Origin of the sequence: Micromonospora terminaliae (genome assembly GCF_009671205.1) — a bacterium.
GTDB lineage: Bacteria > Actinomycetota > Actinomycetes > Mycobacteriales > Micromonosporaceae > Micromonospora > Micromonospora terminaliae.
On record NZ_CP045309.1, the window covers coordinates 6,466,161 to 6,579,327 of the forward strand.

Annotated in this window: 101 protein-coding genes, 1 tRNA gene and 1 other RNA gene (2 of these 103 only partly in view); 68 read left to right on the forward strand and 35 right to left on the reverse strand. The window is 73.7% G+C overall.

The features are described from left to right. Positions 1 to 1,099: the 3' portion of a 5-(carboxyamino)imidazole ribonucleotide synthase gene (locus tag GCE86_RS30150; protein ID WP_154230050.1), read on the forward strand. It extends 59 nt beyond the left edge of the window; 1,099 of the gene's 1,158 nt are visible here — the last part of the coding sequence; the start codon falls outside the window, past its left edge; its stop codon occupies positions 1,097 to 1,099. Positions 1,100 to 1,136: 37 nt separating this feature from the next. Beyond that, on the forward strand, positions 1,137 to 1,628 hold the full coding sequence (gene purE / locus GCE86_RS30155; protein ID WP_154230051.1) for a 5-(carboxyamino)imidazole ribonucleotide mutase: 492 nt from the start codon (positions 1,137 to 1,139) through the stop codon (positions 1,626 to 1,628). A 74-nt stretch (positions 1,629 to 1,702) separates the two neighbouring features. Here purE and GCE86_RS30160 read toward each other — a convergent pair whose 3' ends face one another. Next, positions 1,703 to 6,613 (reverse strand): SCO7613 C-terminal domain-containing membrane protein, encoded by a 4,911-nt coding sequence (locus tag GCE86_RS30160; protein ID WP_154230052.1) that lies wholly within the window; start codon positions 6,611 to 6,613, stop codon positions 1,703 to 1,705. Between the two features lie 161 nt (positions 6,614 to 6,774). Next, positions 6,775 to 8,202 (reverse strand): UDP-glucose dehydrogenase family protein, encoded by a 1,428-nt coding sequence (locus GCE86_RS30165; protein ID WP_154230053.1) that lies wholly within the window; start codon positions 8,200 to 8,202, stop codon positions 6,775 to 6,777. A gap of 255 nt (positions 8,203 to 8,457) precedes the next feature. On the opposite strand from GCE86_RS30165, the gene GCE86_RS30170 reads away from it, so the two are divergent. After that, the gene (locus tag GCE86_RS30170; RefSeq protein ID WP_154230054.1) at positions 8,458 to 9,621 is read left to right on the forward strand and encodes an acyl-CoA dehydrogenase family protein; all 1,164 of its coding nucleotides are present in this window, start codon (positions 8,458 to 8,460) and stop codon (positions 9,619 to 9,621) included. Positions 9,622 to 9,675: 54 nt separating this feature from the next. On the opposite strand, the gene GCE86_RS30175 is transcribed toward GCE86_RS30170, so the two are convergent. Next, a complete protein-coding gene (locus tag GCE86_RS30175; protein WP_154230055.1) occupies positions 9,676 to 10,344 on the reverse strand; it encodes a hypothetical protein in 669 nt (222 codons plus the stop codon). Between the two features lie 23 nt (positions 10,345 to 10,367). Between GCE86_RS30175 and GCE86_RS30180 the strand changes: the two genes are divergently transcribed. Together GCE86_RS30180 and GCE86_RS30185 are read left to right on the forward strand one after the other, a co-directional pair. Beyond that, positions 10,368 to 10,883 (forward strand): acyl-CoA thioesterase, encoded by a 516-nt coding sequence (locus GCE86_RS30180; protein WP_154230056.1) that lies wholly within the window; start codon positions 10,368 to 10,370, stop codon positions 10,881 to 10,883. A 153-nt stretch (positions 10,884 to 11,036) separates the two neighbouring features. Continuing rightward, positions 11,037 to 13,025, forward strand: a complete 1,989-nt coding sequence (locus tag GCE86_RS30185; RefSeq protein ID WP_154230057.1) for an acetoacetate--CoA ligase — start codon at positions 11,037 to 11,039, stop codon at positions 13,023 to 13,025. Positions 13,026 to 13,118: 93 nt separating this feature from the next. On the opposite strand, the gene GCE86_RS30190 is transcribed toward GCE86_RS30185, so the two are convergent. Further along, on the reverse strand, positions 13,119 to 13,808 hold the full coding sequence (locus GCE86_RS30190) for a TIGR03089 family protein (RefSeq protein WP_154230058.1): 690 nt from the start codon (positions 13,806 to 13,808) through the stop codon (positions 13,119 to 13,121). 151 nt (positions 13,809 to 13,959) lie between these two features. On the opposite strand from GCE86_RS30190, the gene GCE86_RS30195 reads away from it, so the two are divergent. Continuing rightward, positions 13,960 to 15,105, forward strand: a complete 1,146-nt coding sequence (locus tag GCE86_RS30195) for a glycosyltransferase family 4 protein (protein ID WP_154230059.1) — start codon at positions 13,960 to 13,962, stop codon at positions 15,103 to 15,105. Between the two features lie 63 nt (positions 15,106 to 15,168). Next, positions 15,169 to 16,260, forward strand: a complete 1,092-nt coding sequence (locus GCE86_RS30200) for a mannose-1-phosphate guanylyltransferase (RefSeq protein WP_154230060.1) — start codon at positions 15,169 to 15,171, stop codon at positions 16,258 to 16,260. A gap of 12 nt (positions 16,261 to 16,272) precedes the next feature. Here GCE86_RS30200 and GCE86_RS30205 read toward each other — a convergent pair whose 3' ends face one another. Next, positions 16,273 to 16,845 carry an NUDIX hydrolase gene (locus tag GCE86_RS30205; protein WP_154230061.1) on the reverse strand — a complete coding sequence of 191 codons (573 nt, stop codon included), beginning with the start codon at positions 16,843 to 16,845 and terminating at the stop codon, positions 16,273 to 16,275. A 39-nt stretch (positions 16,846 to 16,884) separates the two neighbouring features. Here GCE86_RS30205 and GCE86_RS30210 point away from each other — a divergent pair, with 39 nt between their 5' ends. Then, complete coding sequence (locus GCE86_RS30210; RefSeq protein ID WP_154230062.1) at positions 16,885 to 17,922, forward strand: hypothetical protein; 1,038 nt, start codon at positions 16,885 to 16,887, stop codon at positions 17,920 to 17,922. Positions 17,923 to 18,175: 253 nt separating this feature from the next. Then, on the forward strand, positions 18,176 to 19,180 hold the full coding sequence (locus GCE86_RS30215) for an ArsR/SmtB family transcription factor (protein WP_154230063.1): 1,005 nt from the start codon (positions 18,176 to 18,178) through the stop codon (positions 19,178 to 19,180). 17 nt (positions 19,181 to 19,197) lie between these two features. On the opposite strand, the gene GCE86_RS30220 is transcribed toward GCE86_RS30215, so the two are convergent. Both GCE86_RS30220 and cofD read right to left on the reverse strand, forming a co-directional pair. Next, complete coding sequence (locus tag GCE86_RS30220) at positions 19,198 to 20,283, reverse strand: coenzyme F420-0:L-glutamate ligase (RefSeq protein ID WP_154230064.1); 1,086 nt, start codon at positions 20,281 to 20,283, stop codon at positions 19,198 to 19,200. Further along, complete coding sequence (cofD, locus tag GCE86_RS30225) at positions 20,280 to 21,227, reverse strand: 2-phospho-L-lactate transferase (RefSeq protein ID WP_154230065.1); 948 nt, start codon at positions 21,225 to 21,227, stop codon at positions 20,280 to 20,282. Before cofD ends, GCE86_RS30220 begins: the two co-directional genes overlap by 4 nt. 99 nt (positions 21,228 to 21,326) lie before the next feature. On the opposite strand from cofD, the gene GCE86_RS30230 reads away from it, so the two are divergent. The 6 genes from GCE86_RS30230 to GCE86_RS30255 all read left to right on the forward strand — a co-directional run bounded on the left by GCE86_RS30230 (position 21,327) and on the right by GCE86_RS30255 (position 27,850). Next, a complete protein-coding gene (locus tag GCE86_RS30230) occupies positions 21,327 to 22,232 on the forward strand; it encodes a hypothetical protein (protein WP_154230066.1) in 906 nt (301 codons plus the stop codon). A gap of 77 nt (positions 22,233 to 22,309) precedes the next feature. Beyond that, complete coding sequence (locus GCE86_RS30235) at positions 22,310 to 24,817, forward strand: bifunctional FO biosynthesis protein CofGH (RefSeq protein ID WP_154230067.1); 2,508 nt, start codon at positions 22,310 to 22,312, stop codon at positions 24,815 to 24,817. 155 nt (positions 24,818 to 24,972) lie between these two features. Next, the gene (locus GCE86_RS30240; protein WP_154230068.1) at positions 24,973 to 25,254 is read left to right on the forward strand and encodes a hypothetical protein; all 282 of its coding nucleotides are present in this window, start codon (positions 24,973 to 24,975) and stop codon (positions 25,252 to 25,254) included. A gap of 89 nt (positions 25,255 to 25,343) precedes the next feature. Next, entirely contained in the window at positions 25,344 to 26,741 is a 1,398-nt protein-coding gene (locus GCE86_RS30245) for a DUF4331 domain-containing protein (protein WP_154230069.1), read from the forward strand. Between the two features lie 13 nt (positions 26,742 to 26,754). Next, positions 26,755 to 27,096 carry a phospholipase gene (locus GCE86_RS30250; RefSeq protein WP_420846448.1) on the forward strand — a complete coding sequence of 114 codons (342 nt, stop codon included), beginning with the start codon at positions 26,755 to 26,757 and terminating at the stop codon, positions 27,094 to 27,096. Positions 27,097 to 27,589: 493 nt separating this feature from the next. After that, positions 27,590 to 27,850 (forward strand): WhiB family transcriptional regulator, encoded by a 261-nt coding sequence (locus tag GCE86_RS30255; protein ID WP_013284161.1) that lies wholly within the window; start codon positions 27,590 to 27,592, stop codon positions 27,848 to 27,850. 115 nt (positions 27,851 to 27,965) lie between these two features. On the opposite strand, the gene GCE86_RS30260 is transcribed toward GCE86_RS30255, so the two are convergent. Then, the gene (locus tag GCE86_RS30260) at positions 27,966 to 28,415 is read right to left on the reverse strand and encodes a metallopeptidase family protein (RefSeq protein ID WP_091260118.1); all 450 of its coding nucleotides are present in this window, start codon (positions 28,413 to 28,415) and stop codon (positions 27,966 to 27,968) included. 154 nt (positions 28,416 to 28,569) lie between these two features. Between GCE86_RS30260 and GCE86_RS30265 the strand changes: the two genes are divergently transcribed. Then, a complete protein-coding gene (locus GCE86_RS30265) occupies positions 28,570 to 28,941 on the forward strand; it encodes a DUF3499 domain-containing protein (RefSeq protein ID WP_154230070.1) in 372 nt (123 codons plus the stop codon). An 83-nt stretch (positions 28,942 to 29,024) separates the two neighbouring features. On the opposite strand, the gene GCE86_RS30270 is transcribed toward GCE86_RS30265, so the two are convergent. The 4 genes from GCE86_RS30270 to GCE86_RS30285 all read right to left on the reverse strand — a co-directional run bounded on the left by GCE86_RS30270 (position 29,025) and on the right by GCE86_RS30285 (position 33,130). Then, complete coding sequence (locus GCE86_RS30270; RefSeq protein WP_204341697.1) at positions 29,025 to 30,401, reverse strand: NAD(P)/FAD-dependent oxidoreductase; 1,377 nt, start codon at positions 30,399 to 30,401, stop codon at positions 29,025 to 29,027. Continuing rightward, positions 30,401 to 31,138 carry a pyridoxamine 5'-phosphate oxidase family protein gene (locus GCE86_RS30275; protein WP_154230072.1) on the reverse strand — a complete coding sequence of 246 codons (738 nt, stop codon included), beginning with the start codon at positions 31,136 to 31,138 and terminating at the stop codon, positions 30,401 to 30,403. Before GCE86_RS30275 ends, GCE86_RS30270 begins: the two co-directional genes overlap by 1 nt. Further along, positions 31,123 to 32,469, reverse strand: a complete 1,347-nt coding sequence (locus GCE86_RS30280; RefSeq protein WP_154230073.1) for an aspartate aminotransferase family protein — start codon at positions 32,467 to 32,469, stop codon at positions 31,123 to 31,125. Before GCE86_RS30280 ends, GCE86_RS30275 begins: the two co-directional genes overlap by 16 nt. Positions 32,470 to 32,617: 148 nt before the next feature. After that, positions 32,618 to 33,130, reverse strand: coding sequence for an Lrp/AsnC family transcriptional regulator (locus GCE86_RS30285; protein ID WP_154230074.1), 513 nt, complete (start codon positions 33,128 to 33,130; stop codon positions 32,618 to 32,620). Positions 33,131 to 33,338: 208 nt separating this feature from the next. On the opposite strand from GCE86_RS30285, the gene GCE86_RS30290 reads away from it, so the two are divergent. The 9 genes from GCE86_RS30290 to GCE86_RS30330 are packed head-to-tail and all read left to right on the forward strand — an operon-like array spanning position 33,339 to position 41,798. Next, a complete protein-coding gene (locus GCE86_RS30290; protein ID WP_154230075.1) occupies positions 33,339 to 34,523 on the forward strand; it encodes a polyamine ABC transporter substrate-binding protein in 1,185 nt (394 codons plus the stop codon). Between the two features lie 5 nt (positions 34,524 to 34,528). Then, on the forward strand, positions 34,529 to 35,683 hold the full coding sequence (locus GCE86_RS30295) for an ABC transporter ATP-binding protein (protein WP_154230076.1): 1,155 nt from the start codon (positions 34,529 to 34,531) through the stop codon (positions 35,681 to 35,683). Then, the gene (locus GCE86_RS30300; protein WP_154230077.1) at positions 35,680 to 36,591 is read left to right on the forward strand and encodes an ABC transporter permease; all 912 of its coding nucleotides are present in this window, start codon (positions 35,680 to 35,682) and stop codon (positions 36,589 to 36,591) included. The genes GCE86_RS30295 and GCE86_RS30300 overlap by 4 nt, the downstream gene beginning before the upstream one ends. Beyond that, on the forward strand, positions 36,588 to 37,430 hold the full coding sequence (locus GCE86_RS30305; RefSeq protein ID WP_244317117.1) for an ABC transporter permease: 843 nt from the start codon (positions 36,588 to 36,590) through the stop codon (positions 37,428 to 37,430). The genes GCE86_RS30300 and GCE86_RS30305 overlap by 4 nt, the downstream gene beginning before the upstream one ends. Beyond that, positions 37,427 to 38,848 (forward strand): NAD(P)/FAD-dependent oxidoreductase, encoded by a 1,422-nt coding sequence (locus GCE86_RS30310; protein WP_154230078.1) that lies wholly within the window; start codon positions 37,427 to 37,429, stop codon positions 38,846 to 38,848. Before GCE86_RS30305 ends, GCE86_RS30310 begins: the two co-directional genes overlap by 4 nt. Then, positions 38,848 to 40,050 (forward strand): saccharopine dehydrogenase family protein, encoded by a 1,203-nt coding sequence (locus GCE86_RS30315; RefSeq protein WP_154230079.1) that lies wholly within the window; start codon positions 38,848 to 38,850, stop codon positions 40,048 to 40,050. Before GCE86_RS30310 ends, GCE86_RS30315 begins: the two co-directional genes overlap by 1 nt. After that, entirely contained in the window at positions 40,047 to 41,060 is a 1,014-nt protein-coding gene (gene speB / locus GCE86_RS30320) for an agmatinase (protein WP_154230080.1), read from the forward strand. The genes GCE86_RS30315 and speB overlap by 4 nt, the downstream gene beginning before the upstream one ends. 37 nt (positions 41,061 to 41,097) lie before the next feature. Next, complete coding sequence (locus GCE86_RS30325) at positions 41,098 to 41,490, forward strand: type II toxin-antitoxin system RelE/ParE family toxin (protein ID WP_154230081.1); 393 nt, start codon at positions 41,098 to 41,100, stop codon at positions 41,488 to 41,490. Next, positions 41,487 to 41,798: a helix-turn-helix domain-containing protein gene (locus GCE86_RS30330; RefSeq protein ID WP_154230082.1), complete on the forward strand. Its 312-nt coding sequence runs from the start codon at positions 41,487 to 41,489 to the stop codon at positions 41,796 to 41,798. The genes GCE86_RS30325 and GCE86_RS30330 overlap by 4 nt, the downstream gene beginning before the upstream one ends. A 52-nt stretch (positions 41,799 to 41,850) precedes the next feature. On the opposite strand, the gene GCE86_RS30335 is transcribed toward GCE86_RS30330, so the two are convergent. From GCE86_RS30335 to GCE86_RS30345, 3 genes are read right to left on the reverse strand one after another with little or no spacing between them, the layout of a single operon-like run. Further along, on the reverse strand, positions 41,851 to 42,198 hold the full coding sequence (locus GCE86_RS30335; protein ID WP_154230083.1) for a DUF779 domain-containing protein: 348 nt from the start codon (positions 42,196 to 42,198) through the stop codon (positions 41,851 to 41,853). Beyond that, positions 42,198 to 43,703 (reverse strand): aldehyde dehydrogenase, encoded by a 1,506-nt coding sequence (gene adh, locus GCE86_RS30340; protein ID WP_154230084.1) that lies wholly within the window; start codon positions 43,701 to 43,703, stop codon positions 42,198 to 42,200. Before adh ends, GCE86_RS30335 begins: the two co-directional genes overlap by 1 nt. 40 nt (positions 43,704 to 43,743) lie before the next feature. Then, positions 43,744 to 45,027, reverse strand: coding sequence for a GAF domain-containing protein (locus GCE86_RS30345; protein ID WP_154230085.1), 1,284 nt, complete (start codon positions 45,025 to 45,027; stop codon positions 43,744 to 43,746). Positions 45,028 to 45,156: 129 nt separating this feature from the next. Between GCE86_RS30345 and GCE86_RS30350 the strand changes: the two genes are divergently transcribed. The 7 genes from GCE86_RS30350 to GCE86_RS30380 all read left to right on the forward strand — a co-directional run bounded on the left by GCE86_RS30350 (position 45,157) and on the right by GCE86_RS30380 (position 52,655). Continuing rightward, on the forward strand, positions 45,157 to 46,017 hold the full coding sequence (locus GCE86_RS30350; protein ID WP_154230086.1) for an SCO6745 family protein: 861 nt from the start codon (positions 45,157 to 45,159) through the stop codon (positions 46,015 to 46,017). Positions 46,018 to 46,198: 181 nt separating this feature from the next. Next, positions 46,199 to 46,864 carry a response regulator transcription factor gene (locus GCE86_RS30355; RefSeq protein ID WP_154230087.1) on the forward strand — a complete coding sequence of 222 codons (666 nt, stop codon included), beginning with the start codon at positions 46,199 to 46,201 and terminating at the stop codon, positions 46,862 to 46,864. Then, positions 46,861 to 47,913 carry a sensor histidine kinase gene (locus GCE86_RS30360; RefSeq protein ID WP_154230088.1) on the forward strand — a complete coding sequence of 351 codons (1,053 nt, stop codon included), beginning with the start codon at positions 46,861 to 46,863 and terminating at the stop codon, positions 47,911 to 47,913. Before GCE86_RS30355 ends, GCE86_RS30360 begins: the two co-directional genes overlap by 4 nt. A gap of 100 nt (positions 47,914 to 48,013) precedes the next feature. Continuing rightward, the gene (locus GCE86_RS30365; RefSeq protein ID WP_154230089.1) at positions 48,014 to 50,149 is read left to right on the forward strand and encodes a pyridoxal-phosphate dependent enzyme; all 2,136 of its coding nucleotides are present in this window, start codon (positions 48,014 to 48,016) and stop codon (positions 50,147 to 50,149) included. Further along, positions 50,146 to 51,264: a D-alanine--D-alanine ligase family protein gene (locus tag GCE86_RS30370; RefSeq protein WP_154230090.1), complete on the forward strand. Its 1,119-nt coding sequence runs from the start codon at positions 50,146 to 50,148 to the stop codon at positions 51,262 to 51,264. Before GCE86_RS30365 ends, GCE86_RS30370 begins: the two co-directional genes overlap by 4 nt. Beyond that, positions 51,261 to 51,896 carry a M15 family metallopeptidase gene (locus tag GCE86_RS30375; RefSeq protein ID WP_154230091.1) on the forward strand — a complete coding sequence of 212 codons (636 nt, stop codon included), beginning with the start codon at positions 51,261 to 51,263 and terminating at the stop codon, positions 51,894 to 51,896. Before GCE86_RS30370 ends, GCE86_RS30375 begins: the two co-directional genes overlap by 4 nt. An 87-nt stretch (positions 51,897 to 51,983) precedes the next feature. Next, positions 51,984 to 52,655: an RlpA-like double-psi beta-barrel domain-containing protein gene (locus GCE86_RS30380; RefSeq protein ID WP_420846449.1), complete on the forward strand. Its 672-nt coding sequence runs from the start codon at positions 51,984 to 51,986 to the stop codon at positions 52,653 to 52,655. A 47-nt stretch (positions 52,656 to 52,702) separates the two neighbouring features. On the opposite strand, the gene GCE86_RS30385 is transcribed toward GCE86_RS30380, so the two are convergent. From GCE86_RS30385 to GCE86_RS30405, 5 genes are all read right to left on the reverse strand, one after another. Then, complete coding sequence (locus tag GCE86_RS30385) at positions 52,703 to 53,692, reverse strand: ABC transporter permease (RefSeq protein ID WP_154230093.1); 990 nt, start codon at positions 53,690 to 53,692, stop codon at positions 52,703 to 52,705. Next, positions 53,689 to 54,579, reverse strand: a complete 891-nt coding sequence (locus tag GCE86_RS30390; protein WP_154230734.1) for an ABC transporter ATP-binding protein — start codon at positions 54,577 to 54,579, stop codon at positions 53,689 to 53,691. The genes GCE86_RS30385 and GCE86_RS30390 overlap by 4 nt, the downstream gene beginning before the upstream one ends. 11 nt (positions 54,580 to 54,590) lie before the next feature. Next, on the reverse strand, positions 54,591 to 55,007 hold the full coding sequence (locus GCE86_RS30395; protein WP_154230094.1) for a GntR family transcriptional regulator: 417 nt from the start codon (positions 55,005 to 55,007) through the stop codon (positions 54,591 to 54,593). 305 nt (positions 55,008 to 55,312) lie between these two features. Beyond that, the gene (gabT, locus tag GCE86_RS30400) at positions 55,313 to 56,584 is read right to left on the reverse strand and encodes a 4-aminobutyrate--2-oxoglutarate transaminase (protein WP_154230095.1); all 1,272 of its coding nucleotides are present in this window, start codon (positions 56,582 to 56,584) and stop codon (positions 55,313 to 55,315) included. Between the two features lie 3 nt (positions 56,585 to 56,587). Continuing rightward, positions 56,588 to 58,024 carry a gamma-aminobutyraldehyde dehydrogenase gene (locus tag GCE86_RS30405; protein WP_154230096.1) on the reverse strand — a complete coding sequence of 479 codons (1,437 nt, stop codon included), beginning with the start codon at positions 58,022 to 58,024 and terminating at the stop codon, positions 56,588 to 56,590. Positions 58,025 to 58,165: 141 nt separating this feature from the next. On the opposite strand from GCE86_RS30405, the gene GCE86_RS30410 reads away from it, so the two are divergent. Further along, positions 58,166 to 59,605 (forward strand): aldehyde dehydrogenase family protein, encoded by a 1,440-nt coding sequence (locus GCE86_RS30410; protein WP_154230097.1) that lies wholly within the window; start codon positions 58,166 to 58,168, stop codon positions 59,603 to 59,605. 6 nt (positions 59,606 to 59,611) lie between these two features. On the opposite strand, the gene GCE86_RS30415 is transcribed toward GCE86_RS30410, so the two are convergent. Further along, positions 59,612 to 60,844, reverse strand: coding sequence for an SUKH-3 domain-containing protein (locus tag GCE86_RS30415; protein ID WP_154230098.1), 1,233 nt, complete (start codon positions 60,842 to 60,844; stop codon positions 59,612 to 59,614). A gap of 81 nt (positions 60,845 to 60,925) precedes the next feature. Between GCE86_RS30415 and GCE86_RS30420 the strand changes: the two genes are divergently transcribed. From GCE86_RS30420 to efeB, 14 genes are all read left to right on the forward strand, one after another. Then, positions 60,926 to 61,339: a YbaB/EbfC family nucleoid-associated protein gene (locus tag GCE86_RS30420; RefSeq protein WP_154230099.1), complete on the forward strand. Its 414-nt coding sequence runs from the start codon at positions 60,926 to 60,928 to the stop codon at positions 61,337 to 61,339. A 5-nt stretch (positions 61,340 to 61,344) separates the two neighbouring features. Continuing rightward, a complete protein-coding gene (locus GCE86_RS30425) occupies positions 61,345 to 61,701 on the forward strand; it encodes a hypothetical protein (RefSeq protein ID WP_154230100.1) in 357 nt (118 codons plus the stop codon). Positions 61,702 to 61,725: 24 nt separating this feature from the next. Continuing rightward, a complete protein-coding gene (locus GCE86_RS30430) occupies positions 61,726 to 66,075 on the forward strand; it encodes a toxin glutamine deamidase domain-containing protein (RefSeq protein WP_204341939.1) in 4,350 nt (1,449 codons plus the stop codon). Then, a complete protein-coding gene (locus GCE86_RS30435) occupies positions 66,072 to 66,515 on the forward strand; it encodes a hypothetical protein (RefSeq protein ID WP_154230102.1) in 444 nt (147 codons plus the stop codon). Before GCE86_RS30430 ends, GCE86_RS30435 begins: the two co-directional genes overlap by 4 nt. 51 nt (positions 66,516 to 66,566) lie before the next feature. Next, positions 66,567 to 67,334 carry a deoxyribonuclease V gene (gene nfi, locus GCE86_RS30440; RefSeq protein WP_154230103.1) on the forward strand — a complete coding sequence of 256 codons (768 nt, stop codon included), beginning with the start codon at positions 66,567 to 66,569 and terminating at the stop codon, positions 67,332 to 67,334. A 516-nt stretch (positions 67,335 to 67,850) separates the two neighbouring features. Continuing rightward, positions 67,851 to 68,834 (forward strand): hypothetical protein, encoded by a 984-nt coding sequence (locus GCE86_RS30445; RefSeq protein ID WP_154230104.1) that lies wholly within the window; start codon positions 67,851 to 67,853, stop codon positions 68,832 to 68,834. A 184-nt stretch (positions 68,835 to 69,018) separates the two neighbouring features. Continuing rightward, positions 69,019 to 69,225 (forward strand): Trm112 family protein, encoded by a 207-nt coding sequence (locus GCE86_RS30450; protein WP_154230105.1) that lies wholly within the window; start codon positions 69,019 to 69,021, stop codon positions 69,223 to 69,225. After that, positions 69,222 to 70,418, forward strand: a complete 1,197-nt coding sequence (locus GCE86_RS30455; protein WP_154230106.1) for an SIS domain-containing protein — start codon at positions 69,222 to 69,224, stop codon at positions 70,416 to 70,418. Before GCE86_RS30450 ends, GCE86_RS30455 begins: the two co-directional genes overlap by 4 nt. 28 nt (positions 70,419 to 70,446) lie before the next feature. Then, positions 70,447 to 71,460: a cation diffusion facilitator family transporter gene (locus GCE86_RS30460; RefSeq protein WP_154230107.1), complete on the forward strand. Its 1,014-nt coding sequence runs from the start codon at positions 70,447 to 70,449 to the stop codon at positions 71,458 to 71,460. 2 nt (positions 71,461 to 71,462) lie between these two features. Further along, positions 71,463 to 72,614, forward strand: coding sequence for a mannose-6-phosphate isomerase, class I (manA, locus tag GCE86_RS30465; RefSeq protein WP_154230108.1), 1,152 nt, complete (start codon positions 71,463 to 71,465; stop codon positions 72,612 to 72,614). A 299-nt stretch (positions 72,615 to 72,913) separates the two neighbouring features. Next, positions 72,914 to 74,413, forward strand: a complete 1,500-nt coding sequence (gene ahcY, locus GCE86_RS30470) for an adenosylhomocysteinase (RefSeq protein ID WP_154230109.1) — start codon at positions 72,914 to 72,916, stop codon at positions 74,411 to 74,413. Positions 74,414 to 74,625: 212 nt separating this feature from the next. After that, entirely contained in the window at positions 74,626 to 75,546 is a 921-nt protein-coding gene (gene efeU, locus GCE86_RS30475) for an iron uptake transporter permease EfeU (protein WP_154230110.1), read from the forward strand. A 28-nt stretch (positions 75,547 to 75,574) separates the two neighbouring features. After that, on the forward strand, positions 75,575 to 76,705 hold the full coding sequence (gene efeO, locus GCE86_RS30480; RefSeq protein ID WP_154230111.1) for an iron uptake system protein EfeO: 1,131 nt from the start codon (positions 75,575 to 75,577) through the stop codon (positions 76,703 to 76,705). 23 nt (positions 76,706 to 76,728) lie between these two features. Further along, positions 76,729 to 78,030: an iron uptake transporter deferrochelatase/peroxidase subunit gene (gene efeB, locus GCE86_RS30485; protein ID WP_239542197.1), complete on the forward strand. Its 1,302-nt coding sequence runs from the start codon at positions 76,729 to 76,731 to the stop codon at positions 78,028 to 78,030. A gap of 4 nt (positions 78,031 to 78,034) precedes the next feature. On the opposite strand, the gene GCE86_RS30490 is transcribed toward efeB, so the two are convergent. After that, entirely contained in the window at positions 78,035 to 79,003 is a 969-nt protein-coding gene (locus GCE86_RS30490) for an RDD family protein (protein WP_244317119.1), read from the reverse strand. A 41-nt stretch (positions 79,004 to 79,044) separates the two neighbouring features. On the opposite strand from GCE86_RS30490, the gene GCE86_RS30495 reads away from it, so the two are divergent. Further along, complete coding sequence (locus tag GCE86_RS30495; RefSeq protein ID WP_154230114.1) at positions 79,045 to 79,998, forward strand: stage II sporulation protein M; 954 nt, start codon at positions 79,045 to 79,047, stop codon at positions 79,996 to 79,998. Here GCE86_RS30495 and GCE86_RS30500 read toward each other — a convergent pair. The 5 genes from GCE86_RS30500 to GCE86_RS30520 are packed head-to-tail and all read right to left on the reverse strand — an operon-like array spanning position 79,976 to position 85,011. Beyond that, positions 79,976 to 81,286: a DUF58 domain-containing protein gene (locus tag GCE86_RS30500; RefSeq protein ID WP_154230115.1), complete on the reverse strand. Its 1,311-nt coding sequence runs from the start codon at positions 81,284 to 81,286 to the stop codon at positions 79,976 to 79,978. The genes GCE86_RS30495 and GCE86_RS30500 overlap by 23 nt on opposite strands. Further along, a complete protein-coding gene (locus tag GCE86_RS30505; RefSeq protein ID WP_425280848.1) occupies positions 81,283 to 82,257 on the reverse strand; it encodes an AAA family ATPase in 975 nt (324 codons plus the stop codon). The genes GCE86_RS30500 and GCE86_RS30505 overlap by 4 nt, the downstream gene beginning before the upstream one ends. An 11-nt stretch (positions 82,258 to 82,268) precedes the next feature. After that, positions 82,269 to 83,552: a DUF4350 domain-containing protein gene (locus tag GCE86_RS30510; protein ID WP_154230117.1), complete on the reverse strand. Its 1,284-nt coding sequence runs from the start codon at positions 83,550 to 83,552 to the stop codon at positions 82,269 to 82,271. Continuing rightward, positions 83,549 to 84,181 (reverse strand): DUF4129 domain-containing protein, encoded by a 633-nt coding sequence (locus GCE86_RS30515; RefSeq protein ID WP_154230118.1) that lies wholly within the window; start codon positions 84,179 to 84,181, stop codon positions 83,549 to 83,551. Before GCE86_RS30515 ends, GCE86_RS30510 begins: the two co-directional genes overlap by 4 nt. Next, positions 84,178 to 85,011 carry a hypothetical protein gene (locus tag GCE86_RS30520; RefSeq protein WP_154230119.1) on the reverse strand — a complete coding sequence of 278 codons (834 nt, stop codon included), beginning with the start codon at positions 85,009 to 85,011 and terminating at the stop codon, positions 84,178 to 84,180. Before GCE86_RS30520 ends, GCE86_RS30515 begins: the two co-directional genes overlap by 4 nt. 211 nt (positions 85,012 to 85,222) lie before the next feature. On the opposite strand from GCE86_RS30520, the gene mtrA reads away from it, so the two are divergent. The 5 genes from mtrA to hpf all read left to right on the forward strand — a co-directional run bounded on the left by mtrA (position 85,223) and on the right by hpf (position 91,165). Continuing rightward, entirely contained in the window at positions 85,223 to 85,912 is a 690-nt protein-coding gene (gene mtrA, locus GCE86_RS30525; RefSeq protein WP_046564340.1) for an MtrAB system response regulator MtrA, read from the forward strand. Between the two features lie 91 nt (positions 85,913 to 86,003). Beyond that, complete coding sequence (mtrB, locus tag GCE86_RS30530; protein ID WP_204341947.1) at positions 86,004 to 87,677, forward strand: MtrAB system histidine kinase MtrB; 1,674 nt, start codon at positions 86,004 to 86,006, stop codon at positions 87,675 to 87,677. 80 nt (positions 87,678 to 87,757) lie between these two features. After that, positions 87,758 to 89,560 (forward strand): LpqB family beta-propeller domain-containing protein, encoded by a 1,803-nt coding sequence (locus tag GCE86_RS30535; protein WP_154230735.1) that lies wholly within the window; start codon positions 87,758 to 87,760, stop codon positions 89,558 to 89,560. A 7-nt stretch (positions 89,561 to 89,567) separates the two neighbouring features. Next, entirely contained in the window at positions 89,568 to 90,263 is a 696-nt protein-coding gene (locus GCE86_RS30540; RefSeq protein ID WP_154230121.1) for a ComF family protein, read from the forward strand. A gap of 251 nt (positions 90,264 to 90,514) precedes the next feature. Further along, positions 90,515 to 91,165: a ribosome hibernation-promoting factor, HPF/YfiA family gene (hpf, locus tag GCE86_RS30545; RefSeq protein ID WP_154230122.1), complete on the forward strand. Its 651-nt coding sequence runs from the start codon at positions 90,515 to 90,517 to the stop codon at positions 91,163 to 91,165. 55 nt (positions 91,166 to 91,220) lie between these two features. Here hpf and GCE86_RS30550 read toward each other — a convergent pair whose 3' ends face one another. Beyond that, positions 91,221 to 92,327, reverse strand: coding sequence for a GNAT family N-acetyltransferase (locus GCE86_RS30550; RefSeq protein ID WP_154230123.1), 1,107 nt, complete (start codon positions 92,325 to 92,327; stop codon positions 91,221 to 91,223). Beyond that, positions 92,324 to 93,490 (reverse strand): GNAT family N-acetyltransferase, encoded by a 1,167-nt coding sequence (locus GCE86_RS30555; protein WP_204341699.1) that lies wholly within the window; start codon positions 93,488 to 93,490, stop codon positions 92,324 to 92,326. Before GCE86_RS30555 ends, GCE86_RS30550 begins: the two co-directional genes overlap by 4 nt. A 160-nt stretch (positions 93,491 to 93,650) precedes the next feature. On the opposite strand from GCE86_RS30555, the gene secA reads away from it, so the two are divergent. After that, positions 93,651 to 96,560, forward strand: a complete 2,910-nt coding sequence (gene secA, locus GCE86_RS30560) for a preprotein translocase subunit SecA (RefSeq protein ID WP_154230125.1) — start codon at positions 93,651 to 93,653, stop codon at positions 96,558 to 96,560. Between the two features lie 69 nt (positions 96,561 to 96,629). On the opposite strand, the gene GCE86_RS30565 is transcribed toward secA, so the two are convergent. Beyond that, entirely contained in the window at positions 96,630 to 97,343 is a 714-nt protein-coding gene (locus GCE86_RS30565; protein ID WP_154230126.1) for an Rv3235 family protein, read from the reverse strand. Between the two features lie 91 nt (positions 97,344 to 97,434). After that, positions 97,435 to 97,662, reverse strand: coding sequence for a helix-turn-helix transcriptional regulator (locus GCE86_RS30570; protein WP_091260002.1), 228 nt, complete (start codon positions 97,660 to 97,662; stop codon positions 97,435 to 97,437). 209 nt (positions 97,663 to 97,871) lie between these two features. On the opposite strand from GCE86_RS30570, the gene GCE86_RS30575 reads away from it, so the two are divergent. Beyond that, positions 97,872 to 98,381 (forward strand): DUF6912 family protein, encoded by a 510-nt coding sequence (locus GCE86_RS30575; protein WP_154230127.1) that lies wholly within the window; start codon positions 97,872 to 97,874, stop codon positions 98,379 to 98,381. Between the two features lie 13 nt (positions 98,382 to 98,394). Here GCE86_RS30575 and GCE86_RS30580 read toward each other — a convergent pair whose 3' ends face one another. Then, positions 98,395 to 99,399, reverse strand: a complete 1,005-nt coding sequence (locus tag GCE86_RS30580; protein ID WP_154230128.1) for a hypothetical protein — start codon at positions 99,397 to 99,399, stop codon at positions 98,395 to 98,397. Positions 99,400 to 99,805: 406 nt separating this feature from the next. Between GCE86_RS30580 and pruA the strand changes: the two genes are divergently transcribed. The 10 genes from pruA to GCE86_RS30630 all read left to right on the forward strand — a co-directional run bounded on the left by pruA (position 99,806) and on the right by GCE86_RS30630 (position 108,460). Further along, positions 99,806 to 101,434 carry an L-glutamate gamma-semialdehyde dehydrogenase gene (gene pruA, locus GCE86_RS30585; RefSeq protein ID WP_154230129.1) on the forward strand — a complete coding sequence of 543 codons (1,629 nt, stop codon included), beginning with the start codon at positions 99,806 to 99,808 and terminating at the stop codon, positions 101,432 to 101,434. A 176-nt stretch (positions 101,435 to 101,610) separates the two neighbouring features. Further along, the gene (locus GCE86_RS30590; RefSeq protein WP_154230130.1) at positions 101,611 to 102,126 is read left to right on the forward strand and encodes a PadR family transcriptional regulator; all 516 of its coding nucleotides are present in this window, start codon (positions 101,611 to 101,613) and stop codon (positions 102,124 to 102,126) included. A gap of 45 nt (positions 102,127 to 102,171) precedes the next feature. After that, a complete protein-coding gene (prfB, locus tag GCE86_RS30595) occupies positions 102,172 to 103,293 on the forward strand; it encodes a peptide chain release factor 2 (RefSeq protein ID WP_154230131.1) in 1,122 nt (373 codons plus the stop codon). Positions 103,294 to 103,411: 118 nt separating this feature from the next. Then, on the forward strand, positions 103,412 to 104,092 hold the full coding sequence (gene ftsE, locus GCE86_RS30600) for a cell division ATP-binding protein FtsE (protein WP_091259988.1): 681 nt from the start codon (positions 103,412 to 103,414) through the stop codon (positions 104,090 to 104,092). 62 nt (positions 104,093 to 104,154) lie between these two features. Continuing rightward, on the forward strand, positions 104,155 to 105,030 hold the full coding sequence (gene ftsX / locus GCE86_RS30605) for a permease-like cell division protein FtsX (RefSeq protein WP_154230132.1): 876 nt from the start codon (positions 104,155 to 104,157) through the stop codon (positions 105,028 to 105,030). 113 nt (positions 105,031 to 105,143) lie between these two features. Continuing rightward, a complete protein-coding gene (gene smpB, locus GCE86_RS30610; RefSeq protein WP_154230133.1) occupies positions 105,144 to 105,623 on the forward strand; it encodes an SsrA-binding protein SmpB in 480 nt (159 codons plus the stop codon). Positions 105,624 to 105,727: 104 nt separating this feature from the next. Then, positions 105,728 to 106,103: a transfer-messenger RNA gene (ssrA, locus tag GCE86_RS30615) on the forward strand. Between the two features lie 102 nt (positions 106,104 to 106,205). Then, positions 106,206 to 106,865, forward strand: a complete 660-nt coding sequence (locus GCE86_RS30620; RefSeq protein WP_154230134.1) for a hypothetical protein — start codon at positions 106,206 to 106,208, stop codon at positions 106,863 to 106,865. Between the two features lie 118 nt (positions 106,866 to 106,983). Further along, positions 106,984 to 107,436 carry a hypothetical protein gene (locus GCE86_RS30625; protein WP_154230135.1) on the forward strand — a complete coding sequence of 151 codons (453 nt, stop codon included), beginning with the start codon at positions 106,984 to 106,986 and terminating at the stop codon, positions 107,434 to 107,436. Between the two features lie 40 nt (positions 107,437 to 107,476). After that, the gene (locus GCE86_RS30630; protein WP_154230136.1) at positions 107,477 to 108,460 is read left to right on the forward strand and encodes a hypothetical protein; all 984 of its coding nucleotides are present in this window, start codon (positions 107,477 to 107,479) and stop codon (positions 108,458 to 108,460) included. Between the two features lie 3 nt (positions 108,461 to 108,463). Here the strand turns inward: GCE86_RS30630 and mdlC are convergent, their stop codons facing one another. Both mdlC and GCE86_RS30640 read right to left on the reverse strand, forming a co-directional pair. Next, entirely contained in the window at positions 108,464 to 110,059 is a 1,596-nt protein-coding gene (gene mdlC, locus GCE86_RS30635; protein WP_154230137.1) for a benzoylformate decarboxylase, read from the reverse strand. Positions 110,060 to 110,168: 109 nt separating this feature from the next. Next, the gene (locus GCE86_RS30640; protein ID WP_154230138.1) at positions 110,169 to 110,972 is read right to left on the reverse strand and encodes an S-methyl-5'-thioadenosine phosphorylase; all 804 of its coding nucleotides are present in this window, start codon (positions 110,970 to 110,972) and stop codon (positions 110,169 to 110,171) included. 131 nt (positions 110,973 to 111,103) lie between these two features. On the opposite strand from GCE86_RS30640, the gene GCE86_RS30645 reads away from it, so the two are divergent. The 3 genes from GCE86_RS30645 to GCE86_RS30655 all read left to right on the forward strand — a co-directional run bounded on the left by GCE86_RS30645 (position 111,104) and on the right by GCE86_RS30655 (position 112,540). Further along, complete coding sequence (locus GCE86_RS30645; protein ID WP_091259972.1) at positions 111,104 to 111,694, forward strand: YqgE/AlgH family protein; 591 nt, start codon at positions 111,104 to 111,106, stop codon at positions 111,692 to 111,694. 89 nt (positions 111,695 to 111,783) lie between these two features. After that, positions 111,784 to 111,856 (forward strand) — tRNA-Ala (locus tag GCE86_RS30650). A 294-nt stretch (positions 111,857 to 112,150) separates the two neighbouring features. After that, the gene (locus GCE86_RS30655; protein WP_154230139.1) at positions 112,151 to 112,540 is read left to right on the forward strand and encodes a hypothetical protein; all 390 of its coding nucleotides are present in this window, start codon (positions 112,151 to 112,153) and stop codon (positions 112,538 to 112,540) included. Between the two features lie 69 nt (positions 112,541 to 112,609). On the opposite strand, the gene GCE86_RS30660 is transcribed toward GCE86_RS30655, so the two are convergent. Continuing rightward, positions 112,610 to 113,167, reverse strand: partial view of a DUF4184 family protein gene (locus GCE86_RS30660; RefSeq protein ID WP_154230140.1) — the 3' portion only. The gene runs 144 nt beyond the window's last position; 558 of the gene's 702 nt are visible here — the last part of the coding sequence; its start codon lies beyond the right edge, outside the window; it ends in the stop codon at positions 112,610 to 112,612.

Consider the following 113,167-nt stretch of genomic DNA (forward strand, 5'->3'; position numbering starts at 1 on the left):
GATGACCCACCAGGCCGCCATCGCCCTCGGCCAGTCGCTGCGTGTGCTCGCGCTCGCCCCGGACGACGGGGCCGCCCTGGTCGCCGCCGACGTCCAGTACGGCGACCACACCGACCTCGCCGCCCTGCGCACCTTCGCCAAGGGGTGCGACGTGGTCACCTTCGACCACGAGCACGTGCCCAACGCGCACATCCGCACCCTGACCGAGGAGGGCGTGAAGCTCTTCCCGCCGGCCGAGGCGCTGCGCCACGCGCAGGACAAGCGGGTGATGCGCGAGCGTCTCGGTGAGCTGGGCGCGCCGAACCCGGCCTGGCGTCCGGTCGAGGCCCCGGCCGACCTGCTCGCGTTCGGCGCGGAGATCGGCTGGCCGGTGGTGCTCAAGGCCGCCCGCGGCGGGTACGACGGCCGGGGCGTCTGGATGGTGGACGACGCCACCCAGGCCGAGGAGCTGGCCACCACGCTGCTGGCCGGCGGCACCCCGCTGATCGTCGAGGAGCGGGTGGCCCTGCGCCGAGAGCTGGCCGTGCAGGTGGCCCGCTCGCCGTTCGGGCAGGTCGCCGCCTACCCGGTGGTGGAGACGGTGCAGCGGGACGGCATCTGCGTCGAGGTGCTCGCCCCGGCGCCCGACCTGCCCGAGGAGCGGGCGGTCGCCGCGCAGCAGCTCGCCATCGACCTGGCCACCGCGCTCGGCGTGGTCGGCCTGCTCGCCGTGGAGCTGTTCGAGACGCCCGGCGGCCTGGTGGTGAACGAACTGGCCATGCGGCCGCACAACTCCGGGCACTGGACCATCGAGGGGGCCCGGACCTCCCAGTTCGAGCAGCACCTGCGCGCCGTGCTCGACTACCCGATGGGGGACACCTCGCTCACCGCGCCGGTCGTGGTGATGGCCAACGTCCTGGGCGGCGAGCCCGGCGGCATCTCGATCGACGAGCGGCTGCACCACCTCTTCGCCGCCGAACCCGGGGCCAAGGTCCACCTCTACGGCAAGCAGGTGCGCCCCGGCCGCAAGATCGGACACGTCACCGTGCTCGGCACCGACCTGGACGACGTACGGGCCCGGGCGGCGCGCGCCGCCCGCTGGCTGCGCGACGGTCAGTGAGCTTGCCGGCCCCGCAGTCGCGAACGAAGGAGACACAGTGAGCACCGTCGGGCTGATCATGGGCAGCGACTCCGACTGGCCGACGATGCGGGCGGCGGCGGAGGCGCTGGACGAGTTCGGCGTGCCCTACGAGGTCGGCGTGGTGTCGGCGCACCGCACCCCGGTAAAGATGATCGAGTACGGGCGGGCCGCCGCCGACCGTGGCGTCAAGGTGATCATCGCCGGGGCGGGCGGTGCCGCGCACCTGCCCGGCATGGTCGCCTCGGTCACCCCGCTGCCGGTGATCGGCGTGCCGGTGCCGCTGAAGTACCTCGACGGCATGGACTCGCTGCTCTCCATCGTGCAGATGCCGGCCGGCGTCCCGGTGGCCACGGTGTCGATCGGCAACGCCCGCAACGCCGGGCTGCTCGCCGTGCGCATCCTGGGCGCGTCCGACCCGGCGCTGCGCGACCGGATGGCCGCCTACCAGGCCAGCCTGGAGGACCTGGTCGCCGAGAAGGAACGGGCCCTCCGAGCCTCCCTCACCTGAGCCACCCGGCAGGAACCCCCGCGCGGACCGGCACCCTCTGCCCGCCCCCGACGGCGAGCGTCCACCCCTCCGGTTCATCTCATCCCGCGCAGCGCCGTCTGCAGGCGTTCCTGGGCGCGGCGGCGGCGCTCGTTGCTCGCGCCGAGCACCAGCAGGAGGAAGCCGACCGGGATCAGCACCAGCCAGGGGCCGAGGCTGACCAGCGCGTGCACCGCGGCGATCGCGGTCACCGTGGCGCCCACGATCACCGGCGCCTGCTGCTGGCTCATCGAGCCGAAGATCAGCACCGCGACGGCGCCGAGCAGCAGCAGCACCTGGCGCAGCATGCTGGACTCGGTGGCCAGCACGATCGCCAGCGTCGGCACGAATGCCGCGACCAGCGCCGGCCCGTACGCCACCCAGCTCGACAGGTCGGGCCGGTGGCGCAGTTGCAGCACCCCGACCAGCAGGGCGAGCGCCGCGAACGGCAGCGTGTAGGCCTCGGGCAGCGCCACGTCGGCCGTCCGCATGAGGATCCACCAGGCGCTGATCTCGCAGATCACCACGCCCCAGAACAGCAGGTTCCGCTCCACCGGCCGGCGGCCCGGGCGGCTGGCCGCCATGCCGAGGACGGCGCCCCAGGCGGCCAGCAGCGCGGCGATGTGCCGGGGCGAGTCGTACGCCAGGGCCAGCGCGATGAGCGCCGCGGCGTGGCCGCTCCACTCCACGGTGGCCGCCTCGCGGTACGCCTCGGGCCGGCGCAGCCGGGGCAGGGTGGCGGCGAAGACCTGGAGCGCCGCGCCGACGGCCAGTACCCCGAACGCGGACCACACCGCGGCGAGGCCGACCACCAGGCCGAGGGTGAGCACGAAGAGCTGAGCCATCAGCGAGGCGAACAGCCAGCCGAGGATGCGGGCCCGCTGGGTGGTGCCGAAGAGCGCCGCGACGGTGCCCACGCCGACGGCGCCGCCCAGCGTGAACAGGGTCAGCTCCCGGGTGGCGAGGCTGCCGGCGAGTCCGGCGTTGCCGGCGGCCAGCCCGATGGCGAACACGAGCACCCGGGCGACCCGGATCGAGCGGGCCGGCTCGGCGATCGCGGGTGGCGGGGTGAGCGCCAGCCCCAGCATCGAGACGGTGAACACGGCCAGGCCGGCCAGCGCGGTCACCGGCCAGCCACGGCCGAGCGCCACCGGGGTGATCAGCAACGTGACCGCCGCCCCGGGCAGGACCACCGGCACGGCCCGGGAGCGCCGGCCGCCGCTGAACCCGACCGCGGCGAGCGCCGCCGTCGTGGTGAGCAGCAGCGCGGTCAGCACGTGCGTCGGGTCCACCGCCTCGGGTGGCGGGGTGAGCAGCCCCGGCGGGGGACCCTGCCAGACCCGGGACACCACCTGGAGCGGCTCGACCAGCGCCACCACGAGTGCCGGTGCCAGGGTGGCCAGGGCCAGGACGGTGGGCAGCGCCGCCGCGGCGAGCGCACCGGCCGCCGGGCTCACCCGCCAGCGCCGCACGGCCGGGTCGTCCGGGGCACGGCGCAGCGCCCCGTCGAGCAGCACCGACCAGCGCCGCACCGGCTGGGCCGAGCCGACCGGCGGCACGGTGGCGGCCCGGATCAGCTCGGCGAGCACGCCGAGCAGCGCCGCCGCCGCGGCGTACACCCCGGCGGAGAGGTGGGTGACCAGGGCCGCGGCCGCGCTGATCGTCGCGCCGCCCACCACGGCCACGCTCGCGTACGGGAGGTACTGCGGCACCTGCCGGCGGACCGCCGCCACGGCCGCCAGGCCGATGCTCGACGCGGCCAGCGCGGCTGTGAGCAGCACCTGCGGGGGGCGGCCGTACTCGGCGGCCAGGGCGGCCACCGCCCCGGGCAGCGCGAGCAGGGCGGCGCCGGCCGCCGCGCCGCCGACCTGCACGAGGTGCACGGGCATCCCGTCGGTGCGGACGTCCTCCACCTGCGTCGGGGCGATCGCGCGGGCCAGCGCGGCGACCGTCACGCCGATGAGCGCGATGCTGCCGAGCGCCAGCGCGGTGGTCCACGGGCGGACCAGGCCGGCGCCGGCGGCGTGCAGGGCGACCACCCCGGCCACCGTGGCCCGGGACAGCGCCGCCCGCGGGTCGGCCGCGGCGGCCGCCGCCATCCCGAACACGGTGGCGACCATGGTGCCCACGAGCACCGGCGACCACCAGGGCAGGTCGAACGCGGCCGGCGCGCCGATGGTGGCGAGCACGACGGCCGCCCCGGAGACGTCGTACTTCCAGGGTGACGGCAGCAGGATGCCGGCCGCCACGGCCAGCAGCGCCAGCGCGACCGGCGCCTGCCAGGTGGAACCGCCGGTCGGCGCGGCCGGCCAGCCGCTCAGGTCGCCGGCCCAGATGGGGCCCGGTGTGGCCAGCACGCCGACCCCGCCGCGCAGCGCGCTCCAGCCCGCGATCAGGCCGATCAGGGTGCCGCCGGCCGCGATGCCGAGGACCGGCCCGCGCCGCCACTCCTCGGGCATCGCCCGGGCGGCGACGGCGACCACCGTCACCAGCGCGGCGGCCACCACGAGCTGGCCGCCGGGGGCCAGCACGGCGGCGATCCGGACCAGGGTGGCGATGAGCGCCACCGTGGTGGCGGCGAGGGCGAGGTCGGACCCGTCGACGGACAGGTCGGAGCGGCGTCCCGCGTCGATCCGGGGGGCCAGCGCCAACAGCGCGGCGGCGACCAGCAGCAGCCCGCCCACCCAGGCGTCGGCGGTGGTGGCGCCGGGCGCGCCGAACGCGGCCGCCGCGACCGCCACCGCGCCCAGCACGGTGCCGAGCGCGTGCGGCACGCTGAGGTGCCGCTGCGCGACCTGGACGAGCGCGGCGTAGCCGAGCGTGACGCAGACGCCCAGGAAGCTCGCCGCGAGGATCGGGACGGTGACCTCGCGCAGGTTCGCCTCGGTGAGGACCGGCGGGGTCGGCATCGTGGCGGCGACGAACGCGGCCACGGCGCCGGGGAGCGCGAACGCGGCACCGCCGGCCGCCCAGGCGCAGACGGTGTCCGCGGCGGCCGCGGCGATCCGGACCCGGGGCGCCAGCGAGACCAGCGCTCCGGCCAGGAACAGGAGGGTCAGCGCGGCGGCCGTCAGGGCGGGCCGGGCGAGCGCGGCCCCGGCCCCGATCAGCCCCAGCCCGGCGGCCGTCACCGAGTGGGCCACCGCGGCGCGCTCGGTGCCGGCGCTGAGCCCGAGCACGCCGATGGCCACCGCGGTCAGCAGCATCGGCCAGCAGGCGGCCGCCCAGCCCAGCCCGAGCGAGGCGGGCACGGCGAGCGCCGTCAGCCCCGCGCCGACCACCGCGAACTCCCGCCGGATCTCCACCGGCAGGGCGACCACCGCGGCGACGGTGAGCAGCAGCGCGCTGGCCGCGAGCTGCCAGCCGGTCCGGCCGACCGCCGCCGCCAGTTCGGCGTGCCATCCGCTCAGGTCCGCCGACCAGGCGGGCAGCGCGGCGCGGACCGGGGCCAGTCCGGCGCGCAGCGCGCCGCCGGCCACCACCAGGCCGCTGACCGTGAGCGCCACGGCCGAGGCGAGCTGCGGCCCCCGCCGGGCCGCCTCCGGTACGCCCCGGACGGCGAGCCCGGTCAGCGCGATGACCGCCGCGATGAGCAGCAGCGACCGTCCGGGGAAGGCGACCGAGGCCACCCGGCCCAGCGCGCCGATCACCGCGAGGGTGACGATGCCGGCGCCCACGTCCGGCAGCGGCGGCCGGCGCAGCACCAGCGTGCCGGCCAGCCCGACGAGCGCGGCGAGCAGCAGGACGGCTCCCGCCCCGGCGGCGGCCGGCACGGTGGCGGCGCGCAGCAGGGCGGTGACCGCGTACGCCAGGGCGACGGCGACCGCCGCCCCGTGCAGCAGCCAGGTCAGCTCGCGCAGCCACGGCACCGGACGCGCCGGCGCGAGCGGCTCCGCGCCGGCGGGCGGCTCCCCGCCGAGCACCTCGGGCGACTCCTCCGGGTCCGACTCGGGCCGGCCGTCGGCGGCGCGCTGCCGGGGCGGGGCCGGCTCGGGCGGCGTGACCGGCAGGTCCTTTCGGACCGGGCGCTCGAGCACCACCGCCGAGCGGGCCAGCGCGAGGTCGGCCACGGCCACCACGGTGAGCACGAGCGCCCAGCCGGCCGGCCCGGTGATCCGCTCGTACGCGAGCAGCGGCAGCACCGGCTGGGCGGCCAGCACCGTGGCGAAGCGGGGAGCCCGGAGCCCGGTCCAGTAGGCGTACCCGAACGCGACCACGGTGGTGACCAGGAAGATCGTTCCGGAGAAGGCGGCCCCGGAGGTGCTGCCGCCGACCCGGTCGACGGCCCAGAGCGCGTACCCGGCCAGCGGCAGCAGCAACAGGCCGACCGCGGCGATCGTCTCGGCGGTCGAGGTGAGCCCCCGGCGGGCCAGCACCGGCGGCGCGAGCAGCATGAGCACCGTGGCGACCAGCAGCACCCCGAGCCGGGCCAGGGCGTCCATCGAGCTGGTGGCCACGGCGGCGAAGACCACCGCCGCGACGCCGAGCAGCAGCGCGCCGAGCCCGAGGGGGATGTTCTGCACCTCGCGCGAGGACGCCTCCGGCGGGTGCTCCGGATCGTCGGCGTCGAGCCACTGTGGGCGGCTGCGCGGTGGTGGCGGCGGGAGGTCGTCCGGACCGGTCGGCGAGGTGCCCTGCCGGGGCACCCGCGGCGGGGCGCCGGTGGTGGCGGTCGGCGGTCGGCGGCCGGGCCGGCGGCGCAGCACACGACGGGGCCGGGTGGCCTGTTTGACCCGCTCCTCACCGGCGTGCGCCAGGATGTCCCGCTGGAAGAGGGCGGCCTGCATCTTGGCGGCGATCTGCCGTTGCTCGCGGGCGATCTCGGCGTCGCGGGCCTTCATCTCGGCGATCGAGCGCTCGATCTCGGCCAGGTGCTCGGCCCACTGTGGCTGGTCGGCCCCACAGTGCGGGCAGACGACGGCGGGCTTGATCTCCCGCCCGCACGAGGCGCACCTGAAGGTCTGCACGACACTCTCCCGTCCGGTCGGCCCCCGCGCGGTGGACCTCCCAGTCGCAGCATGCCTTGACCGGGCCCGGATTTCGACAGTTGCCGCCGCGTTCCGGACAACAAAAAGAGCCGGCCGGCCGGGGAACGGGTCCCCGGCCGGCCGGCCGACGGTTCACGGGGTCAGGGGCGGCCCATGCCGCGGTACTCCCACCCGGCCTGCGTCCACAGTGTGGAGTCCAGGCAGTTGCGGCCGTCGACCACCTTGCGGCCGCTGACCAGTTCGCCCAGGGCGACCGGGTCGGCGTTGCGGAACTCGGCCCACTCGGTGAGGACGCAGACCAGGTCGGCGTCCCGGACGGCGTCGTTCATGCTCGTCTCGTAGGTCAGCTCCGGCACGGCCCGGCGGGCGTTCTCCACACCCTCCGGGTCGAAGACGCGCACGTCGGCGCCGGCCTTGCCGAGCAGCGCGGCGACGGCGAGGGCCGGGGCGTCCCGGACGTCGTCGGTGTTCGGCTTGAAGGTGGCGCCGAGCACGGCGATCCGGGTGCCGGAGAGGTCGGGGCCGGCCGGGCCCGAGCGGCGGCCGAGCAGGTCGGCGGCGAGCTGGATGACCCGGGTCCGCCGGCGCAGGTTGATCAGATCCACCTCGTGCAGGAAGCGCAGCGCCTCACCGGCGCCGAGCTCCTGGGCGCGGGCCTGGAACGCCCGGATGTCCTTGGGCAGGCAGGCGCCGCCGAAGCCGAGGCCGGCCTGGAGGAAGCGGTTGCCGATCCGGGGGTCGTAGCCGATCGAGCGGGCGAGCTGGGTGACGTCGCCGCCGGCGGCCTCGCAGACCTCGGCCATGGCGTTGATGAAGGAGATCTTGGTGGCCAGGAAGGCGTTCGCGGCGACCTTGACCAGCTCCGCGGTGGCGAAGTCGGTGACCACCAGCGGCACCTCGCGGTCCTCGGTGGCGGCCAGGTCGAAGACGCCCTTGTGGGCGGCGTAGAGCATGCCGTTGGCCCACTCGCTCTTGACCCCGACCACGATGCGGTTGGGTCGCAGCACGTCGTCGACGGCGAAGCCCTCCTGGAGGAACTCGGGGCTCCAGGCCACCTCGACGCCCAGGTCGGCCGGGCTGTGCTTGCCGACCAGCTGCTCCACCCACTCGGCGGTGCCGACCGGCACGGTCGACTTGCCGACGATCAGCGCCTTGCGGGTCAGGTGCTGGGCGAGGCTGGTCACCGACGCCTCGACGTAGGACAGGTCGGCGCCCATCCCGTCGGCCCGCTGGGGGGTGCCGACACAGATGAAGTGCACGTCGCCGAACTCGGCGGTCTCCCGGATGTCGGTGCTGAAGCGCAGCCGGCCGGCGGCCAGGTTGCGGCGGAGCAGCTCGTCCAGGCCGGGCTCGTGGATCGGCACCTCGCCGGCGTTGAGCTTCGCGATCTTGTCCTCGTCGACGTCGAAGCCGAGCACCTCATAGCCCAGCTCGGCGTAGCAGATGGCGTACGTCGCGCCTAGGTAGCCGGTGCCCAGGAAGGTCACCCGGGGTCGGGCCGCGCCCGAGGGCGGCGTCACCGCGGCGATGGCGGGCATCGGCTGGGTGTTCGGGTACGGGATCGTCACGCCTGTCTTCTCCGCTCGCACTGGCGGCGCTTCCTTGCGTCGCATTCGGCTGGGGCGCCAGGGCCGGCACCGAGGGGAACTCTGTCGTCTTGTGTGTGAGGGTAGTAGTGCCCTGTCGCCCTCGCTCCTGCGCGAGCCTACCCGCCGGTAAGGTCCGGCTGAACCCTGGTGGCTATCCTTCAGTCTGCGGCAGTCGGCGGCCCTTCCGGGCGCCACAGACTGCGCGCATGATAGCGGTGAAAGGGGAGGGCCCACATGCCCGCAGAGCAGTCGTTCGACGTCTACCGGTTGCCCGAGGAGCACGAGGCGATCCGGGAGGCGGTCCGGGAGGTCTGTGCGGCGAAGGTTGCTCCGCACGCGGCTGAGGCGGATGAGACCGGTGAGTTCCCGAAGGCGTCCTACGACGCGCTGCGGGCTGCCGACTTCCACGCCCCGCACATCCCGGTCGAGTACGGCGGCGCCGGCGCGGACGCGCTGGCCACGGCCATCGTGATCGAGGAGGTGGCCCGCGCCTGCGCCTCGTCCTCGCTGATCCCGGCCGTGAACAAGCTGGGCACCATGCCGCTGATCCTGGCCGGCTCGGAGGAGCTGAAGCGGAAGTACCTGACCCCGGTGGCGGCCGGCGACGCCATGTTCTCCTACTGCCTCTCCGAGCCGGAGGCGGGCAGCGACGCCGCCTCGATGACCACCAGGGCGGTCCGGGACGGCGACCACTGGGTGCTCAACGGCGTGAAGCGGTGGATCACCAACGCGGGCGTCTCGGAGTACTACACGGTCTTCGCTGTGACCGATCCCACAGCCCGCTCGAAGGGCATCTCGGCCTTCGTGGTGGAGAAGTCGGACGCCGGGGTGAGCTTCGGCGCGCCGGAGAAGAAGCTCGGCATCAAGGGCTCCCCGACCCGCGAGGTCTACTTCGACAACGTCCGGATCCCGGCGGACCGCATGATCGGCGCCGAGGGCACCGGCTTCGCCACCGCGATGCGGACCCTGGACCACACCCGGGTCACCATCGCCGCCCAGGCGGTCGGCATCGCGCAGGGCGCGCTGGACTACGCCAAGGGCTACATCCAGGAGCGCAAGCAGTTCGGCAAGCCGGTCGCCGCCTTCCAGGGCATCCAGTTCATGGTCGCCGACATGGGCATGAAGCTGGAGGCCGCCCGGCAGCTCACCTACACGGCCGCCGGCAAGTCCGAGCGGGGCGACGCCGACCTGACCTACTTCGGCGCGGCGGCCAAGTGCTTCGCCTCGGACGCCGCCATGGAGATCACCACCGACGCGGTGCAGCTGCTCGGCGGCTACGGCTACACCCGGGACTACCCGGTCGAGCGGATGATGCGGGACGCCAAGATCACCCAGATCTACGAGGGCACGAACCAGGTGCAGCGGATCGTCATGGCGCGCCAGCTGCTCAAGGGCTGACCTCCGGGGCGACGATCGGGCGGGCGGGCCGGGTGACCGGCCCGCCCGCGGTCGTCAACGGATCTCGGTGGTGCCCTCCGGCCGGGTGGTCGCGCGCGGGGGCGCGGACCACGGCGACTCGCCGCCGGTGCGGCGGGGCAGGGGTTCGGTCGGGGTGTCGGGATAGGCCAGCGTGAGCGGGGCCGTGTCGCCGTCCTTCGTCGGGTCCTTCAGCGGGTCGGCCGGAGGCCAGTCGCCGAGCGCGGGGTTGTGCTCGACCGGCGCGCCGGCCGGGGTCAGCTCCGCCTCGGCCGGCCCGCCCGCCCGCTGCCGCCACCGCTGGCCGCTGAACACGGCCATCAGCAGCAGCATGCCGATGAGGAACAGCGTGCCGTTCTCCAGCGGCTGGCGCAGCGGCAGCGGGTCCCCGAGCATCTTCCAGCTCTCGGGGATCTGGTCCCGCACGGTGAAGGGCGCGACGAACAGCCCGAGGTACGGGACCACGAGCAGCAGCCCGGCCACGGCCGGGCCGAGCGGCGAGAAGCGCAGCGTGCCGAGCAGGCCGAGCAGGATGCCGGCGACGCCCAGGTAGACGGCCGGCTCGATCAGGTTGGGGGTGCTGTACGTACCGATCTCGACCCAGCGGTGGACGGTGCGCCCAGATCCGTCCTGACCGAGCGTGACGAGCACCCAGGTGACGGGCGCCACCACCAACCCGGCGAGGAAGCTCCAGAGATGTCGCATCCGCGCACCGTACCGTTTTCGGCATGACAGATCACCCCTCCGCCCCGGCGGGCAAGCCGACCTCGTACTCGCGCGTCACGCTGAGTCGCATCATGACCGCTGTCGATGTCAATCTGTACGGAACCGTGCACGGTGGGGTACTGATGAAGTTCGTCGACGACGTGGCCGGTGCGGCGGCGGCCCGGCACAGCGGCGGCACCGCGGTGACCGCCTCGATCGACGAGATCGTCTTCTCGGAGCCGGTCCGCGTGGGCGACCTGGTGCACGCGCACGCCCAGGTCAACTGGACCGGCAACACCTCCATGGAGGTCGGCGTGAAGGTGGTCGCCGAGCGCTGGGACTCCGCCGAGGACGAGCCCGTCCGGGTCGCCACGGCGTACCTCGTGTTCGTGGGTGTGGACGTGGGCGGCGCGCCGCGGCCGGTCCGGCCGGTGCTGCCGGAGACGCCGGAGGACGAGCGGCGCTACCGGGAGGCGGAGATTCGCCGGGCCCACCGCCTGGCCCGCCGCCGGGCGATCCAGGCCCACCGGGCCGGCTGACCCGGGCCGGCCCACACACCCCGCGGCCCGGGCGTGTGGGCCGGCCACGCCCCGTCACCGGCACCCGGTGCGGAGAATGGCCTCGCGAGGTAGGGCAAGATGGCGCCACGGCCCATGCACAGTGTCGTGACGGGCCTCAGGGAGGGTGGAACAGTGGGTGACGTGCTGTGGACGCCGCCGGCCGACGTGCGTGAGCGGTCCCGGGTCGGCGACTACCTGCGCTGGCTGGCCGAGCACCGGGGGCTGGAGTTCGCCGACTACGACGCGCTGTGGCAGTGGTCGGTGACCGACCTGGACGCCTTCTGGCGGTCGATCTGGGACTACTTCGAGGTGGTGGCGCACACCCCGCCGACCGCCACGCTCACCGGCCGGACCATGCCCGGCACCCGCTGGTTCCCCGGCGCCACCCTCAACTACGCCGAGAACGTGCTGCGGATGCCCGGCCGGGGCGACGACGACCCGGTGGTCATCGCGCACGGGCAGACCCGCGCGCCGGAGACGCTGACCGCCGCGCAGTTGCGGGACCAGGTCCGCCGGGTGGCGGCCGGCCTGCGCCGGCTCGGCGTGGGGGAGGGCGACCGGGTGGCGGCGTACGCGCCGAACATCCCGGAGACCTACGTCCTGCTGCTGGCCACCGCCAGCCTCGGCGCGATCTTCTCCTCCTGCGCGCCCGAGTTCGGCACCCGCAGCGTGACCGACCGCTGGCAGCAGATCGAGCCCACGGTGCTGGTGGCGGTCGACGGCTACCGCTACGGCGACAAGCCGGTCGACCGGCGCGCGGAGGTGGCCGCCATCCGGGCCGCCCTGCCGTCGCTGCGGCACACCGTCGCCATCCCGTACCTCGACCCGGCCGGCCCGCCCCCAGAGGGCGCGCTCGCCTGGGCGGAGCTGGCGGCGGCGACCGACGAGCCGTTGACCTTCACCCCGGTGGCGTTCGACCACCCGCTCTACGTGCTCTACTCCTCGGGCACCACGGGGCTGCCCAAGCCGATCGTGCACGGCCACGGCGGCATCCTGCTGGAGCACCTGAAGATGCTGGCCCTGCACCACGACCTGGGCCCGGCGGACCGGTTCTTCTGGTTCACCACCACCGGCTGGATGATGTGGAACTTCCTGGTCTCCGGTCCGGCGGTGGGCGCGGCCATCGTGCTCTTCGACGGCAACCCGGGCCACCCCGACCTGGGCGCGCTCTGGCGGCTGGCGGCGGAGACCGGCACCACCTACTTCGGCACCTCCGCGCCGTTCCTGCTCGCCTGCCGCAAGGCCGGGCTGGTCCCGAAGGAGATCGCCGACCTGTCCGCGCTGCGCGGGGTCGGCTCGACCGGCGCGCCGCTGCCCGCCGAGGGCTTCACCTGGGTCTACGAGACCGTCGGCGACCGCCTCCAGCTCCAGTCGCTCTCCGGCGGCACCGACGTCTGCACCGGTTTCGTCGGCGGCGTGCCGCTGCTGCCCGTGCACGCCGGGGAGATCACCTGCCGGGCCCTCGGCGCGAAGGTCGAGGCGCGCTCGGCCGACGGCACGCCGGTGATCGGCCAGCTCGGTGAGCTGGTGATCACCGAGCCGATGCCGAGCATGCCGGTGGGCTTCTGGAACGACACCGACGGGTCCCGCTACCGGGAGGCGTACTTCGAGGTCTATCCGGGCGTCTGGCGGCACGGCGACTGGATCACCGTGAACGAGCGCGGCGGCTGCGTGATCACCGGCCGGTCCGACGCCACCCTCAACCGGGGCGGCGTCCGGCTCGGCACGGCCGAGTTCTACTCGGTGGTCGAGGGGCTCGACGAGGTGGTCGACTCCGTGGTGGTGCACCTCGAGGACGACGAGGGCGGTGCCGGCGAGCTGCTGCTCTTCGTGGTGCTCGCCGAGGGCCTGGAGCTGGACGACGACCTGCGGCGCAAGATCTGCCGGGAGCTGCGGACCGCGCTGTCGCCGCGGCACGTCCCCGACGAGATCCACCAGGTCCGGGCCGTCCCGCGCACCCTCTCGGCGAAGAAGCTCGAGGTGCCGGTCAAGAAGATCCTCACGGGCACCCCGGTGGACCACGCCGCGGCCAAGGGGGCCCTGGCCAACCCGGAGTCGCTGACCGCCTTCGCCGCCTTCGCCCAGCGCCGCGCCGAGTCGAACCACCCGACCCCCGCCTGACCCACCCCCCATCCGGCCGATCATGGGGTTGTGGCGCCCGGAAGAAGGCGATGCGTCCGCTCTGCGAGCTGCCACAACTGCATGATCGCCGGGTCAGGTGAGGGCGCGGGTAACCTTTTCCGTCGCCGTGCGGGCATCTACGTGGGTCGGGTTCAGGTTGGCGCAGGCGACCAGGGTGGCGCCGGCCGTCAGGGGGGCCAGGAGCCAGTCGGCCGGGTCGGGGAACCTGTCCGTGTCCACCAGGAGCCGGTCGCCGGGGGTGAGGCACAGCTCCGCGGCGCGGGCCTCCGCGCGGGCCAGCAGCGCCGCGTCGTCCTCGCCACCCTCGGGGTACGGGGTGAAGTGGTCGCCGTGCCCGCGTACCGCCGAGACGAAGTCGGCGAAGCCGGCCGGCACCTGCCGCAGGGGCAGCGCGAACGGGTCGAGGCCCAGCGCGTAGCGCTCGCCGGCCGGCCAGTCGCCCGCCTCGTCGACCCGGCCGGCGGCGGCGAAGAGCACGTCCACGTCGCCCGGCGCTTCGGCCACGGTCAGCTTCGCCGACCAGCAGCCGAGCAGCACGGCGGCGGTCTGCCAGTGCGGCGGCAGCAGCACCGCGGCCGTGTCGCCGGGGGCGAGGGCGGCCTCGTCGACGAGCAGGTTGGCCGTCTTGGCCACCCAGTTCGCCAGCGTCGCGCCGGACAGTTCGGTGCGCTCGCCGCTGGCGTCGTCGTACCAGGTCAGCAGCGGGCGGGCGGGGTCGGGCGCGATCGCGTCGGCGAACACCCGGGCAATGTTGTCGGCCATCGGCGCGAACGATACGCGCCCGGGACGCGTACTCGATGACAACGACAAGTCGGCGTACCGTCGGGTCGCAGTCAGCGTCGGGCACCCGGCCCGGCGTAGGCTTGCCGACAGTGTTGTTCCCCACAGACGCGCCAGCCTGAGGAGTCGCCCCGTGACCGCCGGTCGCCCGCCCCGCGTGCTCATCGACGCCACGAGTGTCCCCGCCGACCGAGGCGGCGTCGGTAGATACGTCGACGGCCTGCTCGGCGCCCTCGGCCGGGTCTGCGGCTCCGGCGTCGACCTGGCCGTGGTGAGCCTCCGCACCGACCTGGAGCGCTACACCCGCATGCTGCCCGGCGCCGAGGTCATCCCCGCCCCGGCGGCCGTCGCCCACCGCCCGGCCCGGCTCGCCTGGGAGCAGACCGGCCTGCCGCTGCTGGCCCAGCAGGTGGGTGCTGAGGTCCTGCACTCGCCCTTCTACACCTGCCCGTTGCGGGCCGGCTGCCCGGTCACGGTCACCGTGCACGACGCGACCTTCTTCACCGAGCCGGAGCACTACGACAAGTCGCGCCGCACGTTCTTCCGCAGCGCGATCAAGACCTCGCTGCGCCGCGCCGACCGGGTCATCGTGCCGAGCAAGGCCACCCGGGACGAGCTGATCCGCCTGCTGGACGCCGACCCGACCCGGATCGACGTCGCCTACCACGGCGTCGACCAGGCCGCCTTCCACGCGCCGAGCGAGGAGGAGAAGGCCCGGGTCCGGGCCCGCCTGGGGCTCGGCAGCAGCAGCTACGTGGCGTTCCTCGGCGCCAAGGAGCCGCGCAAGAACGTCCCCAACCTGATCCGCGGCTGGGCCCGCGCCGTGGCCGACCGCGAGAACCCGCCCGCCCTGGTCATCGCCGGCGGCCAGGGGCACGACGACGACATCGACCGCGCCGTGGCCGAGGTCCCGTCGCACCTGCGGCTGCTGCGCCCGGGCTACCTGCGCTACGCCGACCTGCCCGGCTTCCTCGGCGGCGCGCTGGTCGCCGCCTACCCGTCCTACGGTGAGGGCTTCGGGCTGCCCATCCTGGAGGCCATGGCGTGCGCCGCGCCGGTGCTCACCACCCCGCGGCTCTCCCTGCCCGAGGTGGGCGGCGACGCCGTGGCCTACACCAGTGAGGACCCGGACCAGATCGCCACCGACCTGACCGCGCTGCTCGACGACGAGCAGCGCCGGCTGTCCCTGGCCAAGGCCGGTTTCGACCGCGCCAAGGAGTTCACCTGGGAGTCCAGCGCCGAGGTCCACATCGCCGCGTGGAGCCGTGCGCGTTCCTGAGTGTCACCTGCGGGTACGCCCGACACCGGGCCCGTAGCACGGCGGTTCGGGCATGATGTGCTGATGTTCTACGCCGTCATCCCGGCGGGGGGCAGTGGCACGAGGTTGTGGCCGCTGTCCCGTGCCGGCCACCCCAAGTTCCTCCACCCGCTGACCGGGACCCCGGCCTCGCTGCTCCAGGCGACGGTCGACCGGCTGGCGCCGCTGACCACGCCCGATCGCACGCTGGTGGTCACCGGAGCCGCGCACGTCGCGGCGGTGGCCCGGCAACTGGCGGGTGTGCCGGAGGAGAACATCCTCGTCGAACCCTCGCCGCGGGACTCCTGCGCGGCGATCGCGCTGGCCGCCGCCGTGATCGCCGAGCGCGAGCCGGAAGCGGTGATGGGCTCGTTCGCCGCCGACCACCTGATCGGTGACCCGGCGCGCTGGGCCGAGGTGGTCCGGCAGGCGATCCGCGGCGCCGAGCAGGGTTCGCTGATGACGGTGGGCATCACCCCGACCCGGCCCGAGACCGGCTACGGCTACCTGGAGACCGGCGAGCCGGTGGGCGACGGCCCGCTGCGGCCGGTGATCGAGTTCAAGGAGAAGCCGGCCGCCGAGGTGGCCGAGGGCTACGTGCGTTCCGGCCGGCACCTCTGGAACGCGAGCATGTTCGTCTGGCGGGTGGACGTCTTCCTGGCCGAGCTGGCCCGGCAGCAGCCGGCCCTGCACGCGGGGATCACCGCCATCGCGGCGGCGTGGGGCACCCCGGAGCAGGACGACGTCCTCGGCACGGTCTGGCCGACCCTGCCGAAGATCTCCGTCGACTACGCGGTGATGGAGGGCGCGGCGACGGCCGGCCGGGTGGCGACCGTCCCGGGCGACTTCGGCTGGAACGACGTGGGCGACTTCCACACCCTCGGCGAGGTGCTTCCCGCCGACGCGGCCGGCAACGTGGTGCTGGGCGGCGACGCCAAACCCGGCGTGCTGCTGCGGGACACCAGCGGCCTGGTGGTGGTGCCGCAGTCCGGGCGCCTGGTGGCGGCGATCGGCGTGCACGACCTCATCGTGGTGGACACGCCGGACGCTCTGCTGGTGTGCCCGCGCGACCGCGCGCAGGACGTGAAGAAGGTGGTCGACGAGCTCAAGGAGCGCGGCGAGGAGGGGCTGGTCTGAGGCGGCGGCGGGTCAGCCGGCCGCGCGCCGGGCCAGGGTGGCCAGCGCCGGCGCCACCAGCTGGACGGTGCCGTCCGCCAGCGGCTCGGGCAGCCGGTCGGGCGGGAACCAGCCCAGCGCCTCCGACTCCGCGCTGACCCGCTCCGTCGCCCCCGCCGGGGCCAGCACGGCGAACCGGACGTCGTAGTGCAGCGAGCCGCCCTGGCAGGACGAGGGGTGGATGTCGACGTCGATCGGCTCCGGGTCGACCACCAGGCCGGCGATACCGGACTCCTCGGTGGCCTCGCGCAGCGCGGCGGCCGCCAGGGTCCGGTCGCCGGGCTCGCAGTGCCCGCCGAGCTGCACCCACCTGCGGAACCTGCCGTGCAGGCAGAGCAGCACCCGGGTGCCGGTCGGGTCGAGCACCAGGGCGCTGGCCGTGACGTGCCCGGGCCGGTGCGCCCGGCCCAGCGCCACGGGCCCGGCCGCCAGCAGCGCCAGCGTCCGGTCCCGGTTCGCGGCGGCCGCCGGGCTGGTCGCCGTCCAGCGGCTCAGCACCGCGGTGGCGTCGGCGTGCAGGTCGGCGTACGTCTCGGTGTCCGGCACCCCGCCACTGTACGGGCGCGCCCTTCGTACCCTGACCGGGTGACCCTGCGACTCGTCGAGTTCGTCGTGGCCGGCAACGAGGCCAGTGACCTGCTGCCCGTCCGGTCCCCGGCGCTGCTGCGCGCCCACGGGGCCCGTCGTGGCTTCTGGACGGTCCTCGACGAGGGCCCGGTGGAGCGGTGCCTGGCCCTGCTGCTGGAGCGCACGGACGGCGAGTGGGTGGCGCACCACGTGGCCGCCGACGCGGGCCGGGAGAACGGCCGCACCGAGGACGGCGAGGCGCTCGCCCACCACGACGGCTGGGTCTACGTCTTCGGCTCGCACTTCGGCTCGAAGGCCGGCCCGCTGCGTCCCCGCCGGGCGTTCGTGGCCCGGTTCCGGGAGGACGACGCCGCACGGGGGACCCTGCCGCTGCACGTGGTGCGCAACCGGTTCCGGCTGCACCGGGCGGTCAACGACGCCCTCGCCGCCGCGCCGCTGACCACGCTGCCGCCCGGTGACCGGGTCCGGCAGCGGTTCATCGTGGAGACCCTCGCCCGGGGCACCGCGCGGGCCAAGAGCTGGGTGAGCCGGCTGGCCGAGGACGACCTGCCGGTCAACGTCGAGGCGGCGGCGTTCACCCCGGCCGGGACGGTGCTGCTCGGGCTGCGCTTCCCGGTGACCGCCGAGGGGGAGCCGATCCTGGTCGAGCTGGCCGGGGTGGCCGCCATGTTCGGTGCCCGGCCCGGCTGGCCGCGCGCCGTCGGGGCGTACGCCCTGACCGGGGTGACCCCGGCGGGCGCGCTGACCGGCTTCCGGGCCCTCGCGCCGACGCCGGACGGCGGCTACGCGGCGGTGCTCGGCTCGATCGACGCCGTGGGCAAGGGCTCGGTGCTGCTGGACGACCACCCGCACGGTGCCACGGTGACCTCCCGGCACGTGCGGTTCCGGCACGACGTCGGCCCGGACGCCCGGGTGGCGGGAAAGCTGGTGGCCGAGCTGGCGCCGTTCCACCACGTGGAGGGGCTGGCCGAGCTGGACGGGCGCTGCTGGTACGTCACCGACGAGGACCACCGGGTGGCGCTGTGGGTCGGCTGAGCGGTCGCCGGACGACACCTCTACGGAGAACAGCCGCAGACCCTCGTGGTGCCGTCCGGCCGACCGGCGGGCCCGGTGACCGACGACCGGATCGGCGGTGCCGTGCCCCGGCATCGGCGGGCAAGGGGAAGTCTGCCCAACCCGGCCGGGAACCGTCGAGGTTTTTCATCCCACGCTTAAAGATGGAGATAAGTGCCGGCGGGTACAGTGCTCAGGGTGGCGGACACCTCCTCGGTCCGCCCGGGAGAGCTCCATGCTGAAGATCATTTTCTCCCGCGAGGACATCCTGCGGACCAGGGTGGCCCCTGCCGCGGACCCCGTCTGGGAACTGGTCCTCAGCCTGCACCTGCTCCAGGGCCGCGGGCGTGACCCGCTGCTGACCGCGTGGCGACGCACCGTGGCCCACGGGCTGCGGACGGACACCGCCGCCGAGAACTACCGCCTGCTGCTCGCCCTCAACCCGCCCCGCGGCTACTTCCCCGACTTCCTCACCCCGTACGCCAGCAAGGACGGCCTGGAGGCCGGCCTCGACGCGGTCCGCGACACCCCGATCGACCTGCTCCGGCGCGACCTCACCCTGCTCGCCGAGGAGAACGTGCTGCCGTCGTCGGTGAGCGCCCTGGCCCGCGGCGAACCCGAGGTGCTGCGCCACCTCACCGACTCGATGGTCCGGTACCAGTCGCTGGCCGTCACCCCGTACTGGCCGCGGATCCAGGCCGCCGTGGAGGCGGATCGGGCCCGCCGCGCCCGGGCCATGCTCGACGGCGGCGCCGAGGGGCTGCTGTCCAGCCTGCGGCCGAGCATGCGCTGGGCCGACGGGGTGCTGGAGGTGCTCGACTACCCGGACAGCCGGGAACTGCACCTCGACGGGCGGGGGCTGCTGCTGGTCCCCTCGTTCTTCTGCGTGCGTACCCCGGTCGCGCTCCTCGACCCGAGCCTGCCGCCCGTGCTGGTCTATCCCGTCGACCGGCTCGGCGGTCTCATGCCCGAGCCGGGCAGCGGCCCCCGCGGTGACGCCGACGACGCACAGCGGGAGGCGCTGGCCGCCCTGCTCGGCCGGACCCGGGCGGGCGTGCTGGAGGCCGCCGACGAGGGCTGCACCACCGGTGAGGTGGCCCGCCGGCTGGGCATCTCCGCGGCCGCGGCCAGCCAGCACACCACCGTGCTGCGCAACGCCGGCCTGCTGGTCAGCCACCGGGACCGCAACACCGTCCTGCACACCCTGACCCCGCTGGGCCGGGCCGTCCTCGACGCCTGAGGCCGCCGACCGCCCGGTCAGACGGCCAGGACGGCGCTCGCGGTGCTTCCCGGCGGCGGGGGGAGTAGCACCGACGGGATCCCCTCGGCGGCCAGCGCGGTGCGCAGCCGTTGCAGGTCGGCGCCGAAACGGACCAGGTCCGCCGGGTCGACCGGGGCGGGCGGCGCGCCGAGCACCAGTCCGGTCGCCGACGCCGGCCAGCCCGGCACGGTGGCGACCAGTCCGGCGCGTACCTCGTGGTCGGTGACGTGGGTCAGGACGGTGCCGGGCGCGACCACCTCGGCGACCGCGGCGATCGCCCGGTCGACGGCGGCCGGATCGGCCGGGGCCGGGCCGGGGCCGTCGGCCAGGGTGGCCGCCTCCCGCAGGCCGGCGGCGCGTGCCTCGGCCGTGCCCAGGGAGAAGAGGTCCAGCGACGCGTCCCGGACCAGCGCGCGGGCGCCCTCGTCGTCGTCCCGGGTTGCGCCCAGGTAGCCGCGGATCACGGCGACCGGCACCTGGTCGCACTTCCCCTTGATCAGTTCGCCCGCGCCGGCCAGTTCGTCCACTACGGCCATCTGGGTGAGCTGGAGCTCGTTGCCGTACGGGTCGATCTCGCCCCGGTGGTCGCGGATCGCCGGCATGCCGGCCACCCCGAGCGCCACGTCGGTGAGCCCGTTGCGCCACGGCCGGCCCATGGTGTCGCTGACGACGACCGCCACGTCGAGGTCGTACCGCTCGCGCAGGGCGGCCCGCAGCGCGCGGGCGGAGGCGTCCGGGTCCTCGGGCAGCAGCACCAGCCGGGTCTTGTCCACGTTGGACGCGTCGATGCCCGCGGAGGCCATCACGAACCCGTGGTGGGTCTGCACGATCCGGGTCGCGCCGCGGCTGGCGACCACCCGGGCGGTCTCCCCGGCCAGCACCTCGTCCCGCGCGGCGACCCGGTCGGGCCCGTCGGCCGGCACGTCGACCAGCCGGCCCTCCGCCTTCGACACGACCTTGCTGGTCACCACCAGCACGTCGCCGTCGCGCAGCCAGGGCGCGGCGGTGGCGATCAGCGCCGCCAGGTCGTCGCCCTCGGTCACGTCGCCGATGCCGAGCACCGGCAGGATCTCCAGCCTCACGTCAGCTCCAACGCGGCTCGGACCATGGCCGTCGTCGCCGCCTCGTCGGTCATCCGCAGCGGCGCCGCGCGGACGGTCACCTCCGGCACCACGGTGCCCTCGTCCTCGGGCGCCACCAGCCAGCCGTCGAGAAGGCCGCCCGCCGAGCGGGCGCCGTAGAGGCCGCCCACCCCCGCCGCGCTGCACTCGACGCCGAGCACGGACAGGCAGCGGTCGGCCATGCCGCGGACCGGGGCGCCGCCGATGATCGGGGACACCCCGACGACCGGGGCCGGCCCGTCGACGACCGCGTCGCGCAGCCCCGGCACGGCCAGGATCGGGGCGATGCTCACCACCGGGTTGCTGGGGGCCACGAGCACCACGTCGGCGGCGCGGATCGCCTCCAGCACCCCGGGCGCCGGCTTCGCCGCCTCCGCCCCGACGAAGACGAAGCGGTGCGTCGGCAGGTCCGCCCGGTGGCGCACCCACCACTCCTGGAAGTGGATCGCCCGCTGGCCGCCGTCCAGGTCGACCACGACGTGGGTCTCCAGCCGGTCGTCGGTCGCCGGCAGCAGGCGTACGCCGGGCTGCCAGCGGGTGGCCAGCGCCTCGGTCACCTGGGACAGCGGGTAGCCGGCGTTGAGCATGGTGGTGCGCACCAGGTGGGTCGCGAGGTCCTTGTCGCCCAGACCGAACCAGGCCGGCTCGGCGCCGTACGCGGCCAGCTCGGACTTGACCGTCCAGGTCTCGCCCACCCGGCCCCAGCCCCGCTCCGGGTCGGCGCCACCGCCCAGCGTGTACATCACGCTGTCCAGGTCGGGGCACACCTTCAGCCCGTGCAGGAGCAGATCGTCGCCGACGTTGACCACGGCGGTCACCTCGGCCCCCACCTCCCGGGCGTACGCCCGGACGCCGAGCAGGAACCGGGCGCCCCCGATGCCGCCGGTCAGAACCACGATGCGCATGCCGTCCATCCTTCCGCACGCGTGGCCGTCGATCGCCCAGTGGCCGGGGAGACTAGGCTCACGTCGGCAACTGTCCGTTTTCGTCCCCAGGGGGAGTCCGTGACCAGCCCCGCCGAGCCCGCGTCCGGCGACACCACGCAGGCCAGCCAGTTGACCAAGCCGCTGCGCGAACTGGCCGCGCTCGTGCTGCTCGGCGCGAACGCCGTGCTGCTCTTCGTCGGCCTGCTGCGCCTGCTGGTGCCGGCCGACGACTACAGCACGTTCAGCGGCCGGGCCGGGAGCACCTTCTTCGCCTTCGTCGGCCTGGAGTCGGCCGTCCTGCCGGTGCTCGCCGTGCTGCTCGGCACCCACGTCCGCCCGGTGCTGCCGAAGGCGAAACTGATCACCCAGGTGGCGCTCGTCGAGTATGCGGTCGGCGCGTTCTTCGGTGCGCTGACCTTCCTGGTCTGGCTGGTCGGCCGGCTCGCCGACGGTGAGGTGCTGGACGCCTTCCTCGGCCTGCTGACCCGGGTGGCCTGGCTGGCCGTCTTCGCGGTCGCCGCGTTCGTGGTGTTCAAAATCTGGCGCACCCTCTACTACGTCCCGAAGCCCAAGCCGCAGCCCGGTGTCTACGGCCAGGCGCAGCCCGGCTGGCCGCAGCAGCCCGGCCAGGGCTACCCCGCCCCGGGCGGGTACCCGGGCGTGCCCCCGCAGCCGGGCGGCTACCCGCACCCCGGCCCGTACGGCCCGCCGCAGTCGGCGCCGCCGTTCAACGCCGCCCCGCAGTCGAGCCCGCCGTTCGGCGCCCCGCAGTCCGGTCCGCCGTTCGGCGCCCCGCCGCAGGGCCCGCAGTCCGCGCCCCCGTACGGCGGTGCCCCGCACCCCGCGCCGCCGTTCGGCCAGCCGCCGTCGGCAGACCCGACCCAGGCGATCCCGCGCCAGCCCGCCGACCCGGGCCAGCCGGGCTCGCCGGACGGCGACCGGACCCAGCGCTTCGACCGGGAGGACCCGAACCACCCGCGCTGAGCCACCGGATGCCGCCCGTTCCCGTGTTCTGTCCGGGGGCGGGCGGCGCCGCACCGGGCAGCGCATAGGCTGGGCGGATGGTTGATCGCAGCGAGCCCGTCCCGACCGAGGCGAGTGTCCGGCGGGCGCTGGGCCGGGCGGCCACCGGCCGGGCGCTGGACGTGGCCGAGGCGAGCGCCCTGCTCACCGCGCGCGGCGCGGCGCTGGACGAGCTGCTCCGGATCGCCGGCGAGATCCGCGACGCCGGGTTGCGGGAGGCCGGCCGCCCGGGCGTCGTCACCTTCTCGAAGAAGGTGTTCATCCCGCTGACCCGGCTCTGCCGGGACCGCTGCCACTACTGCACCTTCGCCACGGTGCCGCACCGGCTGCCCGCCGCGTACCTGGAGCGGGACGAGGTCCTCGCCATCGCGCGGGAGGGCGCCGCGCAGGGCTGCAAGGAAGCGCTGTTCACCCTCGGTGACCGGCCCGAGGAGCGCTGGCCGGCGGCCCGGCGGTGGCTGGACGAGCGGGGCTACGACTCCACCCTGGACTACCTGCGCGCCTGCGCCGTGGCGGTGCTGGAGGAGACCGGCCTGCTGCCGCACCTCAACCCCGGCGTGCTGTCCTGGTCGGAGCTGCAACGGCTCAAGCCGGTCGCGCCGAGCATGGGCATGATGCTGGAGACCACCGCGACCCGCCTCTGGTCGGAGCCGGGCGGCCCGCACTACGGCTCGCCGGACAAGGAGCCCGCGGTGCGGCTGCGGGTGCTCGACGACGCCGGCCGGGTCGGCGTGCCGTTCACCACCGGCCTGCTGATCGGCATCGGGGAGACCCTGGCCGAGCGGGTCGACGCGCTCTTCGCCATCCGCCGGGCACACCGGGAGTACGGCCACCTCCAGGAGGTGATCGTGCAGAACTTCCGCGCCAAGCCGGACACCGCCATGCGTGGCATGCCCGACGCGGAGCTGCACGACCTGGCCGCCACCGTGGCCGTGGCCCGGGTGCTGCTCGGCCCGAAGGCCCGGATCCAGGCCCCGCCGAACCTCATCGAGGGCGAGTACGGCCTGCTGCTGCGCGCCGGCATCGACGACTGGGGCGGCGTCTCGCCGGTCACGCCGGACCACGTCAACCCGGAACGCCCCTGGCCGCAGCTGGACGAGCTGGCCCGCCACACCGCCCGGGCCGGCTTCACCCTGCGCGAGCGGCTGACCATCTACCCGGAGTACGTCCGGGCCGGCGACCCGTGGCTCGACCCGCGCCTGCTGCCGCACGTCACCGCCCTGGCCGACCCGGAGACCGGGCTGGCCGTCGAGGCGGCCCGCCCGGTGGGCCGGCCGTGGCAGGAGCCGGAGGAGGTGTTCGGCGGGCGGACCGACCTGCACGTCACCATCGACACCACCGGCCGGACCGGGGACCGGCGGGGCGACTTCGACGACGTCTACGGCGACTGGTCGGAGGTGGCCGCGAGGGTCACCGTGCCGGCCGCCGTGGCGAGCGACCCCGACCTGCGCGCCGGCCTGCGGCTGGCCGCCGACCATCCGGCCGCGCTGCTGGACCCGGCGCACGAGGCGAAGGCCCTGGCACTGTTCGGCGCGGACGGGCCGGCGCTGGACGAGCTGTGCCGGATCGCCGACGACGTCCGCCGCGACGCGGTCGGCGACGACGTCACCTACGTGGTCAACCGCAACATCAACTTCACCAACGTCTGCTACGTGGGCTGCCGGTTCTGCGCCTTCGCGCAGCGGGAGAGCGACGCCGACGCGTTCCGGCTCTCGCTGGAGCAGGTCGCCGACCGGGCCGAGGAGGCGTGGGCGGTCGGCGCCACGGAGGTCTGCCTCCAGGGCGGCATCGACCCCAAGCTGCCGGTCACCGGCTACGCCGACATCGTCCGGGCGATCAAGGCGCGGGTGCCGGGGATGCACGTGCACGCCTTCTCGCCCATGGAGATCGTCACCGCCGCCGCGAAGGCGGGTGTGCCCGTGCGGGAGTGGCTGCTCCAGCTCCGCGAGGCCGGCCTCGACACCATCCCGGGCACCGCCGCCGAGATCCTCGACGACGATGTGCGCTGGGTGCTCACCAAGGGCAAGCTGCCGGCCGCCGCCTGGGTCGAGGTGGTCGGCACGGCACACGAGCTGGGAATCCGCTCCAGCTCCACCATGATGTACGGCCACGTCGACCACCCCGGCCAGTGGCTGGCCCACTTCCGGGTGCTGGCCGGCGTGCAGGACCGCACGGGCGGCTTCACCGAGTTCGTGGCGCTGCCCTTCGTGCACACCAACGCACCGATCTACCTGGCCGGCATCGCCCGGCCCGGCCCGACCTGGCGGGAGAACCGGGTCGTGCACGCCATGGCCCGGTTGCTGCTGCACGGCCGGATCGCCAACATCCAGTGCTCGTGGGTGAAGCTCGGCGACACCGGCACGGTGGCCATGCTCCAGGGCGGCTGCAACGACCTGGGCGGCACGCTCATGGAGGAGACGATCTCCCGGATGGCGGGCTCGGGCAACGGCTCGGCGCGTACCGAGGAGCAGCTCCGGGCGATCGCGGCGGCAGCCGGTCGGCCGGTCCGCAAGCGGACGACCGCGTACGGTCACGTCGGCGCGTAGCGTCGAACCTTTCCCCGCCGCCGGCCGTACCAGTGGATGCCGGCGGCGGTTGCGGCGAGGACCGCCGCCGGCGCACCCCCTAGCCCGGGGCACCCGGCGGCGTCCGGGTCCCGGTCCACCGTGGGCGCTGCGGCGCCGGCCCGGAAAGGTTGCCCATGACCACTGATGAGCCGAAGCGGCGGCCCTGGCCGCGACTGACCCGCCGGCAGACGTTGACCGCCGCCGCGAGCGCCACCCTGGGCGCCGCCGCCCTCACCGTGCCGGGCCTGTCCGCCGCGCAGAACACCCCCTCGGCGGGCCGGCGCGACGAGCCGATCGTGGTCCACCTCCGCGACGCGGCCTCGGGCGCGCTGGACGTCTTCGTCGGCACGACCCGCATCGAGGTACGCGACCGCGGCCTCGCCGATCGCCTGGTCCGCGCCGCCCGCCGGCGCTGACCGCCCCGCGCCACCGGCGCGGCCCTCCCGGCGCGGGCTCGAAGCGCCGGTCCCGACTTCCGTTACCCCCGACGAAGGTGTGGTCCGCCATGTCCTCTCACCGCGAGGCTCCGGAGATAGCCAAGGATCCGGTCGCCGACAGCTCCGATCTGTACGCGTTCGTCAGCCCGAGCCAGCCCGACACGGTCACCTTGATCGCCAACTACGTGCCGGTGCAGCTCCCCTCCGGCGGCCCCAACTTCTTCGAGTTCGGCGACGACGTCCGGTACGAGATTCACGTCGACAACGACGGGGACGGTTATCCGGATGTCACCTATCGTTTCGAATTCACGACCGAGATCACGAATCCGAACAGCTTTCTTTACAACACCGGGCCGATCGAGTCGCTGGACAGCAAGAACTGGAACCGGCGGCAGTTCTACCGGCTGACCCGGGTGGCCGACGGCCGCGAGCACGTGCTGGCGCACAAGCTGCCGTGCCCGCCGTGCAACGTCGGGCCGCTGTCGACCCCGAAGTACGCCGACCTGGTGCGGCAGGCGACGTTCCGGCTGTCGACGGGGGAGAAGGTCTTCGCCGGCCAACGGGCCGACGGCTTCTTCGTCGACCTGGGCGCCGTCTTCGACCTCGGCACGCTGCGCCCCTTCCAGCAGCTGCACGTGGCGGGCAAGAAGCTGTTCAAGACCGAGGGCGAGCCGGTCAACGCGCTGGACCGGTTGAACGTGCACAGCATCGCCGTGCAGGTTCCGCTCAGCAAGGTCCGGCGCAAGGCCGCCCGGTACGGCTACGCCGACCGCGCCTCGACCATCGGCGTCTGGACGACCGCCTCCCGGCAGCAGGTGCGGGTGCTCGGCGACCGGGCGGCCGCGGACACCGCCGCCGGCCCCTTCACCCAGGTCTCCCGGCTCGGCAACCCGTTGTTCAACGAGGTCGTCGTGCCGATGTCCAGGAAGGACCTGTGGAACACGCTGCCGCCCACGGAGGACAAGCGGTTCGCCCAGTTCGTCGAGCATCCCGAGCTGGCCGCGCTGCTGCCCGCGCTCTACCCGGGCGTGTTCCCGAACCTGGACGCGCTGAACAAGGCCAAGAAGCCCCGGGCCGACCTGGTGGCGATCCTGCTCACCGGCGTGCCGGCCGGACTGATCGACGGCTTCGCGAACACCACGGGCGACCTGCAGGCCGACATGCTCCGCCTGAACACGGCGATCAAGCCCAGCCGCAAGCCGGACCGGTTCGGCGTGCTGGGCGGCGACCTGGCGGGCTTCCCGAACGGCCGGCGGGTCGGTGACGACGTGGTGACCATCGCGCTGCGGGCGATCGCCGGGCTGACCGTGCCGCTGGTGGACAAGACGTTCAAGCCGGACGCGGCGGCGGCCGCGGTCACCCCGGGGCTGAGCGCCGCCGACGTGACGGCGCCCTTCCTCGCCGACTTCCCCTTCCTCGGCACGCCGTACGACGGGTTCAACAACCCGCCGGCGAAGAAGTCCTGAGCGGGAGGCTCCGGTGCACGACCACCACCACACCCTCGGTGCCTCGCGAAGCGGCAGCGTCATGCTCGACCTGGGTGGCGAATCCGGCGCGCTGATCATTCACACCGGACGCGACCTGCGCGGCCGGGAGATCGAGATCAGCCGGGCCGACCGGGACGAGCCGCGGACCCACTCGGCCGTACGCGAGCGGCACGTCCGCGACGGCGTCGTCCACTGCGCCGTCTATCCCGACCTGGCCGCCGGGCCGTATACCGTCTGGTGGGACAACACGACGCCGGCCGGCGCGATTTCCGTGACCGGCGGCGCCATCGCCGAATTCGTCTGGCCGGCCAGCTCACCTGCGGGTGCTGACTGACCGATCAGGCCGCCGCACCGTCGCGCCCCGTCCACATGGTGGACGGGGCGCCGTCGGCGTTCGCGGCCTCGACGGGCGGTACCGCTCGGGTCAGGTTAACCTTGCCCCCACCAAATGCTGATCTTGGACGGTGTCACGACGACCGCCCCGGATGCGGTCCGCCGGAAGCCTCCACCGGGGGCCGCCGGCGGTGTCCACACCGGTGCGCCACGGCAGAAAACTTGGGGCAACTCGCCGGGGAAGGCGTTACTCGTCCGGGGTCTGAATCGATAGGGCAGGTTGCGAGGGTCGGGCGGCCACCACGGCCGCCCGGACGTGTCGGGAGGGCGACTCCATTATCAAGTTTGGCTTGACGGCGCACGCATTACACGCGTGTAATTTGAATGGGGTTGTTCGCGCGGAACGCAACAAATTGTGACCGGACGAACAAGCACGCCTTTCGCGTGGGGGGTTGCAGCGGCGATGACGCCGGTGCGCGACAAGGAGGCAACGGATGGACGGCCAGCTCGAGGTGGCCGACCTGCTCGGAAACGCGCCGGAGTGGCAGGAGCGGGCGCTCTGCTCGCAGACCGACCCGGAGGCGTTCTTTCCCGAGAAGGGCGGCTCGACCCGCGAGGCGAAGCGCATCTGCTCGCGGTGTGAAGTGAAGACGGAGTGTCTCGAATACGCCCTCGGTCACGACGAGCGGTTCGGGATCTGGGGTGGGCTCTCCGAGCGGGAGCGGCGCAAGCTCAAGCGGCGGGTCGCCGCCTGACACGCGTACCGGACCGGGGCGGTGGGGGCCGCCCGGGGTCCGGAGCCGGCGGACCCGGCCGGCGGGGGCCGGCCGGGACCCGGCGGCCGCGTGCGGCGGTCGGCCCGGCGGCGGCTCAGGCCAGTTCGTCGGGGTCGACCCCGAGCAGGTTCGCCACCTGCTCGATGATCACGTCGTGCACCAGGTCCGCGAGGTCCTCGCGGTCCATGGCCCGGAACTCCAGTGGCCGCCGGTAGAGCACGATCCGCGGCGGCACCTCCTGCCGGCCCGGGCGCCCGGGCAGCAGCCGGGCGAGCGGGACCTCGCCGTCCTCCAGCACGTCCGAGTCGTAGACGTTCAGGTCCGGCGGGACGTCCTCGACGGCGAACTCGACCCCGGCCAGTTCCTTGGCGAACCGGCGTTCGAGCGTCTCCACCGTGTCCAGCACCAGGTCGTCGAAGACCTCGGCCTTGGTCCGGGCCAGCGGCACGGTGGCCGGCACCAGCCGCCCCCGCAGCCCCCGCCCGTGGCGGTCGCGGTGGGTGCGCCGGCCGGAGCCGGGGCGGCGGTTTTCCGGGCTCGTCATGACGCACAGGGTAGCCCCCGCGCCGGGGTCACCCGCCGTCGCGCCGCCGGCCCGGCGCGCCGACGCGCCGATCGGACGAATTGTGATCACCATGACGGGCGTGTCGCAACGCGAAGCGGTGCGCCGCACCCGGTATTGGGGATACCCTGCCGCCGTGAGGTCACCACGGCGCTGCTCCCGTAACGGCTGCCCCCGGCAAGCGGTCGCCACATTGACCTATGTCTACAACGAGTCCACGGCCGTGGTGGGCCCACTGGCCGCGTTCGCCGAGCCGCACACCTATGACCTGTGCGAGCCGCACGCGCGCAACCTGACGGCCCCGCGCGGCTGGGACGTGGTGCGTCACGAGGGCGAGTTCGAACCCCCGCCCCCGACGACGGACGACCTGGTGGCGCTGGCCGAAGCGGTCCGGGAGGCCGCCCGCCCCGCACCCCCGCGTCCCCCGTCGGGCGACGACCACCAGACCTCCCAGGCCCCCCAGCAGGGCCGCCGAGGCCACCTCCGCGTAATCCCCCCAAACCACTGATCCTGCGGCCGTTGATCAAGAGATTGGCGGCGGTGTTGATCTCCTTTGGTGCCGCTGACTCCATGATCAACGGGGCTGGGCGGTCAGTGGCCCAGGAGGTGGTTGAAGGCGGCGGCTCGGCGGGACTCGCGGTTGGTTCTCAGCTCGGCCTCGTCCGCTGAGAACATGACCCTCAGGCCGGCGTTGACGGCCAGCCAGCGCAGCGGTTCGGGTTCCCATTTCGGGGAGCGGTGGTTGACCCAGGGGAGGGTGGTCAGGTCCGTCGTCTCGCCGCGGATGAGGTCGGCCAGGCTACGGCCGGCCAGGTTGCTGGTGCCGACGCCGTCGCCGACGTAGCCGCCCGCCCAGGCGAGCCCGGTCGACCGGTCCAGGCCCACCGAGGCGGCCCAGTCCCGGGCCACGCCGAGCGGCCCGCCCCAGGTGTGCGTCACCGGCACCTCCGGCCCGAGCACCGGGAAGAGCTCGCCGAGCACCCGGCGCAGCGCCGCGAAGACCCGGGGCTCCCGGTCGAAGTCGGGGCGTACCCGGGAGCCGTAGTGGTAGGGGGCGCCGCGACCGCCGAAGGCGAGCCGGCCGTCGGCTGTGCGCTGGCCGTAGACGATGACGTGCCGGTAGTCGGAGAACGTCTCCCGCTCGGCCAGCCCGATTTCGGCCCAGGCCGCCTCGGGCAGCGGCTCGGTGGCCACCATGAGCGAGTAGACCGGTGCCACGGCCCGCCGCTGGCCGGGCAGCGCGGGGGTGAAGCCCTCGGTCGCGCGGACCACCACGGGCGCGCGGACCACACCGGCCGGGGTCACCGCCGCCCCGGGCCGCAGCGCGGTCACGGGGGTGCGCTCGAAGAGGCGTACGCCCCGGCGTTCCACCGCGGCGGCCAGCCCGCGGACCAGCTTCGCCGGGTGCACGGCGGCGCAGTGCGGGGTGTACGTGCCGCCGCGTACCCCCTCGGCGTGGCAGCGGGCGGCGGCCTCGGCGGCGTCGAGCAGCACCAGGTCGGCGTCGGCGAGCCCGTGTTCGCGGGCCTCCGCGACGGCGGCCCGGGCCCGGCCGAGCTGGACCTCGGTGCGGGCCAGCACCACCGTGCCGCCGGCCCGCCAGTCGCAGTCGATGCCCTCGGCCGCGACCACCCGGCCGACCTCGCGGACGGTCTCGTGCATGGCGTGCTGCATGGCGAGCGCCCGGTCCCGGCCGTGCCGGCGGGCCAGCGCCGGCAGGGAGGTGGGGAACAGGGCCGAGCACCAGCCGCCGTTGCGGCCGGAGGCCCCGTAGCCCGCGATCTCCTTCTCCAGCACGACGATCCGCAGCGTCGGGTCGGCCGCGGCGAGGTAGTACGCCGTCCACAGCCCGGTGTAGCCGGCGCCCACGACGACCACGTCGGCGTCGGTGTCGCCGGGCAGGCCGGGGCGCGGGGTCAGCGGCTCGTCCACGCTCGACAGCCAGTACGACAGGTCCTGGTAGCGCATCACCACTCCGGTGGGGGCAGGTCGTGGCGCAGCTTCGGGTCGGGCTGCGGGGTCCCGTACGTCTCGACGACCGGCACGACCCCGGCCCAGACCGGCCGGTCGAGGTCGTCCTCGGGATCGTCGGGCGGGCCGGCGCTGACCTTCACCGAGCACTCCTCCAGCGGCAGGGCGAGCACCAGCGTGGCGGCCAGTTCCTTCGCCGACGGCGGCCGGATCTCCGCCCAGCGCCCGGGGAGCAGGTGCTCGGAGAGCCGTTCCAGGGCGGCCAGCTTCTCGTCGCCGGTCAGCGCGGTGAGCCGGCCGAGCACCATGGCACAGCGGTAGTTCATCGAGGACTCGAAGGCGCTGCGGGCCAGCACCAGGCCGTCGAGCAGGGTGACGGTGAGGCAGGCCGGCGCGCCGGCGGCGAGGTGCCGGAACAGCCGGCTGCCGGTGGAGCCGTGCACCAGCACCCGCTCCCCGTCCCGGGCGTACGCCACCGGCAGCGCGTACGGCTGACCGCCGTCGGCGACGGCCAGGTGGGCGACCCGGCCGGCGTCGAGCACGGCGTGCAGCGCCGCACGGTCGTGGACGGCGAGGTCGGGCAGCCGGCGTACCCGGGTCCGGTCGGTGCCTCCGACGGCCGTCGTGGCGGTCCGGTCCCCGCCGTCGGATCCGGCAGCGCCGACGGCGCGGGGCCGGCTCCCGGTGTTCCGGGAACCGGCCCCGTCCGGGCCGCCGGTCAGAGGCGCGACCATGCCTCGGTCAGCACGGCGCGCAGGATCTGCTCGATCTCGTCGAACTGCTGCTGCTGGGCGATCAGCGGCGGCGCGAGCTGGATGACGGGGTCGCCCCGGTCGTCGGCGCGGCAGTAGAGCCCGGCCTGGAACAGCGCGGTGGAGAGGAAGCCGCGCAGCAGCCGCTCCGACTCGGCGTCGTCGAAGGTCTCCCGGGTGGCCTTGTCCTTGACCAGCTCGATGCCGTAGAAGTAGCCGTCGCCCCGGACGTCGCCGACGATCGGCAGGTCGTTGAGCTTCTCCAGGGTGGACCGGAAGGCGCCCTCGTTGGCGCGGACGTGACCGACCAGGTCCTCGCGGGCGAAGACCTCCAGGTTGGCCAGGGCCACCGCGCAGGAGACCGGGTGGCCGCCGAAGGTCACCCCGTGCGCGAACATGCCGGTCTCGGTGAGGAACGGCTCCATGAGCCGCTCGCTGGCGATCATCGCGCCGAGCGGGGCGTAGCCGGAGGTGATGCCCTTGGCGGTGGTGATGATGTCCGGCTGGTAGCCGTAGCGGACGGCGCCGAAGTACTCGCCGAGCCGGCCCCAGGAGCAGATCACCTCGTCGCTGACGAGCAGCACGTCGTACGCGTCGCAGATCTCCCGGACCCGCTCGAAGTAGCCGGGCGGCGGCGGGAAGCAGCCGCCGGAGTTCTGCACCGGCTCCAGGAAGACCGCGGCGACGGTGTCCGGCCCCTCCCGCTCGATGGCCCGGCCGATCTCCTCGGCGGCCCAGCGGCCGAACGCCTCGGGGTCGTCGCCGTGCTCGGGGGCCCGGTAGAAGTTGGTGTTCGGCACCTTGATGCCGCCGGGCACCAGCGGCTCGAAGTCGCTCTTGATGCCGGGCAGGCCGGTGATCGACAGCGCGCCCATCGAGGTGCCGTGGTAGGCGATGTAGCGGCTGACCACCTTGTACTTGTTGGGCTGGCCGGTGCGCTTGAAGTAGGCCCGGGCCAGCTTCCACGCCGCCTCGACGGCCTCGGAGCCGCCGGTGGTGAAGAAGACCCGGTTCAGGTCGCCGGGGGCCAGCGCCGCGACCTTCTCGGCCAGCTCGACGGCCTTCGGGTGGGCGTACGACCACAGCGGGAAGTACGCGAGTTCGCCGGCCTGCTTGGCGGCCGCCTCGGCGAGTTCGGTCCGGCCGTGGCCGGCGTTGACGACGAAGAGCCCGGCGAGTCCGTCCAGGTACCGGCGGCCCTGCGAGTCCCAGACGTACGCGCCCTCGCCGCGCACGATCGTCGGGACCTCGCCGGCGGAGTAGCTGGCCATCCGGGTGAAGTGCATCCAGAGGTGGTCGGTGGCGTTGGCCATGTCAGCCCCATCGGGTCTCGGGCCGGTCAGGGGTGACACCGGCCGCTCTGCCCACGGTTATCCCACAGGCAATGCCGATAAGGCAAGCGTCGGGGGCGAACGGCAACGGATTCAGCGAGCAGCGTTTGTCGCCGCAACGGAATCCGTATCAGGCGGTGCCCCAGCTGTAGGTCTGCTTGCGCAGCTTGAGGTAGACGAACGCCTCGGTGGACACCACGCCGGACACCCCGCGCAGCTTCTGGAGGATCTCCAGCAGGTGCTCGTCGTTGCGGCAGACCACCTCGGCCAGCAGGTCGAACGAGCCGGCGGTGATCACCACGTAGTCGATCTCCTCGAACTCGGCCAGCCGGTCGGCCACGCTCTCCAGGTCGCCGTCGGTACGGAGGCCGATCATGGCCTGGCGGGGAAAGCCGAGCTGGAGCGGATCGGTCACCGCCACGATCTGCATGACCCCGGCGTCCAGCAGGCGCTGCACCCGCTGCCGCACGGCCGCCTCGGACAGGCCGACCGCCTTGCCGATGGTCGCGTACGGCCGCCGCCCGTCCTCCTGGAGCTGCTCGATGATCTGCTTGGCCACGTCATCGAGCAGAGCGTGACTGGCGCCTTCACGCACGGTCACGCGACGGCTGCCGTTGCCGTTCTCCAGTTGCCGGTTGGCCATCGTCCGCTCCCCATGTCCGCATCCTCGTGCTGAGCGTAGTGCCCCGGCGCAGTCTGGCGTATTTCGTGGTGCATGGCTATTCCCGCAACGGAATCCCTTGTAAGGAAGGTCACCTCATGTCAGGATCAGTCGTCCATCGCCAATGACCCTCCCGCCGGCGCGCCACCCCCGTCCCGCCGCCGACGATGACCCCCCGAGGAGTCGTCACATGCGTAGTCCCCTCCGGCACCTCACCCGGCGCGGTCTGCTCACCGGGACCCTGGGCTCGGCCACCCTGCTCGCCACGGCGGGCACGCTGGCCGGCTGCGGGACCAAGGGCGCACAGCAGACCGAGGCCGGTTGCAAGAGCGACGATCTCTCCGCCACCGAGAAGAAGCTGGCCTTCTCGAACTGGCCGCAGTACATGGACGTGGACGAGAAGGACGAGTCCAAGCGCCCCACGCTGGACGCGTTCATCGCGAAGTCCGGGATCCAGGTGACGTACACCGAGGACGTCAACGACAACAACGAGTTCTTCGGCAAGGTGCAGAACCAGCTCGCCGGTTGTCAGACCACCGGGCGCGACATCATGGTCCTCACCGACTGGATGGCGGCCCGGATGATCCGGCTCGGCTGGATCCAGAAGCTGGACAAGGCGAAGCTGCCCAACGTCGAGGCGAACCTGCTGCCCTCGCTGCGCGGCCGCTCCTTCGACAAGGACAGCCAGCTCGCCATCCCGTGGCAGTCGGGCCTGGCCGGGCTCGCCTACAACGCCAAGGTGGCCAAGGAGATCCGCACCGTCGACGAGCTGCTGACCCGCCCCGACCTGAAGGGCAAGGTCACGGCGCTGTCGGAGATGCGGGACACCATGGGCCTGCTGCTCCAGTCGAACGGTCACGACCCGGCCAACTTCACCCCGGCGCAGTTCGACGACGCGCTGAACAAGCTGAAGAAGGCCGTGGACTCCAAGCAGATCCGCAAGTTCACCGGCAACGACTACGCCCCCGACCTGGCCAAGGGCGACATCGCCGCCTGCATCGGCTGGTCCGGCGACGTGATCCAGCTCGGCTTCGAGGACGAGAAGATCAAGTTCGTGGTGCCCGAGTCCGGGGTGATGCTCTGGTCGGACAACATGCTGGTGCCGAACAAGGCCAGCCACAAGGCCAACGCCGAAGAGCTGATCAACTACTACTACGACCCGGTGGTCGCCGCGAAGCTCGCCGCGTACGTCAACTACATCTGCCCGGTCAAGGGCGCGCAGGCCGAGATGGAGAAGATCGACCCGGACCTGGCCGCCAACCCGCTCATCTTCCCGGATGACGCGATGCTGTCGAAGTCCAAGGTGTTCATGGCCCTGGACGAGAAGCAGGAGAAGGAGTACGAGACCAAGTTCCAGCAGGTCATCGGGGCGTGAGGACAATGGAGCACGAGACACCGGCCGGCGATCTGCGGCTGGCCAACCTGACCAAGCGGTTCGGGGTCTTCACCGCGGTGGACGACCTCAGCCTCACCATCCCGCAGGGCTCGTTCTTCGCCCTGCTCGGGGCCTCCGGCTGCGGCAAGACCACGACCCTGCGGATGATCGCCGGGCTGGAGGAGCCGACCAGCGGGCAGGTGCTGCTCGGCGACCGGGACATCGCGGGTCTGCGGCCGTACAAGCGGCCGGTGAACACCGTGTTCCAGAGCTACGCGCTCTTCCCGCACCTCGACATTCACGAGAACGTGGCCTTCGGGCTGCGGCGGCGCGGCATCCGCAAGGTGACCGACCAGGTCGAGCGGATGCTCGCGCTGGTGCAGCTCGAAGGGTACGGGCGGCGCAAGCCGGCCCAGCTCTCCGGCGGCCAGCAGCAGCGCGTGGCGCTGGCCCGGGCGCTCATCAACCACCCGCAGGTGCTGCTGCTGGACGAGCCGCTCGGCGCGCTCGACCTCAAGCTGCGCCGGCAGATGCAGATCGAGCTGAAGCGGATCCAGACCGAGGTCGGCATCACCTTCGTGCACGTCACCCACGACCAGGAGGAGGCCATGACCATGGCCGACACGGTCGCGGTGATGAACGCCGGCCGGATCGAGCAGCTCGGCGCCCCCGCCGACATCTACGAGTACCCGGCCACCGCGTTCGTGGCGAACTTCCTCGGCCAGTCCAACCTGCTGGCGGGTGAGGCCGCCGGCCGTACCGGCGACGACGTGCCGGTCACCGCGCACGGCGCGCGCTTCTCGGTGCCCGCCGGCCGGGCCCGGGCCGACCGGGGGCCGGTCTTCCTCGGGGTACGTCCCGAGAAGCTGCACCTGGTCGGCGGCCCCGACCAGGTGCCCGCCGGCCACCAGCACGTGGGTGGGGTGGTCAGCGACGCCTCGTACGTCGGGGTGAGCACCCAGTACCTGGTGCGCACGGCGTGGGGCAGCGAGCTGTCCGCGTTCGCCGCGAACAGCGGGATCGGCGGGCGGCTGCCCGTCGGCACCCCGGTGACCGCGCACTGGGACCCGCGGCACGCCTTCCTGCTGCCCCGGGCCGCCGGGGAGGACGACCAGACCAGCCCGCTGCTCGACGAGCCGCCGGTGGGTGCGCTGTCATGAGCGCGCTGGCCCACGTACCGACCTCGGCGGGGCAGCCCGCCGCGCCGCCGGGTCCCTCGCGGGGACGGCGCCGGCTGCTGCCGTACCTGCTCCTGCTGCCCGGTGCCGCCTGGCTGCTGGTCTTCTTCGTCCTGCCGCTGCTCCAGCTCGCCGCCGCGAGCCTCTACGACCCGAGCGGATCGCTGGCCACCGGCTACGCCATGACCGGCGAGGTGGGCAACTACTGGGACGCGCTGAGCGCGTACTGGCCGCACTTCGCCCGCTCGTTCGTCTACTCGGCGATCGCGCTGGTGCTGGCGCTGCTCATGGGCTACCCGCTGGCGTACGCGATCGCGCAGAAGGCCGGCCGGTGGAAGAACCTGCTGCTGGTGGCCGTGGTCGCGCCGATGTTCACGAGCTTCCTGGTGCGCACGCTGGCCTGGAAGACCATCCTGTCCGACAACGGCGCCCTGGTCGGCCTGCTGCGGGACGTGCACCTGCTCGGGGCCGACGGCCGGCTGCTGGCCACCCCGTTCGCGGTGGTGCTCGGCCTCACGTACAACTTCCTGCCGTTCCTGGTGCTGCCGCTGTACGCGAGCCTGGAGCGGCTCGACCCGCGGCTGCTGGAGGCGGCGAGCGACCTGTACGCGAGCCCGCTGCGCGCCTTCCGGCGGGTCACCCTGCCGCTGTCGATGCCCGGGCTGATCGCCGGCACGCTGCTCTTCTTCATCCCGGCCACCGGCGACTACATCAACGCCGAGCTGCTCGGCACGCCGAACGAATACATGATCGGCAACGTCATCGACTCGGCGTTCCTGGTCCGGCTGGACTACCCGCAGGGCGCCGCGCTGTCGTTCCTGCTGATGGCGGCGATCCTCGCGATCGTCTTCGTCTACCTGCGCAAGGCCGGCACGGAGGAGGTGCTGTGAAACTCAGGCGTTGGCTCGCCGACCGCTGGGTCATGGGCGTGGCCCTGCTCGTCCTCGGCTACCTCTCGCTGCCGATCCTCGTGGTGGCCGGGCTCTCCTTCAACCGGCCGTCTAGCCGGCTGTCCTACGACTTCAACGAGTTCACCCTGGACAACTGGGCGCAGCCCTGCGCCACCTCCGACATGTGCGACGCGGTGGTCCGCAGCATGGAGATCGGGCTGATCGCCACGGTGGTCTCCACCATCCTCGGCACGCTCATGGCGTTCGCCCTGGTCCGGCACGGCTTCAAGGGGCGTTCCGGGATCAACGGCCTGATCTTCCTGCCGATGGCCACCCCGGAGCTGGTGATGGGCACCTCGCTGCTCGCCCTCTTCGTGGCCGCCGGGGTGCCGCAGGGCTTCTGGACCATCGTCATCGCGCACGTGATGTTCTGCGTGTCGTTCGTGGTGGTCACCGTGAAGGCCCGGCTCGCCGGCATGGACCGGCGGCTGGAGGAGGCCGCCATGGACCTGTACGCCAGCGAGTGGCAGACCTTCCGGCGGATCACCCTGCCCCTGGTGCTGCCCGGCATCGTGGCCGCCGCGCTGCTGGCCTTCTCGCTCAGCTTCGACGACTTCATCATCACGAACTTCAACGCCGGCACGACGGTCACCTTCCCCATGTACGTCTGGGGCGCCGCCCAGCGCGGCATCCCGCCACAGGTCAACGTCATCGGCACGGCGATGTTCGCGATCGCGCTGCTGCTGGTCGGGGCCAGCTCGCTGCGGGGCCGCCGGGCCCGGCGCGCCGCGCTCGCGGCCCCCGTGGCCGCCGTCGGGGCGCCCAAGAGCGCGTCATGAAACTCCCGCATACCGGCCGGGCGCTGGCCGACGCCGCGCCCGTCCCGTACTGGCTCGACCGGCCGGAACGCCCGGACCCGCTGCCGCCGCTGGCCGGCAGGCACGATGCCGACCTGCTGGTGGTGGGCGGCGGGTACTCCGGGCTCTGGACGGCGTTGCTCGCCAAGGAGGCCGACCCCGGCCGGGACGTGCTCCTGGTCGACGCGGGCACCTGCGGGTGGGCGGCGTCCGGGCGCAACGGCGGGTTCTGCGCCGCCTCGCTGACCCACGGCCTCGCCAACGGCGCCGAGCGGTGGCCCGGCGAGATCGCCGAGCTGGAACGGCTCGGCCGGGAGAACCTGGACGCCATCGCCGCCACGGTGGCCAAGCACGGCATCGACTGCGACTTCGAGCGCACCGGTGAGCTGGCGGTGGCCGTCGAGCCGTACCAGCTCGCCGGGCTGGCGGAGGACGCCGACCTGGCCCGCCGGTACGGCCACGACGTGCGCCTGCTCGACCGGGACGAGGTGCGTGCCGAGGTGGCGTCGCCGACGTACCTGGGCGGGATGTGGGACCGGGGCCGCGTGGCGCTGCTCGACCCGGCGAAGCTGGCCTGGGGTCTGCGCCGCGCCGCCCTCGACCTGGGCGTCCGTATCCACGAGCACACCCGGGTCACCGGACTGGCCCGCGACGGCGGGGCGCTGTGCGCGGCCACGGCCGGCGGCCCGGACGCCGTGCCCGGCGCGGTCCGGGCGCGGCAGGTGGTGCTCGCCACCAACGCGTTCCCGCCGCTGCTGCGCCGGCTGCGCGCCTGGGTGGTGCCGGTCTACGACTACGCGCTCATGACCGAGCCGCTGACGCCCGCGCAGCGGGACGCCATCGGCTGGCGCAACCGGCAGGGGCTGGCCGACACCGGCAACCAGTTCCACTACTACCGGATCACCGCCGACGGCCGGATCCTGTTCGGCGGCTACGACGCGGTCTACCACTACGGCAACCGGATGGCGCCGGAGCTGGAGCAGCGCGAGGCCACCTTCACGGCGCTGGCGTCGCACTTCTTCACCACGTTCCCGCAGCTCTCCGATGTGCGCTTCAGTCACCGCTGGGGTGGCGTCATCGACACCTGCACCCGGTTCTGCGCGTTCTTCGGCACCGCCTACGAGGGACGCCTCGCGTACGCGGCCGGGTTCACCGGGCTCGGCGTCGGGGCGACCCGGTTCGGCGCCCGGGTGATGCTCGACCTGCTCGGCGGGGAGGAGACCCCGCTGACCCGGCTCGACCTGGTGCGCCGCAAGCCGCTGCCGTTCCCGCCGGAGCCCGTCCGGGCCACCGGCATCCACCTCACCCGCTGGTCGCTCGCCCGCGCCGACGCGCGGGAGGGGCGGCGCAACCTCTGGCTCCGTACTCTCGATCGTCTTGGACTGGGTTTCGACTCCTGATGCGTATCCTCCTCGTCGGCGCCGGTGGCGTCGGCTCCGCCGCCGTATCCATCGCCGCCCGCCGTTCCTTCTTCGAGACCATGGTGGTCGCCGACCACGACCCCGCCCGCGCCGCGCGGGCGGTCGCCGGCCACGGCGACCGGTTCGTGGCCGCGACCGTCGACGCCTCCTCGGCCGAGGCGGTCGCCGCGTTGTGCCGGGAACACCGGATCACCCACGTGCTGAACGCGGTCGACCCGCGCTTCGTCATGCCGATCTTCGACGGCGCGTTCGCCGCCGGAGCCGACTACCTCGACATGGCCATGTCGCTGTCCCGGCCGCACCCGGCCGCGCCGCACGCCGAGACCGGGGTGAAGCTCGGCGACGAGCAGTTCGCTCTTGCTGACCAGTGGTCGGCCGCCGGCCGGCTGGCGCTCTGCGGCATCGGCGTCGAACCGGGCCTGTCCGACGTCTTCGCCCGCTACGCCGCCGACGAGCTGTTCACCGAGATCGACGAGATCGGGGTACGCGACGGCGCGAACCTCACCGTCGACGGCTACGACTTCGCCCCCTCGTTCTCCATCTGGACCACCATCGAGGAGTGCCTGAACCCGCCGGTGGTCTGGGAGGCCGACCGGGGCTGGTTCACCACCCCGCCGTTCTCCGAGCCCGAGGTGTTCGAGTTCCCCGAGGGGATCGGCCCGGTCGAGTGCGTCAACGTGGAGCACGAGGAGGTGCTGCTCATCCCGCGTTGGGTGAAGGCGAAGCGGGTCACCTTCAAGTACGGCCTCGGCGACGAGTTCATCGAGGTGCTGAAGACGCTGCACAAGCTGGGCCTGGACGCTGTTTCTCCCGTGCGGGTGCGCGGCGTCGACGTCTCGCCCCGCGACGTCGTGGCGGCCTGCCTGCCCGACCCGGCCACCCTGGGCGACCGGATGCGCGGCAAGACCTGCGCCGGCACCTACGTGACGGGCACCGGACCGGACGGCCGGCCGCGGCGGGTCTACCTCTACCACGTCGTCGACAACGAGTGGTCGATGAACGAGTACGGCCACCAGGCGGTGGTCTGGCAGACCGCCGTCAACCCCGTCGTGGCCCTGGAGTTGCTGGCCACCGGGGCCTGGTCCGGCGCCGGCGTGCTCGGCCCGGAGGCGCTGCCCCCGGTACCCTTCCTCGACCTGCTCAACGGCTACGGCTCGCCGTGGGGAATGGAGGAGCGGTGACCCGCTACGGCCCGATGTTCGGCCCCGACGTGACGTTCCTCGGCGTGCCGCCGTGCACCCTCGAGGAGCCGGTGACGTACGCCGACGCCGACGTGGTGATCGTCGGCGCGCCCTTCGACGGCGGCACCTCCCACCGGCCGGGCACCCGGTTCGGCCCGTCCGCCATCCGCCAGGCCTGCTACCTGCCGCACGACGGCTCCCGCCCGTCGCTGGCCCTGCGCGTGGACGCGCTGCGCGACCTCTGCGTCTACGACGCGGGCGACGTCGAGATGTTCTCCGGCGACATCGAGCGTTCGCTGGCCTCGCTGGAGACCGCCGTGCACGCGGTCGCCGCCGCCGGGGCCATCCCGATCGTGCTCGGCGGCGACCACTCAATCGCCCTGCCCGACGCCACCGGTGTGGCCCGCCACCACGGGCTCGGCCGGGTGTCGCTGGTGCACTTCGACGCGCACGCCGACACCGGGGACATCGAGTTCGGCTCCCTGCACGGGCACGGCCAGCCGATGCGCCGGCTCATCGAGTCCGGCGCCGTACGCGGCGACCGCTTCCTCCAGATCGGCCTGCGCGGCTACTGGCCGGGGCCGGAGACCCTGTCCTGGATGGCCGGGCAGCGGATGCGCTCGTACGAGATGACCGAGGTGGTGGCGCGCGGGCTGGACGCCTGTCTCTCGGAGGCGTTCGCGATCGCGACCGACGAGTGCGAGGGCGTCTTCCTCTCTGTCGACGTGGACGTGGTCGACCCGGGCATGGCCCCCGGCACCGGCACCCCCGAGCCGGGCGGGTTCACCTCCCGGCAGCTCCTCGACGCCGTCCGCCGGGTCTGCTACGAACTGCCGGTGGTCGGGGTGGACGTGGTCGAGGTCGCCCCGCCCTACGACCACGCCGACATCACCGCGTACCTCGGCAACCGGGTGGTGCTGGAGGCGCTGTCCGCGATCGCCCGCCGCCGCCGCGACGCGGCCGGCGGCGACCCGTGGAACCCGACCCAACCCCTCCTCGACGCCCGCTGACCCTTCGCCGCTGTTTAGTTCGGGCTATAGTTGGTCCATGGGTGCTGACGCGGGGCGGTGGTCGGTCCGGGTCACCGGTGAGGTCCGCCGTTGGCTGCGCGACCTGCGGCGGAGTGATCCTGCCTCGTACGAGAGCGTGCGGGTCGCCGTGGACAAGCTGGCCGAGGTCGGCCCCGGTCTGGGTCGGCCCCTGGTGGACACGCTCCGCGGCAGCAGCATCAGCAACCTCAAGGAACTTCGCCCCCGATCGGGGCGTGACGTCGCGATCCGCGTGCTGTTCGTCTTCGACCCCTGGTCGCAGGCGGTGCTCCTCGTCGCCGGCAACAAGGCGGGCAACTGGAGCCGGTGGTATCAGCAGAACATCCCGATGGCGGAGGTTGCGTACAAGGCTTGGCTCGACAATGAGCGCGAGCGAAGGGGGGAGTCGTGACGGAGTTCTACGACTGGGATGAGGTCCGTGCCGATCTCGGCGGCGACGACGCGGCCTACGAGGCGGAGCGAGCCCGGACCGAGGCCTGGGTGAGTGCCTTCCACCTGGCCGAGGAGCGCAAGCGGCTGGGGCTCACCCAGCGACAGGTCGCCGAGCTCATGGGGGTGACGCCGGGTCGGGTCAGCCAGATCGAGAACGGCGACCTCGACGTGAACGAGGTGGCGACCTTGAGCCGCTACGCGACCGCACTCGGCGCGAAGCTGCGCATCATCTTCGACTACGGGGACGATCTCCGTCAGATCGCCTGACCGTCAGCGCCGGGGGCAGCGCGGCGCCAGCGAGCTGGAAGATCTCGGCCAGTCAGCGGGCCAGGTGGGAGCGGATGAGGAAGCGGACGCCCTCGGGGGCCTCCAGGGAGAAGCCGCTGCCTCGGCCGGGGACCACGTCGACCGTCAGGCGGGTGTGTTTCCACAGGTTCCACTGGGCGGTGGACATCCAGAACTCGACGGGCTCGGGCACGCCCTCCACGGAAAGCGACGCGAGCAGCACGTCCGAGGCGCCGGTGCGGAACTCGCCGGCCGGGTAGCACATCGGGGCGCTGCCGTCGCAGCAGCCGCCGGACTGGTGGAACATGATCGGCCCGTGGGCCGCCCGCAGCGACCGGATGAGTCCGGCCGCCGCGGGCGTCAGGGTGACGGGGTCGCCCATCAGAAGAAGCCCAGCTTCTTGGGGGAGTAGCTGACCAGCAGGTTCTTGGTCTGCTGGTAGTGCTCCAGCATCATCTTGTGGTTCTCCCGGCCGATGCCGGACTGCTTGTACCCGCCGAACGCGGCGTGCGCCGGGTAGGCGTGGTAGCAGTTGGTCCAGACCCGCCCGGCCTGGATCGCCCGCCCGGCCCGGTACGCGGTGTTCATGTCCCGGGTCCAGACGCCGGCGCCGAGACCGTACAGGGTGTCGTTGGCGATCTTCACGGCGTCGTCCAGGTCGGCGAAGGACGTCACGGACACCACCGGGCCGAAGATCTCCTCCTGGAAGATGCGCATCGAGTTGTCGCCCTCGAAGATCGTGGGCTGCACGTAGTACCCGCCGGACAGCTCGCCGCCGAGGTCGGCGCGCTCGCCACCGGTCAGGACGCGTGCGCCCTCCTGCCGGCCGATGTCCAGGTAGGACAGGATCTTCTCGAGCTGGTCGTTGGACGCCTGCGCCCCGATCATCGTGTCGGTGTCCAGCGGGTGGCCCTGCGTGACCGCCTTCGTCCGGTCCACGGCCGCGGCCAGGAAGTCGGAGTAGTGGCCCTGCTGGATCAGCGCGCGGGACGGGCAGGTGCAGACCTCGCCCTGGTTGAGGGCGAACATGGTGAAGCCTTCGAGGGCCTTGTCCCGGAAGTCGTCGGAGGCGGCGCTCACGTCGTCGAAGAAGATGTTCGGGCTCTTGCCGCCCAGCTCCAGGGTGACGGGTTTGATGTTCTCGCTGGCGTACTGCATGATCAGCCGCCCGGTGGTGGTCTCGCCGGTGAACGCCACCTTCGCCACCCGGGACGAGGAGGCCAGCGGCTTGCCCGCCTCGACGCCGAAGCCGTTGACGACGTTCACCACGCCCGCCGGGAGCAGGTCGGCGACCAGCGAGAGCAGGTGGTGGATCGAGGCGGGGGTCTGCTCGGCCGGCTTGAGCACCACGGCGTTGCCGGCGGCGAGGGCCGGGGCGAGCTTCCAGACCGCCATGAGGATCGGGAAGTTCCACGGGATGATCTGCCCGACCACGCCGAGCGGTTCGTGGAAGTGGTACGCCACGGTGTCGTCGTCGAGCTCGCCGAGCGAGCCCTCCTGGGCCCGGATCGCCCCGGCGAAGTAGCGGAAGTGGTCGATGGCCAGGGGAATGTCGGCGGCCAGGGACTCGCGTACCGGCTTGCCGTTCTCCCAGGTCTCGGCGATGGCGAGGGATTCCAGGTTCTCCTGCATCCGGTCGGCGATCTTGTTGAGGATCAGCGACCGTTCGGCGACCGGGGTGCGGCCCCAGGCGTCGGCGGCGCCGTGCGCGGCGTCGAGGGCCTTCTCCACGTCCTCGGCCGTGCCCCGGGCCACCTCGCAGAAGGTCTGCCCGGTCACCGGGGTGGGGTTCTCGAAGTACCGGCCACCGTGCGGCTTCACGTACTCGCCGCCGATGAAGTGGTCGTAGCGGGACTGCCAGTGGGTGGGGGCGTCGTAGCGCGTCATGGGTACCTCCGCCGTCCGTCAGGGGTGGACGGCGGGGACGTTAGTTTCCGCGACGTTGCAGCAACGTTGCGCGCGGCAGGTCGTACTCCTCGGCGAGCTGGCGGGCCCGGGCCAGGGCGAGGGGCCGGCGCGGCGCGCCCGGCGGCAACGCGCGGGCCAGGGCCTGCCAGGCCGTGAGGTCGTCGGCGCCGGTGGGGGTCGCGGTCCAGGCCGCGAGCAGCGCCGGGTCCGCGGCGGCCAGCACGGCCGCGCGGAGCTGGCCGTCGACCAGCCGGCGCAGTCGCGCCACTCCCGGCGCGTCCGACCCGGGCAGCAGGGGCCCGCGGTACGCCCGCAGCGCCCCCGCCGCGTCGCCACGTTCGAGCAGTTCGGTGACGGTACGGAAGTCGGCGCGCACGGCCGGCCGCAGCCGGTACGGGCGGGAGTCGAGCAGTTCGTCGCCGAGCGCCCGGCGCAGCCGGGACAGTTCGGCGCGCAACGTGACGGGGTGCAGCCGGTCGTCGCCGTAGAGGTCGAGGCCGAGCTGCTCCCCGGTGCGCCCCTCGGGGTGGTCGAGGAGCAGCACGAGCAGCTCGCTGTGCCGCCGGCCGAGCCGGATCCGCCGGCCGCCGACGCGCAGCTCCGCCTCGTCCCGGCCGAGCGCGGCGACGTGCAGCACGTCGGGTTCGGCGGGGGCGGCGCCGGCCAGGAACGCCTCGGCGGCCCGGGCGGTGGCCCGGACCAGGGCCAGGCTCTGCGGGGTGGCCAGGTGGTCCCCGCCGGTGATGTCGACGGCGCCGAGCAGCCGGCCGGTGGTGGGGTCGTGGATGGGGGCGGCGGCGCAGGTCCAGCGCTGCACCGGCCGGACGAAGTGCTCGGTGGCGAAGATCTGCACGCTGTGGTCGACGGCCAGGGCGGTGCCGGGCGCGTTGGTGCCGGCGTGGGCCTCGTCCCAGCGGGCGCCGGGCACGAAGTTCATCCGCTCGGCGTGCCGGAGCACGCCCGGGTGCCCCTCCACCCACAGCAGCCGACCGTCGGCGTCGCAGACCGCCATGAGGTGCGCGCCGTCGAGCGCGATGCCGCCGAGCAGGTCGCGGAACAGGGGCAGCACGCGGTTCAGCGGGTGCGCGGCGCGGTAGCTCGCCAGCGCGTCGTCGGTGAGGTCGACCGGGGCGGTGGCCTCGGGGTCGACCAGCGCGGACCGTTCCCACGACCGGCGGACGACGTCGCGGACCCGGCCGGTGGTGGTGCCGGCGGTGAGGAACGCTTCGTGGGCGGCGCCGACCTGCGCGATCCGCTCTGCCGGATCGGCACCGAATTCCAGGGCGAGCCACGGGTCAGCCATCGGCGACCTCCTCGCGCCCATGGTGACCCAGCTCACCGGCGATCGCCAAGCCGCCGCCGAACTTGTCATTGACAAGTTCCGCCGTCGACCACAGACTTGACAGCGACAAGATGCGATCGGGAGGCCGAGATGGAACTGGCGATGGTCCGGAAGCTGTGGCACCTCATCGAGCCCGTGCACGCGCTGGTCTACTACGCGCCCGAGCTGACCGGGGAGGCAGCCGCCCTCGGTCTGCCCACCGGGGAGCGCTGGCCCGGCTACTTCGCGCTGCGCAGCTCCCCGCTCGGCGCGGCCGGCCCGAACCTGGTCGCCGCCACCTACTACAGCTTCAGCCCCCGGATGGTCGCCGAGTACGTGCCGGCCGTCTGGGCCACCGCCGACCCGGCCAAGGTGCTCGCCGCCCGGCTGTCCGGAATGGACCGGGCGCTGCGCGCCCTGCTGGGCGACCGGGCCGAGTCGGCCGAGCTGGCCGAGGCCGCGGTCCTGGCCCGGCGCGCCGTACGCGCAGCCGACCTGGGTGGCCGCCCCCTCGCCGCCGCCAACGCCGACCTGCCCTGGCCGGACGCGCCGCACCTGGCGCTCTGGCAGGCCGCCACGATCCTGCGCGAGCATCGGGGCGACGGGCACGTCGCGGCGCTGCGCACCGCCGGGCTGGACCCGGTCGAGTCGCTGGTCTCCTTCGCCGCTGTCGGCGCGGCCCCGGCGGAGGTCTTCGCGAGCCGCCGCTGGAGCGCCGAGGAGTGGGCCGCCGCCCGCGACCGGCTGGCCGGCCGGGGCCTGGTCGACGGGGACGGCGTGGCCACCGAGGCGGGCCGCCGGCTGCGGGACGAGGTCGAGCGGCGGACCGACGAGCTGGCCGCCGCGCCGTGGCGGGCGCTCGGCCCGGCGGTCGGCCGGTTCGCCCAGCTGGTCGCCCCGCTCACCCAGGCCGTCGTGGCCACCGGCCTCCTCCCGGCGCGGAGCACCCTGGGGATCAAGCCTCCGCAGTGATCCGGCTCACTCCCCAGCCGCCGGTGGCCCCTCCGGCCCGGACGAACGCCCCAGACGGCGCTCCGGGGACCGGTGGGGGCCCGCCGGCGTGGAGGATTGCTCCGGCGGCGCTTACGGAACCCTTATCTCCTGCCTGGGACCGTATGCGGGACGGACGAGGAGCACGGGGGAGCGGACAGCGGTGCGGGTGTTGGTGGCGGACGACGAGCGGTTGCTGGCGGACACGGTCGCCGAGGGGCTGCGTCGGTTCTCGATGGCGGTCGACGTCTGCTACGACGGCGACGGCGCGCTGGAGCGGATCGGGGTCAACCGGTACGACGTGGCCGTGCTGGACCGGGACATGCCCGGCGCCACCGGCGACGAGGTGTGCCGCAGCCTCGCCGGGTCCGACACCGGCACCCGGGTGCTGCTGCTCACCGCAGCCGCCGGCATCCGGGACCGGGTGGACGGCCTCGGGCTGGGCGCCGACGACTACCTGACCAAGCCGTTCGCCTTCGCCGAGCTGGTGGCCCGGGTGCAGGCGCTCGGCCGGCGGTCCACCCCGGCGGTGCCGCCCGTGCTGGAGCGGCACGGGGTGGTGCTCGACGTGGCCCGGCACACCGTCACCCGGGACGGACGGCCGCTCGGCCTGAGCCCCAAGGAGTTCGCCGTCCTGCACGTGCTCATGCGCGCCGGTGGCGGCGTGGTCAGCGCCGAGGACCTGCTCGAGCAGGCCTGGGACGAGTTCGCCGACCCGTTCACCAACGCGGTCCGGGTCACCGTGATGACGCTGCGCAAGAAGCTCGGCCAGCCCTCGGTCATCCACACCGTGCCGAAGGCCGGCTACCGCATCGGCGAGCCCGCGTGAGCCCCCGCCGCCGCATCCTGCTGGTCGGGGCGCTCGCCCTGCTCGGCGGCTACTGGCTGCCCGGCCTCGGCAAACAGCTGCTCGGCCAGCTGTGGTGGCGGGCCCAGGCGTTCTGCGACCTGCAGACGATCGGCGCGGTGTGCGAGCCCGTCCGCCCGCTCATCCCGGTGCTGCCCGGGCTGATCGAGTTGCTGCTCCTCCTGGCCGGTGTGCTCGCGGTCTGGGGAGCGGCCCGCTGGTGCCTCCGCCCCGTGCGCGAGCTCGCCGACCCGATCGCCGACCTCGGGCCGCAGAACCTGGGCCACCGGATCCGCCGCGGTGGCCGGGACGAGCTGGCCCGGCTGGCCCGCGCCATCGACGACATGCTCGACCGGGTCACGGCCGGCTACGAGGGGCAGCGGCGGTTCGCCGCGAACGCCTCGCACGAGCTGCGCACGCCCCTCGCCGTGCAGCGGACGCTCATCGAGGTCGGCATGGCCCAGTCGCTCACCGCCGAGCAGCTCGACCTGCTCACGGCCCAGCTGCTGGCCACCAACGAGCGCAACGAGCGGCTCATCGAGGGTCTGCTCGCGCTCAGCGAGAGCGACCAGGGGCTGCGCTCCTCCACCCCGCAGCGCCTCGACGAGATCGTCACCGCCGTGCTGGCCGCGTACGCGGACCGGGCGGCCGAGGCCGGGGTGACGGTGGAGAGCCGGCTGGCGCCCCGGGTCGTGCCGGGCGAGCGGGTGCTGCTGGAGCGCCTGGTCGGCAACCTCGTGGAGAACGGCATCAAGTACAACCGGCCCGGCGGCCGGCTCACCGTCACCGTGGGCGGGGACCCGGCGCTGACCGTCCTCAACACCGGCCAGACGGTGCCGGGCGAGGCGGTCGCCGGCCTCTTCGAACCCTTCCGGCGCCTGGCCCGGGACCGGACCAACCAGGGCGGCGGGGCCGGGCTCGGCCTGGCCATCGCCCGCTCGATCACCCAGGCGCACGACGGCATCATCGCCGCCCGCCCGGGCGAGGACGGCGGCCTGCGGGTCGACGTCCAGCTACCCGCCGTGCGCTGACCCACCCCTCGAAGACCTCGGGAGCCGCCCATGCGGCATCCCGCGATGCCACCTGCCCGAAAACGACCGACGGCGTACGACGCCGGGAGAGGAGACCGCCGTGCCGACCCGTACCGATCGGGCCGCGACACCGGCCGGCCGGGTGGTCTGGGCCGACGTGGCCAAGGGCGCCTGCATCGTCCTCGTGGTGCTCTGGCACGTCGTCGTGAAGCACTACCTGCGGATCGACTGGCGGATCGACCTGCCGGTGCCGGGAGCCTGGGGGCTGCTCGGCGAGCAACTGCTCCCGCTGCGGATGCCGCTCTTCTTCACCCTCTCCGGGATCTTCGCGGCGAACGCGGTGGCCCGCCCGTGGCGGGTGGTCGGCCGCCCCCGGATCGCCCGCAACCTGTACCTGTACGCCACCTGGCTGCTCGTCCACACCGCCCTGCTGGCCCTCGCGCCCGGCTTCCCGACCGACCGGGCCACCAGCCTCGGCGGGCTGCTGGCCCAGCTCACCGTGACGCCCTCGAACCTCTGGTACCTGTACGCGCTGGCGCTCTACTTCGCGCTGGCCAGGGCGCTGCGCCGGGTCCACCCGGCGGTGCTGCTCGTGGCCTCGGGCGCGCTCTCCGCCGTGGCGGCCACCGGCCTGCTGGACAGCCCGGGCAACCGGGGGCAGGTCTACCAGAACCTGGTGTTCTTCCTGGCCGGCGTGCACCTGCGGCCGTACCTCCAGGGCTGGGTGGCCGGCGCGACCGGCCGCCGGCTCGCCGCGACCGGGACGGCGTACGCCGTGGCACTGGCCGCCATGGCGCTGGCCGGGGCGGAGAGCCGGCCGGGCGTGTGGCTGCTGGTGTCGGCCGTCGCGGTGGCGTTCGGCCTCACGGCCGCGGCCCGGGCGGCCCGGCTCCGGGTGGTCGGCGGGGCGCTCGCCCGGCTCGGCCGCCGGACGCTGCCGATCTACGTGATCCACATGCCGGTGCTGGCGCTGCTGGACCGGCTCCTCGCCGGCCCGGTCGCCGACCTGAACCGGCCGGCGCGGGTGCTGCTTGCGGCCGGCTACCCCGTGCTGCTCACCGCGCTCGTGCTGGCGCTCAGCCTGGCCGTCCACCGCGGACTCACGGCGGCCGGCGCGCGCTGGCTGTTCGACCTGCCGCGCCGCGCCCGCACCGACCACCACCGAGAAGGAGAGACCATGTCCCGCAGCCACGCTCCGGCCCTGCCGGACCGGGCCAGCGTCGAGGAGGCCGCCTGGTGGCTGTCCGGCCGGGTGGTGCGTACCCCCGTGCTGAACAGCCCGGCGATCGACCGGCTGGCCGGCGCCCGGATCCTGCTCAAGGCCGAGAACCTCCAGACCGGCGGCTCCTACAAGATGCGCGGCGCCATGCTGGCCGTGGGCCGGCTCGCCGCGGCCGGCCACACCGGGGTGGTCGCGCAGAGCACCGGCAACCACGCCGTGGCGGTGGCCCTCGCCGCCCGGCGGCACGGGCTGGCCGCGACCGTGGTGCTGCCGGTCGACGCCGCGCCCGTGAAGGTGGACCGGGCCCGGGCGGCCGGGGCACGGGTCGTCCTCGCCGGCACCACCGTCGAGGAGCGGCTGGCGGCCGCCCGGCGGCTCGCCGACGCCGACGGCCACCCGCTGGTCGACGCGTACGACCACCCGGACGTGGTGGCCGGGCAGGGCAGCGCCAGCCTGGAGCTGATCGAGGAGGCGGAGCGCGCCGGCACCCCGCTCGACGCACTGGTGGTGCCGGTGGGCGGGGGCGGCGGCGTCGCCGGGGCCTGCCTGGCCGCCGCCGGCACCCCGATCGAGGTGTACGGCGTCGAGCCGGTCGGCTGCGACTCGCTGGCCCGCAGCCTCGCCGCCGGCCGGCCGACCCCGGTCGTCCCGGCGCCCACGATCGCCGACGGGCTCCGCCCGAGCTGCGTCGGCGACCTGCCGTTCGCCATCGCGCGGGACGGCGTCCGGGACGTCGTGCGGGTCGACGACGACGCCATCGCCGACGCGTTCCGGCTGCTCCTCATGGAGTTGAAGGTGCTCGTCGAGCCGTCCGGCGCGGCCGGGCTGGCCGGCGCGCTGCGGCTGGCGGCCCGGCCGGGCGACCCGGACGGCGCGGCAGGTGACGCCGAGGGCGGGCGGTACCGGACGGTCGGCGTGGTGCTGACCGGCGGAAATGTCGAAGCGGAGCTGGTGGCCCGGCTGGCGGGGGGACCCGTCGCCGACCCCGCTCGGATGGAAGGGGTGGCGGCGTGAGGACTGCGGTACGGATCGGTGTCCTGTTCGGTGGCCCGTCGGCGGAGCACGAGGTCTCCTGTGCCTCGGCGCTCGGCGTGGCCCGGGCCCTGGTGGAGCGGGGCCACCAGGTGGTCGCGCTCGGGATCACCCGCGAGGGCGGGATGCGGCTGGTGCCCGAGCCCGTGCTGGCCGAACGCTGCGCCCACGTGGGCGCGGGGCGGGCCATCGACGACCGGCTGCCGGTGACCGGACCGGCCGTGGAACTGCGTACCGGGGAGCGGGCCGGCACGGTGGCGGTCACCGCGGCCGACGCGCCCGGGGCGGTGCAGGCCGAGCTGGACGTGGTCTTCCCAGTGCTGCACGGCCCGTACGGCGAGGACGGCGTGGTGCAGGGGCTGCTCGAATCGCTCCGGGTGCCGTACGTCGGGTGCGGCATCCTCGCCTCCGCCGTCGGGATGGACAAGGTGGCGATGAAGCGGGCGCTGCGCGCCGAGGGGGTGCCGACCACCCCGCACGTCTGGTTCGACGCGCCGACCTGGCGGGCGGCCGAGGACCCGGAGAAGCTGGTCGTCGGTCTGCGCCGGCCGCTGTTCGTGAAGCCGGCCCGGATGGGCTCCTCGATCGGGATCTCCCGCGTCGCCGAGGGCGACGACCTGACGGCCGCCGTCGAGGAGGCGCTCCGGCACGACCACGTGGTGCTCGTCGAGCAGGGCGTGACCGGCCGCGAGCTGGAGTGCGGCGTGCTCGGCGGCTGGCACCCGGAGGCGTCGGCGGTCGGCGAGGTCCGGGTCGCGGGCGGCTGGTTCGACTACCGGCAGAAGTACTTCGGCGACGCCGACCCGATGATCGTCCCGGCGCCGCTGCCCGACGAGGTCACCGAGCGGATCCGGGAGCTGTCCGTGCGGGCGTTCACGGCGATCGGCGGCTGGGGCCTGGCCCGGGTGGACTTCCTCTACGACGAGACCAGCGGCGACCTGTTCGTCAACGAGCTGAACACCCTGCCCGGCTTCACGGCGCACTCGATGTACCCGAAGGTGTGGGCCGAGTCCGGCGTCGACTACCCCGAGGTGGTGGACCGGCTCGTCGCTCTCGCCTTCACCCGGCACGCGGCCCGGCCGGGGGGTGCCGCATGATCCTCCTCTCCGATCCGCGGGTCGCCGCGGTGTCCAGCCGGGACGACGGCGATCCGCTGGTCGACCTGCGGGAACTGCCCGAGCTGCTACTGGACGGCCGGGCCGCCGACCCCGCCGGGGCGTACGCCCGGGTGCGGCGCGGGGTCGCGGACCGGTTGCTGGCCGCGCAGCGCGCGCTGCCGGCCGGCCTGCGCCTCCTGGTCGTCGAGGGGTACCGGCCGTACCGGGCGCAGCTCGACATCTTCACCGGCTACCGGGACGAGCTGCGCCGGCGCTACCCGGACTGGTCGCCGGAGCGGCTGCACCGGGAGACCACCAAGTTCGTCTCGCCGGTCGAGGTGGCGCCGCACAGCACCGGCGGGGCGGTCGACCTCACCCTGTGCGACGCCGACGGGATCGAGTTGGACATGGGCACGGCCCTCGACGCGACCCCGGAGGAGAGCGCCGACGCCTGCTTCACGGCGGCCCCGCACATCCCGGTGAGCGCGTGGCGGAACCGGCAGGTCCTGGTGGCCGCGTTGAGCGGGGCCGGACTGGTGAACTACCCGACCGAGTGGTGGCACTGGTCCTACGGCGACCGGTACTGGGCGCTGCTCGCCGGAGCGAAGCACACCCGTTACGGTCCGTTGTGATGTGCCGATCCGGCTGAACGGTCCGGCGCTCCCGTCCGTACCAGGCGTCGAACGAGACCACCGGACGACGGGAGAGACAACGTGAAGGTGCAGCGCAAGCATGTGCTGGCGGCGACCGTGGCGCTGGCCGCCTCGGCGGCCGTCGCGGTGGGCACGGGGATGGGGTTCGCGGAGACCACCCCGGCCGGGCAGTCGGCCTGTGCGGGGTCGGTGACCTTCTCGGCGGAGGGCGGGGCGCCGGCGGCCACCAGCGACCGGTTCCCGGTGGGCACCCGGCTGCGGGTGACCAACCTGGACAACGGCAAGGTGGCGACCGTGACGGTGACCGGCCCGTCCGGGAGTTGCGTGCTGCTCAACGCGGCGGCCATGGACCTGGTGCGGGAGCCGGGCAAGAACGTGATCCGCCGCAACCTCGTCGAGCGCCTCGACGGCGGCGCCGCGGCGACCGGTGCGGCCCGGCCCGGCGTCCCGGCCGGCGAGGTCCGGCCGGGCAACGCCCAGCCCGGCGGCGCGCGCGCCAGCGTCTGCTCCGGAGCGATCACCTTCTCGGCCGAGGGCGGCGCGCCGGCCGCCACCAGCGGGCAGTTCCCGGTGGGCACCCGGCTGCGGGTGACCAACCTGGACAACGGCAAGGCGGCGACCGTGACGGTGACCGGCCCGTCCGGGAGTTGCGTGCTGCTCAACGCGGCGGCCATGGACCTGATCCGGGAGCCGGGCAAGAACCTGGTCCGCCGCAACACGGTGGAACTGCTGCGCTGACCCGGGCCGGCAGGGTGGGTGGCGGCCCACCCACCCTGCCGGAGGGCTCAGGCGATCCGGCGGAGCCGGCGTACGGCGAGGTAGAGCAGGAGGGCGGCGAGGGCGACGAAGATGCCGGTCTCGATCCACTGGAAGGGCCAGAACCGGTCCGCCGGCTGGTAGAGCTCCCAGTTGTAGGCGCCGGGTCGCACGCCCAGTTCCTCCCCGCAGCGGTGGCCGTCCGGGCCCTGGCCGCCCGGCGGGCACATGATGCGGGTGTCGGCCGCCACCATCTTCCCGTCGGGGTTGCGCACACCGCTGGCCAGGACCCAGTTGCCCCGGTCCTCCTGCAGCGGTTCGGCTCCCTCGATCGGGAAGGTGCGGGTGCGGGCGGCCTGGTAGTGGGGTCTGGCCAGGATCGCCACCGCCGCCCGGACCCCGATGAACGCGGCCAGGGTGACGCCCATCGCGGGCAGCATCCGGCGCCAGAGGGTGCCGGCGAAGATGCCGAGCGCCACCGCGAAGAGGGTGTAGCCGATCGGGGCGATGCCCTGCAGGTCGAAGACGATGAAGCCGAGGCGGCCCTCGTGCGCGGCCTGGGTCAGCGGGCTGACCCACCAGGCCATGCCCAGTCCGTAGCCGATTGCCAGGGTCACCGTGACCAGGACGGCCAGGCCGAACTTCACCAGGGCCCACCGGGTCCGGCCGACACCCTGCGTCCAGGCGAATCGGTGCGTGCCGTGCTCCACCTCCCGGGCCACCAGCGGGGCGCCCCAGAACAGACCGACGAGCACCGGCAGGACGACGAGCAGGACCGCCACCAGGTTCAAACTCTGGTACCGGTTGGTGAACTGGCGGAACGCCGACTCGCAGCCGTTCGCGGCGGCCCGGTCGACGTCCGAACGGGCCAGCTGACTGACGCAGTCCGGCAGCCCGAGCTCGGTGAAGCTGTGCCGCATCGACAGGCCGATCGGGACCATGAGGGCCGCCAGCGCGGCGAAGCCGAGGAGGGTGAAGAGCAGCTGCTTGCGGTGCTGCCGCCAGGCCAGCCAGATCATGCCGGCACCTCCCAGGCCGCGTGGCTCGTGGTGGTCTCGCCCTCGGCGAGGTACGCCAGCACGAGGTCCTCCAGCGTCACGTCGTGCACGGTCCACTCCGGAGCGAGGACGTCGCCGCGCGTGCGGACGAGCAGCGTCGACTGCCGGGCGGTGTGACTCGCCCGGACCACGGCGTCGACCCCGTCGATCGGTTCGCCGCCGTGCCGGGGCCCGACCAGCTGCCGGTGCGTGGCGACGAGGTCGTCGACCGCGCCCACCAGGTGCACCCGGGCGGCCTGCAGCACGACCAGGTAGTCGCAGACCCGTTCGAGGTCGGCCAGCAGGTGCGAGGAGAGCAGCACGGTCGTCTCGGAGTCGGCGACGCTGCCCATGAGCGACTGCAGGAACTCCCGGCGCGCCAGCGGATCGAGGCTGGCGACCGGTTCGTCGAGGAGCAGCAGCCGGGGTCGCTTCGCGAGTGCGAGGGCCAGCGCGACCTGCGCCCGCTGGCCGCCGGAGAGCTTGCCGACGGGCAGCTTCGGCGGGATGCCGAGCTGGGCCAGCCGGTTGCGGGCGAGTGCGCCGTCCCAGCGCTTGTTCATCCGGCGGCCCGCCTCCACCAGCTCGGCCGCGGTGAAGTCCCGGTAGAGCGGGGTGTCCTGGGCGACGAAGCCGATCTCGGGCAGCACCGACGGGTTGGCGTACGGCGTTTCGCCGAAGATCCGCACCGCGCCGCCGTCTGGCCGCAGCAGGCCGACCGCGAGGTGCAGCAGGGTGCTCTTGCCGGCGCCGTTGGGGCCGACGAGGGCGGCGATCCGCCCGGCGGGCAGGCGCAGCGAGCAGTCCCGCAGCGCCCAGGTTCTTCCGTAGCGTTTGCCGAGCTGCTCGGCCTCCAGCGCGATCTCCATCAGCTGTCCTCTCATCCTGCTGAGGCGGGTTCGGCGCGCGGCGACTCGGCGGCGAGCGCGGCCCGCATGGTGGTCTCGACCAGGGCGGTGACGTCTTCCGGGGTGAGCCCTGCGGCGCGGGCGCGGTGCAGCCAGGCCACCAGCTCCTCGCGGAGCTCGGCCTGATCGGCCAGCGACGAGCCGGCGACGGTGTCGCGGACGAAGGTGCCCACGCCGGGGCGCCCCTCGACCAGACCTTCGATCTCCAGCTCGCGGTACGCCTTCAGCACCGTGTTCGGGTTGATGGCCAGCGACTGCGCGACGTCGCGGACCTTCGGCAACTGGTCGCCGGCCGTCAGCAGCCCCACCCGCAGGGCCTGTTTGACCTGCTGGATCAGCTGCACATAGGTGTTCACCTTGGACCGGCCGTCCAGAACGAACTCGATCACGCGACGCCCTTCTATTGTCCTACGACAGTAGGACTATAGGACAGGATTCGCCGTTGTGGGGACCCTCGACGGAGTGTCGGAGACGGGGTGGCCGCGCGCCGGGCTGCACGCCGGCGGGGCTTGCCGGACACCGAGCTGCTCGCCGAGCTGGTCACCGGGCTGGGCCGGGTGGTGCGGGCGGCGGGTGCGGAGGGGCTCGACGGCTACTGCCGGATGTGTCTCCAGGCCGGAAAAGGGTGGAACACCACGGGCGGCACCTGGGGGGGTCGACGCCCGTGGTGTTCCACGATCGGGGCTGACCTCGGTCAGCCGAAGGCGGCCTCCAGGATGTCCAGGCCGCGCGCCAGCTCGTCGTCGGAGATGACCAGCGGGGGCAGGAAGCGCAGCACATTGCCGTAGGTGCCGCAGGTGAGGGTGAGCAGCCCGGCCGCGTGGCAGGCCGCCGAGATCGCCGCCGTGGCGGCCGGGTCCGGGGTCAGCGTGCCGGGCTGGACGATCTCCACGGCGAGCATGGCGCCCCGGCCGCGTACCTCGGCGACGCGCGGGTCGCGGGCCGCGATCGCGCGCAGCCGGTCGACCATGACCGCGCCGATCCGCCGGGCGGCGGCGGCCAGGTCCAGCTCGTGCATGGTCTCGATGGCCGCGAGCGCGGCGGCGCAGGCGATCGGGTTGCCGCCGTACGTCCCGCCGAGGCCGCCCACGTGCACCGCGTCCATGAGCTCGGCCCGGCCGGTGACCGCAGCGAGCGGCAACCCGCCGGCGATGCCCTTGGCCAGGGTCACCAGGTCCGGCTCGACGCCCTCGTGCTGGCAGGCGAACCAGTCACCGGTCCGGCAGAACCCGGTCTGGATCTCGTCGGCGACGAACACCACCCCGGCCGCGGTCGCCCACTCGCGCAGCGCCGGCAGGAACCCCTCGGCCGGCACCACGAAACCGCCCTCGCCCTGGATCGGCTCGATGAGCAGCGCCGCCACGTTCTCGGCGCCGACCTGCTTCTCCACCATCTCGACGGCCCGCGCCGCCGCGGTCGCCCCGTCGAGGCCGCCGTCGCGCAGCGGGTACGACATGGGGACCCGGTAGACCTCGCCGGCGAACGGCCCGAACCGGTGCTTGTACGGCATGTTCTTCGCGGTCAGCGCCATGGTCAGGTTGGTCCGGCCGTGGTACGCGTGGTCGAAGACCACCACGGCCGGCCGGCCCGTGGCGTGCCGGGCGATCTTCACGGCGTTCTCCACCGCCTCGGCGCCCGAGTTGAACAGCGCCGAGCGCTTCTCGAAGTCGCCCGGGGTCAGCGCGTTGAGCTGCTCGCAGACGGCCACGTACGACTCGTAGGGCGCGACCATGAAGCAGGTGTGGGTGAAGCGTTCGACCTGGGCGCGTACCGCCTCGACGACCTTCGGCGCGGAGTTGCCCACGTTGGCGACCGCGATTCCGGCCGCGAAGTCGATCCACTGCCGCCCGTCGACGTCGGTGATCGTCCCGCCGCCCGCGTGGTCGACGTAGGCGGTGATGGTGCTGCCGACGCCCCGGGCGACGGCCGCCCCGCGGCGCTTGTGCAGCTCGTCCGACGATGCCATTGGTCAGCCCTCGATGTTGTGCATGACGTGCTTGATCCGGGTGTAGTCCTCCAGGCTGTAGACCGAGAGGTCCTTGCCGTGCCCGGAGTGCTTGAAGCCGCCGTGCGGCATCTCGGACACGAACGGGATGTGGGTGTTGACCCAGACGCAGCCGAAGTCCAGCCGGCGGGTCATCCGCATGGCCCGGCCGTGGTCCTTCGTCCACACCGAGGCCGAGAGGCCGTAGTCCACACCGTTGGCCCAGCGCACCGCCTCGTCCTCGTCGGAGAAGCGCTGCACGGTGATGACCGGGCCGAACACCTCGTCCTGGATGATCTCGTCGGCCTGGCGGACACCGGAGACCACCGTCGGGGCGTAGAAGTAGCCGCGCTCGCCGACCTGGGAGCCGCCGGTGTCGACCTTCGCGTGGTCCGGCAGCCGGTCCACGAAGCCGCGTACGCGGGCGAGCTGGTTGGCGTTGTTGAGCGGGCCGTAGAGCACGTCCTCGTCGTCCGGCGCGCCGGTCTTCGTGTTGCGGGCCTGCTCGGCGAGGGCGGCCACGAAGTCGTCGTGGATGCCCGGCCCGGCGAGCACGCGGGTCGCGGCCGTGCAGTCCTGGCCGGCGTTGAAGTAGCCGCCCACGGCGATGGCCTCGGCCGCCGCCGCCAGGTCGGCGTCGTCGAAGATCACGACGGGGGCCTTGCCGCCCAGCTCCAGGTGGGTCCGCTTGAGGTCCGGTGCGGCCGCCGCGGCGACCTCCATGCCGGCCCGGGTCGACCCCGTGATCGAGACGAACTGCGGGGTCGGGTGCGACACCAGCGCGCGGCCGGTGTCCCGGTTGCCGCAGACCACGTTGAACACGCCCGGCGGGAGGAACTCGGACGCGATCTCGGCCAGCAGCAGCGTCGACACCGGGGTGGTGTCGCTGGGCTTCAGCACGACCGTGTTGCCGGCCGCCAGGGCCGGGGCGATCTTCCAGACCGCCATCATGAGCGGGTAGTTCCAGGGCGTGACCTGGGCGCAGACGCCGATCGGCTCGCGCCGCACGTAGGAGGTGTGCCCGGCCATGTACTCGCCGGCCGAGCGCCCCTCGAGCAGGCGGGCGGCCCCCGCGAAGAAGCGGAACTGGTCCACCGCCGGCGGCAGCTCCTCGTCGGCGGTGAGCTGGCGCGGCTTGCCCGTGTTGCGGACCTCGGCGTCGACCAGCTCGGCCGCGCGGGCCTCCACCGCGTCGGCGAGCTTGAGCAGGGCCTTCTGCCGCTCGCCCGGGGTGGCGTCCCGCCAGGTCTCGAACGCGGCGGCGGCCGCCTTCATAGCCGCGTCCACGTCCGCCGCCCCGGAGACCGGCGCCTGGGCGAAGACCTCGCCGGTGCACGGGTCGATCAGGTCGGCGAGGCCGCCGTCCACCGGGTCGACGTACTCGCCGTTGACGAAGTTGCGCAGCTGCTGCTGGTCGCTCATGAGATGTCTCCGAGGGGTGGCCGGGCGGAAGGTCTGCGGAGGTTATCGCAATCTGACTGCCATCTTGGCTACTGAATCCGAGGCAGACAAGGGTTTGAGCAACTGTTTCCGCGCGGCCTTACGTGGTCTACGCTGCCGAGCGTGGAGCCGAGAGCCTTCTATGTCGCCGGCCGCCCCGCCCACGGCGAGGGTGAGCTGACCGTCACCCACCCCTACGACGGCCGGACGGTGGGGCGTACCACCCTCGCCACGCCCGACCAGGTCGAAGCCGCCGTCGCGGCAGCCGCCGAGGTGGCCGCGGCGGCCGCGGCCCTGCCCGCGCACGCCCGCGCGGCGGCCCTCGACCACGTCTCCCGGCGGCTGGCCGACCGGGCCGACGAGGTCGCCGCGCTCATCACCGCCGAGAACGGCAAGCCGGTGAAGTGGGCGAAGGCCGAGGTGGGCCGAGCGGTCTCCACCTTCCGCTGGGCGGCCGAGGAGGCCCGGCGCTTCTCCGGCGAGCTGCAGCGCCTGGACACCGACCCGGCGGCCACCGGCCGGATCGCGCTGGTCCGGCGTGTGCCGCGCGGCCCCGTCCTGGGGATCACGCCGTTCAACTTCCCGCTGAACCTCGTCGCGCACAAGGTCGCCCCGGCCATCGCCGTCGGCGCCCCCGTGGTGGTCAAGCCGGCCCCCGCCACCCCGCTCTCCGCGCTGCTGCTCGGCGAGATCCTGGCCGAGACCGACCTGCCCGAGGGCATGTTCTCGGTGCTGCCGCTGCCCAACGAGCGCGCTGCCGACCTGGTCGCCGACCCTCGCCTGCCCGTGGTGTCGTTCACCGGCTCCGGGCCGGTCGGCGCCGCCATCCGGCGCGCCGCCCCCGACAAGCACGTCACCCTCGAACTCGGCGGCAACGCGGCGGCGGTGATCTGCGAGGACTGGGCGTCCGACGGGGACCTCACCTTCGCCGCGCACCGGATCGCCACCTTCTCCAACTACCAGGCCGGGCAGTCCTGCATCGCCGTGCAGCGGGTCTACGTGCACGAATGGCTCTACGACGGCTTTCTGCCGCGGCTCGTCGCCGCCGTCGAGGAGTTGCGCACCGGCGACCCGGCGTCCGACCTGACCGACGTGGGGCCGCTGGTCTCCGTCGAGGCGGCGGAACGCGTCGAGGCGTGGGTCGACGAGGCGGTCGCCGCTGGGGCCACCATCGAGGTCGGCGGGCGGCGCGACGGTGCCACCTACCCGCCGACCGTCCTCAGCGGCGTGCCGTCGTCGGCCAAGGTCAGCACCGAGGAGGTGTTCGGGCCGGTGCTGGTGGTCGCCCCGGTCACGGACGCCGAGGCCGCGTTCGCCGCGGTCAACGACTCGGCGTACGGGTTGCAGGCCGGCGTGTTCACCCACAACCTGCAGACCGCGTTCCTGGCGGCCCGGACGCTGGAGGTCGGCGGCGTGATCGTCGGGGACGTGCCGTCGTACCGGGCCGACCAGATGCCGTACGGCGGGGTGAAGGGCTCGGGCGTGGGACGGGAAGGGCTGCGCAGCGCCATGGACGACTACACCGAACCCCGGGTCATGGTGCTCACCGGGGTGAAGCTCTGACGCGGCTCACCAGGTGCCGTCGTCCCGGACCCGGGCGGGGGCGCGGCCGAGCAGCAGGGTGGTGAGGGCGGCGTCGATGTCGGCGCCGAGGAACCACTCGCCGGCCTGATCGAGCGCGAAGACCCGGCCGTGCTCGTCGACGGCCAGGATGCTCTCCTGGCGCTCGCTGCCGAGCGGGAACAGCCGGACGCCGAGCACCGCGCCGAAGTCCGCGAGGGTGTCGGCGCTGTGGGCGCCGTGCAGGGGATTCGTGGTGAATTCGTGGATCCACACGTCCTGACCCGGACCCCTCCGATGGCTGAGGATCGCGGGGAAGGCGGTGAGCGCCTCCTCGGCGGCGGGGAACACCTCGTGCCGGTGGCGCCGCCCGGCGATCTCGCGGGTTTCGGCGATCGCGCCCATGGCGAGTGCCTCGTTGAACATGCTGATCTGCCACCCCGCGTCCGTGAGCGCGTGCCCGACCTCGTCCGGGAAGCGGCCGGGCTGGCTGACCGGCCCTGGCTCGGGGCGCCACTCCTCCGTGTGCGCGAGATCTGACCACGGGAGGGCGTTGAAGCGCACCAGGAAGTTGATGCACGAGTCGCAGGGAAGCTCGGCCGGGCCGCCGGCCGGATCTCCCGGCTCCCGGACCCGGAACACCTCGAACCGCGCGGTGCCGAGGACCGCTTGGGCTTCCTCGACCGTCAGCGCCGGAAGGCCTTCCGCCGCACGCCGGTGGTCCTGCTCGTGCAGGACGTCGGAGACGACGATCATCTCGGCGTGCCGCTCACCGCCCCGGACCAGGTGGCCCGGCGGCAGCCCGTCCAGATAGGACCGGACCAGCGGATGGTGACGCAATTCGAGGTCACCCTTGGCGCCGTGCGCGACGTACGTGCGGCCGCCGACGGTGAGGTGCGCGGCGGCACCGGGCGTGGGCGGTCGGGTGATCTCGCGGAGCAGTTGGTCGGCCGGGTCGACGGTGCGGGGTGCCCGCGGCGCGCCGGGCCGGCGCTGCCGGAACATCTGCTCGACGGCGGCGGCCGGCACCCGCGGCCAGGTCGACACCTCGCCGGTCTCCTTGTCGATGACCGTGGCCGGCAGGTCGCCGGGAAGCGCCCGGGCCTCGACGGCCACAGTGGACATCACCAGGTAGCCCAGGTCGAACTCCTCGACCACCGGGGTGCACGGGAATCCCAGGCGCTCGGAGTCCCTTCGGGCCCAGACGGCGGCGAGTTGTTCGGCCTGCTGTCGTTCGATCACAGGCTGAAGTTACCGGACCCCACGGATTCCGTGGCGCCCGGTATGGTCGGCCCTACTGACGGTGACGGAAGGGGAGCGGTGGTGGGCGAGAGCGCGGACCGGGATGCCAACCGCGCGCTGCGTGCGCGGTTCGACGAGGTGTACGGCCAGTACCAGCGACTCCGGTCCGGTCTGGACGAACTCCAGGCCAGGCTCGCCGAGCTGCGGGTGACCGAGCGCTCCGACGACGGCCAGGTCACCGCGGTCGTGGGCGCCCGCGGCGAGGTGATCAGCATCGAGGTTGCTCCCTCCGTGTTCCACGACCGGGACGCCCGGGCGTTGAGCCGGAAGATCACCGACACCGTGCTGCGGGCGTCCCGCGCCGCGGTCACCGCGACCCGCGAGCTGGTCGCCGGCTACCTGCCGCCCGGCTCACCCTCGGTGGAGTTCCTGCGTACCCATGATTTCGGCGCCCTGCTGGGCCGGGCCGACGCGGTCCTGTCCCGCGGCGAGTGACGGCCATGGCCGACGGGGAGATCTGGCTGGACCCGGACCGGGCCCGGCGCGGCGGCGCCGACCTGGCGCTGGCCGGAGCGGCGGTCACGACGTCGCGGCGGGAGGTGGGCGACCCGATCTCGGCGGCCGGAGCGCAGCGGCCGTGGGGCCGGGACGACATCGGCGCCGCGTTCGACAAGCACTACCAGGGCTTCGCGGAGACGCTCCTGCGGGCCTGGGAGATCCTCGGCCGCTCGCTCGACGGGCTGGGCAGCGACGTGGTGCGCTCCGTCGTCGCCACCGTCGAGACCGACCTGACCAACGCCCGCCAGCTCGGCGAGATCCCGCACCAGCAGCACAACCCGCACCGGCCCTGGCGCTGACCACCGGAGGATCCGCGCGTGAGCATGCTGCCCAGCCCGATCCCGCACCCGCTCGACTACTGCCCCTGGGACGTGCCCGGCTGGATCTACGAGGCGCTCGACTGGGTCGTCGGCGTCGAATGGCCGGAGGGGAACGAGCGCGCCGTCTGGGACCTGGCCGACCAGTGGTACGCGGTCGCCGACGTCCTGGCCGGCCCTCGCAACGACGCCACCGCCGCCGCCGGCGAGGTCCGCAGTGGATACGGCGGGGTCGGCCTGGTGGCGCAGGCGTTCGACATCGCCTGGGGCAAGGTAGCCGACGGCGAGGACGCGCCGCTGCACGTGCTCGTGGCGGCGACCGGCGAGCTGGGCAAGCTGGTCGACTCGTGCGGCTGCGACATCGAGGGCGCCAAGCTCGAAGCCTGGGTCGAGTTGGGCATCCTGGTCGTCGAGCTGCTCTCGCTCGCGGTGGCCACCGTGCTGACCCTGGGCGCGGCCTCGCCGGCGGCCGGCGCCGCCATCACGGCGAGCCGGGTAGCCGTCCAACAGATCTTCCGGCGGCTGGTGGCCCAGCTGGCCCGCAAGGCCGTCGAGGAAGGGCTGAAGGAGGCCGGCGAGCGAGCCGCCAAGGAGGTCGTCACCAGCGGCGCCCGTGGCCTTGCCCGCCGAGCCGTGCTGGCTGGGCTGGTCGAGGCGGGACAGGAGGCGGGCACCAGCCTGGCGACGCAGGCGTACCAGAACTCCACCGGCCGCCGGGACGGCCTGGACCTGACCGACATGGGCATGTCGGGGCTCGGTGGGTTCGCCGGTGGCGCGGCCGCGCCGCTGGCCGGGCTGGGGCGGCACGCGAACGGGCGGTTCGCCGAGATCGGCGAGCGCTTCGGGCGGGAAATGGCCGGCGAGACGCTCGCCGAGAGCGCCGCGGGCCTGGCGACCGGCCAGGACCTGTCGCTGGAGGACATCGCGCGGGCCGCGGTCTCCGGGGCCAGCGGTTCCGCCACCGGGCAGGCCGACAGCGCCCTGCACCGTCGGCTCGACGAGAAGCTGGCCGGCCTCCCTTCCCAGCCGGTGGACCTGGGGCTTCCGCCGTCCGACGACGCAACCGGCCGCATGCCCACCCAGCGGATGCCGGACCCGCTTCTCCACGACCCCGGACCTCCGCCGGCGTCCAACCCTCCGTCGTCTCTCGTCGGCGGTGGGCCGGCCCCCACGCACCTCCCGTCCGCCGACGCGGCGGCCCATGCCGCCGCGGGTGTCGACGCTCCGCCGGTGCGTCCGGCGGACGCGGAGGTGGCGACGGGCCGTGCGAACGTGGAGGTGACCGCGGGGCCGGCGGGGGTGGAGGCCACCGGCAGCCCGACGCTCTCGTCGGTGGCCGTCGAGGCGCCGGACATCGTCGCCTCCGGCCCCGATGGCGCCGGCCATCAGTCCGGTCCGGTCAAGGGCCAGGTCGTTTCCGATGTCGGCACCCCGAGTCAGCCGGTGCAATCCGCCACGTCGACCACCGTGGGACCGCCCACCAGCGTCTCCCCACCGCCGCAGAGCCCGGCGTCCGTGCCGCCCCACCACACACCGGTAGGCATCGTGACCGGCCAGTCCGGGCCGTCGGCCGCTCCCGCGGTGCATCCGCACGCGGCACCGGCCACCGTGACCGGCCAGTCCGGGTCCTTGGCCGCTCCCGCGGTGCATCCGCACGCGGCACCGGCCAACGGCCTGGACGCCCGGCCTGGCCCGAATCCCCGATTTCCGCTGCTGGAAGCGCTGGCCCCGCAGCGCACGGCCTCGGATCCGCTGCCGGCGCTCCCCGGGCCGTTTGACCCGTTGCCGCCGCCCCGGCAGACCCCCGATGAACGGGCCGCGCGGCTCGCGGCCGATCGGGAAGCGCTCGACCGGCGGCGCTATCGGGGCTACCTCCGGCACCAGCGTGAGCTGTTTGAGGAGAACCGGCGCCAGGGACAGCTGAAGAAACTGCGCGCCATCGCCGAGCAGCACTATGAGGCCGCGCGCTGGCTTGTCCAGCGGGCGTACGAGCTGCACGAGGCGGGGCAACAGCACCTCGTGGACCAGCACCTCCGCGAGGGGCGGCGCCGGGAGCGGCTCCACTACCGGGCCTTCGACGCGGCGGAGGCCGTGCGTGCCGGCGAACGGCTGCCTGCCGAGGTGATGGTCGAGGACGACCTCGACTTCGACCAGATCAATGACGACGTCGCCGACCTCGCCCAGGGTGCCGTCGAGACGGCGGACCACTCGGCGCTCACCGGCCACGGCCATCCGCCGCCGATCGACCGCTCCCGCCGGTACGGCGTGCGGGGCGGACTCCGGCCACCCCTCGCGCTGCACCAGACCGACCTGGAGCGGCAGATGCCGCGCAACCCCGACGGCAGTGTGGTGCGGACCGCGGATCCCCGCCGGGGCGGCTGGTTCCGGCTGGCGAACGACGGTGGACCCGCCGCCGACGCCACCCGGGGGATCAACTGCCTGGACTGCACGCTGTCGCTCTTCGAGACCTGGATGCACGGCCGGCCCCGGGTGTCCGCGCCGCGCACCTTCGACGGCTACCTGCTGGGGGACGTCCACAGGCCGGTGGGCGGCGAGGCGGACGGACCCCGCCGGGTCGAGGAGACCACGGGCGGGCGGTTCCAGAACCTCGGCCCCACCGGTCCGTCCAGCGCCCCCGGTCCCCGGACGCGCGAAGTGATCGAGGACGGCTACCGCGATCTGCACGCGCAGCTGGCCGCGGGCGGCCACGGCAGCTACGCCTTCCTCATCACCGGCATGGAGGGCGGCGGTTCACACGCCTGGGTGGCGCTGAACCAGAACGGGACGATCCTCTACCTCGACCCGCAGATGGGCAGGGTGAGCACACGCCCGCTCTATACCCACCGCGGTGTACCGAGCCCCTGCAACGTGGTCGGCCTCGACGCGCTGGTGCTCGGCCCCGACGGCCGCCCGATGCCGCTCGCCGGCCGGCCGCCGGGTGACTACAACGTCCTGCCCGACGACTTCCCGCCCGAGGACGTCCTGCCCGACGACGTCCTGCCCGACCCGGCGCCGCCCCCACCGCTCGAACCGCCACCGCCGCCGGACGACGGAGACGCTCCGGACTTCAACCACGTCCACCTGCTCGGCGAATCCACCACCTTCCACCGGCCCGACGGCACCTCGTTCCCCGGCAGCGCTCCCGACGCCGATTCGGAGGCGGTCCAGCTGCGGAACGCGCACCGGGATGCGCACGCCGACCGGATCGCCGCCGGGCTGTACGTCCGCGATGCGCTGGCCACGAGCGGCAGCCTGGACGAGGTCTTCGCCGCCGGGGTGACCCCGGTCGAGCTGGCGCAACACGCCGACGGGCCGACCTTGCAGCGGCTGGTACCCGGGCTGGATCCGGCGGCGGCCGGCGACCTGACCCGGCTGCTCGCCGACCCGCGCGTCCAGCAGATGCTCGATCAGACATGGGAGGCGCCACCCCGACGCGAGGAGCTGCTGGCCGAAACGCTGGTACGGCAGCTCGCGCAACGGCCCGACCTGGTCCGGATGATCCTGTCGACACCGGAGCTCGCCAACTCGCTGACCGCCCGCCCGGTCACCCTCCACCACCTGGCCAGCCACCAGAAGGCAATCGACGTCCTCGGAGCGGCATTGGATGACATCGCCGAACGGGGGCCGGCGGTGGTGGCACGGGAGAATTCCCTCCGGCCTGCGGAAACTCCACTTACCCAGGAACAACGCAGAATCAGCGTGTCGTGTGAGGCAGGAGAACGTGATCCAGTTCAGCCCGGCTTCGATCAGACGCGTCGCAGCGATCCGACATATCGTCGCGAGTACCTGGATCAGCTCTATCGAGACGCAGCCCGCGTGCAACCGGAGGTAACAAGGTTGGCTTGTAGCCTGGCATCGAGTTCGGCTGGTGCGGCTGAGGCGAAGCCGAGGTCCGGGCCCAAGGACAGGCAGCGAGCCGAGGACAAGGTGACCAAGTACGGCGGTGACGTCTCGTCCCTGACCGACCTGGCTGCCGCTAGCGTTTCGTTCGAAAAACTGGCGGATCTGTATGCGGCTCTCGAGGCGCTCCAGGGCGAATTGGGAGACGACATCGTCTACTTCGAAGACCGCTTCGTTGTGCCGCAGAAGAGCGGGTATCGGGACATCCTGATGATGTTGCGGATGCCGGACGGACACATCGCCGAATTTCGCCTGCAACTGAAGGCACTCGATCGGGTCGCGGATTGGGAACACGCGCTATACGAGGTCGGACGAGATCTGAAGGCAATTGCCGATCAAGAGGGCCGTAGTATGTCGACCATGGAGCGCGCTCTGCGAGGCGGCCTTCTGCGGCAGACCCGGCATTACTTCTGGGAAGCGCTGCAGGGATCAATGACAAGGGAATCGCACCCATGACCGACATGCCAGACCTGGAGCTGCCTGCCTACTTCAGCTACTACAGGTCGCCGGTGAAGATGGTGTCTACGCCCGATGGTGGTCTCGTGGCCTGGCGCTTGTCGATCGAAACCGGCGGCTGGGAGCCGGCAACTGACCTTGTGGACGAGATCCTCTTTGCCGTCGGTGGGGAGATCAGCGTCCTGACCGCCGATCAGTTCGTCCAGCGGACGGAGTACCGACGTGGCCGCTACCTGCAGGGCGACGGGCCCGTATTTGCGCTCTACGAGACGGTGAAGGCCATCGCAGACGCCGCTGACGCGGAACGGCGACGCCTCACGATCGAGGAGACGGCGTTGATCAAGGGCATACATCGGCGGACGTTCGTGATATTCGAGGAACAGCTCCAGCAGGCCGGCGATCCCGGTGCCGACCCCACCATCGCCACCGCCGTCTCTTGATGCCGTCCGAAAGGCTTGCTCGACCGCCGATCACGGCGCGAAAGTCCCAGCATGTCTGACGCGCCCTGGCATCGGAAGCGGCCGGCAACGACGGGAAGGGGAGTGTCCTACCGACCACCGGCGGACGTGGCGGAGGCGCTGCGCATACAGGAGGAGTTGCGTCCTCGGGTCGATCTGGTCGGGCCGGGGCCGACCGCGCCCGCGACGGTCGCCGGGCTGGACGTCGCCTACGCGGAGAGCGGCGACCGGCTCGCGGCGGCCGTCACGGTGCTGGACGCGGCCACCCTCGCCGTGGTGGACGAGGCGGTGAGTGTGGGGCGGCCGGCGTTCGACTACGTGCCAGGGCTGTTCGCCTTCCGGGAGTTGCCGGCGTTGCTGGCGGCGCTGGATCGGTTGACCGTCCGGCCCGACCTGCTGGTCTGCGACGGGCACGGGCTGGCGCATCCACGCCGCTTCGGGCTGGCCTGCCATCTCGGGCTGGTGACGGGGCTGCCCGCGATCGGGGTGGCGAAGACGCCGCTGGTCGGGGTCTGGGACGAGCCGGCGCCTCAGCGGGGCGCGTGGACGCCGCTGCGCGACGGCGGTGAGGTGGTGGGCCGGGTGCTGCGGACGCGGGACGGGGTGAAGCCGGTCTTCGTCAGCGTCGGGCACCGGATGAGCCTGGACAACGCGGTCGAGCGGGTGCTGGCGTTGACGCCCCGCTACCGCCTGCCGGAGACCACCAGGACAGCCGACCACCTCTGTCGCCGTGCCCTCGCCGCCGCTGACCGTCGAGCCGCGCCAACGGCCGGCAACGGCGACCCGGCCGCGAGCGCCTGACGGCAGGTGCCGCACCGGAGCTGGCGCCGAGTTTCGGGCGGGGGCGGACGTGAATCTTGGAGGGTTGCCGTTCGTGGCGATCGGTAAGTCTCCAAGATCTCTCGCCGCATCGTCGGCCGGCGGGCCCGGTGGCGAGGCAGCGGCACCCAGCCGCAGGTGCCCGACGGCGAGACCGCGCCCCCGAGCTGGCGGCGACCTTGCGAGCGGAGGCCGATGTGAATCTTGGACAGTTGGCGTTCGTGGCGAACGGTACGTGTCCAAGATCTCCCGCGGGATCGGTCGGCCGGCCCGGCGGTTCGGCAGCGGCGAGCGTGCCGTCGCCCGGCCGGGCGCGCGGCCACCGCGCCGCGGGGACAAGGAAGTGATCATGCGGGCGGGCCTGGTCGCGTCGAGGATGGAGCGGATGTCGCGGGGTGTCGCGGCACACATGCGGGGTGCTCGATGGGCGGGTGTCCCTCGGGCCCGGTAGTAACCTGACCCGCGGATCCCGTCCGGGGTGGAAACGGTGAGGTGGAGATGTCGGTGAGGCGGCACGCGGCGCGGTGGGCCACGGTCGGCGCGATGCTGGGCGGCCTGCTGGCCGGCGCGGCGTCCCCGGCGCTGGCCGCCGACGACCGGGTGGAGGTGCGCTCGGCGAGCCGCTTCACGGCGGGTGCCTCGGCGGGCACCGTGGCGGTCGAGGTGCGCAAGCGTACGGACGGGTGCGTGCTGCTCCGCACCGCGCTGGGGTTGCGCCTCGACGGCCTGCGCGCGGACCAGGTCCAGGTGCAGGTGGCCACCAGCGGCCGGTGGGTGCCCGTGCCGGTGTCCGGCGGTGGGGGTGCGGTCGCCACGGCGCAGACCTCGCCGGCCAACGCGGCCCTGTGCAAGGGCAAGGGGATCACGGTCCGCTACCGGGTGGCCTTCCTGGCCGGTACGGCCGGCGGGCGGTTGACCGTGGTCGGCGAGGCGAGCGCCGCGAACGGCCGGGTGCTCGGCCGGTCCTCGACGGCGGCGCGGGTGATCGGCGCGGAACCGACCGCAAGCCCCAGCCCGACGCCGTCCCGCAAGCCCTCGCCGACGCCGACCCCGAGCGCCGTCGCCACCACCCCGGCCGATGGCGACACCACGTCGGCGGTGGCCGCCGCGCTCGACCCGGCCGCCGGCACCGCGGCCGACGACTCGTCCTCCGGAGGTTCCCCGATCATGTGGTTCGGCATCGCACTGGTGCTCGTCGGCGTGGCGCTGATCGTGCTGCTGGTCCGCCGCAACCGCGCGGAGAAGACCGACGGGCAGCCGGGCGCCGGGCACTCGCCGGTCCCGCTGCCGCGCAGCACCACGACCTACCGCTCGGGTGCGCCCGCCGCTCCGGTGTACGGGCAGCAGCCGCCCGCCCCGACGCCGCGCCCGACCGGGAACGTCTACGGCGCCCCCGCGGCCACGACCGACGGGCCGGGCGGCGAGCCGCCGGCCGCCGCGGGTGGCGACGCCACCACCGTGCTGCCCCGCGTGCCCCGCTGAACCGAACCCGGCCGGCCGCCGGGGTTACGGTGACAGTCGGTGACAGCGCCCTGACCGGGGTGCTGCGCACCGGCCGCCGGATGCCGAGATGTGGCGCGGTGCCCGCGTCGGTTCGTCGATAAGATCGCGTGCGCCGGACGGCACCGCCGACCGGTGAGACCGCATACGTGGAAGGAGCCGCGCCGTGGCCCTGGACCCGCAGTTGCTCGAGATCCTCGCCTGCCCGGACACGCACCACGCACCGCTCGACTACGACCCGCAGGCGCAGACGCTGACCTGCACCGAGTGCGGTCGGATCTTCGAGGTCCGGGACGACGTCCCGGTGCTCCTCCTCGACGAGGCGCGCGGCGGCCCGGCGGCGGACGAGGCGCGCGGCGGGTCGCCGCGATGATGGAGGGTACGGCCGGGGTCAGTGGGCACCGGCACGCGGACGAGTCACTGCTGGACAATCCGGACCGGCTGGCCGAGCAGGACCCGGGCGGGATGCTGCGGTTCACCGCCTCGGCCGGCGCGCAGGTCCGTGAGTCGGCGGCGCTGGCCGCCGAGGCGAACCTGACCGTGCTCGCCGACGAGGGCCGCCCGCGGGCGGTGGTCATCGCCGGCATCGGCACCGCCGGGCGTACGGGTGACGTGCTGGCCACGGTGGCCGGGCCGCGCTGCCCGGTGCCGGTGATCCCGCATCGCAGCGCCGGGGTGCCGGGCTGGGTCGGCGCCGCGGACGTGGTGATCGCGGTGAGCGCCTCCGGCCGCAGCCCCGAGGCGCTGGGCGCCGCCGAGGCCGCCCACCGGCGGGGTGCCCGGCTGGTGGCCGTGGGCGCCCCGGACTCGCAGCTCCAGTCGGTGGCCGAGCGGGCCCGCGCTCCGTTCATCCCGGTGCCCCGGCGCGCCCCGGCCCGGGCCAGTCTCTGGGCGCTCACCGTGCCGGTCCTGCTCGCCGCCCGTACGCTCGGGCTCGTGAAGGTCAACGAGGCGGACCTGGCCGAGACCGCGGCCCGGCTGGACGCCGATGCCGACCGGTGCCGGCCCACCGCCGAGTCCTTCGTGAACCCGGCGAAGTCGCTGGCCCTGGGCCTCTCCGGCTCGATCCCGATCGTCTGGGGTTCGTCGCCCCTGGCCACCGTGGCGGCCCGCCGCTTCGGCGACACGCTGTCCGCCAACGCCCGCTACCCGGTGGTCACCGGCGCGCTGGGCGAGGCGGGCCGGGGCCGGGTGGGTCTCCTCGACGGCGTCTTCGGCGGCCTGGCCGAGGGGGAGCGCGACATCTTCGCCGACCCGGACGAGACCGACGGTGACGCCACCCGGCTGCGGCTGGTGCTGCTGCGCGACGGCGGCCTCAACGCCGAGGACGACACCGACGAGCCGCTGGCCGTCGAGGAGCGCCGCGCGGACGCGGTGCAGACCCTCGCCGAGCGGCGCGGGGTGCGCTGCGACGTGGTCACCGCGGAGGGCGGGTCCGCGCTGGAGCGGCTCGCCTCGTTGATGGCGGTGCCGGACTTCGCCTCGGTCTACCTCGCCCTGGCACACGGACTGGACCCGATGGCCGTGCCGGCCATCACCGAGATGAAGGAGCTGGCGAACCAGTGAGCACGTGCGGCATCGGGCGGGGAGAGGCATGAGCGCAAACGGTGGGACCCGGGCGATCGTCGCCGCCCTGGCGGCCAACGTCGGCATCGCCGTCACCAAGTTCATCGCGTTCCTGCTGACCGGCTCCTCGTCGATGCTGGCCGAGTCGATCCACTCGGTCGCCGACTCGGGCAACCAGGGCCTGCTGCTGCTCGGCGGCCGGCGGGCCAAGCGCGAGGCCACCCCGGAACACCCGTTCGGGTACGGCCGGGAGCGCTACATCTACGCGTTCATCGTGGCGATCGTGCTGTTCAGCCTCGGTGGCCTCTTCGCGCTCTACGAGGCGTACCACAAGGCGCAGCACCCGGAGCCGATCACCAGCTGGCAGTGGGTGCCGGTGGCGGTGCTGGTGATCGCGATCGCCATGGAGAGCTTCTCGTTCCGCACCGCCATCAAGGAGTCCAACCACATCCGGGGCAACCAGTCCTGGGTGCGGTTCATCCGCCGGGCCAAGGCTCCTGAGCTGCCGGTGGTGCTGCTGGAGGACTTCGGCGCGCTGGTCGGTCTGGTCTTCGCGCTGTTCGGCGTGGGGATGACGCTGATCACCGGCAACGGGATCTGGGACGCGGCCGGCACCGCGATGATCGGCGTACTGCTGGTGATCATCGCGATCACGCTGGCCATCGAGACCAAGAGCCTGCTGCTCGGCGAGGGCGCGGAACGCCACGATCTGGCGAAAATCGAGCGGGCCGTCACCGACGGGCCGGAGGTCGAGCGCATCATCCACATGAAGACGCTCTACCTGGGCCCGGAGGAGTTGATGGTCGCCGCGAAGATCGGGGTGCCGGCCTGCGAGACCGCCGAGGAGCTGGCCCGGGGGATCAACGCCGTCGAGGCGCGGATCCGCGCCGCCGTGCCGATCGCCCGGGTCATCTACCTGGAGCCGGACATCTACAGCGTGGCGGCGGACCGCGCGGGCACCGGGCAGGCCGCACACACCGCCGTCCCGCAGGCCGACACGGAGTCCGGCAGCGACGAGACCGCCGGACGGCCCGGGAGCTGACCGTGGAGCTGTTGCAGGGCCGGATCCGGGACTACGCCTGGGGTTCCCGCACCGCGATCGCCGAGTTGCAGGGGCGCCCGGTGCCGAGCGCCGGGCCGGAGGCCGAGCTGTGGCTGGGCGCCCACCCGGGCGCCCCGGCCACGGTGGACAGGGCGGGCAACCCGGTCGACCTCACCGACCTGCTGGTCGCCGAGCCGGCGCACTGGCTGGGCGAGCACCTGGTCGGCCGCTTCGGCACCCGGCTGCCGTTCCTGCTGAAGGTGCTGGCGGCGGACGCCCCGCTGAGCCTCCAGGCCCATCCGGACGCCGAGCAGGCCCGGGCCGGGTACGCCGCGGACGCGGACCGGGTGAACTACGTCGACCCGTACCACAAGCCGGAGCTGCTGGTCGCGCTCTCGGAGTTCGAGGCGCTCTGCGGGTTCCGCGACCCGGCCGCGTCGGCGGCGGCGATCGCCGCGTTCGGCGTACCCGCGCTGGAGCCGGTGGTGGCGGCGCTGCGCACCGGGCCGGCGGGGCTGCGCGAGGCCGTACGCCTGCTGTTGAGCTGGCCGGCGGCGGAGCGTGCCGGGCTGGTGGCGGACGTGCTGGCGGCGGAGGCCGCCGGGCCGGACGCCGAGCTGGCCCGCGCCCTGGCGGTCGACTACCCGGTCGACCCGGGCGTGGTGGTGGCGCTGCTGCTGCACCACGTCCGGCTGGCGCCGGGCGAGGCGATCTGGATGCCGGCCGGCAACCTGCACGCCTACCTGCGCGGCACCGGCGTGGAGATCATGGCGGCCAGCGACAACGTGCTGCGCGGTGGGCTCACCCCGAAGCGGGTGGACGTGGACGAGCTGCTGCGGGTGCTGCGCTTCGAGGTGCTCGACGAGCCGGTGGTACGGCCGGAGCCGGTGGCGCCCGGGGTGGTGACCTGGCCGGTGCCGGTGGAGGACTTCGCGCTGCACCGGGTCGAGGTGACCCCCGGCGGCCCGGAGGCGCGGCTGGCGCTGCCCGGCCCGCGGGTGGTGCTCTGCCGCGCCGGCAAGCTCGTCGTGGACGACGGGGTGGGCCGGGTCACCCTGGCGGCCGGTCAGGCGGCGATCGGCGCCGCGGCGGGCGGCCCCCTGGTGCTCGGCGGCGACGGCGAGGCGTTCGTCGCCACCGCCGGCGTGCGCTGACCCGGGCCCAACCCCGGCAAGTCCGACTTTCCCGAAACCGCTTGACGCCGTCGTGACGCGGTGTGACTCTATGGGTACGCAGCGTTGTCGCGACGAAGGTCCGGTAACGCGCGGGGGAACCAAACCGGGGGGATGCACGGGGCGGCCGGGCCGTGAGCGGAAAGTCCGTTCACGACCGACCGCCCCGTGCGCTGTCCGCCGACCGGACCACGGCGCCCGTCGGCCAACCGGGCACGGGAGCGGAAGCCCACGCGCGTAAGGTGGAAGGCTGCGCAGCACATCCTTCGACAGGAGCTTCCATGACCAGCACCCTCCCGGCGGCCCCCCGTGGCGCGTCGTCCGGAGCCCGGCCGAGCACCCTCGCCGAGGGCGACTACAAGGTGGCGGATCTGTCGCTCGCCGCGTTCGGGCGTAAGGAGATCCGGCTCGCCGAGCACGAGATGCCCGGGCTGATGGCGATCCGGCGCGAGTTCGCCGAGGCCCAGCCACTGGCCGGCGCCCGCATCACCGGCTCGCTGCACATGACCATCCAGACCGCCGTCCTCATCGAGACCCTGGTCGCGCTCGGCGCGCAGGTCCGCTGGGCGTCCTGCAACATCTTCTCCACCCAGGACCACGCCGCCGCCGCGATCGTCGTCGGCCCGGAGGGCACCCCCGAGGCCCCGGCCGGCGTGCCGGTCTACGCCTGGAAGGGCGAGAGCCTGGAGGAGTACTGGTGGTGCACCGAGCAGGTGCTCACCTGGCCCGACGGGCAGGGCCCGAACATGATCCTCGACGACGGCGGCGACGCCACCCTGCTCGTGCACAAGGGCGCCGAGTTCGAGAAGGCCGGCGTCGTGCCGCCGGTCGAGTCCGCCGACTCCGAGGAGTACGCGGTCATCCTCCAGCTGCTGCACCGCTCGCTCGCCGAGGACGGCCAGCGCTGGACCCGGATCGCCGCCGGCATCAAGGGCGTGACCGAGGAGACCACCACCGGCGTGCACCGGCTCTACGAGATGCACCGCGCCGGCACCCTGCTCTTCCCGGCCATCAACGTCAACGACTCGGTGACCAAGAGCAAGTTCGACAACAAGTACGGCTGCCGCCACTCGCTCATCGACGGCATCAACCGCGCCACCGACGTGCTGATCGGCGGCAAGATGGCCGTCGTCATGGGCTACGGCGACGTCGGCAAGGGCTGCGCCGAGTCGCTGCGCGGCCAGGGCGCCCGGGTCGTGGTGACCGAGGTGGACCCGATCTGCGCCCTCCAGGCGGCCATGGACGGCTACCAGGTGGCCACCCTGGACGACGTGGTCGAGCAGGCCGACATCTTCATCACGGCGACCGGCTGCTTCAACGTCATCACGCACGAGCAGATGGCCCGGATGAAGCACCAGGCCATCGTCGGCAACATCGGCCACTTCGACAACGAGATCGACATGGCCGGCCTCGCGAAGCGCTCCGACGTGACGCGCGAGAACATCAAGCCGCAGGTCGACGTGTGGCGCTTCGACGACGGCCACGCCATCATCGTGCTCTCCGAGGGCCGCCTGCTGAACCTGGGCAACGCCACCGGCCACCCGAGCTTCGTGATGTCGAACTCGTTCGCCAACCAGACCATCGCCCAGATCGAGCTGTTCACCAAGACCGACGAGTACCCGGTCGGCGTGTACGTGCTCCCCAAGCACCTGGACGAGAAGGTCGCCCGGCTGCACCTGGACGCGCTCGGCGCCAAGCTGAGCACCCTCACCAAGGAGCAGGCCGCCTACCTGGGCGTGTCCCCGGAGGGCCCGTTCAAGCCGGAGCACTACCGCTACTGAGTTCCGCGCCCGGAGGGGACCGGAGGCGGCCGCCGCGCGGCCGTCCCGGTCCCCTTCGCGTACGCGGGGCGAAGCGGCGGTGAGCTGCGCGTGTCGGGCTGCGGACGGTTCGGGTGATGTGGCCTTGAACAACTTGACGGCCGACCCGATCAGGAGGAAGGTATGGCTGCCCTAAGTTAACTGAGGCGTGCCTTACCGACTACGGAGTACCGATGTTCGCCACGTACCTGATCGGCCTGCGGGAGGGCCTGGAAGCGACCCTGGTGGTCAGCATCCTGGTCGCCTTCCTGGTGAAGTCGAATCGCCGCAACCGGCTGCCGCAGGTGTGGCTCGGTGTCGGCGGCGCCATCGCGCTGTCGGTGCTGTTCGGCTGGCTGATCGAGTACACCTCGACCTCGCTGCTCCAGACCTCGGAGTCGCGGGAACTCTTCGACGCCGTCACCTCGGTGGCCGCCGTCGTCTTCGTCACCTGGATGATCTTCTGGATGCGCAAGGCGGCCCGGACCATCGCCGGGGAGCTGCGGGGCAAGCTCACCGAGGCCCTCGCCGTCGGCGCGTTCGCGGTGGCCGGCATGGCGTTCCTCGCGGTCATCCGGGAGGGCCTGGAGACCGCCCTGATCTTCTACTCCGCCGCGAAGAGCACGGCCGGCGACACCGTCCGCGACGCGATGTTCGCTCTGGTCGGTGGCATCCTCACCGCGGTGGTACTCGGCTTCCTGCTCTACCGCAGCGCCGTCAAGCTCAACCTCAGCAAGTTCTTCACCTGGACCGGGGCGTTGCTGATCCTGGTCGCCGCCGGCATCTTCAAGTACGGCGTGCACGACTTCCAGGAGGCCGGCGTGCTGCCCGGCCTGAACCAGCATGCCTTCGACATCTCCGGGGTGCTCGACCCGAGCACCTGGTACGCGGCCCTGCTCAGCGGCATGTTCAACATCACGCCTACGCCGAGTGTGCTGGAGATGGTCGCCTGGGTGGCGTACGGGATCCCGGTGCTCGTGCTCTTCCTGCGCAAGCCGGCCGCCCCGGCCCGGCCCGCCGCCCCCGCCGCCCCGCCGGCCACCGAGGCCGCGAGCACGCCGGCCGGGCCCGCCGCCACCGAGGCTTCCACCGACACCGCGCCCCAGCGCGCCTGACCCGCCCGTTTCCGAGGAGACACCACCGATGCGTACCACTCGACTCGTCGTGCCCGCTGCCGCCGGGGTGCTCGCCGTCGCCGGACTGGCCGGTTGCGGGGGCGGTGACGACTCCGGCGCCAAGGCCGGCGGCCCGATCGCCGTCAAGGCCACCGACAGCGCCTGCGAGGTCGACAGCACCGAGATCGAGGCCGGCCAGGTGACCTTCAAGGTGACCAACTCCGGGTCCAAGGTCAACGAGTTCTACGTCTACGCCGCCGGCGACCGGGTGATGGGCGAGGTCGAGAACATCGCTCCCGGGCTGAGCCGCGAGCTGCGCGTCGAACTGCCCGCCGGCACGTACGAGACCGCCTGCAAGCCCGGCATGAGCGGCCGCGGCATCCGGGGCGCGCTGAAGGTCAGCGGCACCGTCGCGACCGTCGCCCCCGACGCGGCCCTCAGCCAGGCCACCGCCAGCTACCAGCGCTACGTGCAGAGCCAGACCGCCGCGCTGCTCACGAAGACCGAGGAGTTCGTGGCCGCGGTCAAGGCCAACGACGTGGCCAAGGCCAAGGACCTGTACCCGGTGGCCCGCACCTACTGGGAGCGGATCGAGCCGGTCGCCGAGAGCTTCGGCGACCTCGACCCGAAGATCGACGGCCGCGAGGAGGTCGTCGAGGAGGGCATGCAGTTCACCGGCTTCCACCGCATCGAGAAGGACCTGTGGACCACCGGCGACGTCAGCAAGGACGGCGCCATCGCCGACCAGCTCCTCGTCGACGTGAAGGCGATCGTGGCCAAGGCCAACGCCGAGAAGCTCACCCCGCTCCAGCTCGCCAACGGCGCCAAGGCGCTCCTCGACGAGGTCGCCAGCGGCAAGATCACCGGCGAGGAGGAGCGGTACTCGCACACCGACCTCTGGGACTTCAACGCCAACCTGGAGGGCTCGAAGGCGGCCATCGCCGCGCTGCGCCCCGCCCTGGAACAGCGCTCGCCCGACCTGGTCAAGCAGCTCGACAGTGAGTTCGCCGCCGTCGAGACCGCCCTCGGCAAGCACCGCGCCGGGGACGGCTGGAAGCTGCACACCCAGCTCAGCAAGGCCGAGCTCAAGGAACTGTCCGACAGCATCAACGCCCTGGCCGAGCCGATCAGCAAGGTGGCCGCGGTCGTCGCCCGATGACGACCGGGTCCGGAGGTGACGTGATGAGCGAGCCGAGCACCGACGAGCCGACCCGCGGGACCGGGGTGTCCCGGCGCCGGGCCATCACCCTGGCCGGAGCCGGCGTGGCCGGCGTCGCCGGGGTGGCGGTCGGCGCGGGCGCCCTGTTCGGCGGCGGCGACCAGGCGTCCGCCACCGAGACGGCGGCCGGCGCGGTCCCGTTCCACGGCGAGCACCAGGCCGGCATCGTGACCCCGGCCCAGGACCGGCTGCACTTCGTCGCCTTCGACGTCGTCACCAAGGACCGGGCCCGGCTCGTCGCGCTGCTCCAGGAGTGGACCGCCGCCGCGGCCCGGATGACCGCCGGCAAGGACGCCGGGCTCATCGGCGCGGTCGACGGCATGCCGGAGGCCCCGCCGGACGACACCGGCGAGGCGCTCGGGCTGCCCCCGTCGCAGCTCACCATCACCGTCGGCTTCGGACCGACGCTGTTCCGCGACGCCCAGGGCCGCGACCGGTTCGGCATCGCCGCGAAGCGGCCCGCGGCCCTGGCCGACCTGCCGCACTTCGCCGGTGACGCGCTCAAGCCCGAGCTCTCCGGCGGCGACATCTGCGTCCAGGCCTGCGCCAACGACCCGCAGGTGGCGGTGCACGCCATCCGCAACCTGGCCCGGATCGGCATGGGCGTGGTCAGCGTCCGCTGGTCCCAGCTCGGCTTCGGGCGCACCTCGTCGACGTCGCGGGGGCAGGCCACCCCGCGCAACCTGTTCGGCTTCAAGGACGGCACCGCGAACCTCAAGGCCGAGGAGACCGACCTGCTGCGCGAGCAGCTGTGGGCGCAGCCCGGCGACGGCGCCGACTGGATGACCGGCGGGTCCTACGTGGTCACCCGCAAGATCCGGATGCTGGTCGAGACGTGGGACCGCAGCCCGCTGGCCGAGCAGGAGATGATCGTCGGTCGCACCAAGGGCAGCGGCGCGCCGCTCGGCAAGCGCGCCGAGTTCGACGAGCCGGACTTCGCCGCCAAGGGCGACGACGGCGAGCCGGTGATCGCCGAGACCGCCCACGTCCGGCTCGCCCACCCGGACCAGAATGACGGCGCGCGCCTGCTGCGCCGCGGCTACAACTTCGTGGACGGCTCGGACGGGCTGGGCCGGCTCGACGCCGGGCTCTTCTTCATCGCGTACCAGCGGGACCCGCGCAAGCAGTTCGTGCCGATCCAGACGCGGCTGGCCCGCAACGACGCCATGAACGAATACCTGCGGCACGTCTCCAGCGGCCTGTTCGCCTGCCCGCCCGGTGTCCGCGACGCCGCCGACTGGTGGGGCCGGGCGCTCTTCTCCTGACCGGTCAGCGCCTCGCGTCGAGCGAGGTGGGCTGTCCGCGTACCGGATCGGGTCGGGTGGGGACGGTGGGTGCCGGCGCGGCGGGCCGCAACGGGGTCGCAGCCGGCGCGGCCACGGGCGCGGGCGCCAGCTCCGGCCACAGCGTGGCGGTGACCGCCCGGGTGCGGCCCAGCCGGTACGCGGCGCGCCTGCCCCGCTCGGCCAGCACGGCGGCCAGGTACGCCGGTTCGGGCGCGGCCCACGGCGGGGGCGGGGAGGTGACCGCCGCGACCTCGGCCCACAGGTCCCGGCCCAGCCGGAGCCGGTCCGGCTGCGCGAGCTGGTGCAGGCGGGCCAGGTACTGCCGGACGGCCAGCGCCAGCCCGTCGTCCAGCCGGGTCAGGTCGAGGGTGCCGGCCCAGCCGACCAGCGGCGGCACGGGCGGCGGGGCCGGCCGCCACGCTCCGACGCTGCGGGTGTGCACCACGAGGGTCCCGGCCACGAGGTCGCCGAGCCGCCGCCCGCGCGGGTCGGACAGCATCACGGTCACGCTCGCCGCCCAGCTCAGCAGCGGCAGCACCAGCCCCGGCCACTCGACCGCCACGCCCACCAGCGCGCGGGTCAGCGACTGGCCGATCCCGACCGGGCCGCCGTCGGCGCGCACCACCCGCAGCCCCACGGCCAGCTTGCCGAGCGTGCGGCCGCGGGCGAAGCGCTCCATGAGCACCGGGTAGCCGACGAGCACGAGCACCACCAGCACGAGCTGCATCCCGCCGGCCAGCGCGGCGTCCATGACGTCCCCCGGCAGGCTCACCACCAGCAGCGACAGCGCCGTGCCGAGCAGCAGCGCCACCACGAGCTGGGCCACGAGATCGATCAGCAGGGCGAGCACCCGGGAGCCGAGCCGGGCCGCCCGCACGTCCAGCTCCACGGCCTCGCCGCTGACCAGACCGGCGTCGGCCCACGGTGCCGGAGGTGGTGGTTGCGCGCGCACTCGGACAGTGAACACTATGGGCGCCGGACGGGGGAGGACGAGTGGATCTCGACGCGTACGTGGCCGAGCACGGCGCCGAGTGGCGGCGGCTGGAGCAGCTGACCGGCCGGCGCCGGCTGGACGCCGCGGAGGTGGACGAGCTGGTGGCGCTCTACCAGCGGGCCGCCACCCACCTCTCCGCGCTGCGCAGCCGGGCCCCGGAACCCGTGCTGGTCGGCCGCCTCTCCCACCTGGTGCTCGCGGCGCGCGCCCGGATCACCGGCCGCCCCCGGCCCTCCTGGGCGGCCGTGGGCCGCTTCCTCGTCGCCGACCTGCCGGCCGCCCTCTACCGGGCCTGGCCCTGGTGGTGTGCGGTGGCCACCGCGTTCGGCGCGCTCACCGCCTTCCTCATCTGGTTCGTCGCGGGGCACCCGGACACCGCCGCCGCGTTCATCGGCGCCGAGGCGGCCCGGCAGCTCGTCGACTCCGGCTTCGCCGGCTACTACACCGAGTTCACCGCGCCGACCTTCGCGTTCCACCTGTGGACGCACAACGCCTGGCTGGCCGCACAGTGCCTGGCCGCCGGGGTGCTGGTGGTGCCGGTGCTCTGGCTGCTCTGGCAGAACGCGCTGAACATCGGCGTGGTCGGCGGGGTGATGGTTTCCTACGGCCGGGCCGACGTGTTCTTCGGCATGATCACCCCGCACGGGCTGCTCGAACTGACCGGCATCCACGTGGCCGCCGGGGTGGGGCTGCGGACCGCCTGGGCCTGGATCGCGCCGCCGGCGCACCTGAGCCGGGGCCGGGCCGTCGCCGAGGCGGGCCGCTCGGCCATCGTGGTCGCCGCCGGCCTGGTCGGGCTCTTCGCGGTCTCCGCGCTGCTGGAGGCGTTCGTGACGCCGGCGCCGCTGCCGGCCGCCGTCCGGGTGGCGATCGGCGCCACGGTCTGGCTGGCCTTCCTGGCGTACGCGCTGCTCCTCGGCGGGCGGGCCGTCAGAGCTGCCCGAGGGACTTGAGCCGCAGGTAGGTGTCGGCGACCGCCGGGGCGATGCGATCGGCGGGAGCGTCCACCACGGTCACCCCGTGCCGGGACAGGGCGGCCCGGACGCGATCCCGCTCGGCGAGGGCCCGCCAGGCCGCCGCGGCGGCGTACGCGTCGTCGAGGCTCGCGGGCGGGGCCGTGGTGAGCCTGGCCAGCACGGGGTCGGAGACGGCCGCGAGCACCACCCGGTGCCGGGCGGCCAGCCGGGGCAGGACCGGCAGCAGGCCCTCGCCGAGCGCGCCGGCCTCCAGGGCCGTGAACAGCACCACGAGGCTCCGCTGCCGTTCGCGGCGCAGCACCTCACCGGCGATCAGCTCGAAGTCGGTCTCCACGAGCGCCGGCTGGAGCGGGGCGACCGCGTCCACCAGCCGGGCGAGCAGCGCGGGCCGGCCGCTGCCGGTGACCCGGGCCCGGATCGCGGTGTCGGCGGCGAGCAGGTCGACCCGGTCGCCGGCCCGGGCGGCCAGCGCCGTGAGCAGCAGCGCCGCGTCGATCGCGGTGTCCAGCCGCGGCTCGTCGCCGAGCCGGACCGCCGAGGTACGGCCGGTGTCGAGCACGCAGACCAGCCGCCGATCCCGCTCCGGGCGCCAGGTGCGGACCAGCACGTCCGAACGCCGTGCGCTGGCCCGCCAGTCGATGGAGCGCACGTCGTCGCCGACCACGTACTCGCGGAGGGTGTCGAACTCCGTGCCGTGGCCGCGCCCCCGGGTCACCTGGACGCCGTCGATGATCCGCAGCCGGGCCAGCTTCTCGGGCAGGTGCCGCCGCGAGTCGAAGCGGGGCAGCACGCGCAGCGTCCACGGTGGCGTGGCCGGGTGGCCGGCGCGCTGCCGGAACGCCAGCCGCAGCGGCCCGAGCGAGCGTACGGCCAGCGCCACCGCGGGCCGGTCGCCGCGGCGGGCCGGGGTGAGCCGTACCGGCAGGGTGGCCGTGCGGCCCGGCGCGACGGTGAGCAGCCGCCCGGCGGGGAGGTCGGGCCGCGCCCCGGCCGAGGGCACCCAGGCGTCGCGCACCTGGGCGCGCAGGGTGCGGGCGGAGGTGTTGGCCAGGTGCAGGGTGACCGTGGCGGTGCCGCCGAGCCGGACCGCCCGGTCACCGGTGCGAGTGGCGGTGAGCCCGTGCAGCGGCGCCGCGAGCAGCCAGTCCAGGGCGACCAGCAGCAGCACCGCCGCAGTCAGCACGGCGACGCCGACGAACGGCGCCGGCCAGGCCGGCAGGGTCACCGCGCTCACCGCGAGCAGCAGACCCGCCCGCCAGGTCATCGGGGCGTCGGCACGGTGGCCAGCACCGCGTCCAGCACGGCGTCCACGGTCACGCCCTCCAGCTCCACCTCCGGGCGCAGCCGGAGCCGGTGCCGCAGGGTGGGCCGGGCGACCGCCTTCACGTCGTCCGGGGTGACGTGGTCCCGGCCGGCCAGCCAGGACCACGCCTTCGCGGTGCCGAGCAGGGCGGTGGCGCCCCGGGGCGAGGCGCCCAGCTCCAGGGCCGGGGCGATCCGGGTGGTCCGGCACAGGTCCACGATGTAGCCGAGCACCGGCTCGGCCACGTGCACCGCGTGCACCGCCGCCCGGGCGGCGGCCAGGTCGGCGGCGGTGGCCACCGGGCGTACGCCGGCGGCGCGCAGGTCGCGCGGGTCGAAGCCGGCGTGGTGCGCGCGGAGCACGCCCAGTTCCTCGTCCCGGCCGGGCAGCGGCACGGTCAGCTTGAGCAGGAACCGGTCCAGCTGCGCCTCGGGCAGCGGGTAGGTGCCCTCGTACTCGACCGGGTTCTGGGTGGCCGCCACGATGAACGGGTCGGGCAGCGGGCGGCGCTCGCCCTCGACGGAGACCTGCCGCTCCTCCATGACCTCCAGCAGCGCGGACTGGGTCTTCGGCGGGGTGCGGTTGATCTCGTCGGCGAGGAGCAGGTTGGTGAAGACCGGCCCCTCCCGGAAGGTGAAGGCGGCGGTGCGCGGGTCGAAGATCAGCGACCCGGTGACGTCGCCGGGCATCAGGTCGGGGGTGAACTGCACCCGCTTGGACTCCAGGTCCAGCGCGGTGGCCAGGGTCCGCACCAGCAGGGTCTTGGCCACCCCGGGCACGCCCTCCAGCAGCACGTGCCCCCGGCAGAGCAGCGCGATGACGAGGCCGGTGACCACGGCGTCCTGGCCGACGACGGCCTTGGCCACCTCGGCCCGCAGCCGGTGCAGGGCGGCGCGGGCGTCGGGCTGCGCGGTGGGCGACGCGGCGGCGATGACGGGTCCGGTCACCGGGGGTCTCCTTCGGTCGGGTGGGGGGCCAGGGTACGGGTCAGGGCGTCCAGGTCGCGGGCCAGCTCCAGCAGCTCGCGCGGGGCGGCGCCGTGCAGCAGCTCGGACACCCGCTCGGGGTCCGCGCCGGCGTGCGCCGCGACCCGGGCGGCCACCTCGTCGGGCGGCGTGTCCGGGGGCAGGTTGAGCCGGGGCAGTAGCCGGTCCAGCGCCGCCGCGCGCAGCGTCGCGGCGGTGACGTCCCGGGCGCCGGCCCGGCGGTGGAGGCGGGCCCGGCCGAGCACCGTCTCCGCGGCGCGGACGGTCACCGGCAGCGGCTCCGGCACGGGCGGGCCGAGCCGGCGGGCCCGCCACAGCACCAGCAGCAGCCCGGCCACGGCGAGCTGCGCCAGCACGGCCCAGAACCAGGGCGGGAAGGCGTCCCAGAGCGGGTTGTGCCAGTTCGGCGGCGGGTCCGCCCGGTCGTCCCGGCGGCCGCCGGTGGACCGGGGCAGGGGTGTCCCGCCGTCGTCCGGGCTCGGTGACCAGCTCGGGCCGGACGGTGCCGGCGCGGGCGCGGGCAGGTCGAGCCAGACCAGCGGGCGGTCGCCGCCGAGCAGGCCGGTGGCGAGCACCCGGTTGCCCCACTCGTCGATCCGGTCGTTGCGGAACGGATCGCTGGCGCCGACCACCACCACCTCGGTGCCCCAGGAGATCCGGCGCAGCGCGCCCGCGTAGCACCGGTCGGTGCCGGACGGCCCGGCGTACCGCTGGTGGTCCACGGCGGCGGTGCCGGCCCGGAGCGCCTCGGGCAGCCGGCACGGCGTGCCGTCGGCGTCCGGTGGCAGGGCCCGGGTGGCCCACCGCCGGTCGGTGGGCTCCAGTGGCACGCCCAGGTCGGTCAGCACCCGGCGGGAGGGCTCGACCAGCACCAGCCGGCTGCCGGGCGGCAGCGCGGTCAGTGCGTCCAGGGTGGCCGGGTGCACCAGGTCCGGGGCGGGCACGAAGAGGGTGGTGGGACCCGCTCCGGCGGACCGCACGGCGGCCAGCGTGTCGGTCTCCCGGCGGATCGGCACGCCCTGCGCGCGCAGCGCCTCGGCCAGCCGGCTGCCCCCGTCGTCGTCCGTGGCGGCCGGGGCCAGGAAACCCGGGTCGGTGGGGTCGGGCTGGTCCACGGCGTGCAGGACCAGGGTGGTGACGATCAGCAGCACGGCCAGCCCGAAGGGGACCACCAGCCGGTGCCACCGGCGGCGGGGCGCGGGCGCGGCCGCCGGCCGGGCCGGGTCGAGGGTGGCGGTCACCGGGCGCTCCCGTCGGTGGCGAGTTCGCGGCGCAGGTCGGCGGCGAGGTCACGCATCCGGTGGTCGTGCGCGGCGGTGGCCGGGCGCTGGGCGTACCAGAGGTCGGAGAAGATCGCCCCCGCGGTGTGCAGGGTGGGGTGCACGTCGGGCCGGACCCGGGCCACGGCCGCGGTCAGCTCGGTGACCGTCAGCCCGGGACGGGGCTCGACGATCCGGCGCGCCACCAGGAGGCGGACCATCTCGCGCAGCCGTTCCCGGACCGCCTCGGCGTACCGGCCCTCGGCGGCGAGGCGGTCGGCGAGGCCGGCCTGGACGGCGGTCGCCGGCTCGGGCGACCGGGGCGCGGGCACCGGCACCGCGGGCACGTCCCGCCGGGCCCGGCGCCGCCGCCGCGGCAGCCGGAGCCGTGGTCGCCGCAGCTTCGGCAGCCGGAACCGGGGGAGCCGGGGAAGCCGGAGCCGGGGCAACCGGGGCCGGCCGAGCCGGGGCACCCGCCGGGGTACCCAGGCCGGGAAGAAGTACCAGGCCAGCGCGCCGATCAGCGCCCCGGCCAGCAGGAGCAGCGCCGCCAGCGGCAGCGGTACGGCGTCCCCCAGCCCGGCGGCCGTCTCGGTCCACCACCGGCTCACCGCTGCACCGCCAGCAGGACGGGCTCGGGCGCCGGGGCGCGCGACAGCCGGATGTCCAGCCCCTCGGTGCGCATCCGGGTCTCCAGGTGCAGCACCGCGTCCAGGCAGGCCAACGCGGGGTACGCGACCGCGTTCACCGCCACCCAGGCGACGGTGGCGACCGGCAGGGCCCAGGCGGAGACGTCGAAGAGGCCCAGCAGCCCGAGGCCGTGGTAGACGCCCAGCCCGATGCCGAGCCGGATGAGCCACCAGCCCAGGTAGCCGAGCAGCCGGATGGCGGCGGCCCGCCCGCCGACCCGGACCGCCAGCCGCAGCGCCCGCCCCGGCGCCCGGTGCTCCGGCACCCGGTCCACCACGAGCACCGGCACCACCGCGCCGAGCAGCCCGTACGCGACGAACCAGGCCGGCCCGCCCAGCCCGGCGAGCAGGACCGTGCACCCGACGGTGGCCCCGGCCAGCAGGGTCGCGCCCCAGCGGGCGCCGCGCAGCAGCTCGCGCGGCCCGGTGCGACGGCCCAGCAGCGCGGCCCCGGCGCCCCGGGCCGCCGGGTTGCCGAGCAGCGCGATGATCATGGCCTCGGTCCCGGCGCCGACGGCGAGCAGCAGCCAGTACCACCCGAGCCGGTCCGGATCCGGCCACCACTCGGGCGGCCGCGCGTCGGCCAGCACCCGCACCGGATGCAGCAGGGCCTGCTCGCCGAGGGCCAGCAGGACGGCCAGCGGGACGAGCACCCGGGCCTGGTCACGCAGCAGCAGGACGGCCGAGTCGAGCAGTTCGCCGACGGTCAGCGGACGGCGCGGGAGCACCGCGGTCGGGCCGGCGTCGGGCACGGGTACTCCTGGCGGGCGAGCGGAGGTGGCGGGCGGCGACACGCCCGAGGGATCATGGTTGCACGGCGCGTCCGCGCCCGGTGGACCCGTCCGCCGCGACGCGCCACGCGGGCGGCCACGCCGTCAGCTGTGGTGCCGGACCGCCCTCGGCGCTACGGTGCCGTGAAGACGCCGAACCCTCCAAGCGAACGGGGATGGAACGATAAACCCCATGAGAGCCCGGGTACTGGTGGTCGACGACGACCCCGCACTCGCCGAGATGCTCGGCATCGTCCTGCGCAGCGAGGGCTTCGTGCCCTCCTTCGTCGCGGACGGAGAACGGGCACTGGCCGCGTTCCGTGACAGCCGGCCCGACATCGTCCTGCTCGACCTGATGCTCCCCGGCATGAGCGGCATCGACGTGGCGCGGGCCATCCGGGGTGAGTCCGGCGTGCCGATCGTGATGCTGACCGCCAAGAGCGACACGGTCGACGTGGTGCTCGGGCTGGAGTCCGGGGCCGACGACTACGTGGTCAAGCCGTTCAAGCCCAAGGAGCTGGTGGCCCGGATGCGGGCCCGCCTGCGCCGGGGCGAGGACGTGGCGCCGGAACTGCTCACCATCGGCCCGCCCGGCAACCAGATCACCATCGACGTGCCGGCGCACACCGTCAGCCGGGACGGCGAGGAGGTGAAGCTGACGCCGCTGGAGTTCGACCTGCTGGTCGCGCTCGCCCGCAAGCCGCGCCAGGTCTTCACCCGGGAGGTGCTGCTGGAGCAGGTCTGGGGCTACCGGCACGCCGCCGACACCCGCCTGGTCAACGTGCACGTGCAGCGGCTGCGCGCCAAGATCGAGCCAGATCCGGAGCGACCCGAAATCATCCTCACCGTGCGAGGCGTGGGCTACAAGGCGGGCACCGGATAGCCTGGTCAGCACTGTGGTGACCTCCCCTTCCCCCGACTCGCCGACCCCCGCGTCCCGCCGGCTCCGCGCCGCGCGGGCGCTGTGGCGTGTCCTGGGCGGCCGCGCGGCCCGGTTCGCCGCCGGCGCGCACCAGACCTGGCGGAGATCACTCCAGCTTCGTGTGGTGACCATCACGCTGGTGGCGTCCAGCCTGCTGGTGGGCGGTTTCGCCTACCTGATCGCCGACAAGCTCACCAACATCCTGCTGGAGAACGCCGAGACCGACGTCCTGCTGCGGCTGCAGAACGGCAGCGACTACGCCTCGAAGCAGTTCAACCTCTACAGCCAGCCGCAGGAGGCCCAGCTCCAGGACACCATCGACGGCACGGTCAACTACCTGGCCGGCGGCGACCCGGCGCAGACCAGCGGGGTGGTGGTGGCGATCACCGCCGACAACTTCACCACCATCGAGCCGCGCACCTCCCCGGACGTGCAGGTGCGCCCGCTCATCGGCCGGGAGCTGCGGGCCTCGGTGGCGGCCGGCAAGGTCGCCCATCAGATCCGCACCGGCACGCTCGACGGCGAGCGCACCAAGTACCTGGTCTACGGCTCCCCGGTGCCGACCAAGTTCGGGCAGCTGGAGCTCTACTACCTCGTACCGCTGACCCGGCAGGACGCCACGGCGGCCGACGCCCGGGCCACCGTGGTCGCCACCGGCGTGGCCCTCGTGCTGCTGCTCGGCCTGCTGGCCGCCCTGGTCACCCGCCTGGTGGTGACCCCGGTACGGGTGGCCGCCCGGACCGCCCAGCGGCTCTCCGCCGGCCTGCTGGACCAGCGGATGGTGGTCAACGGCGAGGACGACCTGGCCCTGCTCGCCGCCTCGTTCAACCAGATGGCGACCAACCTGCAACGGCAGATCCTCCGCCTGGAGGAGATGTCCCGGCTGCAACGCCGGTTCACCTCCGACGTCTCCCACGAGCTGCGCACGCCGCTCACGACGGTCCGGATGGCCGCCGACCTGATCTTCGCCGAGCGGGACGAGTTCGACCCGGCGGTGGCACGCAGCGCCGAGCTGCTCCAGGCCGAGCTGGACCGGTTCGAGGAGCTGCTCACCGACCTGCTGGAGATCAGCCGCTTCGACGCCGGCTTCGCCATGCTCGACAGCGAGCCGACCGACCTGGTGCCGGTGGTGCACCGGGTGACCGAGCGCCTGGCCGGTCTGGCCGAGCGCGTCGGCGTGGCCATCGAGCTGGATCTCCCGGACAGCCCGGTGATCGCCGAGGTCGACCCGCGCCGGGTCGAGCGGGTGCTGCGCAACCTGGTCGGTAACGCGGTCGAGCACGGCGAGGCCAAGCCCGTGCGGATCACCCTGGGCGTGGATCAGAGCGCCGTGGCGATCACGGTGCGGGACCACGGCGTCGGGCTCAAGCCGGGCGAGGAGAAGCTGGTCTTCAACCGGTTCTGGCGGGCCGACCCGTCCCGGGCCCGGCAGACCGGCGGCACCGGGCTGGGCCTGTCGATCAGCCTCGAGGACGCCCGGCTGCACGGCGGCTGGCTGGAGGCGTGGGGCGCGCCCGGCCAGGGCGCCCAGTTCCGGCTGACCCTGCCGGCCCGTGCCGGCGACCGGCTGACCACCTCACCGCTGCGGCTGGTGCCGGCCGACGCCACGCTGCCGTTCGGCGGCCCGCGCAGCGGCGGCCCGCTCGCCATCGGTCCGGGCAGCGGCGAGGGCGCCCTGGCCATCGGGCCGGCGGAGCCGGGTGCCCGAGCGGAGGTGGCACCGTGAGCGCGAGGAGTGAGCCGGTCCTGCGAGCCCCGCAGTCGCGAACGAAGGGCGGCGCCGTGAGCGCGAGGAGTGGGCGTGCCCTGAGGCAGCGGGTGCTGGCCCTGCTGCTGGGCGGCGCGCTGCTGCCGGCCGGGCTGGCCGGTTGCGGCATCCCGGACGAGACCGAGGTGCAGGTCGACGGCTCGGGCCCGGCCGCCGAGGCGGGCGCCCCCAACGGCAGCCCCGCGCGGCCACCCACGCCCGGCGACAGCAACGAGCCCGGCCCGTTCATCGAGAACTACCTGCGGGCGGCCGCCGCGGGCGAGCGCGAGCAGGCGTACGCCCGGGCCAAGGAGTTCATCGCGCAGGAGGCGAAGAGCCTGCTCCCGGAGAAGCAGCAGAGCAGCGAGATCGGGCTCACCGTGGTGCGGCTCCGGGAGAAGCCCGAGGTCACCCCGCCGAACAACCAGGGCACCAGCGTGGTGACGATCAAGGTGCAGCAGGTCGGTGTGCTGCGGGCCAACGGCGTCCTGGCACCGCCGGAGGCCAACGAGACCGAGTACGTGTTCCAGCTCCGCCGGGCCGATCCGGGCGGGCCCGGGCTGCTCCTCACCGCCGTGCCGAACGTGCTGCTGGTCACCGACACCGCGCTGGTTTCGTACTACCGGCAGCGCACCATCTACTACTGGAACCCGGACCAGACCCGGCTCGTGCCCGACCTGCGCTACCTGCCCACGTCCGTGCCCACCGAGCGGAAGGTGACCGACGTGGTGAAGTGGCTGACCGGCGACCCGTCCGACTGGCTGGCCACGGGCGTCACCGGGCTGCCCGACACGACCCGGCTGATCAACAACGCCACCGGGGCGGACGGGCACTGGGAGGTCAACCTCAACATGCCGGGGGCCGACGAGCGGAAGCTCGGGCTGCTCGCCACCCAGCTGGCCTGGTCACTGTCCGACCTCAACGGCCAGCTCGACCTGAAGATCCAGAACCAGAAGCGGCGCACCGTCGACCTCGAGGAGGAGCGGACGGCGCACGCCGCGTACCCGACGGGGGACGTCCCGGCGCGGTTCAGCGTCTACGACGGCGCGATCCGCCCGCTGGCCATCGGCAACGAGCCGCGGGCCGCCGTGCCGCTGGCGCCCGCCGACAACCGCGACGTGATCTCCGCGGCGCTCGCGCACCCGGGCGACCAGACGCTGGCCGCGCTGGTGGTCACCGGCACGGACCGGCGGCAGCGGCTGCGGGTCGGCTTCGGGCCGGTCCCGGTCGCCGGGTTCGCCACCAGCGGCCGGTCCTACGGCGCCATCAGCCGGCCCACCTGGCTGCGCTCTCTGGACCGCAACCACCCCGTCGGCCTGGTGGCCGCCGACGGCAAGCTCTACCGATTCGACGGAGCGGCCGGGATGACCGTGGTCCCCCTGGCCGTCCCCGGCCCCGTCGTGGCGGTCGCCGGGTCTCTCGACGGTCACCGGATCGCCCTGGTCAGCGGGGGCGCGCTCTATGTGGCCGCGGTCAGCGTCGACGGCGGCGTGGTGAGCGTGGGCCAACAACCGCGCCCGGTGGCCACCGCGCTCACCGGCGTCACGGCGGTCGACTGGCTCCTGGAGAACTATCTGGTCCTGGCCGGCAACGAGCCGGACCGGCGGCCGGCGATCCACCAGATCACCGTTGACGGCGTCAGCGAGATCGCCCTCGAGCGGGACATCGGTGCCGAGGTGACCCAGCTGGCCGCGTACCCGGGCGCGCCGGCGGGCGGACTGCCGTCGCAGTCGTACATGTACGAGGCCAACCGGGCGGCCTTCCGGAACAACCCGCCCGACATCATCAAGCGGGATCAGGTGCTGGACGTACCGGCCGGCAGCCGGGCGACCAACCCGACCGCCCCCTTCTTCCTCTACTGAGGCGCCGGTGCCGGGCCTGGGCGGACTCTGGTCGGACCTGACCGACCTGGTGCTGCCGGCCGGGTGCGCCGGCTGCGGCGAGCGGGTGCCGGGGCTGCGGCAGGGCTTCTGCCCGCGCTGCGTGGATGACCTGGAGGCACTGACCCCCGCGCCGGCCCGGCCCGACCCCGCCCCGGCCGGCCTGCCGCCCTGCGTCGCCCTCGGCCCGTACGCGGGGGCGCTGCGGGGCGGGCTGCTGGCGTACAAGGAACGGGGCCGGCACGGGCTGGCCCGGCCGCTGGGCGCGCTGCTGGCCGAGGTGGTCGCCGCGGCCGTGGGCCCGCGAGGCCCGGTGACGCTGGTGGCGGTGCCGGACACCGCCCGGGCGGCCCGGGCCCGCTACGGCGACCACCTGGACCGGCTGACCCGCCACGCGGCGGCCCGGCTGGGCGCCGCCGGGTGGCCGGTCCGGGTGCTCCGGCCGCTGCGCGCGCTGCCCCGGCCGGACTCCGTCGCGCTGGACAGTGCGGGCCGCGCCGCGGCGGCCGAAACGGCGTTCCGGCTGCGCCGGTCCGGCGGGGTGGCCGGCGCGGTGGTGCTGCTGGACGACATCGTCACGACGGGGGCGACGCTGGCGGCGGTGAGCCGGGTCCTGCGCGGGGCGGGAATGACGCCAAAGGCCGCAGCCGTGCTCGCCGCAACGCAAAAGCGGCACCATCAGTAACGCTTCGTGTTTCCGTTTCACCCCATGGTGTATGAGCTGTTAAATTTCGCGGCCTCTCCCGGCAACTAGGGGTGACTGGTGGCCGAACAGGAGTTAGCGTTTTCGTGTCGGGGGTAGGAGGGTTGCCAACCTTCCCCCGGCACTGGAAGGAGGCGTAGCCGTACACCATCGGTCGACGCCGAACGGGGTTCTCCCTGGGTGCGTCGACCGGAAGATCCGGACCGAACGACCGTCCGAACAAGGGAGGTCACGTGGACATCGTGGTCAAGGGCCGTAACGTCGAAGTGCCGGACCATTACCGGGTGCACGTAGCCGAGAAACTCGCAAAGATCGAACGCTACGACCACAAGCTCATTCGCGTGGACGTCGAGTTGTTCCACGAGCGCAATCCGCGCCAGGCCGATCACTGCCAGCGGGTGGAAATCACCTGCGTGACGCGCGGCCCGGTGATCCGGGCCGAGGCCTGCACGAACGATTTCTACAGCGCGCTGGACGCCGCCATCGCCAAGCTGGACACCCGCTTCCGCCGGGCGGCCGACCGCCGCCGGGTGCACCGCGGCCGGCACGCGCCGCTCTCCGTCGCCGCCGCCACCGCCGACCTGCCGGTGGCCGACCTCGACGGGCCTGGGCTGGCGACGCTGAACGGGCACGGGACGGCCACCGCCGTCGCGGAACGGCCCGACGAGAGTGGCTTCGAGGAACCCGACGACCAGCCGTGGCACATCGCGCGGGCGAAGGTGCACCCCGCCGAGCCGATGACGGTCGACGACGCGCTGTTCCAGATGGAACTGGTCGGCCATGACTTCTACCTGTTCCACGACAAGGAGTCCGGCCGCCCGAGCGTGGTCTACCGCCGGCACGCCTACGACTACGGGATCATCTCGCTCGACACCGCACCCTGACCACCCCGTACGGACCGGCCGGAAGCCGCGGTGGCGACCACCGCGGCTTCCGCCGTCAGCCGGTGCGGTCGCCCGGCAGCAGCCCGAAGACGAGCGAGTCGATCCGGGTGCCGTCCGGGCCGGGGAGCCGGCCGCGCAGCAGCCCTTCCCGGCCGAAGCCGGCCTTCTTCAGCACCCGCTGCGAGGCGCTGTTCTCCGGCCGGGTGCCGGCCCAGAGCCGGGCCAGTCCGATGTCGAAGGCCCAGCCGGCCACCAGGCGCACCGCCCGGGTGGCCAGTCCCCGGCCGCGCGCCTCGGGCAGCAGGCTGTAACCGAGCATGGCCTGGCCGGTGCCCGGTTCGTCGTACACCAGCGCGCAGCCGCCCACCACAGCGCCGGTGGCCGCATCCAGGACGGCGAGGTCGGCCGAGCGGCCGGCCAGCCAGTGGCTCTCCGCGCGGTGGCACCGCCGCTCGATCGACTCCCGAGTGGGCGGGGCCGGCGGCACCCGGTTCGCCACCACCTCCGGCAGCGTGTGCAGCCGGTACAGCGCCTCGGCGTCCGCCGGCCCGAGCCGGCGCAGCGTCACCACGCCGTCGGTGAGCCGGCCCCCGGGCAGGTCCGGCAGCAGCCGGGCGGTCGGCCCGGGCGGGTCGTCGGCGAGGCGTACCCAGACGGCCAGGTCGTGCCGGCCGTCCCGACCCCGGCCGGCCGAGCGGCGTACCCCCTCGTGCCGGAACCCGGCGGCCAGCGCCACCCGCTGGCTGGCCGCGTTCTCCTCCTGGGTGAGCAGCTCGAGCCGGACGGCGCCGGCGGCGAAGGCCGCCTCCGCCAGCGCGCGGGTGGCGGCCGTGGCGACGCCCCGGCCGCGCGCCCACGGTGCGACCCAGTAGCCGATCTCCGCCTGCCCGCGCTCCGCCACCGGGTGGCTGAGGCCGGCCGCGCCCATCAGCCGGTCGGTGGCGGGGTCGGCGATCACGTACGCGGCGCCGCCGGTGGCCCAGGCCGCCGGCGCGCCCTCGGTGATCCACCACCGGGCGCTCTCCTCGGTGTACGGGTCGGGCAGGCCGGGCAGGAACCGCTGGGTGAGCGGGTCGGCGCAGGCGGCGGCCGTGTCCGCGAGGTCGGTGAGGCGGTTGGGCCGCAGCCGCACCCCGTAGGCCTCGATGGTTTCCGGTGTCATGCCAGGTCCTGCGGGAGCAGGCCGCCGATCCAGACGTCCTGCCGCTCGCCCCGGTGCTGGACGCCGCCGCGGAGGGTGCCCTCGACGGTGAACCCGGCCTTCTCGGCGGCCCGGCGGGACGCGGTGTTGCCGACGTTGGCCCGCCATTCGATCCGGGCCAGCCCGAGCGTGGTGAAGCCCCAGGCGCAGAGTGCGGTCAGCGCGGCCGGCAGGTAGCCCCGGCCCCGGGCGTACGGAGCGGTCATGAAGCCGACGTCGGCGACGAGCGGGCCGCCGGGGGAGATGCGCAGGTCGATCGAGGCGAGGTAGCGGTCGTCGGCGTCGGCGACCGCGTAGGAGGCGCCGGTGCCCCGGGCCCAGGCCGCCTCGGCGATGTCTCGCAGGAAGCTCTCGGCGTGCTCCCGCTGGTAGGGGTGCGGCACCGTGGTCCAGCGGATGGTGTCCTCGTCCCGGCAGGTGGTGACGAGCGCGTCGATATCGCCCTCCTCGAGCGGGCGCAGCCGCAGCTCGGTGGCGCCGGCCGTGGCGAACAGGACCGGCTGGGGCCGGCCGAAGACCGCCGCGCGGCGGGCCTGGAGGGTGTCCGGGCCGTACGGGGCGGGCTCGCCGGGCGCGGCCAGGTCGGCCGGGAGGAGCGAGCCGATCCAGCCCTCCGGGCGGCCGCCGACCGCCGGGTGGGCCATCCGCAGCTCACCCTCGACCCGGAAGCCGGCCCGCAGCGCGACCAGCCGGGAGGCGTGGTTGCCGACCTCCGCCTGCCAGATCAGCCGGCGCAGCTTGAGCGCGTCGAACGCCCAGCGGGCGACCGCGCGGGTGGCCCGCACCGCCACGCCCCGGCCGCGGGCCCAGGGCGCGGTCCAGTAGCCCACCTCGGCGGAGTCCAGGCCGCGGTCGATGGAGACCAGTCCGCAGGAGGCGAGCAGCTCACCCGTCTCCGCGTCGCAGACCGCGAACGACGCCCCGGTGCCGTCCGCCCAGGCCGCCCCGCTGATCGCCGTCACGAATCCGAGGGCGTGTTCGGGCAGGTACGGGCGAGGTACGGTGGTCCAGCGCTGAATGTCCGGGTCCTGGCAGGCGCGGTGCACCGCGTCGGCGTCCTCCGCCCGCCAGGGTCGCAGCAGCAGGCCGTCCTCGATGATCTCCACAGGCTCCACCCGAGCCATCGTGCCGGATCGTTCGCGGACGGCGTAACCCGATTACCGCCGCTCAGCGCCCCTGCTCGGCGTTATGTCGGGTTCGCGGCTCCGGACCGACGCCACCAGTGACCATCGCCGCGGCCGAGCGCCTACGATGGTTCGAGACTGTCTAGGGGAGCGTTGATCCGTGTCGATTCTGGAAAAGGTCCTTAGCGCGGGCTCGGGCCGTATGGTGCGTCGGCTCAAGGCCATCGCCGCCGCCGTCAACTCGATCGAGGACGACTACGTCAACCTCACCGACGACGAGCTGCGGGACATGACCGACCAGTTCAGGGAGCGGCTCGCCGACGGGGAGACCCTCGACGACCTGCTGCCCGAGGCGTTCGCGGTGTGCCGGGAGGCCGCCTCGCGGGTGCTCGGCCAGCGGCCCTACGACGTCCAGGTGATGGGCGGTGCGGCGCTGCACTTCGGCAACATCGCCGAGATGAAGACCGGTGAGGGCAAGACCCTCACCTCGGTCATGCCGGTCTACCTGAACGCGCTCGCCGGCAAGGGCGTGCACGTGGTCACCGTGAACGACTACCTGGCCGAGCGCGACGCCGCCTGGATGGGCCGGGTGCACGAGTTCCTGGGCCTCACCGTGGGCGTGGTGCTGCCCAACCGGCCGGCCAGCGAGCACCGTGCCGCGTACGAGTGCGACATCACGTACGGCACCAACAACGAGTTCGGCTTCGACTACCTGCGCGACAACATGGCGTGGTCGCGGGACGAGCTGGTGCAGCGCGGCCACTTCTTCGCGGTGGTCGACGAGGTCGACTCGATCCTCATCGACGAGGCCCGGACCCCGCTGATCATCTCCGGCCCGGCCGAGCACTCCGCCCGCTGGTACCAGGAGTTCGCCGCCGTCGTGGCCCGCCTCCAGCCCGGCACCGACGGCGAGGGCGACTACGAGGTCGACCACGCCAAGCGCACGATCGCCATCACCGAGCGCGGTGTCGCCAAGATCGAGGACCGGCTCGGCATCGACAACCTCTACGAGTCGGTCAACACCCCGCTCGTCGGCTACATGAACAACGCGATCAAGGCCAAGGAGCTCTACAAGCGCGACAAGGACTACATCGTCAGCGACGGCGAGGTCCTCATCGTCGACGAGTTCACCGGCCGCATCCTGCACGGCCGCCGCTACAACGAGGGCATGCACCAGGCGATCGAGGCCAAGGAGGGGGTGGAGATCAAGCAGGAGAACCAGACGCTGGCCACCATCACCCTCCAGAACTACTTCCGCCTCTACGAGAAGCTCTCCGGCATGACCGGCACCGCCCAGACCGAGGCGAGCGAGTTCAACAAGGTCTACAAGGTCGGCGTCGTGACCATCCCGACGCACCGGCCGATGGTCCGGCTCGACCGGGCCGACGTCATCTACAAGACCGAGAAGGCCAAGTTCAACGCCGTCGTCGAGGACATCGCCGAGCGGCACGAGCAGGGCCAGCCGGTGCTCGTCGGCACGGTCTCGGTGGAGAACTCCGAGATCCTCTCCCAGCTGCTGCGCCGCCGGGGCATCCCGCACTCCGTGCTGAACGCGAAGTTCCACGCCAAGGAGGCGGAGATCGTCGCCCAGGCCGGGCGCAAGGGCGCGGTCACCGTCGCCACCAACATGGCCGGCCGCGGCACCGACATCCTGCTCGGCGGCAACGCCGAGTTCCTCGCCGCCAACGAACTCCGCCAGCGCGGCCTCGACCCGGTCGAGCAGCCGGAGGAGTACGCCAAGGCGATGGAGGAGATCCTGCCGAAGTGGAAGCAGGCCTGCGACGTCGAGGCGGAGGAGGTCGCCGCCGCCGGTGGCCTCTACGTGCTGGGCACCGAGCGGCACGAGTCGCGCCGGATCGACAACCAGCTGCGCGGTCGTGCCGGCCGGCAGGGTGACCCGGGCGAGTCCCGCTTCTACCTGTCGCTGCAGGACGACCTCATGAAGCGCTTCCGGGCCGGTGCCGTCGAGGCGGTGATGGACCGCTTCAACATCCCGGAGGACGTGCCCATCGAGTCGAAGATGGTCACCCGGCAGATCAAGAGCGCACAGGCCCAGATCGAGGGTCAGAACGCCGAGATCCGGAAGAACGTCCTCAAGTACGACGAGGTGCTCAACAAGCAGCGCCAGGTGATCTACGCCGAGCGCCTCCGGGTGCTCAACGGCGAGGACCTCTCCGAGCAGGTCCGCAACATGCTCGACGACGTGATCGGCGCGTACGTGGTGGGCGCCACCAGCGACGGCTACGCCGAGGACTGGGACCTCGAGCAGCTCTGGTCCAGCCTCAAGCAGCTCTACCCGGTGGGCGTCACCATCGAGGAGCTGGAGGAGGAGGTGGGCTCCCGGGCCGGCCTCGACCAGGACTTCCTGCTCGCCCGCCTCAAGGAGGACGCGCACGCCGCGTACGACCGGCGTGAGGAGCAGCTCGGCGAGGAGGCCGTGCGCCAGCTCGAGCGGATGGTCCTGCTCCAGGTGATCGACCGCAAGTGGCGCGAGCACCTCTACGAGATGGACTACCTCCAGGAGGGCATCAGCCTGCGGGCGTACGCCCAGCGCGACCCGGTCATCGAGTACCAGCGCGAGGGCTTCGACATGTTCGCCACCATGATGGACGGCATCAAGGAGGAGACGGTCGGCTTCCTCTACAACCTGGAGGTGCAGGTCGAGGAGCCCGCGCCGGAGGTCGAGGAGGAGGTCCAGCTGCTGGAGAAGCCGGTGGAGATCCGGGCCAAGGGTCTCAACCGGGCGCCGCAGCAGCAGGGCCTGCAATACTCGGCGCCCGCCGTCGACGGCGAGGCCGGCCGCGGCGCGCCCGTGGTCGAGCGCGCCGAGGAGCAGGCGCCGGCGCTCGGCATCGGCCGTCCCGAGACGTCGGAGCGGCCCGCCGCCTCCACCCCGCGCCGGTCGACGGCCGGGATGAGCGGCCAGGCGGTCGCGGCGAGCACCGCCCGGCGGGCCGCCCCCGGGCAGGTAGACGGCGCCGGTGAGGGTCCGTCCCGCAACGCGCCCTGCCCGTGCGGTTCCGGCCGCAAGTACAAGCGCTGCCACGGCGCCCCCAACGGCGGCAACTGACCGCCACCGCCCCCAGCACGAAACGGGCCCCGGCCACCGGCCGGGGCCCGTCCGCGTCCCGGCCCGCTGTCAGAGGACGTCGAGGACGGTGCAGAGCCAGGTGCCGCGGCGGTGTTCCAGGCGCAGCGCGATGGCCCAGCTCGCGCCGCCGGCCCCGGCCAGCACGGCGGCGGCCTCGACCGCGCCCGCGCGGGGCTCGCTGACCCGCAACCGGCGGAGCTGGAGGACCGGGCGGGCGGTGCGGCGGCGTGCCGGGCCGACGCGGCGGGCGCCGCGGGTCAGTTCGGCGCTCACCCGGGCGGCGGCCTCGGGGAGGCAGAGCGGCCGGAGCTGCCCAGGCGGGCGGTAGCCGTTGACGATCTCCAGGAAGGTGCGGACGAACCGGTGCGCCGCCCGGGCCGCCTCGGGCGTGGCGGTGACCAGGGCGGCCGGCGGCGGTCCGGCCGCGTGCCCCGGCCCGGCGGGCACCGGCCGGGCGTCCGCCGCCCGGCCGGCCGAGCGGTCGCCGGCCGGACCGGAAGGCCGCCCCGTGGCTCGCTCACCGACGCGACCGACCCGGCGGGTGCGGCCGTCAGCGGCCCGCCCGGCCGGCCGGTCGGTGTCGCAGCGTGGATCGAACAGGTCGAGCGCGAGCTGGTCGGCACTTCCCCAGGAGGCGCCCCAGCCGTCGCCCCACGTGTCGCCCCAGGCCGGATCCCGGTCGATGCACGGCGGGTCGAGCGGCGGCGCGGGCCGGAGCCGGACGGGGGGACGCGGTGCCAGTGGGCGGCGGGTGTCGACCATCCTCAACCCCTGTTCGTTGCGTTTGCCTTCGTTTGCCTCCGACAGTTTCCTATTCTCGGGCAGGGCAACGCCGAACGTCAATGCCGTGTGTTCACTCGACGTCGCGCTCGGTGAGCGGGTTGCCGCGTACCCATTCGGCGGTCTCGGCGTACTTCCGCTCGATGTACTCCTCCAGCCGGGCGCGCTCCACGCGCCACTGGCCCCGGCCGCCGATCTTGATGGCGGGCAGCTCTCCGCTGCGCACCATGTGGTAGACCTGCGAGTCCGAGACGTTCAGCTCGGCGGCCACGTCGGACAGCAGCAGGAACCTCGGCTCCACGGTGACTCCCGGGGTTGGCTACGTTTGCTTCAGTTTGCCATCCGGAGCCCGGCCGCCCCAGGCCCGGCGCGGCGAATCCGGCCGGGGGACACACCGGCGTGGAACTTCTCCGCGGCGGGTGCCGGGTGTATGACGGTCACGGCGTACGGCATGATCGGCGCCCGGAGCCGGCGCCCGCCGGCCGGCGGCCTGAGGGCAGGGAGCGAGCGGTGACCGACGAGCTGGTCCGGGTGTACGTGCCGGCGACCGTCCCCATGCTGGCCCGGCTGCGTGAGGAGGGCCTGGCCGGCGAGGAGGCGCACGCCGTCACCCCGGAGCTGCGGGAGTGGTACGCCGAGGGCGACGAGGAGGAGCTGGAGTACGTCGCCTTCACCCGGGCCGCCCAGGAGGCGCTGCTCCTGCTCCGGGCCGATCCGGGTGCGCCCCGGCGGCGGGTCGTCGTCTCGGTGGACCTGCCGGCCCGCGCGGTCGGCCGGGTCGGCGGCGAGCTGGGGTCGAGCGTGGTCCGGCTCGCCGGGCCGGTGCCCGTGAAGTCCGTGGCCGCCATCCACGTGGACGGCGGCGACGCCGTCGACGACGTGGCCGCCGCCGCCGAGGTGGTGGCCGAGGCGCAGGCCGGTGACCCGGACGCCCAGTTCACGGTCGACGGAGCCGAGGACCACGAGCTGGAGTGGTACGACGTGACCGAGCTGGACCTGCTGCTGCGCGAGGTGTCCTGACCGCCGCGGGGGCTCAGGAGCCGGACTCGTCCTCGTCCTCACCGGCCCGCGGGCCGAGGGTGCGGCCGAACAGGACGAGCGCGGTGAGCGCCCCCACGAAGAGCACCCAGATGCCGTTGTCCACCCGTGAGGTGCCCAGCGCGGTCTGTGCCACCTCGTCCGCCTCGCTCAGCGCGGCGGCCAGGTCCAGCAGCCCGCGCCCACCGATCCGGATGATCACCTCGGTGAGCAGCAGAAGCAGGCCCGCGCCGGCACCGGCCACGAGGTAGGCCGGCCAGCGCAGCGCGGCGGCGGCCCCGTTCCGCCGTTCGGCGCGGCGGCGGGCCCAGGTCAGGTAGAGGTACGCCACGAGACCGGCGATCAGCCCGGCGAGCAGGGACTCGGTCCGGGACACCCACTTCGCGGCGTCGAGCATCGACTGCTGCGTGTCGCCGGCCCCGAACAGGTCGGAGAGCGGATCCCGGACGCGGCTGAACAGCACCACGAAGATCTGCGCGGCCAGCGTGGCGGCGGCCACCGCGCCGACCACCCGGGCCGTGCGCGCCCCGGCCGTCGCCCCGCCGATGATCGCGGCAGCCGCCGTGGTGCCGGCGATGGTGTTGGTGGTCGCGTTGTCGGCGTACGTCAGGTTGACCGCCAGGGCGGCGGCGAGCCCGACCAGCAGGCCGGCGCCCGCGGCGACGAGGAAACGCAGGGTGGCCCGGTCCAGCCGGTTGGTCGCCGCCAGGGCGACCGCGGCGCCCGCCACCAGCGCGGCGGTGATCACGCCGGGCAGGGCGTACGCGGAGAGGCTGAGGGCCGTGACCCCGGCCGCCGCCGAGGTGATCGCCTGCCGGGTGGACCAGAGCATGGCGGCCAGCCAGCCGAGCGACAGCACGGCCAGCACGAGCGCGCCGGGTGCGAGGCGGGCGCCGCCGGCCGTGGCCTCGGCGGTCTCGTCCGAGGGGGATCCGGCCGCCGGTTCGGTGGCGGGCTGGTCCGGCTCCGCGGCCGTGGAGCTGCCGGGCTGCTTGCTCATCGTCTCCCTCTCGACGGACGCCGGATCGGCCGCGAACGGCCGGGCAGGTCACCGGCCATCCAGCGTACGCGGCCCTCCCGGGCCTCCTCCGGACCCGGCGGGTGGGGCTCGGGGAGCCGGGCGATCGGGCACAGATCGCAGGTTGGGGTGGCCTTCTGTCGAAGAATCGTCGGAGCGGGTGGCTTGTCGCTTACGGTCCGGTGTGCGGCGGTGCGTCCGGGTGTGGCGGCGGAGGCCCTCCGAAGCGGGGCGGTGGAGGTGGGGCCGGGCCCCTCGCATGGAAGAATTGGCCGAGGTCCCGCCGCCGCGACCGGTACACCGCGCGGCGCCCGGCGACCCGGCCACCCGGCCGGCCGCCCGCGGGTCCGATTTCGCCACCGCCGTCGAGATCGCACAGGAGCCTGTGATGGACGCCGTGTTCTCCGTACCCGAGCCGCGCAACGAGCCGGTCCACACCTACGAGCCCGGCAGCGCCGAGCGGGAGCGGCTCCAGCGGCGGCTGACCGACCTGGCCGCCGAGCGGATCGACCTGCCGATGACCATCGCCGGTGAGCAGCGGATGGCCGGCGGCGACCCCATCCAGGTGGTGCAGCCGCACAAGCACGCCCACGTGCTCGGCGTCACCGGCCACGCCACGCACGACGACGCTCGCGCCGCCGTCAAGGCCGCCAAGGACGCCGCGCCGATGTGGCGGGCGCTGCCGTTCGAGGAGCGCGCCGCGATCTTCCTGCGCGCCGCCGACCTGCTGTCCGGTCCCTGGCGGGACACGCTCAACGCGGCCACCATGCTGGGCCAGTCCAAGACCGTGGTCCAGGCCGAGATCGACTCGGCCTGCGAGCTCATCGACTTCCTCCGCTTCAACGTCTACTTCGCCCGCAAGCTGCTGGCCGAGCAGCCGATGTCCTCCCCGGGCGTGTGGAACCGCTTCGACCACCGGCCCCTGGAGGGCTTCGTCTACGCGGTCACCCCGTTCAACTTCACCGCGATCGCCGGCAACCTGCCCTCGGCTCCGGCGCTGCTCGGCAACACCGTGGTCTGGAAGCCGGGCCCGACCCAGCAGTTCGCCGCCCACTTCACCATGCGGCTGTTCGAGGCGGCCGGCCTGCCGCCCGGCGTGATCAACATGGTCACGGGGCGCGGCGAGGAGGTCTCCGACGTCGTGCTGGCCGATCCCGACCTGGCCGGCATCCACTTCACCGGCTCCACCAAGGTCTTCCAGCACCTCTGGAAGACGGTCGGCGACAACATCGCCCGCTACCGGGGCTACCCGCGGCTGGTCGGCGAGACCGGCGGCAAGGACTTCGTGGTGGCGCACAGCAGCGCCGACGTGGACGCCCTGCACACCGCCCTGATCCGGGGCGCCTACGAGTACCAGGGCCAGAAGTGCTCGGCCGCCTCGCGGGCGTACATCCCCCGGTCCATCTGGGAGGGCGGGCTGCGCGACCGGCTGGCCGCCACCGCCGACTCGCTCACCTACGGCGACGTCACCGACTTCAGCAACTTCGGCGGCGCCGTTATCGACGACAAGGCGTTCGCCCGGCACACCGCCGCGCTGGAGCTGATCAAGGGCGACGCCAGCTGCACGGTCCTGGCCGGCGGCACCGCCGACGACTCGGTCGGGTACTTCGTCCGGCCCACCCTCTTCGAGTGCTCGGACGCCGCGCACGAGACCTTCACCACCGAGTACTTCGGCCCGATCCTCGGCGTGCACGTCTTCGACGACGCGCGCTTCGACGACGTGGTCCACCAGGCCGAGTCGATCGCGCCGTACGCGCTGACCGGCTCGATCTTCGCGACCGACCGCCGGGTGGTCGACCAGGTGGCGGAGAAGATGCGGTACGCGGCCGGCAACTTCTACATCAACGACAAGCCGACCGGCGCGGTGGTCGGGCAGCAGCCGTTCGGCGGCGCCCGGGCCAGCGGCACGAACGACAAGGCGGGCTCCTGGCACAACCTGGTCCGCTGGATGTCCCCGCGGACGATCAAGGAGACCTTCGTCCCGCCGACCGAGCACGGTTACCCGCACATGGGCTGACCTGCGCAGGGTCGCCGGTGGCGCACCCAGCGTCACCGGCGACCGGCCGGCCGGGGGAGGGCCGCGACGTCCCCGGCGGACTGTCGTCCGCCGACAGTGCACATCGGACCAGCCAACAGGTGGCTAAAACGGCAAATCGTGGACGCCAGGTCCGACAAAGTGGCAGCTTAGAGGGCATGGCGGAATCCGGAGTCAACCCGACGGCGGCGGCCCTGCTGGGCCTGCTGCACGACGGCCCGATGACAGGCGGCCAACTGATGGCCGCCGCCGAGCGCCGGCTGGCGCCGTACTGGTCGATGACCCGCAGCCAGGTCTACCGCGAGCTTCCGGTCCTGGCCGAGAAGGGTCTGGTGCGGCTCGGCAAGCCCGGGCCGCGGTTGAGCCAGCCGTATGCGATCACCGCGGCCGGAAAACGGACATTCTCCCGCTGGCTGGCGGAGAACCCCGGCCGGGACACGATCCGTAACCCGATAGCGCTACGGATCGCCTTCGGCGGCCTGCACTCGGCGAGCCAGCTCAAGAACCTGTACGCCTCGGCGAACGAGTACCACACCGAGGCCCTCGCGGCGGTGCGTGAGCAGGTCAAGAACGCCAAGAAGGAAGGCGACAACTACGACGCCAGCGCGCTGGAGTTCGCCGTCGCCTACCACCGGGCCGCGCTGTCCTGGCTGAAGAGCGCCCCGGTCGGCTGACCACCTGCCGCGGGTAGGGCGACCCAGGCAGTAGTCTTGTCTGTCGTGACCGCTGCCGATTACGCCGAACAGCTCAAGGAACTCGACGCCACCCTGCGCAACATCGAGGCCGTCCTCGACCTCGACAAGCTGCGCGAGCAGAAGGCCCGCCTGGAGCAGGAGGCCTCCGCGCCGGACCTGTGGGACGACCAGGCCAAGGCGCAGCAGGTGACGTCGCAGCTGTCGTACGTCAACGGCGAGATCTCCAAGCTCGGCACCCTCCGCTCCCGGCTGGACGACGCCGGGGTGCTGCTGGAGCTGGCCCAGGCCGAGTCCGACCCCGGCACCCTCGCCGAGGTCGAGTCGGAGATCACCGGGCTGACCAAGGCCATCCAGGAGATGGAGGTCCGCACCCTGCTCTCCGGCGAGTACGACTCCCGGGAGGCGCTGGTCGCCATCCGGGCCGGCGCCGGCGGCGTGGACGCGGCCGACTTCGCCGAGATGCTGCTCCGGATGTACCTGCGCTGGGCCGAGCGGCACGGGTACCCGACCGAGGTCTACGAGACCTCGTACGCCGAGGAGGCGGGCCTCAAGTCGGCCACCTTCACGGTCAAGGTGCCCTACGCCTACGGCACGCTCAGCGTCGAGTCCGGCACGCACCGGCTGGTCCGGATCAGCCCGTTCGACAACCAGGGCCGCCGGCAGACCAGCTTTGCGGGCGTCGAGGTGCTGCCGGTGGTGGAGCAGACCGACCACATCGAGATCCCCGAGAACGAGATGCGGATCGACGTCTACCGGTCCTCCGGCCCGGGCGGGCAGAGCGTCAACACCACGGACTCGGCGGTCCGGATCACCCACATCCCGACCGGCATCGTGGTCACCTGCCAGAACGAGAAGTCCCAGCTGCAGAACAAGGCCTCGGCCCTGCGGGTGCTCCAGGCCCGGCTGCTGGAGCGCAAGCGGCAGGAGGAGCAGGCCAAGCTCCAGGGCCTGAAGACCGACGCCGCCGGCTCCTGGGGCGACCAGATGCGCTCGTACGTTCTGCACCCTTATCAGATGGTGAAGGATCTGCGGACCGAGCAGGAGACGGGCAATCCGTCCTCGGTCTTCGACGGCGAACTGGACAGCTTCATCGAGGCGGGTATCCGCTGGCGGAAGCAGCAGCAGCTCACCGCTGACGGTGCGTGATCGATCTTCGACGCAGTGCGTCATCGATCTCTGTCTGACCGGCTGAATCGACGACGCGACCCGCTTCGGAGGGGCTGGGGGCTTGGCTCTCCGGTTACACCGCGTAGACTCTCGACCCGTGATTCAGCTTGAGCAAGTGACGAAGACGTACCCGAAGGCGTCCCGGCCTTCGCTCGACAATGTGTCCGTCTCGATCGAGAAGGGCGAGTTCGTCTTCTTCATCGGTCCATCCGGCTCCGGCAAGTCCACGATCATCAAGATGCTGCTGCACGAGGTCACCCCCAACAAGGGGCGGGTCATCGTCAACGGCAAGGACGTCACGTCGATGCGCTCCTGGAAGCGACCCCACTTCCGGCGTTCCATCGGCTGCGTCTTCCAGGACTTCCGGCTCCTGCCGAACCGCACCGCCTACGAGAACGTGGCGTTCGCGCTGGAGGTGATCGGCAAGACCAAGGCGGTCGCCCGCCGGGTCGTGCCGGAGGTGCTGGAGCTGGTCGGTCTCGGTGGGAAGGAGCACCGCTACCCCCACGAGCTCTCCGGTGGTGAGCAGCAGCGTGTCGCGGTGGCCCGGGCGTTCGTGAACCGGCCGCTGATCCTGCTGGCGGACGAGCCCACCGGAAACCTGGACCCGGACACCTCGATCGAGATCATGCGCCTGCTGGACCGGATCAACCGCACCGGCACGACCGTCGTGATGGTCACGCACGACTCCAACATCGTGAACCAGATGCGCCGCCGCGTCATCGAGATCGAGAGCGGCCGCATCGTGCGCGACCAGGCCCGCGGCGTCTACGGCTGAACCGTTGACCCGCAGCCCCTGACGACGAACACCTCACGCCGGAGAGCCGGAGGAATATCCCGATGCGGATGAAGTACGTCCTGTCCGAGGTACTGGTCGGACTGTGGCGAAACGTCACCATGACGATCGCCATGATCATCACCATGGCGGTGTCGCTGTTCATGCTGGGCGGCAGCGGCCTTCTGTACCAGAAGGTCGGGGACATGAAGGACCTCTACTACGAGAACGTCGAGGTCTCGATCTTCCTGAAGACCGACGTCCAGGAACAGCAGCGGACCGACCTGCAGACCAAGCTCGAGGCCGACCCGCTAATCAAGAACGTCGATTACGTCGACAAGACGGAGGCGTACAAGCGCTTCCAGCAGATGTACGCCGACGCCCCCGACCTGGTGAACGCGGTCAAGCCCGACCAGCTGCCCGAGTCGTTCCGGCTCACGCTGAACGACCCGGAGCAGTACAAGCAGATCTACGACGAGTACAAGACCTCCGAGGGCATCGACACGATCGTCGACCAGAGCAAGCTGCTCGACAAGGTCTTCGGCGTGCTCACGGGCTTCCAGAACGGCGCGCTCGCGATCGCGATCGTGATGGCCATCGCCGCCCTGCTGCTGGTCGCCAACACCATCCAGGTGGCCGCGTACAGCAAGCGGCGCGAGGTCGCCGTCATGAAGCTGGTCGGCGCCTCGAACTGGTTCATCCAGGCGCCGTTCGTGCTGGAGGCGGTGGTCGCCGGTCTGTTCGGCTCGATCCTCGGCCTCCTCGCGTTGATCACGTTGAAGACGGTCGCCGCGGGGAGCTCGATGGCGGCCCTGGAGGGCCTGATCACGCCGATCTCCTGGTCCGAGATCTTCCTGACGTTCCCGCTCATGGCGGCCGTCGGTGGCCTCGTCAGCGCGGTCACCGCCTGGGTCACGCTCCGCTTCTACCTGCGGGTCTAGTTACCGGTACGGCTCTCCGAGGGCCCTCCCGCGCCGGAATAAACGGCGCGGGAGGGTCCTTGTGTTTCCGGTAGCATGATCCGCGCTCCGCGATCGGAAGGGAGGTGGCGCCGATGCCACGGGAAAAGGGTCGCAAGGTGGTCGCCTCCAACAAGAAGGCGCGGCACGACTACGCCATCCTCGACACCTACGAGGCGGGCATGTCGCTGACCGGCACCGAGGTCAAATCCCTGCGGGCCGGGCGGGCGTCGCTGGTCGACGCGTTCGCCCAGGAACGGGACGGCGAGCTCTACCTGCACGGCATGCACATCCCGGAGTACACCCAGGGCACCTGGACCAACCACGAGCCCCGGCGCACCCGGAAGCTGCTGCTCAAGCGGCTGGAGATCGACCGGCTGATCGGCAAGACCAGGGAGAGCGGGCTCACCATGGTCCCGCTGCAGGTCTACTTCTCCGACGGCTGGGCGAAGGTGGAGATCGGCCTGGCCCGGGGTAAGAAGTCGTACGACAAGCGCCAGGACCTCGCCAAGCGGGACGCCGACCGGGAGATCGCCCGGGTGGTGGGCCGGCGCGGCAAGGGCATGGCTGAGTGAAACATCCGGTTTGTCCGGGAGCCCGCCGCGGGCGGGCCTCGGAATGAATCCGGTTGCGCCAGGCGTTAGGCTTGGTGATGCTGCCGACAGGGGCAGCCCGTCGAGGGGGTGACTGGTTTCGACTTCGTACGTTGCGGCAGGGGAAGCGAGCCGAGGAAGCCGACGTCGTCTCGAGAATCGTTCGTCGGAAACCAATAAGCGCCAAGAACAATCGCGCTGACTTCGCTCTCGCCGCCTGAGGCGAGTAGCAAGTCTGTCGGCCTGGGAGCGCCTTCGACCCAGTTAGCCGGCATCAGCTAGAAGGCTGGCCAACCGGACCCGGTCGCGGGGTCCGTGCGGCGAGATCAATCAGCGACTGGGCCCGTCACACCGACTCGCTCGCGTGATCGGAGGGGCCGAGTAGAGGCACAGCGAGCTGCGCTCGGAGAAGCCCTGACAAGGCGGCGAAGGACCCGGGTTCGATTCCCGGCACCTCCACCACCTGACCTGTGCGCCCCGGTCCCACCCGGACCGGGGCGCACAGTCGTCTCCGGACCCGTTGCTGTCTCCGGACCCGTTGTGCCGGCGCTCTAGGCTCCGCCTGTGACCAACGATCGGATCCGGCTCTCCGTCGGCGCGGCGTCCGGCCAGCGCGCCGGGGCCGCCGTGGTGGGTGTCCTGTTCACCGCCTTCGGGGCGGCCTTCGTGCTGCTGCCGCTCGTCGCCGAGGGGCTGCTGCGCCGGGTCACCGGCTTCGGCGACCCGGTTCCCTCGTACGACGACGTGCGGGACCTGCCGCCCGACCTGCTCCCGCCCGACCTGAACGACGCTCCCGCCGCGCCCACGCCGCTGCGCTTCGCCGGACTCTGCGGGCTCCCGTTCGTGCTGCTCGGGCTCTACCTGGTGCTGCGGGTGCTGCGCACGGCCACCTGGCTGGACGGCACCCGGGCCTCGGTCCGCGGTGCGCTCGGCACCCGCACCGTCGACCTGGCCACCGCCGACGTGCGGGGCGGCGCGGTCGCCCACCGGGTCGGCGACGACGGCGTGGTGCGGGTGCCCACCCTCATCGCCCGGGACCGGGAGACCGGCCGGCGGGTCAGCATTCCGTTGCAGGGCCCGGGGCTGGGCACCCTGCCTCCGTACGAGCTGCGGGCGCTCGCCGAGGCGATCACCGCGGGCCGGCCGGACCAGGGCCGCGACGCCGACGCGCACGTCCTCGCCGGCCGGCTGCGCACCATGGCGGAGGATCCGCTGGGGCGATAGGGGCCGCTGTGACCCGTGGGGTGGATGGGGCAGATGAGGCATCCGCTCCTGCTGGACAGGCCGGGGACCCGGGTTCACCATCGCTGTACGCGGTAGCACAGCAGCGCGGGAGGTGCCCATGGTCACCAATCCGATCCAGCAGCCGGCGACCGTCACCGCCGTGCCTCATCCCCGGCCCGCCCTCACCGGCGACCTGTGTGGTCTCGTCCGGGCGCTCGCCACGCCGCCGGCGGAACCGGGCTGGCGGGAGCACCTGGTCGGCCGGCTCGGCCCGGTCCGGCGGGGCTTCGCCGAGCACGTACGGCTCACCGAGGGCCCGGCCGGCCTCTACGCCGAACTGCTCCACCAGGCGCCCCGGCTGGACCGGGGCGTACGGCTCCTGGCCGACGAGCACGTCGCCATCGCGGGCGCGATCGCCGCGCTCCAGCACGCGGTGCGGCTGCCCGCGGTGCCCGCCGAGGAACTGCGGAAGCTGGTCCGGAGCCTGCTGCGGGCGCTGGACCGGCATCGGCAGCGCGGCGCGGACCTGCTCTGGGAGGCGTACCAGGCCGACCTGGGCGGGGAGGACTGACCGGCGGGAACCGGCCGGCGGAGGGCGGCGTCCAACCGGCATGCGTCGCTCTCTCGCCCTGCTCGGGCTGCCGCTCCTGGTCCTGGCCGGCTGCGCCGCGCCCGGCGCCGACCCGGCCGCCCCGCCGGCCGCCGGCCCGGGCGGCGCGTCCGTCTCCGGTCCGGACCACCGCTGGGAGGCGTTCGGCCAGCGGGCCACCGAGGTGGCCGACGCGTGGCGCCCGGGCCCCGTGTGGCGCAGCGGGTACGTCCCGCTCGACGAGGCCACCGTGCTGGTCGGTGACCCGGGCTTCACCGACGAGACGAAACAGGCCTTCCTCAACGGCTGGTACCGGGACCAGACCGCCCTGCCGACCGCCCGGCCCGCCGACGGGACGATCCGCTTCCCGGACGGCGTCCTGCGCGTCCCGCTGGTCAGCGCCGCGGACGCGTACGCCCAGCTGGACCAGGGCGACCCGCCGCCCTGCGAGGGCCGGCCCAGCACACTCGGGCCGGGGCGGCCCAAGGGCGGCCCGACCATCGAGCCCGGCCCGGACGGCTGGGTCGCCACCCAGGCGCCCAGCCCGTGCATCCCGCTCACGGTCACCGGAGTGACGCTGGGCGGCGCGCCGGTGCGGACCAGCCGGGGTGAGGCCACCGTGCCGGCCTGGCTGTTCACCGTGGAGGGTCTCCGGGCGCCGGTGGCCCGCCTCGCCGTCGCGCCGAGCGCGGTCGGCACGGCGCCGGAGGGGACCGCGCCGAGCCGCCCGGTCGACGACGGGATCGTGGGGGCCCTGGACCTGCGGGCGGTGACCGGCAACCGGGTCGACTACCGGGTCGGGACCGGGGCCTGCGACGGGGAGCCCACGCCGCTGGTGCTGGAGCGGGACGACGTGGTGGTGATCGGCGGCGGGGTGGTCCGCTCGACCGGACCCTGCACCATGCAGCTCGTCATGAAGCCGGTGAGCGTCACGCTCAAGGCGCCCCTCGGCGGCCGGGCGGTGCTCGACGCGGCCAGCGGCACGCCGCTCCTCGTGCGCCGCTGACCGCTAGAGGATCCGCGGCACGTCGGTGCTGATCGGCACCGGCAGCACGGTCGGCCGGTCGGCCGCCAGCGCGGCGGCCAGCGCCGGGCCGATCCCGTCCGGCGACTCCACCACCTCGGCCGCGCAGCCGTAGCCGCGCGCCACCGCGGTGACGTCCAGCCCCGGCAGGTCCAGCGCCGGCACCCCGGGCGTGTGCTTCAGCTCGGCGAACGCCTTGAGGATCGCGTACTGCCGGTTGACCGGGACCACGACGGGGAGCGGCAGGCCGAGCTGCGCGGCGGTCCACAACGCCTGCACCGAGTAGTGGAAGGAGCCGTCGCCGACCACCGCGACCACCGGCCGGCCGCGCCCGGTGTCCCGCTCGGCCAGCGCGATGCCCACCGCCGCCGGCAGGCCGAAACCCAGGCCGCCGCTGGCCATCGTGAAGTACGAGCGGGGCCGGCCGATCCGCAACCGGCGGCGCAGCGCGGCCAGGTTGGACGGGGACTCCTGCACGAGCACCCCGTCGGCCGGCCACTGCCCGGCCAGCGCGGCGAAGAGGGCGTCGGCGCTCGGGGGATCGGCCGCCTCGGGTGGCGCCGGGGTCTCCCGGGCCGGCGGCGGGGGACGATCCGTCGGGGGCAGCAGCTCCACGAGCCCGGCCATGGCCAGCCCGGCCTCGCCGAGCAGGCTCTCGCCGACCGGGGCCCGGGCCGCCTCGTCCGGGTCGTCGGTGACGTGCAGCAGCCGGGCGTCGCCGGGCAGGTAGTCACCCGGCACGTGCGGGTAGTAGCGGAACACCGGGGCGCCGACCACCAGCACCGTGTCGTGGCCGCGCAGCGCCTCGCTCAGCGGGCCGATCGCGTACGGCAGGACGCCCCGGAACTGCGGATGGTCCTCGGGGAAGACGGCCCGCTCCGGCGCCGGGGCGGCCCAGACCGGCGCGGCCAGCCGCTCGGCCAACGCCACGGCGGCCGGCCAGGCGTCGGACCGGTCCACCGCCGCGCCCAGCACCAGCACCGGAGCCCGTGAGGCGGCCAGCGTGGCGGCGAAACCGCGCAGCCGGTCCGGGTCCGGCGCGATCCGGGTGGCCACCGTCCGCACCTGCGGCGGCGGGTCGGCGGGCCGGTCCCAGTCGTCCATGGGCAGGGACAGGAAGACCGGCCCGGTCGGTGGCTGCACCGCCGCGGCGTACGCCCGCATGAAGGCCGCCGGGATGTCCTGGGCGCGTGCCGGCTCGTGGGCCCACTTCACGTACGGGTGGACCAGCTCGACCGCCCGGGGGCTGGCCAGGCGGGGCTCGATCAGCAGCATCTCCCGGGTCTGCTGGCCGGCGGTGACGATCAGCGGCGTCCGGTTGTGCCAGGCGGTGACCAGGTTGCCCATGCCGTTGCCGGTGCCCGGGGCGGTGTGCAGGTTGACGTGGGCGGGGCGGCCGGTGGCCTGCGCGTAGCCGTCGGCCATGGCCACGGCCGACGCCTCCTGGAGCGCGTGCACGTAGCGGAAGTCGGCCGGGAAGTCGGTGAGGAACGGTTCCTCGGTGGAGCCGGGATTGCCGAACACGGTGGTCAGGCCCAGCGCGCGGAGCAGGTCGTAGGTCGTCTCGCGGACCGTTGCCATCGCCGGCTGCCTCCCGTCCCCCGCGCGTGCCGGGGACGGCCCCGTGATCAGCTCCCCGACCAGCCGAATCTATCGGGCCGAGGGTGACTTTTCGGGCGCTTCCCAGCGCTCAGGGTAGCGGGAACGGAAGCTTGATCCCGTCCAGCGCCCGCCCGCAGGGGCAGTCCCGTTCGGTGGGCAGCGCGGCGACCGCGTCCAGCAGCACCCCGCGCAGCCGGTCCGTGTTCTCCGCGAAGACCCGGAAGACCTCCTCCTGGGTGACCGACTCGCCCGCCTCGACGCCCGCGTCCAGGTCGGTGACCAGGGCGATCGAGGTGTAGCAGAGGGCCAGCTCGCGGGCGAGCACCGCCTCCGGGTGCCCGGTCATGTTGACCACCGTGCCGCCCATCGAGGCGTACCAGCGCGACTCCGCCCGGGTGGAGAAGCGCGGCCCCTCGACCACCACCACGGTGCCGCCGTCCACCGCGGGCACGCCACGCCCGGCCGCCGCGTCGAGCAGCGTCCGCCGCCCGGCCGGGCAGTACGGGTCGGCGAAGGAGACGTGCACCGCACCCTGGTCGTAGTAGGTCTGGGTGCGCCCGCTGGTGCGGTCGACGAGCTGATCGGGCACCACGAACGTGCCCGGGCCCAGCTCCGGCCGCAGCCCGCCGACGGCGCAGGGCGCCAGCACCTGGCGTACGCCCAGGGACCGCAGCGCCCAGAGGTTGGCCCGGTAGGGGATCAGGTGCGGCGGGTAGCGGTGATCCCGCCCGTGGCGGGGCAGGAACGCCACCCGCCGGCCGGCCACCTCGGCGATCGTGACCGGGTCCGACGGCGCGCCGTACGGCGTCTCCAGCACGTGTTCGGTGGCGCCGTCGAGCAGGGCGTAGAGGCCCGACCCGCCGATCACCGCCAGTTCGGCCGTAGCCGCCATCCGGCCCTCCCTCGATCCGTGGCGATCACCCGCCGGTCAGACCTTAGCCACCGGGCGGGGCGCAGGCTATGGTGCCTTGCATGGCGTTGACAGCGCGGCTGGTCGCGGCGTACGGCTGACGGGTGTCGGACATGCAGGGTGAGGGACAGGCGATCGGTGGCCGAGCCATGGATTCCATGACCGGGCGGCTGCTGGTCGCGACGCCTGCGCTGAAGGACCCGAACTTCGACCGCACGGTCGTGCTGCTGGTGGCCCACGAGCCCGGTGGCGCCCTCGGCGTCGTGCTGAACCGGGCCACCGAGGTCCCGGTGGCCGACGTCCTGGGCGACTGGAGCGACCTGGCCCGCCACCCCGCGGTGCTCTTCGAGGGCGGCCCCGTGCAGCCCGACTCGGCCATCTGCCTGGCCCGGATGCGTCACCCGATCAAGCCGGTGAAGGGCTTCCACCGGGTCTCCGGCGCGGTGGGCACCATCGACCTCTCGGTCGACCCGGAGAAGCTGCGCGACGCCGTCGGGGGGATCCGGGTCTTCGCCGGCTATTCCGGCTGGGGCGCCGGGCAGCTGGAGCGGGAGATCGAGGACGGCTCCTGGTTCGTGCTCGACGCCCTCCCCGGCGACGCCTTCGTCGACCGCCCGGACGACCTCTGGCCCATGGTGCTGCGCCGACAGGGCGGCATGATGGCGGCGGTCGCCCACTTCCCCCCGGATGTGGCCCTGAACTGAGTGGCCGGCCGGGGTACCCCGCGAGATGACCATGCCGACCGGCGTGTGTATAGTTCTCTCCGTGCCCGGGCGACCGGGGACAACCGCAAGGGGCCGTGGCGCAGCTGGTAGCGCACCACACTGGCAGTGTGGGGGTCAGGGGTTCGAGTCCCCTCGGCTCCACCCTTCACGATCAGGGCGTTCGTCGGACACGACGGACGCCCTTTGTCGTATTCGGAGCCGGAAGTAAGCGAGGCTGGTTCCCCTCGCCCCACGGCGCGTCCTCCATCACTCCCGCTGCCGGTACGGGTCGCGTGGGCATGACGTGGCTGCAGCTGTTCATGTGACCTCCGATCCCGCAGTGACCGAGGAGTTCCCTGAGCACTCGGGGGTGAAGGCTTGAAGCGGGCTGCTGCGCCATCAAGGTCCGGCTTATGCTGGCCTGCCTCGTGCCACTGATCTCAGCGAAGGATGGACATGGAAAACCTGCTCGTGGTGGGAGTGGTCATCGCCGCTCTCCTAGCGGTGCTGCTGCTCATGGGGCTGCGGAAGGGTAGGCGGGTACGCGCGATGGTCAAGAACTCCCCTCAGCTTCCTCCTGACCAGCTACGCGCCATGGGCATGTCGGTATTGGCCAAGCTCGTCGAGCAAGGCGCCGGCAAGGATGGCTACGTGGCAGTGCTCCCCGCGCTCACGTCCCTGAAGATCCGCCCCATGTCCCGTGAACACGTCGACGTCACGACGTACCTGCTGGGCCACGGCTTCGTTGTGGAGAAGTCGGGTGAGCCGGTGCTGGTCAATGTGATGGTCACGGACGCCGGCCGTGCTGCACGTGACGCAGGACGTTCCCTTGCGACTGAGCCGTGATGACGACCAGCTGACCCCAGCTCGCGCGCCCTCCTGAGCCGCCTCGACCCGTGAACGACGACAGCCTGGTCAAGGTTGGGCGGGAGCCGTCGATGTCCGGAGCAGTCCGGTCGCGCCCGCGCCGGCCAGCAGGCCGAGTGCCAGCGCCCCGATCAACCGGGTCCCCGTGGTGTGCGGCAGGAACGCGCCCGGCAACCGCGCGGCGACGAGCGCCCCGGCGGCGGCCACCGCGCCGGCGACGGCCCAGAACAGCCGGGGCCGCGCCGGGACCCGCGGAGGCTCGCCGTGCCACGCCCGCAGCAGCCCGCGCCGACCGATGTGTGCCGCGAGGGCCAGCGCCGCCAGCGCGCCGAGCGCGGTCGAGGCCACGTCGAACACGGGTGCGTTCTCGGTCACGCGATCCCACGCCTGGTGGGTGCCGGCCGCGAGCACGGCCGAGAGCGCGGTGACCGCCAGGCGGGGCCGGGACAGCCCGAGCACGCCGTAGTCGCGGAGGGCCAGCGCCGCGGGCCGGGACGGCAGGTGGGCGGCGACGGCCGGCGCGGCCCGGCGTACGAGGGCCGCGCAGAGCAGCGTCACGGGCAGGCAGAACAGCACGAGCCCGGCCGGCTGGTGCGAGAGCGGGAA

What these genes read in the sequence shown, in the direction of transcription:
- GCE86_RS30190 (WP_154230058.1), bottom strand. Translation starts at nt 13,808, where the DNA reads ATGGCCGACAACATTGCCCGGGTGTTCGCCGACGCGATCGCGCCCGAC.
- GCE86_RS30425 (WP_154230100.1), top strand. Translation starts at nt 61,345, where the DNA reads ATGGCCGACGGGGAGATCTGGCTGGACCCGGACCGGGCCCGGCGCGGC.
- GCE86_RS30240 (WP_154230068.1), top strand. Translation starts at nt 24,973, where the DNA reads ATGACCACTGATGAGCCGAAGCGGCGGCCCTGGCCGCGACTGACCCGC.
- GCE86_RS30405 (WP_154230096.1), bottom strand. Translation starts at nt 58,024, where the DNA reads ATGAGCGACCAGCAGCAGCTGCGCAACTTCGTCAACGGCGAGTACGTC.
- nfi (WP_154230103.1), top strand. Translation starts at nt 66,567, where the DNA reads ATGTCTGACGCGCCCTGGCATCGGAAGCGGCCGGCAACGACGGGAAGG.
- GCE86_RS30630 (WP_154230136.1), top strand. Translation starts at nt 107,477, where the DNA reads ATGCGTCGCTCTCTCGCCCTGCTCGGGCTGCCGCTCCTGGTCCTGGCC.
- GCE86_RS30655 (WP_154230139.1), top strand. Translation starts at nt 112,151, where the DNA reads ATGGAAAACCTGCTCGTGGTGGGAGTGGTCATCGCCGCTCTCCTAGCG.
- pruA (WP_154230129.1), top strand. Translation starts at nt 99,806, where the DNA reads ATGGACGCCGTGTTCTCCGTACCCGAGCCGCGCAACGAGCCGGTCCAC.
- cofD (WP_154230065.1), bottom strand. Translation starts at nt 21,227, where the DNA reads ATGCGCATCGTGGTTCTGACCGGCGGCATCGGGGGCGCCCGGTTCCTG.
- GCE86_RS30280 (WP_154230073.1), bottom strand. Translation starts at nt 32,469, where the DNA reads ATGGCCAACGCCACCGACCACCTCTGGATGCACTTCACCCGGATGGCC.
- GCE86_RS30325 (WP_154230081.1), top strand. Translation starts at nt 41,098, where the DNA reads ATGGGTGCTGACGCGGGGCGGTGGTCGGTCCGGGTCACCGGTGAGGTC.
- GCE86_RS30285 (WP_154230074.1), bottom strand. Translation starts at nt 33,130, where the DNA reads ATGGCCAACCGGCAACTGGAGAACGGCAACGGCAGCCGTCGCGTGACC.
- GCE86_RS30255 (WP_013284161.1), top strand. Translation starts at nt 27,590, where the DNA reads ATGGACGGCCAGCTCGAGGTGGCCGACCTGCTCGGAAACGCGCCGGAG.
- GCE86_RS30260 (WP_091260118.1), bottom strand. Translation starts at nt 28,415, where the DNA reads ATGACGAGCCCGGAAAACCGCCGCCCCGGCTCCGGCCGGCGCACCCAC.
- GCE86_RS30580 (WP_154230128.1), bottom strand. Translation starts at nt 99,399, where the DNA reads ATGAGCAAGCAGCCCGGCAGCTCCACGGCCGCGGAGCCGGACCAGCCC.
- GCE86_RS30335 (WP_154230083.1), bottom strand. Translation starts at nt 42,198, where the DNA reads ATGGGCGACCCCGTCACCCTGACGCCCGCGGCGGCCGGACTCATCCGG.
- GCE86_RS30315 (WP_154230079.1), top strand. Translation starts at nt 38,848, where the DNA reads ATGCGTATCCTCCTCGTCGGCGCCGGTGGCGTCGGCTCCGCCGCCGTA.
- GCE86_RS30350 (WP_154230086.1), top strand. Translation starts at nt 45,157, where the DNA reads ATGGAACTGGCGATGGTCCGGAAGCTGTGGCACCTCATCGAGCCCGTG.
- GCE86_RS30435 (WP_154230102.1), top strand. Translation starts at nt 66,072, where the DNA reads ATGACCGACATGCCAGACCTGGAGCTGCCTGCCTACTTCAGCTACTAC.
- GCE86_RS30245 (WP_154230069.1), top strand. Translation starts at nt 25,344, where the DNA reads ATGTCCTCTCACCGCGAGGCTCCGGAGATAGCCAAGGATCCGGTCGCC.
- GCE86_RS30375 (WP_154230091.1), top strand. Translation starts at nt 51,261, where the DNA reads ATGATCCTCCTCTCCGATCCGCGGGTCGCCGCGGTGTCCAGCCGGGAC.
- GCE86_RS30310 (WP_154230078.1), top strand. Translation starts at nt 37,427, where the DNA reads ATGAAACTCCCGCATACCGGCCGGGCGCTGGCCGACGCCGCGCCCGTC.
- GCE86_RS30640 (WP_154230138.1), bottom strand. Translation starts at nt 110,972, where the DNA reads ATGGCGGCTACGGCCGAACTGGCGGTGATCGGCGGGTCGGGCCTCTAC.
- GCE86_RS30200 (WP_154230060.1), top strand. Translation starts at nt 15,169, where the DNA reads ATGTTCTACGCCGTCATCCCGGCGGGGGGCAGTGGCACGAGGTTGTGG.
- GCE86_RS30180 (WP_154230056.1), top strand. Translation starts at nt 10,368, where the DNA reads ATGACAGATCACCCCTCCGCCCCGGCGGGCAAGCCGACCTCGTACTCG.
- GCE86_RS30645 (WP_091259972.1), top strand. Translation starts at nt 111,104, where the DNA reads ATGCAGGGTGAGGGACAGGCGATCGGTGGCCGAGCCATGGATTCCATG.
- GCE86_RS30295 (WP_154230076.1), top strand. Translation starts at nt 34,529, where the DNA reads ATGGAGCACGAGACACCGGCCGGCGATCTGCGGCTGGCCAACCTGACC.
- GCE86_RS30565 (WP_154230126.1), bottom strand. Translation starts at nt 97,343, where the DNA reads ATGGTCGACACCCGCCGCCCACTGGCACCGCGTCCCCCCGTCCGGCTC.
- mtrA (WP_046564340.1), top strand. Translation starts at nt 85,223, where the DNA reads ATGAGAGCCCGGGTACTGGTGGTCGACGACGACCCCGCACTCGCCGAG.
- GCE86_RS30385 (WP_154230093.1), bottom strand. Translation starts at nt 53,692, where the DNA reads ATGATCTGGCTGGCCTGGCGGCAGCACCGCAAGCAGCTGCTCTTCACC.
- GCE86_RS30290 (WP_154230075.1), top strand. Translation starts at nt 33,339, where the DNA reads ATGCGTAGTCCCCTCCGGCACCTCACCCGGCGCGGTCTGCTCACCGGG.
- GCE86_RS30430 (WP_204341939.1), top strand. Translation starts at nt 61,726, where the DNA reads ATGCTGCCCAGCCCGATCCCGCACCCGCTCGACTACTGCCCCTGGGAC.
- GCE86_RS30550 (WP_154230123.1), bottom strand. Translation starts at nt 92,327, where the DNA reads ATGACACCGGAAACCATCGAGGCCTACGGGGTGCGGCTGCGGCCCAAC.
- GCE86_RS30455 (WP_154230106.1), top strand. Translation starts at nt 69,222, where the DNA reads ATGATGGAGGGTACGGCCGGGGTCAGTGGGCACCGGCACGCGGACGAG.
- efeU (WP_154230110.1), top strand. Translation starts at nt 74,626, where the DNA reads ATGTTCGCCACGTACCTGATCGGCCTGCGGGAGGGCCTGGAAGCGACC.
- ahcY (WP_154230109.1), top strand. Translation starts at nt 72,914, where the DNA reads ATGACCAGCACCCTCCCGGCGGCCCCCCGTGGCGCGTCGTCCGGAGCC.
- GCE86_RS30460 (WP_154230107.1), top strand. Translation starts at nt 70,447, where the DNA reads ATGAGCGCAAACGGTGGGACCCGGGCGATCGTCGCCGCCCTGGCGGCC.
- GCE86_RS30170 (WP_154230054.1), top strand. Translation starts at nt 8,458, where the DNA reads ATGCCCGCAGAGCAGTCGTTCGACGTCTACCGGTTGCCCGAGGAGCAC.
- GCE86_RS30175 (WP_154230055.1), bottom strand. Translation starts at nt 10,344, where the DNA reads ATGCGACATCTCTGGAGCTTCCTCGCCGGGTTGGTGGTGGCGCCCGTC.
- GCE86_RS30345 (WP_154230085.1), bottom strand. Translation starts at nt 45,027, where the DNA reads ATGGCTGACCCGTGGCTCGCCCTGGAATTCGGTGCCGATCCGGCAGAG.
- gabT (WP_154230095.1), bottom strand. Translation starts at nt 56,584, where the DNA reads ATGGCATCGTCGGACGAGCTGCACAAGCGCCGCGGGGCGGCCGTCGCC.
- GCE86_RS30215 (WP_154230063.1), top strand. Translation starts at nt 18,176, where the DNA reads ATGCTGAAGATCATTTTCTCCCGCGAGGACATCCTGCGGACCAGGGTG.
- ftsX (WP_154230132.1), top strand. Translation starts at nt 104,155, where the DNA reads ATGCGGATGAAGTACGTCCTGTCCGAGGTACTGGTCGGACTGTGGCGA.
- GCE86_RS30275 (WP_154230072.1), bottom strand. Translation starts at nt 31,138, where the DNA reads ATGGTCGCGCCTCTGACCGGCGGCCCGGACGGGGCCGGTTCCCGGAAC.
- GCE86_RS30390 (WP_154230734.1), bottom strand. Translation starts at nt 54,579, where the DNA reads ATGGAGATCGCGCTGGAGGCCGAGCAGCTCGGCAAACGCTACGGAAGA.
- GCE86_RS30235 (WP_154230067.1), top strand. Translation starts at nt 22,310, where the DNA reads ATGGTTGATCGCAGCGAGCCCGTCCCGACCGAGGCGAGTGTCCGGCGG.
- GCE86_RS30625 (WP_154230135.1), top strand. Translation starts at nt 106,984, where the DNA reads ATGGTCACCAATCCGATCCAGCAGCCGGCGACCGTCACCGCCGTGCCT.
- adh (WP_154230084.1), bottom strand. Translation starts at nt 43,703, where the DNA reads ATGACGCGCTACGACGCCCCCACCCACTGGCAGTCCCGCTACGACCAC.
- GCE86_RS30500 (WP_154230115.1), bottom strand. Translation starts at nt 81,286, where the DNA reads ATGACCTGGCGGGCGGGTCTGCTGCTCGCGGTGAGCGCGGTGACCCTG.
- GCE86_RS30445 (WP_154230104.1), top strand. Translation starts at nt 67,851, where the DNA reads ATGTCGGTGAGGCGGCACGCGGCGCGGTGGGCCACGGTCGGCGCGATG.
- GCE86_RS30300 (WP_154230077.1), top strand. Translation starts at nt 35,680, where the DNA reads ATGAGCGCGCTGGCCCACGTACCGACCTCGGCGGGGCAGCCCGCCGCG.
- GCE86_RS30590 (WP_154230130.1), top strand. Translation starts at nt 101,611, where the DNA reads ATGGCGGAATCCGGAGTCAACCCGACGGCGGCGGCCCTGCTGGGCCTG.
- GCE86_RS30555 (WP_204341699.1), bottom strand. Translation starts at nt 93,490, where the DNA reads ATGGCTCGGGTGGAGCCTGTGGAGATCATCGAGGACGGCCTGCTGCTG.
- mdlC (WP_154230137.1), bottom strand. Translation starts at nt 110,059, where the DNA reads ATGGCAACGGTCCGCGAGACGACCTACGACCTGCTCCGCGCGCTGGGC.
- GCE86_RS30270 (WP_204341697.1), bottom strand. Translation starts at nt 30,401, where the DNA reads ATGCGCTACCAGGACCTGTCGTACTGGCTGTCGAGCGTGGACGAGCCG.
- smpB (WP_154230133.1), top strand. Translation starts at nt 105,144, where the DNA reads ATGCCACGGGAAAAGGGTCGCAAGGTGGTCGCCTCCAACAAGAAGGCG.
- efeO (WP_154230111.1), top strand. Translation starts at nt 75,575, where the DNA reads ATGCGTACCACTCGACTCGTCGTGCCCGCTGCCGCCGGGGTGCTCGCC.
- efeB (WP_239542197.1), top strand. Translation starts at nt 76,729, where the DNA reads ATGAGCGAGCCGAGCACCGACGAGCCGACCCGCGGGACCGGGGTGTCC.